The sequence below is a fragment of the Streptomyces sp. NPDC006879 genome, assembly GCF_042869595.1.
Taxonomy (GTDB): Bacteria; Actinomycetota; Actinomycetes; order Streptomycetales; family Streptomycetaceae; genus Streptomyces.
Genome location: NZ_JBIAGC010000010.1, coordinates 54,600 through 169,942, shown reverse-complemented (window position 1 = coordinate 169,942; position 115,343 = coordinate 54,600). Strand labels below are relative to the sequence as shown.

Below are 115,343 nucleotides of genomic sequence, written 5' to 3'. Positions count from 1 at the left end.
CCGTCGGCTTCCGTTCGACGAAGCGCGAACAATCCTCGACGCTGACCAGCCGAACTGGGACGAAAGCCTGCTCCGGCGCCTCGTAGAGGAGGGAGTGATCTACCGCGAGGAGATCAGGGGTTCCGACGACACTGAGTGCGGATTCGTCTTTGACCGCCTCGCTGGATACTTGATCGCCGACGCGGTTCTGGTGCGCATTCCCCCCGCGGACGTCAACGAGCAACTCGCGGAGACAGCTCTTTGGCAGTCCCTCCTGGGCGACCAAGCGCACCCCCTTGGCGAGGACATCGTCATCAGTCTCATCTCACTGCTGCCACGCCGTTTCACCCGGCACCACCTGTGGCGCGTCGCCCCGGATGAGCACCGTTCGTTGGTGCTCGCCCAGGAACTCACCACCGAGTCGGAATTCCTCGACGACGAGACCGTCGACGCGCTCGCAACCGCGCTCGTTACCGCGCATCCCAGCAAGCGGAAGGGCCGACCAGCCTTCAGCCGTCTGTGGGAGATCCGCAGGTCTGCCCCACACCGCCTGAATGCCGTATTCCTCGACCGCGTCCTGCGCCAGCTGCCCCTTCCGGAACGTGACCTGCGCTGGACCGAATGGGCTCGAGGCCAGGCTCCAGGCCGGCTGACGGCAGACCTGGAACGAGCAATCGTTAGGTGGTCCGGAAACAGCAATCGCGCCGAGAGCGACGATCTGGACGCACTGGCCATCGCCTGGCTACTGACTTCCACGGACACGAGCTTGCGGGACCTGGCGACGAAAGCCCTGCAGCGCTACGGCCGGCCAGAACCCAAACGACTGTTCGACCTCGCCGCCCAGATGCTCGATATCGATGACCCCTACGTCGTCGAACGGGTGGTCGCCGCAGCGTTCGGCGCCGTCAGCGCCCACCAGATGCCAGATCCCGGCGGACCGCTCGAAGGCGCGCTGCGAGACTGGCTAGTGCAACTGCGCCGCTTCCTCGACGGCGGGACCACACCTACCTCCCATGAGCAACTGCGCGGCCACGTACGGGCCACCTATGAACTCGCCGGCGCTCTCCACCCTGCCGCCGTCCCGGACGAGGTCGACGCCTTCGCGCCTAGGTTCGCTGCCGTGGCGCCCGCTGAGGTGATGGAGGACGACGACCCCAACGCCGGAGAGTGCGCCCGCACCTTCGGCATGGACTTCGAGAACTACATCATCGGGGCCGCCATCAACGGCAGGAACAACTACGACTTCGCCCACCCGGACTACCGCAGGGCTCGCGCCGAGGTCATGGCCCGGGTCTGGGAACTGGGCTGGCGCGAGAAAGAATTCGGCAGCGTTGACCAGTCCATTGCTGCGAACGCCGAGCGGCCTTACAGCTCCAAGAGGAGGGTGGAGCGGTACGGCAAGAAGTATGGCTGGATCGCCTACCACGAAATGGTTGGCCGCCTCGTGGATGTCGGCCACGCACCGGCCCCCTTCGGCGACGCAGAACGCTTGATGCCCGACATCGACCCGACCTTCCCCGACAGGCCCCCGGTGGCGCCCATGCCTCTTCCCCTGTGGGCCCCCGTGGAACCGACCGACGACCGGACTTGGCTTACCTCGGGGACGGTGGATGTCCCAGACCAGCTGTGGTCACCCGAGGAGATCCACGGAGTGAAGGGCGGCTGGCTCCTAGTTGAGGGGTACTTGGACCACCGTCACGACGGGCGGACTGTGTTCGGGTTCTTCCGGACCCTCCTGCTGGAGCCGGAAAATGTGGAACCCGCCCAACAGCTCGCCAGCGAGCACGAGTATCCGGGAAACCACTTCTTCCCTCCCCTGCCGATGGTCCGCAACGTGCTGGCCGCTGAGATGCCGTGGAGCCCCCGGTTCGAGCTGCCCCTCGACGACGACGCCTCAGGCGTCTTCCCGTACCGAGCGCTGCGTCGCGACTGGCAGGACGACGGCATCGGGCTCGACCAGATCGCTGTGGAGTTCACCCCTGACAGCAATTCGGAAATCGGACTCGGCGGAAGCTTTGACGTGCCGTCGTTCGAGTTCGCTACCAAGTTCGGTCTGCGCCAACTGCCTGGCACGGTCGACCTCGTAGGCCTGGATGGCCAGCGCGCCTCCGCAGTCCTCCGCGCGGACAAGCCCTGGCGCGGCCACCTGCTCTTCCTGCGCCGTGACCTTGTCGAGGCCTTCGCTGGTGATCGCCGGATCATGCAGGTGGCGTGGGGCGAGCGCGAGGTGGCCGCCGACTGGAGCTCTGTTCCTTCCTGGATTAGCGCGGTGCACCGCAGCTACGCGCATGTATGGCGCCACATCCGAATGCTTGGGGCAGATCAACGCAGTGCGGGGAACTAACGGGTCATGCTGCAGCGGGCGCCGTACCAGTTCGACGGCTGCTGTCGCCGACGCACTAATCAGCGCTCCCGACGTGCAGGCGTCCCGCGTACCGCGGACGGAGGAGTCAGCGACTCATCAGGTCGAGCGGCTGACGAGGGGGAGGTGCTGCCCAGCCTCTGACAAGCGATCCCGACGAGCCGGTGCCCGCTCGTCAGAAGCGCTGGGGAGAGCGGTCCAGTCGGAAAGTCCGGCGTTTGTCCGATTTCCTGCTCCCAGGGCGGGCTCCTAGGAGAGGATCTGTCTGTAGCCACACGAAGGGGCCATCGCGCATGATCGACCATTCAGACCGGACCTGCGGACGGCCGACCCGCTCGGGCAGCCCGTGCAAGATCCGGGTGTCAGGTTCGGATGTGGCATGCGGCACCCACGCCACCGAGCAGGACAAGGCAGTGGCCGAAGCCCATCGCCGTGGCTGGAGCGAAGGCTACCGATCGGGTAGCGAGAGCAGCGCCAGTCTGTCCAAGTCCCGCATCGAACGGCTGGAGCAACGCGTCAAGGATCTCGAGGAACAACTGGATGGCGCGCACCGTGTCTATGAGGTGGGCGGTCATCAGGTCGTCGAGGTCGGCAGGTACACGTACCGATGGCGTGGGAGCCGCCCCCTCGCGGTGGGAGATCGCGTGCTGCTGCCTGAGAACTACGTAAGCCGGATGAAGGACGGCCCCGGCCCCACGGCAGCCGTGGTGACAAAACTGGGCACCACCTATCGCGGCCCACTGTCCGACATCGTCGGCCGCGCGCCGGCGGCCGAGGGATAGGACGCCTCAGGCCCCGGTCGCCCACCGAGGGGGGACCGGGCCGACGTGGCGCGGTCGGCCCCGCCCGGTCAGGGCACGGCCACCAGCAGGCGGTCGAGAGCAGCGACCGGCGACCTCGGGCTCATCGCTCGACGGGCATCGAGGGACGCCACCCACTGCTCGGTGAGGCCGAGCATGAGGCGCTGGCGCATGCCGGGGGTGACGTGGGCGTAGCGGGCGGAGACCGAGCCGTCGAGGTGACCCATACGCTCGTCCATCAGGACCTTCTCCGTACCGAGGTCCTCCATCACGGTTCGGTGGGAGTGGCGCAGGCCGTGCGGGGTGAGTCCCTTGGCGATGGGGAGCCAGCAGGCGTCGGCGCGGCCCTGGGCGTTGCGGCCTCGGACGGGGATGCCGGGCCAGGGTTCGCCAACGATCGGAACCGGGCGGGCCTCCTGCGGAGCCTTCCTCGGGTACCAACCGTCGGCAGCCGGTCGAAAGAGCCAGGTGGCGAAGCCGTTGCGGCGCCAGTGGGCAGCCGGGTCGCCGGAGGCCAGCCCGTTGCGAATAAACCCAAGCTCAGCAATGGCGAGTTCGACGCGGACGCGGGTCTCCTCACGGACTCGGTCCGCGTGGTTGAGGACGTTCGAAACCGTGCCCGTGGAGACGCCAGCGTGACGAGCGACGTCGACGAGCTTCGCGCCGTGGTGGCCGCCGGTGCGGGCGGTGCCGAGCCCGCGGTATACGTAGGTCCTGCCGTGGCAAGAGCAGGGCTGCGGCTTCGTGCGGGCGATGTGGTCGGCGACCAGGGCGGACAGCCAGTCCATCGTGTCGATGGTCCGGTAGCTGTCGTCCTTCGGTGGGCAGCGCACGAACTCGCCGGTGTCCAGCTCGTACAACTGCCATTCGACGCGTACGGAGTCGCGGCGAACGAACTCCGTCTCCAGACCGACGATCTCGCCCCAGCGCATGCCGGTGTACCCCTTCTGCACCACAGCGACGAACTCGTCGTCACGGCCGGAGAGCAGGGCAGCCCGCTCGGCGGTCAACAGGACTCCGAGGGCATCGGTGATGACCTTCTCCGGTCCCCGGTCCCGCGAACGGCCGGCGCGCTTGCCTCGGCCGCGGCGCCTGGCCGCCGGGTTGGCCGTGATCAGGCCCTCGTCGATCGCGTCCTCGAAGATCAGGTGGAGGGTCGAGCGCCAGGTCTTGACGCTGGAGGCCGCGTACGCGGCCTTCTCGCTCTTCTCCCAGGCGTCGACGTCCCTGCGCAGGATCGTGGCGAGCGCCTTGTCCTCGAAGGCGGGGAGCAGGTGCTCCTCGATGTGGCGCCGGTAGTTCTGCATGGTGGAGGCGGCCAGGTCCTGGTCGTCGTACCAGCGGCTGGCGTACTCGCCGAACGTCTCCTGTCCGAGCGACGGGTCGCGCCAGCTGCCACGCCGGACCTTGGCCTCTTCCTCGTCGGCCGCCTGCTTGGCCTCCCGCTTGGTGGCGAACTTGACCACCGCGCCGGTCGGATCGGCGACCGTGCCGTACTTTCCCTCCTCGATCTTGTAGCGGCCCCGCCAGTAGCCGGCGCGTCTTTCGCCGTACCCCACTGTTCTCCTCTCGTTGTTGTGGCTGTGTGGTGTGGGTCCTGCGCTGAGCGGTTACGCGGCGGTGCCGTACTGGGACTTGAGCGCGCGTCGCGGGGGCCGGGCCCTCAGGCGTGTGACAGGCATTGTCGGGTCGGGCTTCCGCAGTGCCACGGCGACCTTCGGTTGAGGGGCCGGATCAGCGGGGCGCCGTGAGGTGGCACGGGCGGGGCGCTCCTCGTGAAGCCGGACGATGTCGGCGAGGTGGTCTGCGGTGAAGCGGTACGCGCCGCCGACGTACGTGAACGGTATGAGGCGTCGACGGGCCCGGTCCTTGACCCACCAGGTAGAGCAGCCGAGAGCGGCAGCGATCTCCTCGGGGCGGAACAGGCGGGGCAGAGCGGGCAGGCTGACCTCTCGGGGCAAAGGTGATCCTTCTGTCGTGTGGCGGGGTGGGGGCCGGTCGCATCGATGGCGAAGCTCCGGTGCGACCGTCGCTGAGCGTCTGCGGCGTGCGGGGTGGCTGCAGGCGCGGCTCGCTACGGGGTGCCGTGGAGCAGGGCGAGCGGGGAGACGCCGAGGGCAGCGGCGATGGCGACGAGGTCGTCGACGTCGCAGCGGCGTCGACGGCGTTCGATGCGGGAGATGGTCGTGACGGTCATGGGGTGGCCCAGCGCGGTGGCGCGGGCCGCCAGCTGGCGCTGGGCGACACCGCGGGCGGTGCGGGCTCGCTCGATGGCGCGGGCAGCCCGCTTTCCGGCCGGACCGATTTCCAGAGGCGTTGGAGGCATGGATATTTTGTAACTCCGGATCCCCGGTTTCGGTAACCGGGGATCTGCTGTTACATTCCCCCGCTTTGTTGTCAGGTTCCCTACCCTGCCGCAGAAAATTGCGAAACATAGCACGGGTTTCCCGGTTGACCAAATAATGGATCGTCAGACCGGTCGCTTGGTGGACGCGGCAGTGGGGCACGCCTCTGACCTGCCCAGGGTGTCCGGCCGGTGGCACCGGAGAGCATGCCAGCAGTGCACACCGTCGAAGCGTTACGGCTTGCCCCAATTCATCCCGGAGATTTTCTGCACTATTTCGTCAACCGGGGATTCGGGTCTACCGTTTTTATGTGGACGCAAGGACGTGTTCGCCGTGGGCTGTTTGCCGCCGTGGCGGAATGCTGGACTTGCGCGAACGGATGTGGCTGTCTTGTCCATGCGCCCCGAACGCTGAATCCGGGGCACGGCAAGACCGGCATGTCGAGCCCGGGGCTGCGCAGCGCGCGCCTTGTGCCGCAGCCTCGCCGTCACCCGCACACTCCCCCTCCCCTCACCCCGAAGCGGGCTACCCCCTGCCCGCCCTCACCAAGGAGCCGCCACCCGATGAGTCACGACGCCCGCGCATGGGTGTGGGACCACAGCCGCAGCAAGGGCACCGCCCGCCTGATCCTCGTCCTGATCGCCGATCGGTGTGTCGATGACCGCTGCATCGCGTACGCCTCGGTCACCGCCCTCATGAAGCGGGCCAACGCCTCCCGCAGCGCCGTCCGGGCCGCCCTCGACAAGCTGATCGCCAGCGGCGAGCTGGTGTGGCTCGACGACCGCCAGGGCCCTCGCGGCGAGAGGTACTACCACCTCCCCGACGTGGCCAGGTTCCTCGCCAAGCGGACCCTGGAAGGGGAGCGGAATCCGGCCCCCGCAGGGTCGGAATCCGACCCTGTGAAGCCGCTTGAAGGGGGACCGGAATCCGACCCGGGGGAGCGGAATCCAACCCCCGGGGGGAGCGGAATCCGACCCGGGAGGGGGCCGGAATCCGACCCCCAGAACAGTAGTGAACCAAAGGTGAACGGTAGTAAGAGCAGCAGCAGCTCTGCGCTCATCCCCGCCACCCAGTGGCACATCGACGACGCCACCCAGGCGTGGCTGCGGCAGCAAGGTCACCTCGACCGGCTCGGCGAGCACGCCCTGCGAGCCGCCGACGAAAAGTGGCGCACCTACCGAACCGTCTGGGCACCACGCACCGCCGCCGCCTGGTCCGCCGACTGGCGCGAGTGGATCACCCGCGAGCGCACCCCCGCTGCTGGCCGCCCGTACCTCCGCTCCCTGCCCGGCGGCGGTGCCTCCACCGCTCCTGCGGCGGGAAAGACCCGCGCCGAACAGCACGCCACCGCCCTGCTCAACGCCCTCACGGAACTCGAAGCCCGCAACACCCCCACCGGAACGGAGTGACCACCCTGGACCGCCGCGAAATCGCCGCCCTGCTCGCCTACATCGGGTGCCTCGACCCCCGCACCACCCATACGGACACCGGCACTGCCCTTGACCGGATCGCCCAGTGGCACGAACTCCTGCACGACGTGCCCGCCACGACCGCCCACGGTTGGGACGCCCGCGAAGCGGTACGGGCCCACATCGTCGCCTCGCCCTATCCGGTCCTGCCGGTGGACGTCGCCCGCAAGTGGGGCGCTTACCGCCGCGACCGCCTGGAGCGGCACACCGATCCCACACCGGTCGCCGACCCGGACGACCCGGCCGCCTGGCGGTCCGAACTGCTCGGCACCCGGCACGCCGTCGCCGTCGGCCAGGCAGCGCCGTCCACCCTCCGCCAGCTCACCGCCGGCCCGCACCCCGACATCGAGACCCGCCGGCGCTCCGTCGGATCCGTGATCCCTCCCGAGGCACGGGCCCAGCTCGCCCGGTACCGGCCCGCCCGTGCCGCCCGCGAAGCCGCCACCGCCGCAGGACAGCCCGACGCCCTCAGCATCCCGTGCCCGTGGTGCCACGCCCACGAAGGCGAACCCTGCCGCAACCGACGCACCGGCCTCGACGGCGCCGCACGGGGCAACGCCCCACGCGCCATACCCCACCCATCCCGCGTCGACCTCGCCTCCGCATCCCGCACCCGGCAAGTGGCTGTACCGCGCCCTGCCACCGTGCCGGGCGGCACCAGCGCCCACCGTACGGACCCCGCTCGCTCCGCCGGTCGCTGAGCCGCTTCTCCGCACCCGCGGTTCCGCCGCCTCCGGTTCGACCGTGCTGCCGCGCCCTGGCCTCGTAGCACCGGCCCCCACCGGCGCCGCCTACCCACCTCCCCGCATTCACCACACCGCCCGCCCGCACCCACATGGCGCGGCGGGTCTCTGGAGACCCCTGCATGACACCACTCGCCCTGCCCGTAGTCGGGCAATGGAACGCCACTTCCCTCGCGCTCACCGCGCTCGCGCTGACCTGCTCCGTGCTGCTGATCATGTGGCTGGTCAAGCAGCGCACACACCGGACCAGCGGCAGTCGCAAGCCCGGATCGCCCGCGGTCATCGTGGCCGCGCTGGCCGCGGTCGGCTGCACCGCCTACAGCGCGGACACCAGCTGGCGGTTCGCGGCCCACTACCTGGACATGGGCGGCACGGCCGAACGCGCCGCCATGTTCGCCGCCGCGGAGTTCGCCCTGTTCGCCACGGCGCTGCTGGCACGGCAGAACCTCCACGGCCCCAAGCAGGCACCAGGCTTGCCGGGCACCCTGACCTGGGTGATCACCGCCGTGCAGGTAATCCCCGCGTACGCCGAGTCCGGCCTGATCGGCGGGACCGTGCGAGCCTTCGTGGGCCCGGTTCTGGCCGCGGCGCTCTGGCACGAGGCCATGGGCATCGAACTGCGTCTCCGCAAGCCGGAAGCCGCGTCCCACAGCGTCCTCGCCAAGATCGGCCGCGAGATACGCGAACGCCTCCTCTCCCGCCTCGGCATCGCCGTACGCGACCGGGACGCTGCACAGATCACCCGCGACCGTGCCACCCTCAAGGCCGTCGCCCTGGCCACACGCCTCGCCGAACTCACCCCGACCAAGCGCAACCGGTGGCAAGGCCGGCGCATCGCACGACGGCTCTCGCAGGCCGTCGCCCAAGCCTCGGTGGCCATCGACGACCGCCAGCGCCAAGACCTACTGCGGCAGCTCGCCGCCCGCCGTCACGCCACAGCGCTGGCGACCATCGAGCTGCCTTCACCCTGGGTCGAGCCCATCCCGGCCCGGAACACCGCGCTCCCCTCCGAGCCGACACCTTCACCCAGCCTGTCGGGAGCAAGCCATAGCCCGGAAGACGAGGACGCTTGGGAACACCCCGACCCCGACGAGCGTCCCGACTGCCCGCCGCCCACATCCGTGCAGCTCCACCCGACCCTGCACGAAACGCGCCCCGCCCGCGACGGCTCGGAGCCGTCCGCTGAGGAAGGCGACCTGATGGCGCAGCGCTACGGTCGCCCTCCCGGCGCCGAAATGGACGAACTACTCGCCATCGGCCGCCAGGCCATCGCCGTGCACGGAAAGGCCACCCGCTCCATCTTGCGGAACGCCGTGCGTGACGCGGGGTTCCCCATCGCCGAGGACCGGCTCACCGAGCTCCGGACACGCCTGCTAGCAGAACTGAACGCCGCCACCAGCGCTCCCAGCGGCTGACCGGATATCCGGTCAGGCACGGAACGCCGAAACGGGAACCTACGGACCAGCGGCTCCTGCTGGTCCGTAGGTCTTCCACTCGCTCAGCCACGCCGGCAGCAACCTGGCACGCATACCTCTCGCTGCCGTGCGCCAAGCCCGCCCCCGGCTCCTCGCCCAGCTCACCCCCATCCACATCCACCTCCACCTCCACCGCAAGGAGTTCCTCCATGCACGATCAGCCCGCTCTCCCCTCCCCCGACGACCAGCAGCACGCAGCCTCGACATCAGCCACCGACCGGGCAGCAAGTTGGAGGTTCGGACACTCCCCCGCAGGGGGCGCGTCCGAACCCGAGCCCGCCCCGGGGGTGGCGAGCACGGTCCCGCGCCAGGGGGCACGGGACGGGGAGGCGGCGGCCGAGGGCGGACCGCGGCCGGACAGGCGCCGGGGCAAGCCCCGTGTCCGCGCCGGCAAGCAGCGCCCCGCCCACAGCGTCCGCCTCACCGAGCCCGAGTACCTGCGCATCGCCGCCGGCGCCGATGCCGTCGGCATGAGCGTCGCCGGCTTCCTCGCCACCTCCGGCCTGGCCGCCGCCCGCGACCTCGACCGCACCGCTGCCGTCATCGCCACCACCCAGGACGTCCTCACCACCCTGTTCGCGCTGCGACGCCAGCTCGGCATCGCCAACAACAACCTCAACCAGGCGGTCAAAGCCCTGCACCTGGGCGTCGCCCCCGAAGGACTCGACGACACCATCGCCGCCGTCCTCCGCGCCGCCGAGGACATCCGCCGCGTCACCACCCGTATGACCAACCCCGAAGGAATCCAGGCCGCTTGATCCCGTCCATCCACAAACAGGGCACCAGCACCGCCGGACTGATCGCCTACCTCTACGGCGCCGGCCGCAGCGAGGAGCACACCGACCCGCACCTGGTCGCCTCCTTTGACGGCCTCGCCCCCGACCCCGGCCGCGACCGAAACTCCACCGAGGAGGACCTCCAGCAGCTCCTCGATGAACCCCTGCACCTCCTCCCCGCCGACAGGCGACCGGACAAGCACGTCTGGCACGCCTCCGTTCGTACCGCACCGGGCGACCGGACGCTCACCGACGCCGAGTGGGCGGACATCGCCCATCGCGTCATCGCGGCCACCGGCATCGACCCCGGCGACGGCGCGGGCTGCCGCTGGGCGGCCGTCCGCCACGCCGACGACCACATCCACCTCATCGCCATCCTCGTCCGCGAGGACGGCCGCAAACCCGACCACCACCGCTCCGGCCAGCGCGCCCAAGCCGAATGCCGCCGCATCGAAGCCGACTACGACCTGCACCGCGTGGCGCCCGGAGACGGCACCGCCGCCAAACGCCCCACCAGCGCCGAACGCCACAAAGCCAAGCGCCAGGGCCGGGACCGCACCGCCCGCGAGGAACTGCGCGAGACCGTCCGCCGAGCCGCTGCGGGCACCGCCTCGGAGACGGAGTTCTTCGACCGCCTCGCCTCCGCCGGCCTCCTCGTCCGCCGCCGGACCGCCCCCTCCGGCGACACCCTCGGCTACACCGTTGCCCTGCCCGAGGACCGCAACAAGGACGGGCTGCCGGTCTTCTACTCCGGGTCGAAGCTCGCGCCCGACCTCTCCCTGCCCCGCATCCGCGAGCGCTGGACCGGTGCACCGACCCAGCCGACCGCGGTCCCGGCGAGCGGTCCCGCGTTCGCCCGTCGGCTCGCCACCGGTGCCCTCTGGCAGGCCGTCCTCCTCATCGACCACGGCGGCGACGGGACTGTGGCCGCCCAGATCGCCTCCGTCGGCGAGGTCCTCGACGCCCTCGCCAAGACCTCCGCCGCCCACACCCGCCACCAGCTGAGCCAAGCGGCCACCGCGTTCGAGCGGGCGGCCCGCTCCCACGTACGCGCTGAACGCGGCCACGACCGCGCCCTGCGCCAAGCCGCCCGCGACCTCATCCACAGCGGACCAGCCCTGGGCCGGGGCGAGGACGGCGCCACCACCGCCATGGTCATCGACATGGCGTTCTTCCTCGCCACCGCCGCCGCCACCTGGCACTACAGGAAGCACCACGCCCAGCAGGCAGCAGCCGCACTCCAGGCTGCGGAGCACCTGCGCGCCGCCTACGGGGCAGCCGCCACCCATCCCATGGCCGTCCTCCGGCGGCGAGGCCAGCACCTGGCCCTGCGCGTGCAGCAGCGGCAGGCCGACCTTGTCCGCCAGGCGCTGCCTGAGCTGGCGGAGCAGGTTCTGTCCGAACCCGGCTGGCCCGCCCTTGCCGCCACCCTCGACGACGCCCGAAATGCCGGCCATGACCCGGCCGCCCTGCTGGCCGACGCCACTCGCCGCCGCGAGCTCGACACCGCCACCTCGATCAGCGACGTCCTCGTCTGGCGGCTGCGCCGCAGCGCTCGCCTGCCCGCCGCCCCCGACGCCCTGCACACCCCGGCCGCCCGAGGCAGCCGGCGCACACCGCCTGCGGCGCGCGCCGCACAGCAGGCGGCGGCGCCTGCGACCGACTCAACCCGGCGGCGCTGACCAAAGAAGGGCGGATGAAGGTAACCGACGATCCCCGGTTAGCCAAACCGGGGATTCTCCAGACCCTTGAAGTACAGCCCCACCCACCACACCCTCCCCAGGAGCACCCGTATGCCCGAAACCGAAATCCGCCCCCACATCGTCGCCCTCCTCTGCGACTCGAACTTCAAGTACCGACGCGACACCAACACCTGGTCCCACATAGACGGCCGCCCCTTCACCAAGGAGGAACAGGCCACCGCCTTGCACGCCACCCGCGCCGAGTTCGAAGAGTTCGCGGCACAGCACAGTCGCTACATGGAATACACGCGGACGCTGGAGGAGGCCCCGGAATCCCTGAACCGATTCCTCGCCCCGTTCATGGACCAGCTCACCACGAAGACTCTCGGCAACGCCGTCGAGCTCATGACCAAGGACGAGAAGGCCGAGTTCGACCGACTGCTCGGCCTCGTGATCGAGCCACCTCGCCGCTTCACCCCGTACACCTTCTGACCAACGCCGCCGGGGTCAACGCACTTCAGCGTTGGCCCCGGCGGCATGCTCGCGCATCAGTCGGGCTGCATCGCGCCCTCGTCCCCGAGGGTGCCAGCACGTCGGTGATCTCCTCGGGCTTGAGGTCGATGCCGAGTACGGCCGACGGCAAGAAATCCGCTCGCGCCACCCGCCATCCGCCTGTCGCCGAGGTGGCCCACTGACTCAGCACTACCCGCGAGGTCACCCCGCCCAAGGCACCTACCGACGCACCTGGATCAGAGCGTGCGTCCCGCTCGTACGCCACGCCGTGCCCGATCGCTCCAGAGAGTCCAGCGCTCCGGCTTCCAAGCCGGCGACTACGTCGGACTTCAGCGTGCGCAGGGCTGCGACGGCCCCCGGAAAGTATCCGGTGAGGTCGGCGAACGGCGTCGTGGCGTCCCAATGCCTGTCGCCCACCAAGCGGCGGTAGTTGAGGTCGCCCTTCAGGATGGTCAGTGCGGCGCCCTCGAACTCGCTGCGGAGGTCCGCGGGCATCTCCTCGTACGGCAGCGGCGCGCAGAAGAACGGGTGCGAGCGGACCTCAAGGGTCCCGGCCGCCATGGCCTTCCACAGGCGGCCGCCGATCCCGCCTGCCTCACCCGAGGCATCGGTGAGACGGCGCAGACAGTCGACCACATCCGCCGTCATCGCGTCGGAGACGTAGTACGGGTAGGGCTTCACGTGGAGCACTACCCGTTCGGCGCGACCGTGTTCGAGGAGGTGGTCGATGAGGATCAGGTCCGGGATCAACTCGCGGCCCGCGTTGTCCGCCACAACGGCGACGGTCGAGGCGGCCCCGGTGGGCAGGAGCTCCCACAGCAGAGCACTGTCGTCGGCGACCAGGGTCGAGGCTTCGGGGGCATCGGCGGCCGGTTCGCCCTCCACCACACGGAAGCCGAGGTCTGCGCGGTTGCCCCAGAGCGAGGCGTGGAGCAGGGCCGTGGCCCGTTCGTCGACCGCCACGTCGGCCAGGGCGTCCAGGGCCCGCAGCTCCTCATCGACCGCCTCACCACGGAGTTCAGCCTGCTTGAACGGGGCGAACGGGTCGACCCCACCCCACGGGCCGGTTCCGAAGTACCCGACGGCAGCGAGGAGCTTGCGGTAGAAGTAGCTCTCCGCCCACAGGAACGGGGCGTCGTACCAGGACTGCCAGAAGCGCCCTTGCCCCCAGCCCATCCAGCTCTCGTAATCGTGCTCTCTGTCGGCCAGCGGTTCGATGGCGCCGTGGGTGATCTCGTCCAGCAGGGCATCGAGGGCGTCGTGCTGGCGGGGGCCGTACGGGAACGCGTCCCGTACCTGCTTGATGAGGGCGGGGTGGCGCTTGGCCATCACCCCCCAGGCGAACGAGCCGGGCTCGTTGCTCAGGATGACCTGCGCACCCGCCGCAGCAGGTCCCGGAGCGCGAGAGGTCGTGTCTGCCATGGTGTCCACAGTCCTTCGCTTCTTATCACGCTTCCGTGATCCTCAGTGCCACGACGCCGGCCGCGCTACCCACCAGCACCTCGCCCATCGCGAGTACCCCACGACGGTCGCCGGGCGTGAGCGTATGGCGACCTCGGTGATCGCCGTTCAACAACCCGCGGCCTGGGCGTCGCCGGTGTCCCTGCCGTTACGGCACCGCAGTCCACCTCCAGGGCCGCTGCCCCTGAGCTCCCATGAGGCATTCGATTCGGTACTGGGTCTCGTGGCGGGCATGGGGATGGTCGGGGTGCTCGGTCGTGATCCGGGCTGCGTAAGCCGTCATCCGGAGTTCCCTGATGTCCCGCAGGACCTCGTACCCGTCCCAGGAGGTGACGTCCGCTCCGTAGACGGTGCAGAAGTCCTCGTAGTCCTGCCGGGTGATGCCGCTGGTGGACGTGAGTTTCACGGCGGTCGACGTCAGGTCCCACTCCCGCGGGCCGACGGTGAAGCTGTCGAGGTCGAGGAGGTAGGCCGTGCCGTCGTCGGCCGAGGCGACGTTGCCGACCCAGGCATCCCCGTGCAGGACGCATCGAGACAGGCCAGGGCTCTCCACGAGCTGGTGCCATGCTGCTTCGAGCTCGTCGGTGTAGCCGTACAGCCATTCAAGTTCGCGCTCGCTGATGGCCTTCGCCTGGTCGAGCCTGGTACGGATCTTCCCGAACGGTTCCAGCGGCTCAAGGTCGAAGTCCGGCTCCGGAAGGGCATGGAGGGCCTTCAAGAGGTGGGCGACCTCGCGGACGTTCCCGTCCCGGTGAGGCGGAAGTTCCTCCCAGATGGTCACGGCCCGGCCGTCGATGGTGATGGGTTGGTCGAGACCTGGGGCGGGCCGTACGGCGGGGATGCCGTGGCTAGCGAGCCAGTTGGCGACGGCGATTTCACGCGCAGCAGCGGGAGTGCCACCAGGGCGGGAGATCCGGGCCACCAGCTGCCCGGGAAGCCGCCATATCGCGTTCTCCGCGATCCTGATCGGCTCGGCGCCCTCGGTACCCAGCCCGAGGGCACGGCAGACCTCGGTGAGGACTCCACGGGAGACGTGAGCGCTGTCGGCGGGGGCGAGGGTCACGTCTTGATCGTCTCCTTGATGCGGTCGCGCAGCTTGACCGCCTCGGGGGTCGTTCGGTGCACGGCGGTGAGCCGAGCCAGGTCCTGCATGCCGTCGGCTGCCCGGCGGGAGTGGAGTTTCACGACTTCGTCAAGGGCCTGATGCCCGATGGCGACGCCTTCATGTGGGTCTCCGGTGGCCATCGTGAGAGAAGCCAGCTTCGTCATGGAGAACGTACGGGATCGCACGTACGCCTCTGTGTGCCCATCAATGGCCGTTCTCAGGCGGTCTGCGGCCGTGACCGGCCTGTACCCGACGGCAACGAGGTCGTACAAGGCGTGCCCGGTGTCGCCCGCGTGCTGGGCGGCATCGTAGTAGGCCATCCAGGGCGGGTCCTCGCCGGGACGGGCCTGTGCGAAGGCATCGTCTGCCTGTCCGACCGCCCGCAGCGTCGCTTGCACGTCGCCGGCCTTGGCCAGCGCGCGGGCTTTCGCGGTGTGGAGCATGGCCCGCTCGGTGCCGGTGAGCCGGTTCTCGTGGGCGAGCCCCAGTTCCGCGTACGTCAGGCCGGAGTCACAGGCCCCGAGCCAGACGGCCTGACGTGCTCGGTACGAGTAGACCTTGGCTCTCAGGTGCCACTGGCCGGCCTCTTCCGCACAGGCGGCGGCGAAGGCGAAGACGCGACGGGCGTCGTGGTGGGCGTGGGCGTCGAAGTCCGCCGCGCCCACGACCATGCCGAGTCGGGCGGCGGCTGCGAAGAGGCTGGCCCGCATGGGTTCTGGGCAGGGCAGTTCGAGGAGCGCCGACGCCCAGCGGAGTTGCGCTTCGGCGGCGGTGCGGACGATGCCTCCGCCGCCGTAGTGGTGATCCCACCCCGCGAGCACTGTCGCCGCGGCCTCGACCTGCTCGATGTCCTCGGACCGGACGGCTGAGGGCAGACGGGAGGGCTCGGCGGGCTTGATCAGGTGGGATAGCGGGGTACCGCCTAACAGGGCTGCGGCCCCAGAGGCGCCGAGGAAGGAACCGCGGTCCCCATGGCTCCCGTCGTCGGTGGCGCTTCCAGTCATCGGCGGCGCAACGCCTGGGAACCCCGGTGGGCCCAGCAGCGCAGGGGCTACCGTCGCGTTGTACGCATCGCCGACTGTGTTGTCCGCATCAGTGCCCGTGCGCAGGCACAGCCACGCCAGGATCCCGCCGGTGTCCAGTGCGTCATCGAGGCTGCGCGCCAACGCCAGGTCACAGGGCCGCTCGGCCTTCTCGATCTTCGCGATGGTACTGGCGCTGACGTGGACTTCGAGCGCCAGCTCCCGTTGTGTCTTCCTCCGGACCTTTCGCCAGTGGCGCAGGTGAGCACCGAACCAGTCCTGCGGAGACCTGGTCGGATCCAGATTCTTGGACGGCTGCGGCACGTTCGCTCCCTTCCCCCTGATGCGTACACCGGCGCCGTACACATCCACTCCTGGCCCCGCAGCGCAGCGGACGCGCAAGGTTCTTACCAAGTAAACGGCCCAACCACCCACGCTCTGCGGGCTTTTCGGATATCCCCCGCTGCTTCTTCGTCATGGAGGTCCAGTGATCGGCTACGCCACACCGAACCGGAGCGACATCACGTACAACCACGACACCGAGCGGGTCTCGATGCCCATCACGCTCCACCACCTGGACGAGACCACCGAAGGCACCACGCTGGTGCTCACTCCCGGGCAGGTGGAGCTGTTCCACGGCCAGCTGTCGCGGGCCATCGAACTCCGCGAGCAGCAGCAGAGTCCCCGGTGACGGACCAGCCCCACGACCGTCTCGGCACGGTCCTCGCGTGGCTGTGGGCCCTCGGTATGGCCGCCGGATTCGGCACCCTCGGCGCCGCCACGGTGCACGCCGACCACACCGATGAGGCGGCCTCCGCCTGGTCGGCCCCCGACGCCGACGCTCCGGCCTGAGCAGACCTCCTGCCCGGTGCCCTTCAAGCGGGCACCGGGCGGGGATGGGCGCCCCACGGGTGCGTATTCGAAGCGCGATATCGGTCGATGCGGTCGCAGCAACCGCTCAACCGAACCCATGCAGCACCACATGGTTACCGGCCCGCACACGCAGGGCCGCCAACGGGAGGGAACTGATGGACAGCACCTTGACCACCCTGGCCGGGCAGATCGCCCAGCTGGACAGCATCGACTCCACCCGGCTTGAGCGGATGCGCCACGAGGCCCTGACCGCCCCGGCCCCCTGGAAGGCGGAGTACAGCGCCTACCAGTCGGGCGGCTGGTGGACCACCTCACTCATGAACGCCTCCGGCGACGCGGCCGATGTGACGATCGGCGACTGCACCGCCAAGCCGACCGACCTCCTCACGCAGATGCCGGCCACCACCGCGCTGCTGGGCGAACTCGGCCTGAACTACATGTGGGTGCGGCTCGCCAGGCTTGAGCCCAACGCCTTCCTCTGGGAGCACCGCGACTACGACGACCTCGACAAGATCGAGCGGCACCGGCTGCACATCCCGCTGCACACCAACACGTCCGCGTTCCTGGTCACCGGCGGCGCGAAGGTACACATGGCAGGCGGGCGGATCTGGCGGCTGACGCCGACCTACGCCCACGGTGTGTGCAACCTCCTCGGCCCCGAGCGCGTGCACCTGATCGCCGACGTGTACGCCGACGACGCCTACGAGCGGCTGGCCCGGCGCCCGACCCTCCACCCGGCCGCTGCCGAGCCCCTCCCCGACGCGGACCCGATGGTGCTCGCCGAACGACTTCAGGCCGCCCGGGGCATGGTCGCCCTGGGCTACACGGAGGCGGCCGAGCGGATGCTGCTGCGGCTGTTCTACACGTACGCCCTGCCCGAAGGCGCGGTCTACGACCTGCTCGTCGAGCTGCATACCTCGCTCGGCGACGCGGAGGCCGCCACGCGGTGGACGACGGCGAAGAACCGGCTCCTCGCCCTCACGGCCTGACCGACCGCCCGTCTCGCACGGTTCACCCCGCCCGAATCCGAACGGAGGACGAGCATGTCCACCCTGCAACTGACCGCACTCACTCACGCCAACCGACCGGCCCAGCTCCCGCTCCTGTCGAAGCTCGCCGACATCCTGGCCACCTCCCCTGCCGTCACCCACCTGCTGGTCCGTGGTTCGCTGGCGCACGGCACGGCCGACCGCCTGTCGGACGTCGACTTCGTCGTCGGCGTCCACGATGCTCAGCTGCCCGCGTTCGCCGAAACCCTGGACGACCTGATGTCCGTCGAGGCCGGCGCCCTGTTCCCCGGCTGGCGCGACACGATCGTCGCCGACCTCGGTGGGGTCGGCATGGTCTTCCTCGTCCCCGACGACGGCCGCCTACAGCAGATCGACCTCTACCTCGCACCGGCCTCCCGTCTCCCGGACCTGCAGGCGAGCATCGCCACCGCCTCGCTCCTCGACCGCCAGCCGGCACCGGCCGGAATGGACGAGGTCGCGGTGGCCGAGCGCTTCGCCATCGAGTTCGCCGCCCGGCCGCGCACCTGCACCGAGCTGGTGATCGAACACCTCGTACTGGCCGTACTGCTGCACAAGCGCATCAAGCGCGGTCAGCGGTTCGTCGCATACTCCGAGTGGCATCGGCTGCATACCGCGACGAAGGACCTCATCAAGGCCGCTCTCGCGCCCACCTCCCGGTTCTGGGGTTGGTACCAGCTGGGCGAGGAGATCGCCGTCACCCCGATCGGCCGGGCCTGCGTGAGCGACCTCAACGTGGCAATCAGCGGACCGGCGGTCCCGCTGGCCACCGACGTCAACGCGGCGATCGAGCGGATACTCGCCCTCGTCGACCGGGTCTGCCCCGAGGCACTCGACGGGCTGCGGGACGCAGTCGACGCCTACCGCGCCTACCAGGAGCTGGTGTGAACGCACCCCACCTCGCGGGCCCGGCCACCAGCCCCACCCGCGAGGGCCTGACCGCCGTCTTCTTCGGCGGCGTCGTCCCTGCCTCCACCGAGGAGGAAGACCTGGCCGAGGAGATCGGCCGGGCGCTCGCCCAGGCCGGGTACGCGCTCCTCCACGGCGGCTACAACGGCCTGATGGAGGCCGCCGCACGAGGAGTCGCCTCCCAGGGCACCACCGTCACCGCTGTCACTCTGGCGGGCAAGCACGACGCGTGGGGAGCGTTCAATCCGCACACCACCACGTCCATCCACCTGCCGGATCTCGGCGCCCGTCTCCAGCACTACCTGGAGAGCGCCGACCTGATCGTCGCGATGGGCGGCGGCGTTGGCACGCTGCACGAGCTGACCGCTGCGCTCTACTACGCGACCACGGTCCGACCCGTACCGGTCTGCCTCGCCGGGCCGACCGCCCTTCGCCTGCTGGCCTTCCTGCGCGAGGAGAAGTGGCTGTACGAGACCCCGACCCGCCCACTCGGCTTCCTCACCGTCGCCGATACCGACGACGCCTTCCGGGCCCACCTCGCCGTGCTCGACACAGCCCCGATCGGAGGAGCATGACCACCAGCACGTCACTGGCCGGCCTCACCGCCCGGCTCGCCGAAGCCTCCTGTGTCAAAGGTCCGTTCGACCTCGCCAACGGGGAACAGCTGGACACCTACTTCGACGAGTACCGCCTGGCCGCCGACCCTGCCCTCCTGCGTGACACCGCCGCCGCCATGGCCAGCCTCGTCCCCGACGACGCCCAGCTGCTGGCCGGCATCGAGCTCGGCGGCGTCCCGCTCGTCGTCGCCCTGTCGGCTGTCACCGGCCTGCCGGCCGTGTTCCTGCGCCGGAGCCCCAAGGGCTACGGCTCCCGCCGCCAGATCGAAGGAGCCGCCCTCGACGGCCGCCGCACCGTTCTCGTCGACGACGTTGTCCGCTCCGGCGGCCAGCTGCTCGCCATGACGAACACCTTGAGGGTCGCCGGAGCCCCGGTCACCGACGCATTGTGTGTGCTGGAGCGCCCGCTCGGCGGTCGGGTGGTGCTCGCCGAGCACCGTGTCACCCTCCGCTCGCTGCTTACCGAGGTCGACCTGTCGGCACCCCGGCCGGGTGACGCCTCATGAAGCGAGCCGTGCTCTTCGACCTCGACGGTGTCCTCGTCGACAGCCGGGCCGCCCAGCTCGCCACCCTGGCAGGCTTCGCGACCTCCGCACTCGACCGCCGCGTCACCATCGACGACCTCCCGCCCGGAGCCGAGACCATCCCGCGCGAGCAGGTACTCGCCCACCTCGGGCTGGACAGATCGATCGACGAGAGCCGCTGGGACGCGGCCAGCGCCACGGCCACCCTCGTCGCCAAGGTCTTCCCGTTCGTAGGCGAGACACTCACCGAGCTGCAGGCCGCCGACGTCGCGACCGGCGTCGTCACCCTGCGAAGTCGCCGGTGCCTGCACTGGCTTCTGCCGCCCGACGTCATCGACTTGCTGGACACCGTCGTCTGCTACGAGGACGCAACGCCGAAGCCAGCGCCCGATGGCCTCCTCCTTGCCCTCGACCAGCTCGGGGCGGCTCCCAGCAACGCCGTGTTCGTCGGAGACACGGATACCGACATACACGCCGCCCGAGCCGCAGGTGTGACAGCGGTCGGCGCGGGCTGGGGCTTCGCCGGGCCCCACGCGCTCATTCGAACCGGCGCTGACCTCGTCCTCGCCGAACCAAGGGAACTGAGCTCCGCACTGCTCCGCCTGGTCGGGGGTCCACACCTGAACGGATTCCCCGGCGATCTTGGCTCCTGATCCGCTACGCTTGGTGGTGCAGTCGCAGCGGACCGTTCCGTCCATGTCGGCTGCACCACCTGTGAGCAACGGATCAGGAGTCATGGTCTACACCGTGGGGGCGCGAGCTATCTGCGTCGAGCTGGAGAACTGAGAACCCCTCAGTCCCTGTTCTCGGCCCGGCTCGGCGTGTGATCAACCCCCACCTCTCCACGACTCTTCCGTGAGGGCCATAACGCCATGCGCTCGACGCAGATCCGCTCCACCTTCCTGGACTTCTTCACCTCGCGCGGCCATCGCCAGGTCCCGTCCAGCCCGCTCATCCCCTCCGACCCGACACTGCTGCTGGCCAACGCCGGTATGAACCAGTTCAAGCCCTACTTCCTGGGCGAGGTCACCCCGGAGTACCCCCGCGCCACCACCATCCAGAAGTGCGCCCGCACCTCCGACATCGACAACGTCGGTCGCACCAACCGGCACGCCACGTTCTTCGAGATGATGGGCAACTTCTCCTTCGGCGACTACTTCAAGGCCGCCGCCATCGCCTACGCCTGGGAACTCCTCACCCAGGGCTACAACCTGGAGAAGGACCGGCTCTGGATCACCGTCTACGAGGACGACGACGAGGCCGAGCAGCTGTGGCGGAAGATCGGCGTCCCCGCCGAGCGCATCCAGCGCCTGGGCATGGAGGACAACTACTGGTCTATGGGCGTCCCCGGTCCCTGCGGCCCCTGCTCTGAGGTCAACTACGACCGAGGTCCCGCCTTCGGCCGCGAGGGCGGACCCGCCGTCGACGGCGAACGCTACGTGGAGATCTGGAACCTCGTCTTCATGCAGTACCAGCGCGGCGAGGGCGACAAGAAGGGCAACTTCCCGATCCTCGGCGAGCTCGCCCAGCAGAGCATCGACACTGGCCTCGGTCTCGACCGCCTTGCCGCGATCCTCCAGGACGTCGAGAACGTCTGCACCACCGACCTGCTCATGCCCACCCTGAACACCGTCCGGGAGCTTGCCGGCCGCGACTACCCCGGCAGCGGTGACGAGAAGGTCTCCTTCCAGGTCGTCACCGAGCACGCCCGCTCCATCGCCTACCTGATCGCCGACGGCGTCCTGCCCGCTAAGGACGGCCGCGGATACGTCCTGCGCCGCCTCATGCGGCGGGCGGTCCGGCATGCCCGTCTGCTCGGCATCGACCAGCCCGTTCTCGCCCCCACCACGGCCAGCGTGATCGCCAACCTCGGCGACGTCTGGCCCGAACTCTCCGACCAGGCCAACCTCATCGAGCAGGTCGTCGCCGCCGAGGAGGAGTCCTTCACACGTACCCTCACACAGGGCACCCGGCTCCTGAATGCCGCGATCACACGCACCCGGGAGAGCCGCTCCGGCTCACTGCCAGGCGAGACCGCCTTCGAACTCGCCGACACCTACGGCTTCCCCCTGGAGCTGACCGTCGAGGCCGCCCACGACGCCGGCCTGACCGTCGACGAAGACCGCTTCGCCACGCTGCTGGAAGAGCAGAGGAAGCGCGCCAAGACCGGCGGCAAGGCCAAGACCGCCGAGGCCCTGCGCCGCCAGGACACCTACCGGGAGCTGTCCGCCCACCTGCCGCGCACCGACTTCCTCGGCTACGAGCACCTCACCGCCGAAGTCACCGTGCTCGGCCTGATCTCCGACGGGGCCGTCACCGCCAGCGCCCCCGAGGGCTCCGACATCGAGTTCGTCCTCGACCGCTCGCCTTTCTACGCCGAAGCCGGCGGCCAGGTCGGCGACACCGGCACCCTGCGCACCGAAGACGGCACCCTGCTACGGATCACAGACACCCGGTACGGCCTGGAGGGCTTCCGCGTCCACAGCGCCCGCGTCCTCGAAGGCGAACTCCGCACCGGGGCGACCGGCGAAGCCGCCGTCGACGCCGACCGCCGCAAGGGCCTCATGCGCTCCCACTCGGCAACCCACATCCTGCACGCCGTCGTCCGCGCCACCCTCGGCGACCACGCCCGCCAGCAGGGCTCCCTCGTCGAGTCCGACCGCCTGCGCTTCGACTTCGCCCACTTCTCCGCCCTCACCCCCGAGCAGCTCGCTCGGATCGAATCCGCCGTCAACGGCCATGTCCTCGACGACCCGGCCGTCCGCGCCTGGCACGCCGACCGCGCCCAAGCCGAGGCCGCCGGCGCCATCGCCCTGTTCGGCGAGAAGTACGGCGACACCGTCCGCATCGTCGACATCGGAGACTTCTCCCGCGAACTGTGCGGGGGCACCCACGTCGCCCACGGCTCCCAGGTCGGCGCCTTCCGCCTGCTCAGCGAGGGCTCGATCGGTTCCAACCTCCGCCGCATCGAAGCCCTCACCGGCCACGGAACCCTCCGCAACCAGGACACCGAGCGCCACCTGCTCGACGAGGTCGCCGCCCTCCTCGGCGCGCGTCCGAAGGACGCCCCCGAGACCCTCCGCAAGCGCCTCGATGCCCTGGCCGCCGCGCAGAAGCAGCTCGCCCGGGTACGTGACGCCGAGCTGCGGAGCCATGCGGAGCAGCTCGCCTCCGCGTCCCGCCACGTGCCCGGTGGACGGATCATCTCGCAGCGGGTGCCGGGCCTCGGGGCGGACGACCTCCGCACCCTCGCCACGAACGCCGTGAGCCGCCTCCGCGACGACCGCGCCGTCGTCGTCCTGGGTACCGAGCGCGACGACAAGGCCCTTCTCGTCGCCGCAATCACACCCAGCCTCCTCGGTGCGGGAACCCAGGCCGCCCACATCCTCGCCTCCGCCGCGCGCACGGTCGGCGGCGGAGCAGGGGGCAGCGGCCCCGTCGCCAGCGCCGGAGGCCGCCGCGTCGAAGCCCTCGACGAGGCCCTGACCGTCGCCGTCCAGGAAGCGACCCGCGTTCTCGCCCAGTAGGACGCCGGGCACGGTGCAGCACGCTGCAGGCGGACGTCCCCCGCGGGGCCGCCGTCTGCAGCTTCGCCCCACGTGCTCAGCAGCCCAACAGAGCCTTCGCCAGAACGACGCTCTCGTAGTTGGTGACGTCCCACCGCCACGTGCCCACCGGCACGTAGCCACGTCGGCGGTACCAGCCGACGAGCTCGGTTGCCTTGGCCGAGGTGTCGATGACGACCTGGGCGGAACCCAGCGCCGCGATCCGCTCCTCTGCGAGATCCATTAGGCGCTGCCCGAGCCCAGTGCCCCTCTCCGACGGGTCCACGGCCAGTTGCCAGAACGAGCCGGCGGTGGCTGGCGCGGGGTACCCCTCCGGAACCGCGTGAGGAGCCGCCACTGTCACCGTGCCGACCAGCGCGTCCCCCCGGCGTGCGACCCAGCACTCCCCCTTGCCCAGACGGTTGGCTGTGTCCTGCAAGGACTGGTAGGAGGCGAAAAAGATCCTCCCTGCGGCGGCGTGGTCGGCGTACGCACGATGGAGCAGCCGGGTCAGCTCCTCTACCGAGTCATCCTCGGCAAAGCGCCGCACGACAACGGGTGCGTCGGGGCCAGTCCGCATCAGTGGACCGGCTGATCGCAGGGTCACAGCAATCAGTTTGCGCCGGATGTCGCCCTGCGGCCTGTCGAGTCATCGGCGCACAGGCTGGTGGAAGTCTCCAGGCCCGGACACGGGGCTGCACACAATGAGGGACGTCGCCCTGTCACCGACCAGAGGGAGTGTTGTGAACCTCTTGCCGACCACCACCAGCACGGACGTCCAGGAACAGCAGCCCTGCGTCGCCGTACTTCCAGTCGGCTCCTTCGAACAGCACGGCCGCTACCTCCCCCTGATCACCGACACAGCGATCGCCTGCATCATCAGCCAGGAGATCGCTGACGCCTACCCGGTCCACCTGCTCCCGCCCATCACCATGTCGTGCAGTCACGAGCACGCCGCCTTCCCCGGCACGGTCAGCATCAGCGCGAAAACCCTGTATGCCGTGATCGACGACATCCGCGCGTCCCTCGCCCGCTCCGGCATCCACAAACTGGTAATCGTCAACGGCCACGGTGGGAACTACGTCCTGTCCAACGTCGTCCAGGAGGCCAACGTCGACGGGCCTGCGGTCTCCCTCTTCCCCCTCGGAGCCGAGTGGGACCGAGCCCGCGACAACGCCGGGCTCGTCTCCGACCGCCACGCCGACATGCACGCTGGCGAGATCGAGACATCCGTCCTTCTTCACGCGGCGCCCGAGCTGGTGCGGGACGGGTTCGCCGATGCCGACCATGACGGCGGCAGCCGTCCCTTCCTGCTGGTCCAGGGCATGAGTGCGTACACCGAAACCGGCGTGATCGGCTTCCCATCCCACGCAACCGCGGCCAAAGGGAAGGCCGTCCTGGAAAGCCTGGTCAGCAGCTTCGAGGGCCATCTCAGGGCAGTGGACGAGACAGGTTGAGGTGAAGGAAGGGAGTACGGTCACGGTGGTACGGGACGAGGATGACTCGACCCAGCGGCCACCCATCCGTGGAGATTGTCGGCGGCCGGAACCTCCCCTTGTAAGGTCGGAACGTGGCCACTCTCTCGCTCTCCGACGACCTGCAGGACCTCCCAGACCTTCCGGCGGAGGCTCTGGAACACGGCGAGGTCTTCACTCGGCGCTGGGTGGTCGACCTCATTCTGGACCTGCTCGGCTACACAGCCGATAAGGATCTCTGCGCCGTGAGGCTCGTCGAGCCGGCGTGTGGCGGAGGCGCTTTCCTCGGGGCCGTCGCTGCACGGGTCAGCGCCTCGTGCCGGGCTTATGGCCGCCCCATCACGGACGCGCTCGACGCCGTGCAAGCGTTCGATCTGCTGGACCGCAACGTGCGGGAGAGCCGCGATCGGGTCGAGACGGTTCTGCTCGATGCGGGCGAGCGGCCGGAGGAAGCGCGGAAGGCAGCCGAAGCTTGGATCCAGCAGGGTGACTATTTGCTGCAGCCGGAAATCGGGCTCCGCGCCGACTACGTCGTGGGGAATCCCCCGTACATCCGGCTGGAGGATGTACCAGACGAGCGGATGACCGCCTATCGCAACGCCTGCTCCACAATGGGTGGCCGAGCCGACGTCTACGTCGGGTTCTACGAGGTCGCGCTGCGAAGCCTCAGCCCCGACGGACAACTGGGGTTCATCTGCGCCGACCGCTGGATGCGCAACCAGTACGGCCGCCGCCTTCGGCAGCTGGTGACCAAGGCGTACAGCATGGATCTCGCCCTGGTCATGCACGACGTGGACGCGTTCGACGACCAGGTTTCGGCTTACCCGGCGATCACTCTCATCTCGAACCGGGATCAGGGTGAGGCCGTCGCCGCGGACACGACCAAGTCCTTCGCGGCCGGACAGGCCAAGGAATTCGCCGCATGGTACGTGGGCGGGCAAACCTCGACGATTACCACGGCCGCCTTCCAAGCGGCCCGCATGCCGCACTGGTTCCCCGAGGAGGACTCGTGGCCGACCGGTTCTCCAAAGAGGCTCGCAGTCCTCGAAGACCTCACCGAGCGCTTCCGGCCGCTGGAGGACGTGGAGACCGGCACCAGAGTCGGCATCGGGATCGCCACCGGCGCCGACAAGGTCTTCCTCACCAGGGATAAGGGCCTGGTCGAGGAGGAGCGCCTGCTGCCCATGGCTATGGTCCGGGACACGACCAGCGGCGCGTTGAAATGGGACGGCACGTTTCTGGTCAATCCGTGGGCTGCGAGCGGCGAGCTGGTGGACCTCACTGCCTATCCCCGCCTCGCCTCCTATTTCAGGGAGCACGGCGACGCCCTTCGCAAGCGATACGTCGCGCTCAAGCAGCCTCAGCGCTGGTACAAGACGATCGACAAGGTCGACCACGGCCTCTCTCGCCGCCAGAAGCTGCTGTTTCCGGACATGAAGCTGAGGATCCACCCCGTCCTCGACGAAGGTGGCCTGTACCCTCACCACAACCTGTACTTCATCGTCTCGGACGTCTGGGACATGCGCGTACTCGGTGGCCTGCTGCTGTCCAAGGTCGCGGAGGCATTCGTGGAGGCGTACGCGGTCAAGATGCGAGGGGGAACCCTTCGATTCCAGGCCCAGTATCTCCGCAAGATCCGCGTACCCGACCCGGCGGCGATCAGCGAGAGCGATCGGGCCGCTCTGGCGGAAGCCTTCGACAGGAGAGACGTGGAGGCGGCCACAGACGCCGCCCTGCGCGTCTATGGACTTGCCGGGCTTCCCGACTAGGAGCAGAGCGCCTTGGCCGTCAACCGGCAGGATTTCGACCGTGCAGTTGCCGCGTACTGGGCGATCAAAAAGAGCCAAGGCGAGAGCTCAACCCTCAACGGCAAAGTCGGCGCTGGCACAGCCGGCAATGTCCGGGGCGGCGCGCACTTCGACCCCATCGCCAACCTCCTGTCCCAGTTCTTCCTCGACGCGGGCTACCCGGCGAGCTCCATCCGCGTGACGGTTGGCGACCACCTGGAACTCCCCGGCTACTACCGCCCACAGAAGCGCTGGGACGTCGTCGTCTCCTACGAGGACACCCTCGTAGCTGCCTTCGAACTCAAGGGCCTCGGATCGCCCTCCTTCAGTAACAACTACAACAACCGTGTCGAGGAAGCCCTCGGTAGCGCTGTCGATGTCCGGCGAGCCCGGCTTGCCAAGTTCTTCCCGGGCGAGCGGCCTTGGCTGGGCTACCTGTTCATCATGGAGGACGCCCCGAAGTCGCAGGCCCCGGTTGACATCGCCCAAGGAACGGCATTCCCGGTCGAGGACATCTGGCTCGCGGATTGCTGTCTGGCAGCTGGTGGCAAGCCGTGCGGCCTGCCGAAGAAGAAGACGCTGCACGGGAAGTCCTACCAGGAGCGCTACGCGATCTTCTGCGAACGCTTGGTCGAGAAGGAGATGTACGACGCGGTCTGCTACATCACCTCCTCACCCGAGGCGCCGACGGCCAAGGAGCCGTCCTCTCAGCTGGACTGGGCACACTTCTCAGCCGCCATAGTGGGACGCATCACATACCTGAAGGAACTCGGCATGCCGAAGCCCCAGTCACAGTCACAGGAAACCCTGTTTCCCGAGCTCGCCTAACCTGACCGCGCTCCCGACCTGAGCCCGGCCGGGTTAGCCGGACCAACGCGCAAGCGCTGCACTTCTGTTGCCTTCCCTCCGTCCGGGGCCATCCGGACGGAGGTCATCAGAGCGTTCTGCCACAGGTCAGGACAATGGCCTCAGCCGGACGGGGTACGAGCAGCTGGAGAATGCGATCGGGGGCCGCAGCGACACCACCACGAGGGGGAACACACCCATGGCCGTCAGCCAGAGACTCCGCTTCGAGATTCTTCGACGTGACTCCCACACTTGCCGCTACTGCGGGGCTCAGGCTCCCGGCATCCGGCTCACAGTGGACCACGTCATACCTACTGCCCTTGGCGGCCCCGACACCCCGGACAACCTCACCACCGCCTGTGAGGACTGCAACAGTGGCAAGTCTTCCGTACCCGCCGAGGCCCCGGTCGTGGCCGCCGTGCGGCAGGACGCCGAGCGCTGGGCAAGGGCTATGCGCCAGGCTGCCGAAGAGGCAGAGCAGGACCATCGGGCCCGCCACGAGTACCGGACGGTGTTCGCCGAGGCTTGGGCTGCACATCCCGCCACCCGCAACGCGAAACTACCCACCACCTGGGGCAAGAGCGTGGACGCCCTGGGCGCCGCCGGCCTGCCAGGCTGGGCACTCGCCGACTCGGTGGAGACCGCAGCCGCTCAGGCGGAACGTCGCAAGATCACCATCGACAGCGTGTTCAGGTACACCTGCGGCGTCGCCTGGAAGAAGGCGAAGGCCCTGAGTGACAGGGCCCTCCAACTCGTGGGCTCAGAGAGCCCGGCGCACAGCCGAGACGGCTACGACCACAACACCGCATACACCGCACTATGCGACATCGCCCGGTTCCTTGAGGGCTCGCGGTGCACCGAGGTGCCCGAGCACACGGTCGATGCCAGGGAGACCGCCGCACTGTTCGCCGTGATGCTGGCCGCCACCTCCATTGACTGTTACGTCGAAGAGGGCACCATACGGAAATCAGCGCCGCCGCCCGTGCCGAACCTCAACAGGCCCTGGTGGGCTCACTTCATGGCCGGCCATGGGAGACCGGACCTGGAGGCGTGGCACGAAGAGGTCCTGGATCTTGGGGAGCAGCCTGACGACGAACAGGACCCCGCCCGGTGGGTGACCCTGGACGCACGCCCCCACAGCTGCACCATGGCGGAAGAACTCTCCTACGGCTGGTGGCGTGAGGTCGCAGGCGAGGAGATCGCGAAGGAAGTGACGCCCGTCTGCTTCAACGAGGAGACAGGCATCCTGCACCTGCACGCGCCGAAGCGGGCATGGGCGACCCAGATCAAGCGGCTCGCCGAACAATTGATCGCCCGACTGGACTGCGAGCCAGAGGCCCCGAAGGTCATATCGCTCCTGTTCACCGTCAAACCGTAGGACCAGGGCGCCGGCCCGTACGATGCGCTCCGGCGCGACCACGACCGTGAGGACACACTCTTGATCACCACTTTCCTGTCCGGGGGCACACGGCATGAAGTCGCCCGCGAGCAGGTTCAGCAGGCCGCAGCCCGCCTGGTCCCCGCGCACAGCGAGACGTTCAGCAAGAACCAGGCGTGGTTCGCGCTCATCGGCGGTGGCCTGCACTACGTCATCGACCTGCTCGACGCGGCGACCGGGCACCGGCCCTCCAACGTGGAGACGGCCCGCCTCGCCCTGGACGCGCTTGGCTTCCCCGTGCTGTGCCTCGCGTACGGCAGTCTTCTCGCCGATGGGCACCCCGCCCACCGCGAGTAGACACCAGCTCTACGACGCGGGCCGCGACCAGAACCCCAAGTGATGCGGCGCCCAGGCAGCTGTGCACACGCAACGTGACATGCATCGGCCGCCGGCCGCGCCAGCAGTACGGGAGTGGGAGAAATCTGGGAGAAGAAGTTCTCCCAGAGACCCCGCGAGACCACTCCAGACCCACCGACTCCAACGCCCTGACCTGCGCAAATGCCATTCACACTGATGTGGATCTTGGTTGGACGTTCTTCGGGACGAAGAGGTCGTGGGTTCAAATCCCGCCACCCCGACAGCCGAAACACCAGGTGAGGCACCTACTGAATCAGTAGGTGCCTCACCTGTTTCTGCCTGCGTGTCTATCTGCGTGACTACCGCTCCACGCGTGTCTACGGCCGCTGCGGGTAGGCGCCGAAGATCCCGTCCATGACGACGGCACCGGTCTGGATCACGGGCCGGATCTGCTTCCGGTAGACCTCCTCTGTCACAGCCGTCCCCGAGTGGCCAACGAGGCGGGAGATCACTTCCAGCGGGACGCCACGGCTCGAGAGCAGAGACACGAGGCTGTGCCGGAACTCCTGGGGGCGTCCACTCATCGGCGTTGGTCCCGTCGATGTCCTTGCCCCTGGCGGAAGCACGGCGGACAGTGGCCGCGTCGAGCGGCTTGCCCACAGCTGAGGAGAAGACGAGCCCGCGCTCCTCTCTCTCCTCAGCGGCGAGCCGATCCCAACGCTGATCCTCGAACTGCTGCGAAAGAACTGCGATGCAGCATCTCCTTGAGCGGGTTCTTGGCCTTGATAATCGTCTTGCCGCTCCTCCGCCTGACGATCCGCTTGCCGCCCGGGGTGAAGCCCAAGTTCACAGCGGCATGCTGCATGGCCGTGAGGTGTTTGGTCAGCAGCCGCTGTGCTCAGATGGTCAGCCGTCGCGGGTGTGCAGGGCTCAGCCCACGACGGGCACGACCGAAGCGAGTAACGGAACGTCCACCACCCCTCGCCGGCCCCTCGCCGTGTTCTTGCCTCTACCCACGGCCTGAGGATGCCCTCGCCTTGCGACGTACCGCGTCTGACGCTACGCGCTGATCCACCGCAGATTGCGGGACAGCCCTTGACTAAGATCATCTGCGGCAGCGCAAGCGAGGCAGATAGGCAGGGGGCGTGTCTGATATGGCGGCATCGCGGCAAAGGGGCCGGGTCTTCCCTATCGTAGAAACCTACGGTTATCCTTACGACTCGGATACGCCCGAGGCTCAAGCAGCGCAGGAAGAATGCTACTGCCCCTTCTCCGACAAAGCGTGTGAGAAGAAGAGGCAGTACAGGTTTGGCTACTGCTCCGTGACGTATCAGGCCGAATGGGATCAAGCGCAGCACACATACGCCGTATGCGACCACAGGCTTGACGGCATGCCAACCGAATTGGCGATGCGTGATTATTTCGGCGACCAACCCGCCCGCTTGATATCAGAGGTCACCGTCACCCAGCGACCGAGGCTGAATCTTGACTACGTAGCCTATACGAAAAATTCTAGCCGCCCCGGAGATATCACAGCAATCGCCATCGAAACACAAGCAATCGACCTACGGGGCGGGGGCGTGGGACCTGCCTTCGCGGCTTGGGAAGCTGGCGAGCCAGACAAGTGGCGGGAGTATTTCACCCGGGAGGCTGCCGAAAAGGGTCGACCGGACAAGGTCAATTACGGAGTAAACACAAGCAACGTACACAAAAGACTCGGCACGCAAGTTGCGGAAAAAGGGACTCGCCTGGAGCGAATTTCCGTTCCTCTCTACGTTGTGATGCAGCAGAAAATCCTGGAACAGCTCAGGTCGCGAGTTAATTTCGCGGAGCTGAGTAATTCCGACCCCTGGAATATTACTTTCATGGGGTTCGACTATGATGGAAAACTGCTAGCGGATGGTCGACTCGCCATGTCACACAGCGAGACTGTTCGGACCAACGTCGAGGAGTACACACGGGCGATGTTCTCAGGCGGGGAATCCTCCATAACCCGGAGTGACTTCGTAGCAAAGGTGAAGCGCAAGGCTGCTGCTCAGGTCCGGCAACGTCAGGACGGCCTTCGCCTCTTCTAGAAGAGTGCCTCCTCGCAGTGCTCAACATCCGCGGTAGCAGGTTCCTGTTCGTTGGCCACGAGTCCGCCCGTAATGTTCCGGCGTGCAGACGCAGAGAAGTGCGAAGCGATCTCGAATCCGATGGCCCTCCTCCCATTCTGCACAGCGACAGAAAGAGCACGCCCTGTGCCGCAGAAGGGGTCCAAGACAAGGCCTCCAGGTGGGCACGAGCTAAGGATCCTCGGTTCAATTAGCTTGACAGGAAACGTGGCTGAGTGACCGTCAGAACCAGGAGCTGCGTTCACAGTCACGACATCGCGTGCACCGACTTCCACTGCCGACATGTCGTAGTAGTACTTGGCCCGCCCTTCTTTGGGGCGCTTCACGAAGTGAAAGAAGTGCTCATGCGCCAAACGGAGTCGATCCTTTTCCGGGCGTGGCGGTACGTTGCGCTTCTCCCAGATAAGGTCGTTTCGCAAGATCCACCGATTTTCCTGCATGGCAATAGCGAAGCGTGCAGGAATGAGAAGAAGTTGCTTTTCTTGGCGAAACCCCCCCATGGGGGTCTTCCGCCGCATGCGCGGATTGTCTCCCAGTCCTTGCCGGCCATCCATCCTGATGCTAGACCAGCGTGCAAAGTACGTATCACCAATGTTCACCCAAAGGCTTCCTCCTGGCTTTAGCGCAGCTGCACCCCGCTGAAAAAAGTCGGCAAGGTTGGATACGTACCACTCAGGCAACGGCTCCATACCCAGGCAACCGCCATGCAGTCGGTACCAGTCGTAGGGTGGGGGCTCCTCTTTGCTCCCTCCTTCATCTAGCCACTCCTGCAAGATGTCTTCATTATGACTCAGGCCGTAGGTTCGGAGCCCCCAGTAAGGGGGGGAAGTGATTATCAGGTCAACAGACTCGCTTGCAAGCTTCCCCATTAGGTCGTAGGCGTCTCCCTCAAGCACCTCAGCAACGCAGTCCTGACGCGGGATTGAGGCCGCCTGCGAACTTTCCATACCCACGACTCCCTATCGCTTCCTTCATGCACGTGAGGGGAAATTCTAGCATCGTTTGATGCTAACCGCGGCGAAACATGATGAAAACCAATACCTGATTCCACCTAGATCCCAACTCCCGCCAACTAAACATCATCGAAACGTAGGCCAGTTTTCGCAAAATTGAGACTCCCGCCTGCGGCGGTATGCACGTCGCCTCATCGCAGCTCACCAGGAAGATCCACCATGAATCGATGTGAGCCTGCAAACCACGCAACTCGGCTTCGAAACGCCAGCGGTCGGTCCACAAAAGACTGACGCCTAATTCGGCTCAACTCTTTGCGTAACTGGACCTGAGCACCGCGCAGGAAATCTTCACCCATGCGTAGCGACCAAGACTCCCACGCTGAGTTTCCTCCAGATCAGCGCCGGCGGCGGGAGTCGGCAGACGTCTACTTCAACACCTTTACCAGCATTACGTTCCACCACCTCGCAGCAGAGGCTCCAGGCGCGCCCTCGCGGAGCTACTGCGGCGACTCGACGCCGTGGTCGTAGTCCCGGGCGAGTCGGTGATTCCCCGCCGGGAGGACGGCCGAGACGGACTATCAGTGGTGACGACCGACGCGTTCCCGTAGTGCCCGCCCTGACAGGCGCAGAGATCACCGAGGCCTTCTGGGCCTCCTTGGAGACGAAGAAGGCCTGCGAAGAGGGCCTGGATCCTCCGAGTGACGAAGATCCCTGACGATGTCATTGGCGTTTCAACACCGGAGCCAACGCCCTGGCCGATCAACAACCGCCATTATGAGTGGAGTTGCGGAGTCGAGGGATGGAAGGATGATCACTTGACGCCGCCCCGCCGTCTGGGCGGCGTAGAGCCACGGGTGTCCCTCGGCGAAAGGTGCGCTGATGAGGCGTGAGAGCAACGGCCGTCCCACCCCCACCGACCGCGCTCCGCGCAGGAAGCCGCACGCCTGGCTGGGGACGATGTTCCGCGACCTGGCGCACTGGCTGGCGCGCCGACCCGTGCGCGTGCCCGAGGGGTTCCGTGCCCTCCCCCACTCAGCGGATGCGCGCATGGCGATCTGGGCCGTGACCGCCGCGGACGTCGTGGCCAGCGTCGCGGTCGATGCGATGGTTCCGCCCGCCTACCGGCCCCTCCATCTGGTGTGGGTGGCCTCCACCCTGTTGCTGACCTTCGGGTTCTGCGCCATGACGGCTCGCACCCCGCACCTTCTCGACCACCAGGTCCTGAGGCTGCGCACCGGCCCGCTGCGGGAGTTGACCGTCCCGCTGGCCGCCATACGCACGGCGAAGGCAGCACATGGCGTGGTGCAGGGGCACGGACTGCGAAGCGACCTCACCGATGCCGAGGTGGCTGCCTGTTCGGTGAGTAGCGCCACCACCGTCCTGATCGAACTGGACCAGGCGCTGCCGGTGCCGCTCAGGCGGGGCGGCCGGGCCATAGCCACCCGTATCCGGTGCACAGCTGACCAGCCGGCCGAGGCCGCACGGCTGATCAGGGAGGCGGCGGCGCGGACGCGCTGAGCCCGGCAATGCCCTGTCGCACTTCCGTGGCCGTGGGATCAGCCTTTGCCCGTACGGCACTTGGCGAGCTCCGCCACCAGTTGGTCCAGGTACTCCCGTGCGGTGCGGGAGGTGCCCGACAGGGCGGCGGCCTGCCCGGCCCAGAGGCTGGCGCGGTCGGCCCTGCCCTGGGAGATGGCAGCCGCCCTGATGGGGCGCATCAGGGCGTTCTGTACCGGGTAGGCCGGCACCTCGTCCTCATGTGCGGCCAGGTCCCGGACGAAAGCGTTGGGGATTCCCCGGGCGGTGCGACCCGAGAAGAGCCTGGTGAGCACCGTGGTGCGGGCCTCGGGTCCGCCCAACGCTCGCTTGTGCACGGCGCTGGCGCCGGACTCCGTGGTGGCGAGGAAGCCGGTGCCGATCTGCACGCCGTCGGCGCCGAGGGTCAGGGCGGCGGCGATGCCGCGACCGTCGGCGATGCCGCCGGCCGCGATCACGGGGACCGAGAGCGCGTCGGCCACCTGCGGCACCAGCGAGAACGTGCCGACCAGGGACTCCCTGACCGGACGCAGGAACGCTCCCCGGTGGCCGCCGGCGTCGCTGCCGGAGGCCACCACGGCGTCCATCCCGGCGGCTTCCAGCGCGAGGGCTTCCTCGACCGTGGTCGCCGTGCCGATCAGGGCGATGCCCCGAGCGTGTGCCGCTTCGACCAGGTCCCGGGGCGGAACTCCCATCACGAAGCTCACGACGGGTGGTCGGGCGGCGAGCAGGGCGGCTGCCTGGGCTTGGAACGCTGGGTGGGCAAGGGCTTCGGCGGGCGGGGGTCCAGGCACCCCGAGCTCTTCGTAGTACGGGCGCAACCGCTCGGTGTGAGCGGCTAGTTCGGCAGTGTCGGGCGGGGCGCCGCGCTCTTCGTCCTGCGGTACCCAGAGGTTCACGGCGAAGGGGCGGCTGGTGGCGGACCGGATCTGCGCGACCAGCGGGCCGATGGCCCGCGGCTCCAGGACGTGGGCGCCGTAGGAGCCGAGACCGCCGCCCTCGGATACCGCGGCGGCCAGTTCCACCGAGGACAGCCCGCCGCCGAACGGGCCTTGGATGAGCGGGTGTTCGATGCCCAGCAGGGCGCTGAGCCGGCTGGTGCTCATGCCGTGGCCAGGGTGGACGCCCCGGTACGGCCGTGGACGAACCGCAGCGCGGTCTGCGCGACCCGCTGTCCGAGGTGCCGAGCGGTACGCAGGTCAGCGTCGCCGGGTGCGAGATCGGGGCCCTGGTCGGCTGGGGACTGTGCCATGGCACCCGTGAAGGCACCCAGGCGGTTGATGTCTCGCGGGTCGCCGTTCGAGGAGTAGATCCAGCCGGGCAGCAGGCCGAGCGAGATCCAGTGCATGCCGTGTTGGCCCGCCAGGACGGCCATGGAGACGAGGGCGCTGTCCTTGTTGCCGTTGAGGGCGGCCGAGTTGGTGAATCCGGCCGCCAGTTTGTCCTGCCAGCCGCGTTCGGCCCAGATCGGGGCGCTGGCCTCGGCGAACCGTTGGAAGCCGGCGGAGGTGCTGCCCATGTAGGTGGGCGAGCCGAAGATGACGGCTTCAGCGCCGTCGATGGCGTCCCAGAGTTCCTCGTCCAGGGTGCTGACGTCGCGCAGGTCGGCACGGACGCCGAGGACCGAGTCGACGCCTTCGGCGACCGCGGTGGCTTGGCGGGCGGTGTGCCCGTAGCCGCTGTGGTAGGCGATGACGACGGAGAGGGGTTCGGACATGGGGGCTCCAGGAGTGGGGGCGGGCGCTGGTGCCCGCCGCTCCTCAGGAGAGTAGACGACCGGTCAACTAAAAAGCCACCAGGCGCAGCGAAATAGTTGACCGGCCATATACTCAGCTCATGGGACGCACCAGCACCGCCCGCGAGAGGCTCCTCGAAACCACCGGGGAACTGATGCACAGCCGTAGCTACGCAAGCCTCGGCGTTGCGGAGATCTGCGCCGAGGCCGGGGTGAAGAAAGGAAGTTTTTACCACTTCTTCGAGTCGAAGCAGGCCCTCACCGCGGCCGTTGCCACCTCCTACTGGCAGGACCAGCGCGCTTGCTGGACCGCCGCACTGGCCGGCCCCGAGCCGGCGCTCTCCAGGCTCCAGCGGCTCCTGACCGCGCTGACCTCGGCCCAACGGGCCCGCAAGGAGACGACCGGGGCGGTGGACGGCTGCCTGCTGGGCAACCTCGCCCTGGAGCTCAGCAACACGGAGCCCGACGTTCGGGCCTGCCTGGACCAGGCCTTCGCCGAGCAGACCGCGCTCATCGCCGCGACCATCGAAGAGGCCGCGGCCGAGGGCACCGTCCCCCGCGGGCGCGCCACCACCGCCACCGCCCGCGCGGTGATCGCCCAACTCGAGGGCCTGGTGCTGTTCGCCAAGCTCAAGAACGATCCGACGGTGCTCGACACCCTCTGGTCGGACACCTTGCTCCTCCTCGGCGCCCGGCAGGGCTGACCGCCCGACGGCGAACCGTCCGGCGGGTTGGCGTCGATCAGTGCCCCGCGGAGAGTTCGCCGCTGAGGGTCTTGTGGAGCTCGGCACTGGGCTTGTTCAGCCCGATGATCTCCACGCTCTTGCCGCGCTGCGCGTAGCGGTGCTCGATCGCGTCCAGTGCCGCCACCGAGGAGGCGTCCCAGATGTGCGCGGAAGAGAGGTCGACGACCACCTTGGAGGGGTCGCCCGCGTAGTCGAAACGGCCGACCAGGTCGTTCGAGGAGGCGAAGAAGAGCTCACCGGTGACCCGGTAGACCACGTGGCTGCCGTCGGGGTCGAGGACGGAGGTGACGTCGGCGAGGTGCGCGACCCGCTTGGCGAAGATCACCATGGCGGTGACGGAGCCGACGACCACGCCGATCGCGAGGTTGTGCGTGGCGACCACGCAGGCCACGGTGACCACCATGACCAGGAGCTCGCCGAGCGGCATCCGGCGGATGGTCTTGGGGGCGACGGAGTGCCAGTCGAAGGTCGCGAAACAGACCATGATCATCACCGCGACCAGGGCGGCCATCGGAATGTCGGAGACCAACGGCCCGAAGGAGATGCACAGCACCATCAGGAAGGCACCGGCCAGGAAGGTGGACAGGCGGGTCCGCGCACCGGACACCTTGACGTTGATCATCGTCTGACCGATCATCGCGCAGCCGCCCATGCCACCGAAGAAACCGGTGACGATGTTGGCGATGCCCTGCCCGATCGACTCGCGCGTCTTGGAGGAACGGGTCTCAGTGATCTCGTCGACCAGCTTGGCGGTCATCAACGACTCCATGAGGCCGACCAGGGCCATGGCGAAGGCGTAAGGCGCGATGATCTTGAGGGTTTCCACGGTGAACGGCACGTCAGGCAGACCGGGCACCGGCAGCGAGGAGGGCAGCTTGCCCTCGTCACCCACGGTGGGAACGGCGATGCCGGCGCCCACGGTGATCGCGGTCAGGATGACGATGGACACCAGCGGGGCCGGGACCACGTTGGTGACCTTGGGGAAGAAGACCATCAGCGCCAGCCCGCCGAGGATCAGCGGGTACACGGCGAAGGGCACATCGCTCATCGCGGGCACCTGCGCCATGAAGATCAAGATGGCCAGGGAGTTGACGAACCCCACCATCACCGAGCGGGGGACGAACCGCATCAGTTTCGCCACGCCCAGCGCGCCCAGGGCGATCTGGAAGACGCCGGCCAGGATGACGGCGGCCACCAGGTAGCCCAGTCCATGGTCGCGGTTCAGCGGGGCGATCACCAGCGCCACCGCTCCGGTCGCCGCCGTGATCATCGCTGCCCGGCCACCGACGAAGGCGATCACGACCGCCATGGTGAAGGAGGCGAAGAGGCCGATCGCGGGATCGACCCCAGCGATGATCGAGAAGGAGATCGCCTCCGGAATCAGGGCGAGCGCGACGACGAGACCGGCCAGCACCTCGGTCCGGAACACCTTTGGCGAGAGCCAGGTCGGACGAGGCAGGGAGAGAGTAGGCAAGGCAGGAGGACCTGTCGTGTTCGGGCGCACCCGGGGGAACGCGCGTGGACACGCGGAGCAGCCAAGCGGCACCCCGCGGAGCACCCGCGCAGGGCGGGCGGAAGTCTTCGGGAGACGGAGCGGCGAGCACCGGCAGTGCTGGACGCCGAACCGTCGGCATCAGCGCTACGTCACGGCGGGCAAGTGGCGGAGCCGGGCGCCGGATAGGTGCGCACGCTGTCCCCTTGCAGAATGTCGACGGGCCGTCCGCCGGGAGCGTCGTCGACCCCGGCGCACCGTACGGACCCGGAGGCCCGCGGCGATGGTGAGGGCGTCACGAGACCACCCTCGACCGCAGCAACTCTACCCTAACGTTAGAGTAGAGATCAGTGCGGTCCCCCGGCCGCCGCCACAGAAGCGAGAGGATCCGGGCCGCGTGGACTTTGAGCACATGCAGATCGGCGAGGTGGCCGCGCGTACCGAGCTGTCCCTGCGCACGATCCGGCACTACGAGGAGTCCGGGCTGGTCACGCCCTCCGCCCGGAGCCAGGGCGGGTTCCGGCTGTACACCGAGACGGACGTACAGCGACTGATGGTGATCCGGCGCATGAAGCCGCTCGGCTTCTCCCTCGACCAGATGCGTGACCTGCTCGACGCCACGGACCGGCTTGACGCGGCCGGGCCCGGCGCGACCGGGGAACGTGCGGAACTGATCGAACGGATCAGCGTTTTCGAGCGGGACGCCAGCGCCCGGGTGGCTGACCTGCGCGAGCAGCTGGCCCGGGCGGAGGACTTCGCCTCGACCTTGCGCACCCGCCTGGTGCAGGGCGTACAGGCCGACTTCGTCGCCGGCTGAGGGAGGCGGCGCGCTCAGCCCCCGGGCTGCTGCATCCATCCGTCCGGTCCCGGGTTCCCGCCCTCGGCGCGCTGGCAGAGCCGGCCCAGATAGTGGCGCCAGCCCTCAGCGTGCGCCTCGCACGCCCCGGAGGAGGGGAGCCCGCTGTGCACGAGGCGCAGCAAGGTGCCGTCCCCGTCGGGCTCCAGGGTGATCTCCACCGTGCTGGAGCCGGGTGGCACCGGCGTCGGGCCGCCCTCCCAGCCCCAGGTGAGGACGAGCCGTTCGGGGGGCTCCACGACCAGGAAGCGCCCGGAGGCGATGTGTTCCCCGTTGACCCTGGTGCGGTAGGAGCCGCCGGGTACGAAGGAGAACGCGCCGTCGGCGCCCATCCAGGACAGCCATTTGTCCCGGTCGGTGAAGAAGTCGAACACCGTCTCCGGGCTTGCCCTGATGTGCCGTTCGAGGGTGACGGTGAAGTTGGGAGTCGTCATGACGCATCTCCGGCCTCTTCGGCCTCTTCGGCCAGCTTGGCCAGGGTGTCGAGCTTGGCTGCCCACATGGACTGGAGGTAGTCGGCGAGCGGGCCCAGCGCTTCCCGGTCGGCCCGGTAGAAGCGCCTGGTCCCGTCCTTGCGCAAGGTGACCAGGTGGGTGTCACGTAGGACCTTCAGGTGCTGGGAGACTGCGCCGAAGGTGACGTTGAAGCGGGCGGCTATCTCGCCCGCGGAGAGCTCCTCGTCCCAGATCAGCCGGAGTATCTCGCGCCGCCTGGGTTCCGCTATGACCTGAACCGCGTCCATGGGGGAATTTTAGTCCAGCCTCCAGCTTGCCCCTCCACGGAGAGTTATTTTAGTCTGAACTTAAGTAAATTCCCTCGCACCACCGGGAGGACGCCATGGCCGCGATCACCTACGAAACCGAGATCGCCACCGCGCCGGCCCGCGTCCTGGAGGCGCTCAACACCCACGAAGGGCTCACCGGCTGGTGGACCACCGGTGTGAACCGCAAGGGCGAGATCCTGTTCTTCGACTTCCCCGGCGTGCCCGAGCCCTTCCAACTCCGCCGCGACCGCGCCGACGAAGAGCGCGTGGTCTGGCTCAGCGTGGGCGCCTTCCCGCCGCACTGGGCCGGCACCACCATCAGCTGGGACCTCACCGAGACGTCCGGAGGCACCCGGGTGGCCTTCTCCCACAGCGGCTTCCCGGACGGGGAGAGCGAGATCCCGATGATCAGCGAGACCTGGGGTCAGCTGATGACCCGGCTGAAGCACTACGCCGAGAGCGGCACACCGGACCCCCTGTTCACGCCCTGACCACCAGAGGCGGTGCGAGATGCCCCGGGGAGGGGCCCGCGCGAGGATGGGGGGATGGACCCGAGATCGCTCAGCCAGATCAGCGGCGCGGCGCGGGTGGCCGAGTCGGGGGAGGGCATCAGCGAAGAGGAACTCGCGCTGGCGACCCGCAACCACGGGCTGCCCCTGGAGGCCCTGCGTTACGAGGTCACGCCCCCCGGTTTGCACTATGTGCTGGTCCACTACGACATCCCGGCCGCACCGGCCGACTGGCGGCTCACCGTCGGCGGCGAGGTCCGCAATCCGCTGGCCATGGACATGGCGGAGCTCACCGCGCTGCCCGCGGTCACCCGGCGCGTCACGATGGAGTGCGCCGGCAACGGGCGCGCCCTCTTGGCCCCCCGGCCGATCAGTCAGCCCTGGCTGGTGGAGGCTGTGGGCACAACCGACTGGACGGGGGTCCCGTTGCGGGCCGTCCTCGCCGAGGCCGGCCCGTCGCCGGGGAGCGTGGAGGCCGTGTTCACGGGCGCCGACCACGGTGTCGAACGGGGCGTGGAGCAGGACTACCAGCGCAGTCTGCCGCTGCCGGTGGACGCGGACGTGCTGTTGGCCTTCGAGATGAACGGACAACCGCTACCGCCCCAGCACGGTCATCCACTGCGGTTGATCGTCCCCGGCTGGTACGGAATGGCGCATGTGAAATGGCTGCGGGACATCTCAGTGGTGGACACCGCGTTCACCGGTTTCCAGCAGTCCGTCGCCTACCGCTACCGACAACACCCCGAGGACGCCGGCGAACCGGTGACCCGGATCGCGCCACGGGCCCTGATGGTCCCGCCGGGCTTCCCCGACTTCCTCACGCGCACCCGGATCGTGCCCGCCGGCCCAGTCCGGTTGGAAGGCCGGACCTGGTCGGGCTTCGGGCCCGTCACCCAGGTGACGCTCAGTTCCGACGGAGGGCGCAGTTGGACCCTCGCCGAGGTGACCCCACCAGGGGCACACCGCAAGGCCTGGCAGGCCTGGCGGGCGCAGTGGACGGCCACGCCCGGACACCACACCCTGACCGTCCGGGCGTTCGACGCGGAAGGTCACGCCCAGCCCCTCGAACAGCCTTGGAACCGAGGTGGTTTCGGCAACAACATGGTCCAGCGGGTGCCAGTGTTCTGCCGGTGACCTCCGCGCCACCGTGGGTCAGGCGCCCCGGGTGGGGTCGGATCCGGTGCGGGGCGGCCTCGCCAAGCGGTGGCGGGGGTCGCCAGCACGGGTGATGGCGGACTCCACCGCGGCCACCCGGTCAGCGAGGAGTCCCAGCGCGGCCACCGCACGGGCCAGCGGGTCCTCGGTCCGGCCACCGAGTGCCTGGGTCCGCACGTAGGCTGCCTTGACCGCTTCCCAGCGCAGCGCCTGCTCCCGGGTGAGGGTGCCGCGCAGTTCGGCGAGTTTGAGGAGGTTGGCCTCCGCCCCGGAGGTGAGGGTCTGGGCCTCGCCCGTGTAGTGGTCGTCGACGACCGCGGTCAGTTCCGCGGCGTTCATCACCGGGTCGATCCGGGCCACGATCTTGTTCATGTTGCGGTACGAGCCTTGCAGCAGGAATGGCGGCTCCGTGCGGGTGGCGTCGCTCCGGGCAGCCGAGGCGATGTACGCCTCGTTGACCGCCAGGACCGTCCGACGGGCGGTCAACAGGTGGCGCAGCACCGCGAGGACCTGCTCCAGTTCGGCCGGCGGGTAGGGGTGCGCCAGGCGGTCGGCCCGGGCCGCCGGGTCCCGTTCGGCCAGACGTAGCAGCAGGTCGAGGTCGGCGCGTTCCCGACCGGCGAGCGGGGCGAGTACGGGGTGGGAGGTCAGGGCGTTCTCGATGAAGCTGACCGCGAAGGCGTCCTCCTTGCCGGTCAGGACGTCGCCGAGGTTCCAGACGTCGGCGCGGTTGGCGAGCATGTCCGGGATACGAAAGCGCTGGCCGGACTCGGTGTAGGGGTTGCCGGCCATGCAGACCGCGAAGCGCTTGCCGCGCAGGTCGTAGGTGCGCGCTCGGCCGTTCCAGACGCCCTCCATCCGGCGGGTGGCGTCGCACAGCGAGATGAACTTCTGGAGCAGCTCCGGCGAGGTGTGCTGGATGTCGTCGAGGTAGAGCAGGGTGTTGTTGCCGGCCTCAAGAGCGAAGTTGATCTTCTCGACCTCTTGCCGGGCCGTGGCGTTCGGTGCCTCGTCCGGATCGAGCGAGGTGACCGCGTGCCCGAGCGCCGGGCCGTTGACCTTGACCAGGACCAGGCCGAGGCGGTCGGCCACGTACTCCATCAGCGTCGTCTTGCCGTAGCCCGGCGGGGAGACGAGCAGCAGCAGGCCGTTGCTGTCGGTGCGCTTCGAATCGCCCGCGGTACCGAGCTGCTTGGCCAGGTTGTCCCCGATCAGGGGGAGGCAGACCTCGTCCAGGAGCCGGCTCCGGACGAAAGCCGACATGACCTCCGGCCGGTAGTCGTCCAGCCGCAGCCGGGTGCGCTCCGAGGCAACCAGCGCGGTGCGCCGCCGCTGGTAGTCGCGGAACCCCGCCACCGTGTCGGCGGTGAACGCCCTGGTGCGGGTGAGCAGTTCGTCGATGCGGACGGTCAAGGTACGGCCGGCGATGCGCGGATGCCGGCCAAGCAGCCCCTCGACCCGCAGGGTCAAGGCCGCGTCCGAGTCGTAGCGGGCGAGCCCACCGCAGAGTTCGACGGCCACCGCCTCGGCCAGGTCGCCGACGCTCACGTCCTCGCCGGACGCGGACGTGTACGCGCCCAACCAGGCCTCCACGACCTGTTGCCGGTCCGCGGGCTCTTCGAGCGCGCACAGGCTCTCCTGGTACGCCGCGGTGTCCAGCGCACGGCGGAACTTCTCCAGCAGGGTGCGCGCGGTGGCGCTGGTGACGAACCCCTCCGGGCTGCCCGCCAGCTCCTCGAAGAGATACTCGGCGGCAACCGGCCCATCGTCGCCGCCCATGGCCCGGGCCAGCTCCCCCTGGAAGTCGGTGATCGCAGTCACCAGCCCGAAGGTGTCGCGGGCTCGGGCCAGCGAAGCGGCTCGGCCGGCCCAGCGCGTGCGGCTCTCGGCGGTCGTACGGTGCTCCCAGAAGAGCTGCGCCGCTGCGCGCGCCTTCGGCGGGTAGCGCAGCAGCCCGGCGTTCTGGTGCAGCTCCAGCAGCGCGGTCAGGATGACGGTGGCGTCGTGGTCGTGGACGCCCCTTTCGTAGCCCTCGTCCAGGGCTGCCTCGGCGGCCTGGCGGACGAGGGGCGGCAGGTCCGCGGCGGCCAGTGCCTCGGGACCGTGCTCAGCGAGCAGCCGGACCGCGAGGAACTCCGCGCGGTACACCTCGTGGTTCTCCGAGGGGAGTGTCTGCCCCCAGAATCGACGGGTGGCGGTGAATTCGGGGTCGGTGACCGGGGAGCGGTAGTCGGTGCCGGTCAGGGCGAAGGCCAACTCCTCGCCCTGCGGCACCAAGGTGAGCTCCAGCGGCTGGGTGTTGACCGCGAACCGATGGCGGCCCAGGCGGAGCGTCCGGCCGCCGTCCGCGTACAACTCCGTGCGGTCGCGCAGGGCCCGGACGGCTCCCTGGCGGGCCGACTTGATGCGGCCGTCGAGTTCCTCCGCCCTGGTCCGCTCACCGATTTCGCGCAGTTCCTCGGCGGTGCGTCGGACCTTGGCCACCATCGGGTCCGAGGCGAAGAAGGTGCTGACCTCGTCAGGGTCGGCCAAGGTGGCGGCCCCACGGGTGACGGTCTCCAGGACCCGGGCGGCGGATTCGGCGAGCCGTTCGGCGCGGCGGGCCCGGTCGTCCTGGAGGGTCTGGCGGCGGGCGGAGAACGCCTCGTACACCTCGGTGCGCTTGGCGGCCAGTTCGGTGAGGAAGCCCTCTGAGTCCGCGAACCTGGATTCCAGGTCCTCCACGCGCAGCAGCAGCCTGGAGAGCTGCTCCTCACAACCCTCGGGCGTGTCCGCGGCGGCGAGCGCCCCGGTGACGGCCTGGCCGAGCAGAGCGGACTCCGCGGCGAACTCGGCCCGCCCTTCCTGGGAGAGGAGTTCTCGTCGACGGGCATCGAGGAGGGCGCGCACACGGTTGACCCCGCCGAGGACTGCGGCGATCCGCCCCAGGATGGCGGTACGGACGGTGGTGTCGCCGATGTCGAGGCCGGTGACCACTTCGGTGACGTTGCCCAGGCCCTCGGTCAGCTCGTCCAGCCGGGCGGCCAGTGGGGCGGCCTCAGCGGTGCTGGCCACCGCGCCGGCTTCCTCGGCGAGCCGCTCGACGTCCGCGTGGTAGGGGGCGAAGGCGTCCGGACGCTCCAGGAAGGCCACCGCGCGGCCAGCGAAGGAGGCGATGTCGTGCTCCACGTCGACGGCCAGCGCGTCGATGCGGTCGGTGTCGGCGTACCGCATCTCCTTGAGCGTGAGCAGGTGCCCCTGGGCGCGGCGCAGCTCGGTGAGCCGGTCCACCCAGTCGCCGGTGTCCGCCGGCGCCTCGCCGCGGATGCGACGGACCAGGGAAGCGACCTGCATGGCCGCCTCGCCCAGGGCGTCGGCGGCGCGCCGGGTCAGGGTCTGCACCGTGCGGAACTCGGCCAGCACCTGGGTGGCGGTGGCACGGACTTCCTCCAGCGGGCCGCTCAGGTCACCTACGGCCGGGTCAGCGAGCCAGTGGTGGTGGTCGGCGGCCCGCACGCAGGCGGCGACGAGGCTCTCGTACACCTCGGTGCCCGGCGGCATATCGCGCACGCCGGCGGCGATCGACAGGCAGTCGGAGATACCGCGGACCAGGTCGGCGTTGCCGAGCCGGGCCAGCTCGCCGGCGCCAGTAGGGCGGGCGGCGGCGTGGGTGTCGCTGACGTACGGGGAGCTCCATCGCTGGACGGGGTGCACCCGGGCGGGCTCGGCGGCGTCGGCGCGCAGCACCAGCAGGGTGCCGTCGTCGAAGAGGGCGTGGCCGTGGCAGGCGAGCGGGCTGGCGAGCTCCTTGCGGATGAGGTTGTAGGAGAGGAGCAGGCTACGGCCGGTGGCGCGGGCGTGGAAGACGTAGAGCACGTCCTCACCGTTGGGTGAGCGCACGGCCCGCTCGAACTCCAGGGCCGACTGCAGCTCCGCGTCGGTGTCGAAGGTCCTGGCGGTGCCCGTGGCCAGGTGGTAGCCATCGGGGAAGACGATTCCCTGGTCCTCGGGGAGCCGACGCACGGCCCGGCCGATGCCATCCAGTCGGACCACGGTGCCGGTGGTGGCGCTGTGCACCAGGTACCGGTGGGTCTCCTCCTTGTACGGGCGCACCCGCAGCAGGGTCAGCGGGCCCACCCCGGCGTACTCGATGTCGGCGTCGGCGAGGGACTGCAGCGCCTCCTCGACCGGCTCCGAGTAGATCCCCTGCGCGGTCTCCGTGTCGTCCTCGGCCTTGACGGTGAGGGTGCCACCGACCATGGCCACATAGACCCGGCCCTCGATGGACACGTGCGGGTGGCGGCCCAGGACGTGGTCCTCGCGGGCTGCGGTGGTCCACTCGACCTCGTGGGAGGGCGGGAAGACGTGGTCGCGTTCACCGCGCGCGTCCAGGAAGGCCACGGATCCGTCCGCCGCCAGGGTCCAGCGCAGGACCTTGATGTCCTCGCTCTTCTCCCCGGTCTGGAAGACGGCGAGGATCTTGCCGTCGAGACGGCGCAGTTGGAGGAGCCGGGTCTGTCGGTAGTAGCGGTGCAGGGCGGCGAACTCACGGACGAAATCGGGGTCGTCCAGCAGCCCTGGGACGGCCTGCGGCGGCAGCGGGTTCAGCTCGCGGTCGTGGAGCGCGAAGACGTCGCCGACGGAGGTCTCGGGTCCGCGCCCCGGCACCAGGTTGTAGCCGAACAGGAGGCTGTCGCCGACGGCCAGGACGTCCCGGGGCACGCAGCCGACCTCGGTGTGGATGCGCCCGGTGCCTTCGAGCGCCAGGCCGGTGGAACCGAACTCCTCGACGCGGCGGGTGTTGAGGGTTTCGGCGCGCCGGGCCAGCTCGGCGGCCTGTGCGGCGAGCCGGTCCCGCAGCACCTCGTAGGTGCCCGCGTCCATGGTCGGCGTGCTGGTCATGGTGTGGCTCCCTGCGAGTGCGTGCGGTGTCGGCGGGGTTCGGCTGCTGGTGTGCGGCGGGCGCGGGTGGGTCCCGCCCCCGCCGCCCCGTGCCGGCGGGGGCGGGGGAGACCGGGGCCGCCGCCCCGTGCCGGCGGCCCCGGAAGGGGTGTCAGACCTTGGCCGTCCCGTTGAGGCCGGCGCCCAGCTGCGCGATCGGAAGGTCGGCGATCCCCAACTTCCCTGCCTTGTCAAGGAGTTCGCCAAGCTGACCGGAAGGCGCGCCGGTCCCCTGCATCAGCTTCATCAGCAGCGCGGAAACCGTGAGGTTCTGCACGTCGGCGGTAGAGGCCGAGCTCAGGACGCGGGTCAGGTCCTCGGTGAAGTCCGAGGTTCCGTCGAGCCACGGCTTGGCGAGGGTCTGCGCGGTGTCGGAGTGCTGCACGAAGGCGTCCACGCCCTTGCCGAGGGAGATCGAGGACATCAGGCGGTCGAAGAAGACGGAGTCCCCGCCGACGATGCTGATGTCGGCCTTCTCCAGGCCTGCCGTGACGACCATCGCCTGCGCTTCGGCCACCTGCCGCTGGACTTCGAGGCCGGCCAGCTTGACCTCCTTCTCCGCCTCCAGCCGCAGCCGGTACTCCTCGTGGGTACGGGAGGCCTCGTCGAGGGCGGCCATCGCGGCGGCCTTCTCGGTCAGACCCGCGGCTTCCGCCTTCAGCTTCTCGCCGATGGCCTCGGCATCCGCCAGGGCCTGCGCCCGGGTACCGGCCGCCTGGGCCTTCAGCCGCGCCTCGGTGGCTTCGGCTTCCGCCAGCCCCGCCTTCTCGATGACGTCGGCTTCCTTGTCGCGGACCTGCACGGCGGCGAGCCCGGGTGCTGCCGCTTCGGCCTGGGTGCCTTCGGCGAGCCGCAGCTTGGCCTGGGCGTCGAGATCGGCGGCCTTGACCCTGGCCTCGGCGAGGGTGATCTCTTCGGCCGCTCGGTGCACCGCGGCCTGCTCGGCGGCCTCCGCAGCCTTGATGTCCTTGACGAGCCTTTCCTGCGCCTCGGCCTCGGCCGCGATGACCACGGCCTGCCGGTTGCGCTCGGCCTCCTCCACGGCCCGCAGCCGCTTGATGGACTCCTCCTGTTCGGCGACCGTGCGGTCCACCGCGACCCGCTCCCGGATGACCTCTGCGATGTCCCGGCGCTCGGCCTCGACCTCCTTCTCAGCCGAGATGCGCGTCAGGGAGGTCTCCCGATCCCGGGCGATGACTTCCAGCTGACGGTCCTTCTCGATGCGCTCGGTCTCGATGGCGATGACCCGCTCGCGGTTCTTCTCCGCCACCGCGACTTCACGGGCCTGGTTCTCGCGCTGCACGCCGAGCTGTTCCTCGGTCCGCAGGAAGGCGCTCTGCGCGCGCAGCCGCTCTTCCTCCTGGACCCGCTGGGTCTCGGCCTCTTCGCGGGCCCGGACGGTCTCGATCTCCCGGCGCTGCTTGATCTCCGCGTCGGCCTGCCGGCGCTCCAGTTCGAGGATGGCTTCCCGGGCGTCGACGTTCTGCCGGGTGATCTCCTTCTCCTCGGTGCGCTGGAACTCGTTGGTCCGCACGTGCTCGATGGCGGTCAGTTCGGTGATCTTGCGGATGCCCTGGGCGTCCAGGATGTTGGAGGAGTCCAGTTGCTGGAGCGGAGTCTGCTCCAGGTAGTCGATGGCCGCGTCCTCCAGGCTGTAGCCGTTGAGGTCGGTACCGATGACCTCGATGATGCGGTCCCGGAGTTCCTCGCGCTTGGTGTAGAGGTCGGCGAAGTCGAGTTGCTTGCCGACTGTCTTGAGGGCTTCGGAGAACTTGGCGTTGAACAGTTCCTGCAAGGTGGCCTTGTCACTGGCCCGGGCGGTCCCGATGGCCTGCGCGACCTTGATGACGTCCTCGACGGTCTTGTTGACCCGGACGAAGAAGGAGATCCGGATGTCCGCGCGGATGTTGTCCCGGCAGATCAAGCCGTCCTGGCCGGTCCTGCTGATATCGATGGTCTTCACCGAGATGTCCATGACCTCGGCCTTGTGCAGCACGGGCAGCACGACCTGACCGGTGAAGGTGACGTCGACCTTCCGCATCTTGGAGACGATCAGTGCCTTGCCCTGTTCGACCTTGCGGAAGAGCCGGCTGACCACGAAGAGCAAGCCGACCGCGATGAGCAGGACAACGGCGATGAGCACGCCGATGCCCAAGGAGATGGCATCCATGGTGAAGTCCTAGCGGTGGAGGTGTGCTGAAGGGTGGAGCGGGCGCTCAGCGGGCGGTGCGGGGATCGAGCGCGCTGTCATAGGGCGCGACCCAGAAGAACTCGCCGGCTTCGTCGTAGGCGTACAACAGCCCGGTGCTACCGAGCGTCAGCGAGTCGCCGTCCCCGCTCTGGCGGACCTGGAGGAGCGCGGTGGACCCGTCCCGTGCTGCCGCCTCGGCCTGACCGAACTGCTGGTCCACCCGCCCGGTGCGGATGGTGCAGGTCAGTCCGAGGAAGTCCTCTCGAAAGTGCTCGGGCTGCACGGCCAGGCGGCTGGCCAGGGGACGGAGCAGTAACAGGCTCACGCACCAGGCAAGGAAGAGGGAGAGCAGCAGGACTGCGGTGGCCGCGGCGGCGTACATCGACCCCTCGATTCCGGAGCGGTGCAGCAGGATGCTCCCGGTGAGGCTGGTGAACCAGGCGAGGGCGTTCATCAGGGACACGGCGACCGCCACCGGGACGCCCTCGGCCGTCCCCAGCAGGTTGCCGTCCACGTCGCCGTCGAAGGCGTCGTGCTCGACCGCCCCGCAGAGCACCAGCAGCCAGAAGCCCACGGTCACGATCAGCACGGTGCTGAAGAGGACCGCCGGAAAACCGCACGAGGCCTCTAGGAACTCGTTCACCGTTCTCCCCCTCTTGCTCCGTCTGCTGGCTCGGTCCACTTGCTCGGTTCCCTGCCCCGGGCCAGGCAATGGCAGCTTTGATGCCGGGGAGCGTTTCCACCCCCCGGCATCGAGGCCGTCCCCCGTTTCCCCCCTTGACCATCCTTGCAAGGGAAGCCAACTGGGCGCATTGCCGACCTCCGGCAATCTTTATGCACTCCACATGCCGACCTCGCGGCCCCACCCCACCCCGAACGTGCACCGCTAAGCGGACGTTTAGTCGCAAGCCGTTCGCTCAGCTGAACCTCAGATCCGGATAACGATCGAGTCACCGGCCCTGGCGTTCTCGGGCCCGCGGGACCTCCCTGTGATCCACGTCACTAAAGATCACGTAAGGGGCGTGCTATGAATGCGCAACTCCGTTTCGGCACCACCCCTAGCTCACGGACGGAGCCGCCGGCACGCACCGGCTCAGCACGACCGGGGCAGAGGTCCGAGTCCGCGGACCAACGCCCTCAGAGTCGCCGATCGGACAACGGCGTTCGCTCAAGCCCGCACTCACACCGACGCACCGCACTGCGCCGGTTCTGCGCCATCGAGGTAAAGCCTGATGTCACTCGACTCCATCACCAGCTCCGTCGACGAATCCGTCAGCGGTCTCTTCGAGCCCATAGCCAAATGGCTCGGGGACGTCGTCTTCTATTCCGTGTCCGTGGGGGGCACCGATCTTCCGCTGATCGTCGCCTGGCTCGTGGTTGCGGGTCTGGTCTTCTCCGGCTGGTTCGGACTGGTCCAGATCCGCAAGTTCCGGCTCGCCTTCAACGTGGTGCGCGGCAAGTACGACGAGAAGGGGTCGGCCGGTGAGGTCAACCACTTCCAGGCACTGACCGCAGCCGTCTCCGGCACCGTCGGACTCGGCAACATCGCCGGTGTCGCCGTCGCCGTCTCCATCGGCGGACCGGGCGCCACCTTCTGGATGATCCTCTGCGGCCTGCTGGGCATGGCGACGAAGTTCGTCGAGGTGACCCTCGGTGTGAAGTACCGAGAAGTCCACCCCGACGGCACCGTCTCCGGTGGCCCCATGCACTACCTGCCCAAGGGCCTGACCGAGCGCTTTGGCGCCCGCGGCAAGTCCCTCGGCAAGGTCCTCGCCGTGCTGGCCTCCGCGATGATCCTGTTCTTCGGCCTCTTCGGCGGCAACCTGTTCCAGGTCAACCAGTCCTACGCCCAGCTGGTCTCCGTGACCGGCGGTGAGGACGGCGCGATCGGCTCCTCCGCCGGCGCCCTGTTCTTCGGCCTGCTGATCGCCGCCGTCGTCGGCATCGTGCTCCTCGGCGGCATCCGCTCCATCGCCTCCGTGACCAGCAAGCTGGTCCCCGCGATGGCCGGCATCTACGTCGTCGCCTGCCTGACCGTCATCCTGGTCAACGTCAGTGAGCTCCCCGCCGCCGTCTCCACCATCATCGAAGGCGCCTTCAACCCTCAGGGGGTCGCCGGTGGTGTGCTCGGTGCCCTGATCATCGGTTTCAAGCGGGCCGCCTTCTCCAACGAGGCCGGCCTGGGCTCCGCCCCGATCGCGCACTCCGCGGTCAAGACCAAGCACCCCGCGAGCGAGGGCCTGGTCGCCCTGCTGGAGCCGTTCATCGACACCGTCGTGATCTGCACCATGACCGCCCTGACCATCGTCATCGCCAACCCGGCGAGCTGGGTCGAGGCCCGCAAGGGCGAGTCCATCGGTGGCGTCACGATCACCTCCGACGCCTTCGGAACCGTGCTCCCCTGGTTCCCCTACATCCTCACCATCGCCGTGCTGCTGTTCGCCATCTCCACGGTGCTGACCTGGGGCTACTACGGACTCAAGGCCTGGTCGCACCTCTTCGGCCGCAGCAAGGCCAGTGAGACCACCTACAAGGTCCTGTACACGGTGTTCGCCGTCGCCGGTTCGCTGCTCACCCTGCAGACGCTGATCGACATGGCTGACGCGGTCCTCTTCATGCTGGCCGTCATCAACATCATCGGCCTGTACCTGCTGGCCCCGCTGGTCAAGCGGGAGCTGGACAGCTTCCTGGCGTACGTCCGCCGCCGTGACGCCGGCCAGGAGGAGCCCGCCGAGGACTCCGGACAGGACGAGGACCCGGTCAAGGCCTCCGTCTGAGCCGGGCAGTCTGACCCACGCGGTACCCCGTGACGGGCGGGTCCGTCCGTAGCCGAACCGGCTACGGACGGACCCGCCCGCATGCGTTTGAGCAGGTGAGGAGTCCCCTGGTGCGTCCGGCAGGGGCAAGCTAGGGTGAGGGACGACGCGTCAGGACGGCTGGAGGGGCAGCGATGACGCAGGGTGTGCCGGGAAGTCTGGTCGGCGTTTAGGGGCCGTGTGCCCATTCCCACCCATGCCCCGGAGGTACCTCCCTCATGGCCGCAAATCGCCAGCGCACCGTCCTCGGCCTCCTTCCCTGGCCCGAGCGCCAAGCCGTGACCGAGGCCCTGCGCACCGAAACGGTGGGCGGGCTCGTCCTCCTCGGTGCGGCCGTCGTGGCACTGATCTGGGCGAACACCCCGTTCAGCGACGTCTACGAGCAGATCCGCGACTTCCACTTCGGGATAGCGGCACTCGGCCTCGACCTCTCCGTCGGACACTGGACCGCCGACGGCCTGCTCGCCGTCTTCTTCCTCGTCGCCGGCATCGAACTCAAGCGTGAGCTCGTGGTCGGCGAGCTGCGCACCCCCGCCACCGCCGCGCTACCGGTCATCGCCGCCGTCTGCGGCATGGTCGTACCGGCCGGTCTCTACGCCCTGACCGCCGCCGCCGGAGGCGGCAGCCCCGACGGCTGGGCGGTCCCGATGGCCACCGACATCGCCTTCGCCCTCGCGGTCCTCGCGGTCATCTCCACCCACCTGCCGGCCGCCCTGCGCGCCTTCCTGCTCACCCTGGCCGTGGTGGACGACCTCGGCGCCATCCTGATCATCGCCGTCTTCTTCACCTCCGACCTCAACCTGTGGGCGCTGGGCGGAGCCGTCGCCGGACTCGTCGTCTTCTACCTGCTCCAGCGCTTCCGCGTGCGCGGCTGGTGGTGGTACGTGCCGCTGGGCATCGCCATCTGGGCGCTGATGTACAACGGCGGCGTCCACGCCACCGTCGCGGGCGTGGCCATGGGCCTGATCCTGCGCACCACCCGCGACAAGGGGGAGGACTCCTCCCCGGCGAGCCGGGTCTCGCACCGGATGCACCCGTTCTCGGCGGGCGTCGCGGTCCCCCTGTTCGCCCTCTTCGCGGCCGGCGTCAGCGTCTCCGGCGCCGCCCTCGCCGAGGTGTTCACCACCCCCGAACCCCTCGGTGTGGTGATCGGCCTCGTATTCGGCAAGATCATCGGAATCTTCCTGGGTACCTACCTCGCGGCCCGCTTCACCCGGGCGCAGCTCAACCCCGACCTGGCGTGGGCCGACGTACTCGGCCTCTCGGTGCTGGCCGGGATCGGCTTCACGGTCGCCCTCCTGATCGGTGAGCTGGCCTTCCCGGGGCAGGAGGTCGGTGAGCACGTCAAGGCCGCCGTCCTCATCGCCTCCCTCACCGCGGCCGTCCTGGCCACCCTGGTACTGCGCCGTCGCAACCGCGTGTACCGCAAGCTGTGGGAGGAGGAGAACGTGGACGCCGACGCCGACGGCATCCCCGACATCTACCAGCGGGACCTCACCTCCGAAGCCGCAGCACCCGGCCGCACCGGAACGGACGCCCGGACCGTAGGCGCACCGCCCCCTCAGGCACCGGAGCCGGGCCAGCCCAGCAACCGGGCACCGATCACCGCGGTCTGCAGGGTGTACCGGTGGCGGGGGTCGGAAGGATCCGCCTGGGTGAGGGTGTGGATGCGCTCCAGGCGATAAGTCAGTGCCCGCACACTCAGACTGAGCCGGCGCGCCGCGTCCGTCGCCACACAGCCGCTGTCGAAATAGGCGTTCAGGGTGTCGATCAACGGCTGCGCACCGCCGCGGGCCTGCCGCAACGGGCCCAACATGCTCTCCACCAGATCCGCCATGGCCTGCCGGTCGCGGGTGAGCACCGGGTACACCAGCAGGTCCGAAGCGTGCAGCACCGGCCCCTCCAACGCCATCCGCTCCGCGAGATCCAGCGCGTTGAGGGCCTCCTCATAGGAGTGGACCACCCCGCCCGCCCCCGGATGGGTCCGGCCGATCGCGACCCGGCCACCGTCCGTAGCCGCGTACGCCTGCTTCGCGAAGTACGCCAGGACCTCGGGCTGGTCACCCGGCGCCACGCAGAGCAGCCTGCCGTCCTTCGTGGTGAGCAGGAGGTTGCGGTTACCGAAGCGGGCCAGGACCGACGCCTCGATGGCCCGCGCCACGGGATATCCGTCGCCGTAGGGCTCGGCGCCCTGCGCCACCGCCACCGCGTGCGCCTGCGAGAGGCGCAGCCCGAAGCGTTCGGCGCGCTCCGCCAGGCGACCCGGGTCGGTACGCCCGTACAGCAGGTCGTCGATGAACTCCCGGCGGGCCGCCTCCTGCTGGCGCACGGCCAACCGCTGCGCCCGCTCATAGCCCTCGGCGAACGCGTCCACGGCGAGCTCGACGGCCTTCAGCAGGTACCCCGCCTCACGCGCCGGCACCTCAGGCTGTACTTGCTGCGCGGCAGTCAGGTGCGCCCGGATCAGGGATCGCAGCCCCAGACCGGCTTCCGCCGCCCGCTCCCCTTCGGTGCGGCGCAGCTCCAACTCGTCGCGGGTGAGGCGGCGGCCCGCGGCACAGGCGTCGAGAAGGATCCCGGCGTACCCGGTCAAGTACTCCTCGACGTGCTGCTGCTCAACCACGGCTCTCCCCCGATCCGAGCGCGCCCCGCGCGCGCCGACGACAGGGTCAGCCTGGCACGGGCCCGCACGCCCGGAACAACCGGCGTCAGGCCGCGGCCAACTCCGCGGCGCCGAAGGAGACGTCGAAGCGGTCGCACCAGATGGTGACGCTGGTGTAGGCGGACACGTCCACGTCGGCGGGGACCGCGTAGTTCTGGTCACCCTTGTTGCCCTTGAGCTTGCCCAGGCTCACGTACTTGCCGTCATCGAAGACCTTCCAACCCGCCTTGCCCTCCTTGACGGGAGCATCGGTCAACCAGACCCGCAGGTCCGGCCCGTTGCTGGTGTCGAGGTCCTCCAGGCGCAGCGTGTGCGAACCGTCGGCCAGGCGGATCAGCTTCACCGTGCCCGAGGTGCTGTGCTCGTGGCTGATCAGCGAGCCCTGCGTGAGGACTTCCGGTCCGGCCGGAGCCGGCGCCGCGGAGGAATCCGAGGTGGGCGGCTCGGTGCCGGCGCCGGCCGGGGTGTGCACCACGGTCGGCAGTGCCTCCTCGACCGTTTCGTCGACGAAGAGCTTCCACGGCTGGAACCAGTACAGGCCGACGCCCAGCACCACGGTCGCCGCGACCAGCACCCCGACCCACTTGCGTCCGCGCCGCTTGTGCTCTTCCACGCCTGCTCCTTCGATTCGACCGGGTCCGTCCGACGTCTGCATTCAACGCCGTGGGACCCGCACACGGCCATACCTACCGGGGTGACGAATCCCTTACGTCACCGCCGCCGGCCCGCCCTCCCCCGCCAGCCGTCCCTGCCGGCGGCCGAGCAACTGGGCCAGACCCCGCCGGGTGGCCGCGATGAGGACCCGGTCCTGTGGTTTGAGGACGTAGCCGGAGTGCAGGTCCCACACCAGTCCGGAGGACTTCACCCGGTCGTCGGCCGGCGCCGCCGACAGGTCCGGCCGCCGGTCCTCCGGGGCGGCGGTGTCCAGGGCCAGCACCCGCCAAGCACCGGGACGGAAGGACTCGGCGATCGTGCGGCCCTCCAACGGTGCCAGACCCGCCACCTCCACGGCGGCGAACAGCAGGACCCGCCGTTCCACCGGAATCGCGCCCAGCACCCGCCGCCCCATCATCGCCCCGGCGAAGGCGGGCGCCGCGAGGTGGGTGACGCTGCGACTGCGGGTCAACGCCGCCGGATGGGCCGCGCGCAGCGTGCGGAAGACGGCGGTGGCAAAGTCGTCGTCGTACAACCGCATCGCCACCCGCACGTCGGGACGCACCGATCTGGCGTACAGCGTGGCCTCCAGGTTCGTGGTGTCCACGCTGGTCAGCGCCAGTAGGGCGTGGGCGCGGTGGATCCGGGCGGCCTCCAGCACCCCCTCGTCGGTGACATCGCCAAGGACGACGGGCACGTGCAGCCGGCGGGCGAGGGCAAGTCCGCGCGCCTCCGGGTCGGATTCCACGCACACCACCGGAATATCCAGTTCCCGCAGCCGGGCCAACACCCGGGTGCCGATCTTTCCGAGCCCGAGCAGCACGACGTGTCCGGACAGCCCGCGCGGCGGGCGCCGCAGGACCGTAGCGGTCCGAAAGGCCCCGAAGCCTTCGAGGGCCGCCGCCACCAGCACCGGCAGCAGGAGCAGGCCCACGAAGCCAGCAAGGATCTGGAGGAGTTGACGCTCGGTCTCATCCTCCAGCGCCGGGTCGTTGATGGCGAATATGTCGAGCAGGGTCAAGTAGGCGGCGTGCAGCGGGGACTCACCGGAAACCAAGGTGGATGCCGCCGTCAGCGCGGCGACGGCCCCCACGATGCCGGCCAGCGACCAGTTCAGACGTCGCGAGAACAGTGAGGAAACCGGCAAGGACACCGGGCTCAGGCGTCGACCGGACACCGCCGGGCGGTCATGCGCCACCGCTTCCAGCGCCACGATGCCACGCCCGGTTGCCGCCGCCACCGCCCGGTCATCGGGCAGCAGTTGCGGGCCGCGGTCCCCGCTGAGCTCCGAACCCTCGCTGCCAGCGGGATCGTTGGAGGTCGAGGACAACAAGGCCAATGTGCACAGGCCCGGATCGGCGACCCGGCCGCTGCGCGGCGGGGTGCGTTCCACCGCACGCAGCAGCAGACCGTCGGCCTGCACCACCTTGCTGGTGCCGGCGATCGCGGAGGCCGCGAGTGCCGGTGCGGCCGTGTCCGCGTCCGACAGCACCGTCGTCGAGGAGTCCAGCTCGCGCAGGTCGATGCCCGGCTCCGCGACGATGGCGGCCTGGTCCAGCAACTCCTCCAGGTGTTGGCCCAGTTTGCGGTTGTAGAGCCGGATCACCAGCCGCAGCCGCGGATTGAGCCGCCGAGCGACCAGTGCGGCCCGCACGTTGGTCTCGTCGTCCTCGTAGACCAGGGCCAGTGCCGCGGCACCCGTCACCCCGGCCCCGGCCAGGGCCTCCTCGTCGGGCTCGGGCGCCTCCAGAACCCGAAGTTCCCGCACCGCCGGGCGCTCCCCGGCAGTCGACCTCGTCCGCGCCATCGGCACCCGCCCGAAGAGCCCGAAGCTCCGGGGCCTGGTCCGCCCCGCCCGGGGCTGCGGATCACGCGCGGCCGGCACCACCAGGGTGACCCGCTCCTGGTACACGTCTCGGAGTTCGGCGGCGAGGCGGTGGGCCAGCCCGTCATCACCACAGACGACCATCCGGCCTGCCCCATCGGGCTGTTGGTAGTGCGCAGCTATCGTAGACACGGCCACAGCATGCCGTGCCCGGCGATCATCGCGGTGCTCGCGGCCTCGGCACGACAGTCGGAGTGAACCCCATGCCGCGGCCCGCGGGGTCCATGACAAGGCCCGCATTGTTCTAACGTGGCGGCCATGACGGAATTCGACGCCCTCGTGGGCGCTCTCCGGGCCGCCGGCTGCGTGTTCGCGGAGGAGGAGGCGCGGCTGCTGACACAAACCCTGGCACCGGGGGCCGCCTTGGCGGCGGGGGTGCGGCGCAGGGTCGCCGGCGAGCCCCTTGAGCACGTCCTCGGCTGGGCCGAGTTCTGCGGGGTGCGACTGGCCGTCGACCCGGGTGTGTTCGTGCCCCGGGTGCGTACCGAGTTCCTCGTCCGACAGGCGGGAGCAGTCCTGACCAGCCGAAACGTATTGGTGGACCTGTGCTGCGGAGCTGGTGCGGTGGGAGCCGTCCTGGCCGGCGAACATCAGGTGGAGTTGCACGCGGTGGACCTGGAGCCCGCGGCGGTGCGCTGCGCCCGCCGGAACCTGGCGGGCATCGAGGACGCCCGGGCGTACCTCGGGGACCTCTACGCCCCGCTGCCCACACGGCTGCGCAACCGGGTGGACGTGCTGGTGGCGAACGCCCCCTACGTGCCCACTCAGGAGATACCGCTGCTGCCGCCGGAGGCCCGCTTGCACGAGCCCCGGGTGGCACTGGACGGCGGCGTCGACGGGCTCCGGATCCAGCGGCGGGTGACCGCCGGAGCACGACAGTGGCTGGCGCCGGGCGGGCACCTGCTGATCGAGACGAGCGGGCGGCAGGCCGAGCACACCGCTTCGGCCATGACCGAAGCGGGCCTCGCCCGGGTACGCGTACAGCAGGACGAGGACCTCGGCGCCACCGTGGTCATCGGCACGGCTCCCTGAGACGGAGCGGGGCGGCGGGGCGTCAGCCGCGCTTTTGCTGCGACCTCTGCTGCATGCCGCGGGTCTTGGCCGCCACCGACTTGATGTCGCGGACCGCGGCCTTGCCACGTGCCTCAGCAGCGGCGATCTTGGCGCGCTCCGGGTCGGGCTGGGACGAGTGGCTGTGCGCCTTCTTGGCCATAGGTCCGTCTCCTCTCCGGCGGAGGTACCTTCCACTGTCCCTCCGGCGCCGCGGCGCGGCATCTCGGGCACCGGCACGCCCGCCGGGCCATGGCAGAAACCGCGGGTGCCGATCGGCTCCACCACCTCACCGCGGGCCTCCTCGGGACGGACAGCGCCAGGTGGCACGGTGGTGGGGTTGGATGGGGCCATGACTGACGCTGAAACCATGCCCGACTGGGAGAAGCGCTTCCGGGCGCCACGCGTAGGGCTGCCTGACTGGGCGGAGGACGCCTCCGATCGCGCGCTGTTCGTCTCGAACGCGACCGGCACCTACGAGCTGTACGCCTGGGACCGGTCGACCGGGACGCAGCGACAGGCCACCGACCGGCCGAACGGGACCACCGACGGGACCCTCTCCCCCGACGGAGAATGGATCTGGTGGTTCTCCGACACCGACGGTGACGAGTTCGGAGTGTGGATGCGCCAGCCCTTCTCGGGCGGCGCGGACGAGCCGGCGACACCCGGCCTGGCCCCCTCCTACCCGGCGGGGCTCGCGCTGGGGCGGGACGGCACCGCGGTGGTGGGCCGGTCCACGGACGAGGACGGCTCGACCATCCACGTGGCCGTGCCCGGGGCGGAACCGGTGGAAATCTACCGGCACGAGGAGTCGGCCGGCGTGGGCGACCTCTCCCACGACGGCACCCTGATCGCGATCGAGCACACCGAGCACGGCGACGCGATGCACAGCGCGTTGCGCGTGGTGGACCTCGCGGGCGCCACCGTGGCCGAGCTGGACGATTCCAAGGGCGGCAGCAAGGAGCTCGGTCTGGAGGTTCTGGGCTTCGCTCCGATCCCGGGTGACGCCCGGCTCCTGGTGGGGCACCAGCGGCGGGGCCGCTGGGAACCGATGGTGTGGGACGTGTCGACCGGCGAGGAGTTGGAGCTGGCGATCGATCTGCCCGGCGACGTCAGCGCCGAGTGGTACCCCGACGGTTCGGCGCTGCTGGTCGAGCACGGCTTCGAGGCGCGCAGCGAACTGTGGCGCTACGACCTGGCCTCCCGTCTCATGGAGCGGGTCGCGACGCCGGCGGGAACGGTGTCCGGTGCCACCGCACGGCCCGATGGCACAGTCGAGTACCTGTGGTCCTCGGCGGCCCAGCCCTCTGCCGTGCGGTCCACGACGGGCCGCTCCGTCCTGGACCCGCCCGGGCTGAAGGCCCCGGCTTCCGTCCCGGTCGAGGACGCCTGGGTGGAGGGACCCGGCGGGCGCATCCACGCCCTCGTGCAGCGCCCGACCGGCGCCGAGGGCCCGTACCCGACCGTCTTCGAGATCCACGGGGGACCGACCTGGCACGACAGTGACGCCTTCGCGGCGACCCCGGCCGCCTGGCTGGACCACGGTTTCGCGGTGGTACGGGTCAACTACCGGGGTTCCACCGGCTACGGACGCGAGTGGACCGACGCCCTCAAGCACCGGGTCGGCCTCATCGAACTGGAGGACATCGCGGCGGTGCGGGAGTGGGCCGTGGCCGCGGGCATCGCCGACCCTGCCCGACTGGTGCTCTCCGGCGGCTCCTGGGGCGGCTATCTGACGCTGCTCGGCCTCGGTACCGAGCCGCGGGCGTGGGCGGTCGGGCTGGCCGCGGTGCCGGTGGCGGACTACGTCGCCGCCTACCACGACGAGATGGAGGCGCTGAAGGCACTGGACCGCACCCTGTTCGGTGGCACCCCGGAGGAGGTCCCGGAGCGTTTCGCCGCGTCTTCCCCGCTCAGCTACGTGGACGAGGTGCGGGCCCCGGTGCACATCGCGGCCGGTTTGAACGATCCGCGCTGCCCGATCCGGCAGATCGACAACTACGTGGCACGGCTGGCCGAGCGCGGGGCGGTGCACGAGGTGTACCGGTACGACGCCGGGCACGGATCGCTGGTGGTGGAGGAACGGATCAAGCAGGTCGCGATGGAGATCGACTTCGTCCGACGCCATCTGCCCACCCCCTGATCCCGCCCGGTCCGAGCCGAGAGTCCCCTTTCACTGGTGGCGGGCCCCGGCCCCGAGCATGACGGTCGGGGCCCGTACGGTGGAGGGGTGCGCCACTTCCTGCTGACCCCGCGCTGGTGGGGGATCAACCTGTTCGTCCTGCTGGCGGTCCCCTTCTGCCTGTTCATGGGGACCTGGCAGCTCGGGCGCTTCGAGGACCGCGTCGAGACGCACCGGGAGGCGAGCGCGCCACGGGAGGGTTCGCCACAGGACGCGCGGCCCCTGGAGTCCCTGCTGCCGGTGACCAAGGCGACCTCGGGACAGTGGGCCAAGGCCTCCGGGCGGTACGCCGAGCAGTTCCTGGTACCGGCGCGGGAACTCGACGGCGAGTCCGGCTCGTACGTGTTGACGCTGTTGCGCACGGACGGTGGGAAGGCGCTGCCCGTAGTCCGTGGCTGGCTCCCGGGTCCCGCCGACGCCGCCGCGTTGCCGGCGCCGCCGGCCGGGCGGGTGGAGGTGACGGGAGCGCTCCAGGCGCCGGAGAACTCCGGCACCGAGGGCGCGCACGCCGGTGGTGGTCTGCCGGCCGGGCAGGTCGGACTCATCAGCGCGGCTTCTCTGGTGAACCTGGTGCCCTACGAGGTCTATCCGGCGTGGGTGACCCTGCCCCAGGCGCCGGCGGACGCGGCCGGGATGCGCGCGGTTCCGGCGGCGGCCCCGCAGAACACCGGGCTGGATCTGAAGGCCTTCCAGAACCTCGGCTACACCGGCGAGTGGTTCGTCTTCGTAGCGTTCGTGCTGTTCATGTGGGTGCGACTGTACCGGCGTGAGGTCGAGGCGCTCAGGGACGCGGAGGCCGGGCTCGACGGGGCCGCAGAGCCGGTGGCCGAGACGGTCCCGGCGGGCGGTGCGGCGGGTTCCCGTGGAGCCGCAAAGAGCGGGCCTGCGGGCGGCAGCTCCTCCTGAGGCGCACTCCCGCACCACGGGCCCGGACGACCGCCCTCCGGCATCAGTCGACCGGGAGCACACCGGTCCGGTAGACCGTGCCGGCGCAGGCGTTCGGGATGACCGCTCTGGCCGTGGGGGCACCGGGCTCCGCGGCGTAGCTGACCGAGACGCTGCCGTCGACCGTTGCCCGGGCGAGGGCCCCGCCCTGCGCTTGGAGGTCCGGTTCCTCGGTGCTGGTCTGGCCGCCGTCGGAGTCCGCGGAGCCACCGACCGTCGCGTCGCCGTCCGTGCCCCCGCCGTCGGCGCCCTCCTCCGGCGTCTCAGCGGTCGGTGAGGGTGCGGGGTCCGGGGTTGTCGGGCAGGCCTGGGAAGGCACCCAGGCGAACTCCACGTCGTAGGACTTCGCCGGACGCAGGATCAGCTGGCTGACTTGTTCCGAAGGGTCCGGCAGGCCGCTGGCCGCGTCTGCGGAGGTGTGGTCGACCACGCTGATCCGGGCGGGGTCGGCGGCACCGGCCGCCGATGCGGTGATCCGGCCGGCGCCACCGACCCGGCAGTCGGAAGCGGAGGTGTTGGTGATGCGGAAGGTTCCATAGACCTTGCCCTCGCCGTTGGGCTCGCCGACATCGACGAAGGCGGTGGCCAGCTGTCCGGCACGACAGACCGGGGACTGAGCCGCCGCTGGCGGCTTGGTGGGCGACGGCGTGCGTCCGGGGGCGGCGGAGGAGCCCGCCGAGGCCTTGGCACCGCCCGGGTGCCCGGGGTCGCGGCCGTGCCCGCCCGGCGCCTTGGAGGGCGCTTCGTCCTTCGCGCTGGCGCTGGGCGAGGGGCTGCCGCTGGCTCGCGGCGACCCGGTGGGCGGGAGCGGGCTCTCGGTGCCGCGCAGGTAGCGGCCCTTGCCGGTGGGGCGCTCCCCACCGGTGCTGCCACGGTCTTGGAGTCCACGGCTGGCGAAGGAGCGTCGGTCGTCTCCGGAAGCGGAGGACTGGGCGAGGCGGACGAGGGCGGGTACCGCCGCGCCGACGAGCAGCACGGCAGCGGCGGCCCCCACCACCAGTTGCCGTTTGCGGGCGCGGCGGGCCGGGATCGCGTGCCGGAGCCGGTCGAGGGAGTCCCGTGCGGGTTCCAGTCCTTCGACGGCACCGTGGAAGAGGTCCCGCAGGGCCGTTTCGTCCAGCTGGGTTCCGGCCGTTTCGCCGGTGGCCCTGCACAGTGCTTCGGCTGACGGCTCGACAGTCTCGGTGGGTGCGTCGGGCGAGACCTCGGTGACCGATCCGGCGAGGGCCTGGGCAGGTGTCTCGACGGCCGCGGAGGCCGGAGTCTCTACTGCCGGCTGCTTCCGGGACTCGTTGGTGGACTTTCCGGCGTCGCTCACGAGGAGGCCTCCATCGCGACCCGCAGTGCCGCGATGCCGCGCGAGCCGTACGCCTTCACCGAACCCAGGGATATGCCCAGCGTCTCAGCCACCTGGGCCTCGGTCATGTCCGCGAAGTAACGCAGCACCAGCACCTCGCGCTGACGGCGCTGGATGCCGCGCATCGCCTTGATCAGTTCCTCTCGCTCCAACAGGTCGTAGGCGCCCTCTTCGGCGCTCGCCATGTCCGGCATCGGCTTGGACAGCAGCTTGAGGCCCAGGATCCTACGGCGCAGCGCGGAGCGGGAAAGGTTGACCACGGTCTGCCGAAGGTAGGCCAGGGTCTTCTCGGGGTCACGCACCCGGTTACGGGCGGAGTGGACCCGGATGAAGGCCTCCTGCACGACGTCCTCGCAGGAGGCCGTGTCGTCAAGGAGGAGGGCAGCCAGGCCGAGCAGCGAACGGTAGTGCTGTCGGTAGGTCGCGGTGAGGTGGTCGACGGTGGTGCCCGCCACCGCGTCAGCACCGTTCGCGCCGCCCGCGCCCGACGTGCCGGTCCGTGTCACGCCGAGGCGTCCGGGTGCGGTCATCAGACCGCCCTCGACCTGCTCCTGGCAGACGGAGGAGGCTGTTCCGGAAGTGGGTCGGAGCGCGGGAGTGGGTGCGCTCACCGCGCCCGCACCTGCCCTGCGAGAGCGCGGGAGCGCGGGGACGAGGGGGGTGCGCACCGGGATGACTGCCAATTCAAGAACCTCTGCCACGCCGGTGAGACACGCGACAGCCGATCAAGGTTGTACGCGGGTGATATCTCAATCAGATAACCCCGTGGCGCATCGATTCCAGTCACACCCCTGCCCCCCGTTTGCCCCATTTATCCGTGACGTCGCACGGGCGAGATCGCGCAAGGGCGCAAGTGACCACGCAGACGGCCCCACAGCTCTGTGGTCGCAGAGGGTGCGGAACTCTGAAGATCCTACAAAGGGAATCCTCATGCCCTGCATGTGAATAAGGCCACCGGCAGCGCGGACGCACCGGGGCGGGGCGGCCCGGTCAGAGCTCGGCCGCCACCAGCTCCGCGATCTGCGCGGCGTTCAGAGCCGCTCCCTTGCGCAGGTTGTCCCCGCTCACGAAGAACTCCAAGGACCGCACGTCGTCCAACGACCGACGTACCCGGCCGACCCACACCGGGTCGGTACCCACCGCGTCCGCCGGGGTGGGGAACTCACCCGTAGCCGGATCGTCGACCAGGACCACCCCGGGCGCAGCCGCGAGGAGTTCGTGCGCGGTCGCCGCACTCACCTCGCGCTCGAACCGGGCGTGCACGGTCATCGAATGGCCCGTCACCACGGGCACCCGGACACAGGTCACGGCGACCGGAAGCTCCGGCAAGGCCAGCAGCCGGCGTGTCTCGGCGCGCAGCGAGAGCTCCTCGGAGGACCATCCGTCCTCCGCCAGATCCCCCACCCAGGGCACCACGTTCAACACCAGCGGCGCCGGGAACGGCCCGGTCTCCTCGCCGACTGCCCGCCGCACGTCGCCCGGTTGCTCACCCAGCGCCGTACCCGCGACCAGGGCCAGCTGCTTACGGAGCACGTCCACGCCGGCACGTCCGGCCGCGCTCGCCGCCTGGTAGGAGGAGACGGACAGAGCGGCGAGCCCGTACTCGGCGTGCAGGGCGCCCACGGCTCCGATCATGGACAGCGTGGCGCAGCCGGGCCCCGCCACCACGCCCCGCGGGCGAACCCGGGCCGCCGTGGGGTTGATCTCGGGCACGACCAGCGGAACCTCCGGGTCCATCCGGAAGGCCCCGGAGCGGTCGACGGCCACGCAGCCGCGGGCGGTCACCACCGGCACCCAGCGTGCCGATACCTCCCGCGGGGTGAGGAAGATGACGACGTCCCCGGGGCCGAAGCCGTCGAAGGCGTCCTCGGTGAGCGCCATGACCTCCGTATCGGCCCCGCGAACCCCGAGCACCCGGCCCGCCGAGCGGGCCGAGGCGATCAGGCGTATCTCACCCCAGACGTCGGCCCGCTGGGACAGGATCGGAAGCAGGACCGTGCCGACGGCGCCGGTGGCGCCGACCACGGCGAGCGCCGGGGCCGGCCGGCCGCCGCCGGCGTCGGTGTTCATCGGCCGGTGCCTCCGTAGACGACGGCCTCGTCGCTGTCGGAGTCGAGCCCGAAGGCGGTGTGTACGGCCGTCACGGCTTCGTTGACATCCTCGGCGCGGGTGACGACCGAGATGCGGATCTCCGAGGTGGAGATCAGCTCGATGTTCACCCCGGCGTCGGAGAGCGCCTTGAAGAAGTCGGCGGTGACTCCCGGGTTGGTCTTCATACCGGCGCCGACGAGCGAGATCTTGCCGATCTGGTCGTCGTAGCGCAGGGAGTCGAAGCCGATGGCGGCGCGCGTCTTCTCCAGCGCCTCGATCGCCTTGTGCCCCTCGGTCTTGGGAAGGGTGAAGGAGATGTCCGTCAACCCCGTGGAGGCGGCCGACACGTTCTGCACGATCATGTCGATGTTGATCTCGGCGTCCGCGATGGCACGGAAGATCGCCGCGGCCTCGCCCGGCTTGTCCGGGACGCCGACGACAGTGACCTTGGCTTCGGAGACGTCATGAGCGACTCCGGAGATGATGGCGTGCTCCACCTGCTCGTCCCCTTGCGGCTTTTCGTTGCTGACCCAGGTACCGCGCAGTCCGGAGAAGGACGAGCGGACGTGGATCGGGATGTTGTATCGGCGTGCGTACTCCACGCAGCGGTGCAGCAGCACCTTGGAGCCGGAGGCGGCGAGCTCCAGCATGTCCTCGGAGGAGATCCAGTCGATCTTCCGGGCCTTCTTGACCACGCGCGGGTCGGCGGTGAAGACGCCGTCCACGTCGGTGTAGATCTCGCAGACCTCCGCGTCGAGCGCGGCGGCCAGCGCGACGGCGGTCGTGTCCGACCCGCCGCGGCCGAGGGTGGTGATGTCCTTGCTGTCGGCGGACACGCCCTGGAAGCCGGCGACGATGGCGATGTTGCCCTCGTCCAGCGCCGTGCGGATCCGGCCCGGCGTCACATCGATGATGCGCGCCTTGTTGTGGACGGAGTCCGTGATGACGCCCGCCTGGCTACCGGTGAAGGACTGCGCCTCGTGCCCCAGTTTCTTGATGGCCATGGCCAGCAGAGCCATGGAGATGCGCTCTCCTGCGGTCAGCAACATGTCGAACTCGCGCCCTGCGGGCATCGGCGACACCTGCTCGGCAAGATCGATCAGCTCGTCCGTCGTGTCGCCCATCGCTGAAACCACGACGACCACCTGGTGGCCGCTCTTCTTGGCATCCACGATCCGTTTGGCGACGCGCTTGATGCCTTCGGCATCGGCTACGGAGGAGCCTCCGTACTTCTGCACGACAAGGCCCACGTGCGCTCCTCGCTCGGTTCGTCCTATTCGAAGGCAGTCTAACCAGCGACCGGAATCCGAACCTCGGGTACCACATCGTGAGATGTGACGTTCATCTCGGGTTAGTTTCCGAAAAACCGCTCAGCCCCTGGGCAGCCCCAGCGGCAGCCCGAGTTCCTCGACCATCACCTGACCGGCCTGCTCGGCGAGCTCCTCCTCGGCGAGGTCCTCGTCGGTGTCCAAACCGTCGAGCTCCTGCAAGGGCTGGTTCAGCCGCACGTGTGCGACCAGCGATTGCAGGGCCCGCAGGGCGGCCGAGGCGGTGGGCCCCCAGTTCGTGAAGTACGAGAACTGCCACCACCACAGCGCCTCCGTGGTGCGCCCCTCGCGGTAGTGCGCCAGGCCGTGCCGAAGGTCGGTGACCACGTCCGCCAGGTCGTCGGAGATGCGGTGCGCGACGGGCGCCTTGCGCGGCTCGTAGGGGTCGAACACCTCCGAATACACGTCCACCGGATCGAGCATCAGCGCGAACCGCTCACGCAGCTCGTCGACGTCCGGCTCCGGGCCGAGATCCGGCTCATAGCGCTCCTCGGGCAGGACGTCCTCGTGCGCACCGAGACGCCCACCCGCCAGCAGCAGCTGGGAGACCTCCAGCAGCAGGAAGGGCACCGCGCTGTCCGGGTCCTCTCCCTTGGCCACCTCGGTGACGGCCACGATGAAGGATTCGATCTGGTCCGCGATCTGGACGGCGAAATCGTCCGGATCCTGGCCCACCGCGTGCAGCGTTGCGTCAGACATCGAGAAGCCGCCTTCCTTCAAAGGCCCGCCCCAGCGTGACCTCGTCCGCGTACTCCAGGTCTCCCCCGACGGGGAGCCCGCTGGCCAGGCGGGTGACCTTCAGGCCCATGGGCTTGATCATGCGGGCGAGGTACGTCGCCGTCGCCTCGCCCTCCAGGTTCGGGTCGGTGGCGAGGATCAGCTCCGTCACCGTGCCGTCCGCGAGGCGCGCCAGGAGCTCACGGATGCGCAGATCGTCCGGGCCCACGCCCTCGATCGGGCTGATCGCGCCGCCGAGCACGTGGTACTTGCCCCGGAACTCACGCGTCCGCTCAATCGCGACCACGTCCTTGGGCTCCTCCACCACACAGATGACGGAGGGGTCGCGTCGCGGGTCGCGGCAGACGGCGCACTGTTCCTGCTGCGCGACGTTGCCGCAGACCGCGCAGAAGCGGACCTTGTCCTTCACTTCGAGCAGGGCATGCGCCAGCCGACGCACATCGGTCGGCTCGGCCTGCAGGATGTGGAAGGCGATCCGCTGCGCGCTCTTGGGCCCGACGCCGGGCAGCCTGCCCAGTTCGTCGATCAGGTCCTGAACCACGCCTTCGTACAACGGACTGCCTTCTTCCTCGATGTTGCCGGTACCTGTGGAGTTGAGAGGGGTGCGCCCTGGGCACCGGGACGCCCAGCGGGTCGGACCGGCGGATCAGAAGGGCAGGCCCGGCATTCCGCCCATCCCCTGCGCCAGCGGCCCGAGCTTCTGCTGCTGGAGCGCCTGGGCATTCTCGTTCGCCGCCTGCACGGCCGCCACCACCAGGTCGGCGAGGGTCTCGGTGTCCTGCGGGTCCACTGCCTTGGGGTCGATCACCAGAGCCCGGAGCTCTCCGGAGCCGGTCACGGTGGCCGTCACCAGCCCGCCCCCGGACTGTCCGGCCACCTCGGTCGAAGCCAGCTCCTCCTGGGCCCGCGCGAGGTCCTGCTGCATCTTCTGAGCCTGCTGGAGCAGCTGCTGCATGTTGGGCTGGCCACCACCGGGAATCACGGTCACTCCTTCTTTCTTCGGTGAAACCGAGCCTACGTGCTCACCGCGCACCGCGCCCTACGCTGTCAGGACCAACTCTTTCGAGTGAGAGAAGAACAGGGGCTGCAGCTGATCAAGACCTGCTTGTGGGCGGAAATCCTGGGATTCCTCGTCCACGGAGCCCCATTCGGCGGTAGGAAGAGCATGCGCACCAGTACGCGCACGCGCACCACCATTACGCGTTCGCGCACCATCACACGTCAGCGCAGGCAAGAGGGAGTGCCGGGTGAGCCAGCCGGAGATGCAGCCCGAGGGGCCACCCCGGGATCCCCGGGAGGAGGGCAGGCCGAAGGCGGAGGACCTGACCGGCCGGCCGTTCCCTCTCGGGGACTGGGGCGAACCCGCGGAACCGCTGGACGAGATCTACCGCCGGGTGGAGGCCGACGCACTGCGCACCGCCCAGTGGTACCTGGCCGACCGTGCCTGGAAGCGGCGAGGGGCCAGGGTGCTCCGGGTGACGGCGGCCGTGGGCACGGTGACGGGTGCCGCCCTGCCGCTGCTGGAACTCGCCGGGTCGGCGCCGGGGGTGGCCGTGTACGGCTACCTCGCGTTGCTGGGCGCCGCCGCGGCCCTGGCCTGCGACCGCTTCTTCGGCCTGACCTCGGGGTGGATGCGCGACGTGGCCACCGCGCAGGCGGTGCAGCGCAGGCTCCAGACGCTCCAGTTCGACTGGGCCTCGGAGAACGTGCGTGAGGTGCTGGGACCGACCGAGGGGACGGCCAGCGAAGCCGCAGACCGGTGCCTGAGCGTGCTGCGGCGGTTCTCCGAGGACGTCACCGAACTGGTGCGCTCGGAGACCGCGGACTGGATGGTGGAGTTCCGCTCCGGGTCCGCGCCGCTGGCGATGCAGTCCTTGTCCCCTTCCGCCGTGCGGCCCGAGGTGGGAGGGCAACCCGGACGGTTCCCGCTGCCGCCGGGCACCCGGCCGAACATGCCGCGCCAGCGTCCGCCGGAGCAACCCCGCTGAGGACCGCCCCGGCCGCCCGACGGGGCGGTCGGGCAGCACGGCCCTCAGCGGGCCGGCGTGCCGACCGGTCGGCACGCCGGATCAGCTGAAAATGATCATCGAGCCCTGTCCGAGGCTGCGGGTCGCAGCCGCGTGCAGCCCGAGCCAGACGTGTCGTTCCCGGGCGAAGGGACTGTCGTCGTAGGGGATGGGGCCCGCCGGCTCCTCCAGCGAGGTGGGGCGCCCGGGAGGGGCGGGCGCCGAAGGCGGGTTGCGGGGATCGATCCCGATGGCCGGGGCGATGTACTCAAGCTCGCGCAGCAGGCCCTGTGCAGAGCCGAGCGGACCGCCCCCCGCCAACAGTTCCTCGTTGGCGAGCGGAACCGAGAAGTCGACCGGGACGTAGGCGCCGGCATGGTCGTAGTGCCAGACCAAGTGGGACTGCTGGGCGGTCGATTCGAACATCTCCAGGAGCTGCTCGTAGTCCCCGCCCAGCTCGTCCACCGGAGTCACCGCCAGCCCACAGAGCTGCAACAGGTAGGCCCGGCGCAGGAAGTGCAGGGCGTCGTAGTCGAAGCCGGCGACGGGCGCGACATCGCCCGCCAGCCCCGGCATGTAGGCGAACACGGGCACGGAGGGCAGCCCCGCTTCACCGAGCGCCTTGTCGTAGGCGGCGATCTCTTCGGCGAAGGGATTGTCGGGGCTGTGGCACAGCACGTCGACAAGGGGTACCAGCCACAGGTCACAGGCCACGCAGGCTCCTTATCGGGGCGGTTTCACACTGCTCGGGCCAGCGTAGTGCGCCCCCCACCCGCAGCGAAGGGGTCCGGGCAGGCCGAAAGCCCCACCGACTCGGCTCAGTCGCCGACCGGCCAGATCCAGGCCCCGCCCTCCCAACGTGGCTGCCTGCCCAGCAGTTTGGTCACGGTCTCGCGGAGTTCGGCGTCCCTGTCCTGCGGGGCGAGCACCAGCACCCCGGCCTTCCAGAAGTCCAGGTCCTCGCGGGCCTGGCGCTGCCAGGAGGCACCGATCTCCGGGGGGTCGGCACCGTAGCGGATGTCCCGGAGCATGTTGGAGGTGTGCCGTGGGGAAGGGCCGTAGATGCCGATCCGGTCCGGGCCCCACGGCCCGTTGAAGTAACCGCCGGGAAGCTTGAAGGCCAGGTCGGACACGGTCTGCCAGTGCAGGGCGGCGGCGTCCCCGGGGTCCGGCACCGGGATCGGCACCAGGGTCTGGCCGTCCTGGACGTACCTCTTCCACAGTCCCTGGGTGACGAAGGCCGGTACCGGTGGCCGGTCGGTGACGGGGAACGGCGTCGGCACCACGGGTAGCAGTGCCGCCGCCAGGGCGGCCAGTCCCAGGGTGCGGAGCCGGGCCGGGGTGGCGCTCTGGCGGTCGGCCCGGACCAGCCGGTCGGCGGCCAACGCCACCAGAAGGCCGAGCGGGGGTGCGCAGGCCATGGCCACCCGCCCCTCGATGACCGATTCGAAGAGCGGCTGGTGGGCCAACGCCCTCCAGGGCCCGGGAAGCACGGTCTCGGTACCCGGAATGCGGATCCGTGGCCCGAGGGAGAGCAGGGCCGCGCCGACCGCGGTGGCGGCGAGCGCCTTGACGGCTGGCCGTTTCCAGAACCACCAGGTGATCATCCCCGCCAGCGCGAGCAGGGGCCATCCGTAGAAGGCGTTCTGCTCGGTGCGATTGAGAGCCAGCGGGTCGGCGGTGCGGTCGTTGCCGAAGAGCGAGCGCCCGGCGTACTCGACGAAGGCGAGCGGGCTGTTGCCGGCTCCGTCGCCATGGAGCACCGATCGGTAACTCTGGGGCCCGAAGAACTGCCAGTACAGCGGGTAGGCGACCAACGGCAGGGCAACGGCCGCGGCCACCGCCAGACCGCGCAGCAGTGGTCCCACCGCCGCCCTTGCGTGCCCACGGTCGGCGAGGGCGTACGCGGTGGCGAAGAGCAGCATTCCGACCGCCGCCAGGAGGAACGGTTCCTCTCCGAGGTACAGCTGGTAGGCCGAGAACACGCCGAGCAACACGCCGTCGCGGACCACCCGGCGCCCCTGCCCGGGCGCGCACAAACGCAACGCCCGGTCGATGATCACCGGGATCATGAAGAGCACACAGAAGTTGGGATGGGCGTTGGCGTGCGAGATCATCGGCGGCGCGTAGGCGCACAGCGCCGCCCCGAGCACCGCCGCCCAACGGCTGCGCACCAACCAGCGGCGGATCAGCCAGTACCAGGCGAGACCGGTGGCGGTCAGCCCCAGGGTCAACACCAGCGCCCAGGTCACGGTCGGACCGAGGGCGAGGGTGACCGGCGTCAGCGGTACCGACAGACCCAGCATCACCGTGTTGGCCATGAGGTTCACGCCGTCGGGGAAGTTCTGGAGGTCGGTGAAGAGCGGATTGCGCCAATCGACCACGTTCTGCGCGGTGACCCGGAAGAACCACTCCCACTGGTTCTGGTCCATCCCGGCATCCGCCAGGTAGCGGCGGTCCAGATCGGCCCACAGCCCCTTGTAGAGGAACGTCGAGGCCATCAGGAACAGTGCGCAGACCGCGAGCCCTCCACGCTTGAGCCGCAGGAGCTCGCCCAACACCCTCAGGTAGTCAGCCGGCCGGACCTTGGAACCGTCCTGGTGCGCCCAGCGGACCGGGACCTCGACCACCGCCCAGCCACGCGCGCGGAAGTACTGCAGGATCTCCACGTCGATCCCCCAGCCATCCAGTTCGGCCGCCTCAAAGGCCTCCCGCGCCCGGTCGCCGTCGAAGAGTTTGAAACCGCACTGGGTGTCGCGGATGCCGGGCACCGCGACGGCACGGATCAGCCGGTTGCCGACCCGTCCGAGCACTTCACGCATCCGGCCCTGGTGCCGCTCGATCCTCGACTGCGGGTGCGAGCGGGAACCGATCGCACCGGCCAAAGCCTCCTCATCGCGTCCACCGCCCGCCAGCGCCTCTTCCAGCCGGGTCAGCTCCTCCACGGGCGTGGCCAGGTCGGCGTCGGTGACCAGCACCCGGCGGCCGGCACTGGCCGCGACACCGAGCCGCAGCGCATACCCCTTGCCCCGGTTCTGCTCCGTGCTCACCAAGCGGATACGGGGCTCCCGGGCCGCTGCGGCCCGAACCGCCCGGGCGGTACCGTCCGTCGAACCGTCGTCGACGACGATCAGCTCCCACTGGCCACCGGCGGTGGCCGGATGGCGGCCCAGATAGGCGCAGAGCGCGTCCAACGTGGGCCCGATGCGCTGCTCCTCGTCGAAGGCCGGGACGACCACGCTCAGCTCTACCGTGCGGGTACCGTGCACCACCGCGTTCCAGGCCGACACCGCCGGCCGGGTCTCGGTCACGCCCCCTCCGAGCGTGGCGCGGCGCCGGGGCCCGGTGGTGCCCCCGGCCCGGTATGCGGAAGGGACCCGGCGTAGGGGGCCGGTGCCGTGGACGGGGCTGGCGCGGCCGGTACCGCCCCCCGGACGTCGAGCAGGTGGGCCTGTAGCCGGTCCGCCCAGTCCAGGGCCTGCCGGTTGCACTCCTGCACCAGCTCCCGGGCCTCGTCCAGATCCCGCCGGGTGATCGCCTCGACCAGCGCGGTGTGCCCGCCCCACAGCTCCTCGCGCAGCAGGGGGGCCTCCCGGAGGTAGGGCACGGAGAAGACCCAGGCCTGCACACGGATCCGGTGCAGGAAATCGGTGATGTAGACGTTGCCGACCAGCTCGCTCAGCTCTCGCCAGAACCGCAGGTCATAGCCGATGAGGACCTCCAGCGAGCCGGTCCGCGCGGCTCGCCTGGCCTCCTCGGCCCGACGCCGCACCGACACCAGCGCCTCGGCCAGCCCGGTGCCCGGCCCGTGCTCGGCCATGCGCCGGAAGACGCCGTCCACCACCAGTGAGCGGGCCTCGACCATGGCCTTGAAGTCGGCCACGGTGAACTGCCGCACCCGGAAACCGCGGTGCTGCACGGACTCCAGCAACCCCTGGGCGCACAGGTCGAAGAGCGCCTCGCGTACCGGGGTGGCGGAGACCCCGTACTGCTCCGCGATCTGCTTGACGGTGAACTCGCGGCGCTGCTCCAGGCGTCCCGCCAGCGCCTCGTCGCGCAGCGCGTCCGCTAGTTGCTGGCGCAGGGTGCTGCGGGTGACAGCTTGGCTGCCGGCCATGGGGTCCGTCTCCTTTGTAGGGCTTCGGACACCTTAGGCCAGGTCATGGCGCAGGTGCCGATGGCCGGAAACGGTGGGCACGGCGAGAACCCGCCCGCTCGATCGCTGGCGGGTTCTCGCCAACCGCGGGACGACCGGGGCCCCGCGGCCAGCCTCAGGAGGCGCTGGTGTGGCGGTCCGCCACACAGAGCGCCTCGTCGAGCAGCGCGAGTCCTTCCTTCGCCTCGGCCTCGGTGACGGTGCAGGCGGGCACGACATGGGTGCGGTTCATGTTCACGAAGGGCCACAGGCCCGACTTCTTGCAGGCGGCTGCGAACTCCGCCATCGGCGCGTTGTCCGCACCGGCCGCGTTGTACGGCACCAGGGGCTCGCGCGTGGCCTTGTCCCGGACGAGCTCCAGGGCCCAGAAGACACCCAGACCCCGCACTTCGCCGACCGAGGGATGCCGTTCGGCGATCTCGGCGAGGGCGGGCCCGATCACCGTCTCACCGATGTGCGCGGCGTTCTCGACGATTCCCTCCTCGGCCATCGTGTTGATCGTGGCCACGGCCGCGGCGCAGGCCAGCGGATGCCCGGAGTAGGTCAGACCGCCGGGGAAGGGGCGACGGTCGAAGGTGGCGGCGATCTCGGCGGAGATCGCCACCCCGCCCAGCGGCACGTAACCGCTGTTGACGCCCTTGGCGAAGGTCAACAGGTCGGGCGTGACGTCCCAGTGCTCAGCGGCGAACCACTTGCCAGTCCGCCCGAAGCCGGCCATCACCTCGTCGAGGATGAAGACGATCCCGTACCGGTCGCAGAGCTCGCGCACGCCCGCGAGGTAACCGGCCGGCGGAACCATGATGCCGGCGGTGCCGGGCACCGACTCCAAGATGATCGCCGCGATCGACCCGGGGCCCTCGAAGGCGATGGTGTCGGCGAGGTGGGAGAGAGCGCGCTCGCACTCCTGCTCCTCGGTCTCGGCGTGGAAGGGCGAGCGGTAGCGGAACGGGCCCCAGAAGTGCACGACGCCGGCGGAGCCGGTGTCCGAGGGCCAGCGACGCGGGTCGCCGGTCAGGTTGATGGCGGCGGCGGTGGCTCCGTGGTAGGAGCGGTAGGTGCTGAGGACCTTCGTACGGCCCGTGTGCAGGCGGGCCATGCGGACGGCGTTCTCCACCGCTTCCGCACCACCGTTGGTGAAGAAGATCTTGTCCAGATCACCCGGGGTCCGCTCGGCTATGAGGCGTGCGGCCTCGGAGCGGACGTCCACGGCGAAGCCGGGGGCGAGGGTGCAGAGCCGGCCGGCCTGCTCCTGGATCGCGGCGACGACCTTGGGGTGCTGGTGCCCGATGTTGGTGTTGACCAGCTGGGAGGAGAAGTCGAGGTAGCGGTTTGCGTCGTAGTCCCAGAAGTACGAGCCCTCCGCGCCGGCGACGGCGAGCGGGTCGATCAGGGCCTGGGCAGACCAGGAGTGGAACACATGCGCACGGTCGGCGGCCTTGACGGCTGCCCCGGCCTGCGGATCGGCATGAGGGGTCATGTGGCCAAGGCTAGAAGTCCACCAGGTGGACGGGACACCGACGCCCTGTACGTGCCCGAGGGGGTGGCCTCGGCAGTGTGTCGCCCGTCGGGCTCGAAGACCCGACGGCGCCACCCGGGGCCTGCGGCGTGCGCAGCGCTCAGGCCCCGACCGCTCGCCCCGCGACGGGCGTCACGGCAGCGGTTACACAGGCGTGACCGCCAGTGAGCCCGGTGCGTGACCGGGACCCCACTATCCTCGGCGCGTTGAGGCACTCCGTGAGGAGTGCGGGGGATCAGGGGGAGGAACCGGACACACATGGATCAGCTCGCGCCCGGCGATCCGCAGCACATCGGGTCCTACCGGCTGCTGACCCGCCTCGGCTCCGGCGGCATGGGCCACGTGTACCTGGCCCGCTCGGACCGGGGCCGGACCGTCGCCGTGAAGCTGGTACGCCCGGAACTCGCCGTGCAGGAGCCGTTCCGCCGGCGCTTTCGTCAGGAAGTCGGGGCCGCCCGGAGAGTCGGCGGCCAGTGGACGGCTCCGGTCCTGGACGCGGACACCGATGCCCGGGTCCCCTGGGTGGCCACCGGTTACGTCGCGGGCCCCAGCCTGCACTCGGCCGTCACCGCTCACGGCCCGCTGCCGGAGCGTTCGGTCCGCATCCTGGCGGCCGGGCTCGCGTACGCGCTGCGCGACATCCATGCAGCCGGGATCGTGCACCGGGACCTCAAACCCTCCAACGTCCTGATGACCCTGGACGGACCCCGGGTCATCGACTTCGGGATAGCCCGCGCCCTGGAGCCGCTCACCAGCGGTGGCCTGACCCGAACCGGGGAGGTCGTGGGTTCGCCTGGCTTCATGGCTCCCGAGCAGGTCCGTGGCGAGGCCGTCACGCCCGCCTGCGACGTCTTCAGCCTGGGCTCGCTGCTGGCCTACGCCGCAACCGGCGTGCTCCCCTTCGCCGATCCCACCGGTGACGGCAACCCGCACTCGGTGATGTTCCGGATCGCCAACGAGGAACCCGAACTCCCCGGACTGCCCGAATCGCTCAGGGCGCTGGTCCGTGACTGCCTGGCCAAGGACCCGACCGTCCGGCCCACGCCGGAGGACGTCCTGACCCGGGTCGGCGCCGGTGAGACCGTGGCGGACGGCCGCCCGCTGGAGCCCTGGCTACCCGGCCCGCTGGTCACCGACCTCGGCCGCCACGCGGTGCAACTGCTGGAGTGGGAAGCGCCCGGCCCGGTGCGGCCGGCCACCACCCTGGTCGGGCCGCCCACCACGGCGGCACCGTCGGCCGGGGGAGCCGTCCCGACGGCGCCGGCTCCTTCCCGGCGGTCCGCCGTCGCCCTGGCCGCGCTGGCCGTGGCGGTTGCGCTGGGGGCGGCCGGTGGGGTGTACGCCGTCTACCGCAGTTCCGGCGCCGGCCCGCAGAACCCGGGCCACCAGCCGGAGGCACACACCTCCGTCGCGTCCGGCCCGGACGGAGGGCCAGGGGCCTCCCCCGCGGCGGACGCCCCCGGCGGGAACGACCCGAAGGCCTTGGCCCCGACCCCGCCGGTGGCCACCGCGACCACCGCGGCGCCGGCCGGGAGCGCGGGTACCGTGCCGCCGGCCTATCTCGGCGTCTGGGCGGCGTCCTTCGAGGGCAACGGCGGAACCAACACGCGGAGGCTGGTCCTACGCCAGGGCCGGCCGGGCGATCCGGTGATGACCCTCACCGGTCAGGGCCCCACCCACACCTGCGTCTGGAACGCGACCCTGCTCGCCGCCGGCCCACCGCTGCGGCTGAGCCCGTCCACCGTCACCTCGGGCAACCCGGCCACCTGCTCGCCGGGCGAGTGGAGCCGGCTGACCCTCCGCCCGGACGGGACGCTGACCCGGGAGCTGGTCGGTAGCACCGGCGTTCCGCTCACCTACCGGAAGGTCGCCGGCTGAACGCTGCCGGCGGCAGACCCCGCCCCGGGCTCCCGCCGGCAGGAACGCGCCGAGGGGCGGAACCTGAGTCCCGCCCCTCGGCGTCGGTACCGGTGCGCTTCTGCTCGTGCCGCTACCGGAAGGGTCCACCGGCAGGCGACGCCCGGCACGCCCTTCCTGTCACGGCTCTAGAGGAACGAGTTGATCTCGATCGTCTCGGTGCGGCCGGGGCCGACGCCGATCGCGGAGATCGGGGCGCCGCTCATCTCCTCCAGCGCCTTGACGTAGGCCTGCGCGTTCTTCGGCAGGTCGGAGAAAGTCTTGGCCTTGGTGATGTCCTCGGACCAGCCGGGCAGCATCTCGTAGATCGGCTTCGCGTGGTGGAAGTCGGACTGCGAGTAGGGCAGCTCCTCGACCCGCTTGCCGTCGATCTCGTACGCCACACAGACGGGGATCTGCTCCCAGCCGGTCAGTACGTCCAGCTTGGTGAGGAAGAAGTCCGTCAGACCGTTCACCCGGGTCGCGTAGCGGGCGATCGGGGCGTCGAACCAACCGCAGCGGCGGTCCCGGCCGGTGGTCACGCCACGCTCACCGCCGATGCGGCGCAGGTCCTCGCCGTCCTGGTCGAAGAGCTCAGTCGGGAAGGGACCGGCGCCGACGCGGGTGGTGTACGCCTTCAGGATGCCGATCACACGGGAGATCTTGGTCGGCCCCACTCCGGTGCCGGTGCAGGCGCCGCCCGCGGTCGGGTTCGAGGAGGTCACGAAGGGGTACGTGCCGTGGTCGACGTCGAGCAGGGTGCCCTGGCCGCCCTCGAAGAGCACGACCTTGTCCTCGTCCAGCGCCTCGTTGAGGATCAAGGTGGTGTCGGCGACGTACGGCTGGATCTTCTCCGCGTACTGGAGCATCTCCTCGACGGTCTGCGCGACGTCGATGGCCCGGCGGTTGTACAACTTGGCGAGCAGCTGGTTCTTGCGTTCCAGCGCCGCCTCCACCTTCTGGGTGAGGATCGACTCGTCGTACAGGTCCTGGACGCGGATGCCCACGCGGTTGATCTTGTCGGCGTAGGTCGGCCCGATGCCCCGACCCGTGGTACCGATCTTCCGCTTGCCCAGGAAACGCTCCCCGACCTTGTCGAGCGTGACGTTATACGGCGTAATGAGGTGGGCGTTACCGCTGATGAGCAGCTTGGAGGTATCGATTCCGCGTTCATTGAGGCCGTGCAGCTCGGCGAGCAGGACGGCCGGATCCACCACCACGCCGTTACCGATGACCGGGGTGCACCCAGGAGAGAGGATGCCGGAGGGGAGAAGGTGCAGCGCATACTTCTGGTCGCCTACGACAACCGTGTGGCCGGCGTTGTTGCCGCCCTGGTAGCGCACCACGTAGTCAACGGAACCACCGAGGAGGTCGGTGGCCTTTCCCTTGCCCTCGTCTCCCCACTGGGCTCCGAGCAGCACAAGAGCGGGCACAGGCGTACACCTCTTCCGGATGGGGCATGCCCAAGGTCAGGGGGCGTACGACGATGTACACCACAGGCTGAGCCGTCGGACCGGTGCCCCGGAATAGACGAAGGCCCTGGCGCAATAGCGCAAGGGCCTCTTGCACAAAGATGCTACCCGAGGAAGGACCGAGGTGTCGGCTCCAGAGGCCTCCGAGCCCGCCCTGAGCCCCGTCGACCAGCCGCGCAGCGCGGCCGGATCCGGCCTGTTGGTGCTCATCGACCCGGTGGCGCGCCGCCTCGACGGCGAGTCAGTACGGATCGCCAGGGACGTACTGTGCGCCGGCGCACCCGCCAAAGTGTGTGTCCCTGAGGGGCCCACGGACTTCGCGCGGGCACTGGCCCGCCGGGGTGGTCGCCGCACGGTGGTCGTCGGCGACGACGGAGCGCTGGTGCGGACCGTGGCGCTGCTGCACCGGGAACGGGACCTGGGGGCGGACGCCCTCGCCCTGGTGCCGGTCGGCGCCCCCTCCGCACTGTCGCTGGCCCGTTCACTGGGCGTGGCCGGCGGGGCGGTGGCGGCGGCCCGGGCGGTCCTCGACGGGGCGGTGCGCTCGCACGACCTGCTGGTCGACGACAGCGACGGGGTGGTCCTGGGCGGCCTGCGGATTCCCGAAGCACTGGGCACCGACCGGCCGGCCTCCGGCGGGCCCCGCGTCTGGGGGGCCTGCCGTTCACTGGTCCGGACCCTGGTACCCGGACCTGGGGGACGCGGTGAGCCACCGCGTGGGCAGCGGCTGCGGGTGGAGGCGGACGGTGTCGTCCTGAGCGATCTGGACCGCCCGGTGCGGGACGTTTCCGTGGCCACCGGCGGCGGCGTCGCCGAGGTCGTGGTGCGTTCCGCGGGCCGGGCCGGGCCGGCGCTGACGGCCCGCGCCTCCTCCGTCACCGTCTCGGGCCCCGACTTCCGCTACCGGGCCGACCACCAGGTGAGCGGGCCCGTTCGGTCCCGGACCTGGGAGTTGTGGGCCGGTGCGTGGGGCCTGACGGTGCCTCGGTGAGCACCGGGCCGGGCCGGAGGACGGAGGAGGTGCGGGACATGGCGCCGGTGGCTCTGCAGGTACCGGGCACGGTCGGGGCACTCGCGGACTTCCGGCGGCGGGGCGGCCGTACGGCGGCGGTCGGAGCGTTATCGGCAGCCGCCGGCGCGGCTGCCTGGGCGGGCCCCCTTCCGGTGTCGGTCCCTGCCCGGATCCTGTTGCCGTGCACACTCCTGATCTGCTTGTACGGGCTCTACGAGTTGCACTTGGCGCGGCGGATGCGGCAGAGACTGGCCTCCGGTCCTTGGCTGGCCTACCGGGCGGTGTCCTTCGCCAGCAGGACCCACCAGGCGATGGTTCTGCTGGCGGAGCCGTCGGGACGGCTGTGGCCACTGACCCGCGGGGCCTTCCGGAGGCGGGCGGCGCTGGTGGATCCGGGGGACGCCCAGGTGCTCTGGTTCTGTGGCGATCCGGCTTTCGGCGGGGTGGCCACGGTGCCGGACAGCGGACGGTTGAGCTGGGTGGTGCCGGTACGGGGAGTGCGCGGCAGGGAGCGGTTGGCCCGGGCCGCGGTGGCGGCAGCCCGGGCGCGGGCCGCCGGCGGGGGCCTGCTCCACGGTGTGCTCGACCTCCCCGATCCGCAGCAGCCGCAGGCGCCGGCCCCCGGGCCGGGCTCGGTGATCCCGCAGTGGCCGCAGGAGCACCGGCGGGTGTTTCGCTGGGTGGTCCTGGGCGGGGCGCTGTTGATGGCTCTGGTGGAGGTGGGCGCCTGGGCGGCTCCGGCGGACGTGCGTCCTTCGCGCGCTCAGGACGTGCTGCTCCTGACGGGTCTGGCGGTGGCGCTCCTCGGCGGGGCGGTCGGCGTGGTGGCGCGGGCCCGCCGGCGGGAGGGCGCGGTGTGGGTGTGGGAGGAGCTGCCGGAGCTGTTGCCGCAGCGGAGCGTGGACGATTTCCTCCAGGAGTGGGCGGCCCGGCAGCGGGAGCGCCGCAGCGGGCCGCAGCTCGCGGACGACGGGGACGAGAGCCTGCCCGGTCACCGGCGTCGCGGGGACGGGGCGAACGACGAGGAGCAGCCCGACGACGAACGGCCCGAGGGGCGCTGAGTGGCGGTCCCCGCGGTCGTGACCAGGTGGGCTGTTCAATCTCCGGGGAGGTCCAGCGTGGCGCGGTGGGCGCGCCAGCGGTCGAGCAGGGAGTACATCTCCTGCTGGAGGAACTCGAAGAAGGCCGCGGTTTCGGCGACCCGGGCGCCCGCGGGGGTGTCGGCGCCGAGAGTGGCGACGCCCTCGCGCAGGGTCTGCTCCCACAGGGTCAGCACCTGGTCCCGGCGGGTGAAGGTCTCGTACCAGAGCTCGTTGTGCAGCCGGTAGCGGTCGCGGCGGGATCCGGGCTCGCGTTCCCGGCTGATCATGCTGACCTGGCTCAGGTAGCCGACTGCGCCGGAGACGGCAGCGGGGCTGATCCTCAGTCGCTCGCCGAGTTCGGCGGAGGTAAGGCAGCCGTCGTCGCTGGCCAGCAGTGCGGCGAACACCCGTGAGGCCATCCGTTGCATGCCCGCCTCGGTCAGTTGGGCCGCGAACCGTTCCACGAAGCGACTGACCGCCTCGGCGTCCCGGCCGGTGCTGGCGGCCTCCTCGGCCGTACTCATCGGCATCTCCTCGTCACTCCGCTGGTCCCGACACTTTATACGTTTCCTTAACTTCACAAATTTGTGAAACCAGCGTACGTTCCAGAGCCATGACGAAGGCAATCAGCGTCGCCGGACTCCACAAGGCGTTCGGCAGCACCAAGGCCCTGGACGGGCTCGACCTCGACGTGGCACACGGCGAGGTCCACGGTTTCCTCGGGCCCAACGGCTCCGGAAAGTCCACCACCATCCGCGTCCTGCTGGGCCTGCTGCGCGCCGACTCCGGCAACGTGCGGCTCCTCGACGGCGACCCCTGGCGTGACGCCGTCGCCCTGCACCGGCGCATCGCCTACGTCCCCGGCGACGTGACCCTGTGGCGCAACCTCACCGGCGGTGAGGTCATCGACCTCTACGGTCGGCTGCGCGGCGGCCGGGTGGACCCGGCCCGACGGGCCGAACTCCTGCGCCGCTTCGAGCTCGACCCGACGAAGAAGGGCCGCGCCTACTCCAAGGGCAACCGACAGAAGGTCGCCCTGGTCGCCGCCTTCGCCGCCGAGGCCGAACTGCTGATCCTCGACGAACCCACCAGCGGCCTCGACCCGCTGATGGAGGAGGTCTTCCAGTCCTGCATCGCCGAGGCGCGCTCCGCCGGCCGCACCGTCCTACTGTCCTCGCACCTGCTCAGCGAAGTCGAGGACCTCTGCGACCGGGTCAGCATCATCCGCGCCGGGCGCACCGTGGAAACCGGCTCCCTCGCCGAACTGCGCCACCTCACCCGCACCAGCGTCCAGGCAGATCTCAGCGGAACACCCGACCGACTGGCCGGGCTGCCGGGCGTGCACGACCTGGAGGTACACGGGACACGGGTCCGCTTCCAGGTCGACGCCGACGGGTTGGACGGCGCCCTGCGCGCCCTGACCGCGTCGGGCGTCCGCTCCCTCACCTCCGCTCCGCCCACCCTGGAGGAGCTCTTTCTGCGGCACTACGCGAACGAGCCGGCCGGGACCCCCGACGGGGGCACGCGGTGAACCGCCCCTTCACGGGCACCCTGGTGCTGCTGCGGCTGGCGCTACGCCGGGACCGGGTCATGATGCCCGTCTGGATCGCGGTGAGCGCACTGTTGGTGACCAGCATCCCGAACGCCCTGGAAACCGTGTACGACACCACCGCGGAGCGTGCCGAACTGGCCCGGAGCATCAGCGCGAACAGCGCGTTCCGCGCACTGTACGGAAACGCCTTCGGGGATTCGATCGGGGCTCTGACAGCCTGGCGCGGAGGCGTCCTCACAGGGCTGCTGGCCGCCGCGATGAGCCTGACCATCGTCGTCCGTCACACCAGGGAAGAGGAGGAGACGGGACGTCAGGAGCTGCTGTCCGCCGCCGTGGTGGGCCGTCGTGCACCCCTCACCGCGGCCTTGCTGGCAGCCGTCACCGCCAATGCCGCCCTCGGCCTGCTGGTGATCATCGGCCTGGCCCCGTACGGCCTGCCCGGTGCGGTGGCGCTCGGCGCCGCCGTCACCAGCACGGGGCTGCTCTTCGCGACGGTGGCGGCCCTCGCCGCGCAGCTGGCCGAGAGCGCACGAGCCGCGAAGGGACTGGCAGCCGGTTTCCTCGCCCTCGCCTTCCTCCTGCGGGCGGCCGGCGACGCCGGTTCGACGTCCGGCTCCGCTGCTCTGACCTGGCTGTCCCCGCTGGGCTGGAGCGAGTACGTACGCCCCTTCGGGGGCGAACGGTGGTGGGTGTTCGCCCTGTTCGCCGCCGCACTGACCGCCCAGTGCGCCCTGGCCTACCTGCTGGCCGGGCGACGCGACCTCGGCCGCGGACTGCTACCGGGACGGCCCGGTCCGGCCGTCGGCCGCCTCGCCTCGGCGGGCGCCCTGGCCTGGCGCCTGCAACGCGGCGCGACTTTGGGATGGGCCCTGGGGTTCCTGATCGCTGGCCTGGTGTTCGGCCGGATGGCGCAGGGAGCGGCCGACCTGGTGGGCGACAACGAACAGACCCGCACGATCTTGGAACGGATGGGCGGACAGGCCGCGCTGATCGACACCTTCCTCGCCGCGATGTCCGGCATGCTCGGGATGGTGGCCGCCCTCCAGATCGTCGCCTCGGTACTGCGCCTGCACGGCGAGGAACAAGGACAACGCGCCGAGCCCGTCCTCGCACTGGCCCTGGGGCGACTGCGCTGGGCCGGCAGCCACCTGCTGATCGCCTTCGCCGGAGCCGCCGCGACCCTGCTGTTGGGCGGTCTCGGCCTCGGTCTCGGCTCCGGGCACGACCTGGGCGCCCTCCTGACCGCCTGCCTGGTACAAGTACCGGCGGTCTGGGTTCTCGGTGGCCTCACGGTCCTGCTGTACGGGGCGCTGGCGGAGTTCGCGGCCGGTGCCTGGGCCGCTGCCGGCATCACCTTGGCCATCGGCTGGCTCGGGCCGGCCCTCAACCTTCCGGACGCGGTCCTGTACCTGTCGCCCTTCTCCCACCTGCCCAAGCTGCCCGGGGCTGCGATGGCCTGGGGGGCGCCGGCCACGCTGACGGGCATCGCTGTCGTGCTGGTGGCCGCCGGCCTGGGCGCCTTCCGCCGCCGTGACCTCGCCGGATGAACCAAACCCCCGCGGCAGGCGCGGGTGGGCCCAGGTCCCGGGCCCGCCCGCGCCTGCCGCGGTCAGAACGCGACGAGCAGCTCACGCAGGCCGCGGATCACGTACCCCTCGTGCCAGCTCGGCTCCGCCACCAGCCGCATCGGCGGAGCGTCCCGCAACAGTGCGCCGAAGGAGGCGGCGAGTTCCAGGCGGGCCAACGGGGCACCGAGGCAGTAGTGGATACCGGCGCCGAAGGTGATGTGCGGGTTGTCCGAGCGCCTCAGGTCCAACTCGTCCGGGCGGGCGAACCGCGCCGGATCACGGTTCGCCGAGCCGAACAGCAAGGCGACTTCGGCGCCCCGCGGGAGGGTGACCCCACCGACCTCGATGTCGTCCAGCACCCACCGCTCGAACATCTGCAACGGCGTGTCGAAGCGCATCAGCTCCTCCACAGCTGTGGACAACCCCTCGTCGGTCGGATCCGCCCGCAGCTCGGCCAGTTGCTCCGGGTGCCGCAGCAGCGTCCACCAGCCGTTGACGGTGGTGTTCACCGTCGCCTCGTGTCCCGCGTTGAGCAGCAGGACACAGGTCGAGACCATCTCCTGCTCGCTGAGCCGGTCCTCCTCGTCGTGGGCGGCGATCAGCGCGGAAACCAGGTCCTCGCCCGGTTCCGCGCGGCGCCGGGTGATCATTTCGCGCAGATAGCCGGAGAACTCCTCGGACGCTCGAACAGCACGACGCGCGGTCTCCTCGGAGGGGTTCAACTCGAACATGCCGACGATGTCCGCGGACCAGGGCCGCAGCAGGGCGCGGTCCGCCTGCGGCACCCCCAGCATCTCCGCGATGACCGCCACCGGCAGCGGCTCGGCCACGGCGGCCAGCAGATCACCCCCGCCCGCCGCCACCAGGTCGGAGACCAGCTCACCCGCCAGCCTGCGCACCGTCGGCGCCAGGCGTTCGACGGTGCGCGGGGTGAAGGCCTTGGAGACCAACCGGCGGATACGGGTGTGGTCTGGAGGCTCCAGGTCCAACAGCCCGTTGGCGTTGAGTGTGGTGAACGGCTCGTGCTCGGCGGGCGGAGCCGGGCGGCCGAACTCCTCATGGCTGAAACGGTGGAGGTAGGTGCGTCCCAGCCGACGGTCCCGCAACAGAGTGCTGACATCCTCGTAGTGCGGGATCAGCCACTGGCCACTGGGCTCGAAGTACTCAGCCCGCCCGCGGGCGCGCAGCGCGGCGTAGGCGGCGTAGGGATCGGCGACGAACTCGGCCGACCAGGGGTCGAAGACGGCCGAAGCGGCGGAGGAAGGGTTCACCCGGACTCCTTCGTGGATGGCCCGGCCTTCGGGCCGGGGAGGAAACGAAGCTCCTGCGGAGCGGGACAGGGGCAATCGAATCGCCCCCAGGCGGTTCGACGTCTGTGGCCGCCGGCCGATGCTGGAGTACAAGCGCGCCTGGTGGGGCGCGAACTCGTCGTGGTCGACCGGTGGTTCACCAGCGCCAAGCCAAACGGAACCTACGGCACGGTAGCGGCGAAGATGCCGCTGAACGTCCGCGCATGGACGCGTGGCTGCGGCGTGGTACACGGCCGCGTCGTGAACGCGGCACGCAACCTGGCCGCCGGGCTGGCGGCGCCTGTCCGTCTGTGGAGACGGTGTAAGACCTCAACGGGAGTCCTCCCGGTCGGGGTGGTCGTCGGTGAAAGCAGGAACCCCAGCGGGTGACCGCTGGAATCCCCCCGCCTCTGGACGGGGTCAACCGGTCAAGTGGGGACGCTACCTGGGACGGGGACCCGCGCGCCCGCGAGCGGGCCGCGGGCCAGGGGCGGGACGGGCCCCCGGCCTCCCTCGCGGGCAGCTTCCCGCCCCACGCGCGGGGTGCGCCGCGGGTCCGTACGGTGGAGGGGTGGGCTTCGCCTCCGGACCGCCGACCACGGCCGGGCGCCTTCGCGGCGCACCGACCTACACGACCGCGCTCTCCCGTCTGCTGCTGGTCTCGACCCTGCTGCTGGTGCTGGCCGCGGGCAGCGCCGGAAGTGTTCCCCCACCGGGCTCCGATGCGCCTTCCGCCTTCTTCGCCAGAACCGACTCCCCGGGGCTAGAGGCCAAGGTGAGCGCCGTACCGGCGACCGCCCTCGCCACCACCTACCGGCCAGGCTGCCCGGTACCGCCGGAGCGGCTCAGACTGATCCAGATGAACCACTGGGGTTTCGACGGCAAGCTCCACGCGGGTGAACTGGTCGTACGGGACGAAGTGGTGCGCGACGTCCTCTCGGTGTTCGAGCGGGCCTTCGAGGAACGCTTCCCCATCCGTCGCATGCAGGTGGCCGACCGGTACCAGGGCAGCGATGCACGGGCCATGGCAGCAGACAACACCTCGGCCTTCAACTGCCGCCCGGTGACGGGCGATCCCGGCCGGCTCTCCCGTCACAGTTGGGGCGACGCCATCGACGTCAACCCTTCCGAGAACCCCTATGTCGACGTCGGCGGCCGGGTTCACCCGGCGGCGAGCGACGCCTACCTGGACCGCGACCCCCTACGGCCGGGCATGGTGCACACCGACGGGCCGCTGGTGAAGGCCTTCGCCGAAGTCGGTTGGGAATGGGGCGGCACCTGGTCGAACCCGGACTACCAGCACTTCTCCGCAACGGGCCGCTGAGGAAGGCCAGGAGCGCACCGACACGCCCGCGGGGGCGTCCGGCCGGATACGCCTGCCGGTCATCCGGGCGTCACCAACCGCGTCTCGTAGGCGAACACCGCGGCCTGGGTCCGGTCACGTAGACCCAACTTGACCAGGATGCGGCTCACATGGGTCTTGATGGTGGACTCGGCGATGACGAGATTCTCCGCGATCTCCGCGTTGGACAGGCCCTGGGCGATCAGCACCAACACCTCCGTCTCCCGCTCCGTCAACTCGCCCACCGGGGCCGTCCGGTCGGCGGGCCGTGCCGCGTCCGGAAGCCTGGAGAACTCCGTGATCAGCCGCTTGGTCACCGAGGGGGCGAGTAGCGCCTCTCCGGAAGCCACCACCCTCACTCCTTCGGCGAGTTGCCGGGCGGAGGCGTCCTTGAGGAGGAATCCCGAGGCCCCGGCCCGAAGGGCCTGGTACACGTACTCGTCGAGGTCGAAGGTCGTCAGGACCAGCACCTTGGCGTCCCGGTCCGCGGCGAGGATCGCCCGGGTGGCCTCCAACCCGTTCAGCACCGGCATCCTGATGTCCATCAGCACGACGTCCGGCCCGAGTTCGGCGACCTTGGCGATGGCCTCGCGACCGTCCACCGCCTCTCCCACGACCTCGATGTCGGGCATGGCGCCGAGCAGCACCGAGAAGCCCTCACGGACCATCATCTGGTCATCGACGATCAGCACCCTGATGGTCACGCCGCTTCCTCCCCGGAGCCCACCGGCTCCTCCGGTCGGGCCAGGGGTATGAACACGGCGACTTCGTAACCGCCGTCCTGCGTCGGCCCGGCCGTCATGTCCCCGGAGAGCATCGCCACCCGCTCCCGCATGCCGGTGATGCCGTGCCCGGCACCCGGCGAGGACACGATGTCGCCGGTCGGTGCCTCGTTGACGACCCGCAGGCCGAGACCGCCCAGCACGTAGGACACCTCCACCGAAGCCCGCGCGCCCGGCGCGTGGCGCAGCGAGTTACTCAGGGCTTCCTGCACGATCCGGTACGCCGAGAGCTCCACCCCTGGCGGGAGATCCCGCCGGGCGCCGGTCAGGGTCTTCTCCACCTCCAGGCCCGCCTCCCGGACGTTGGCAAGGAGGCCGTCGAGAGAGGCCAGCGTGGGCTGTGGCGCGTCGGGAGCCTCGTAGTCCGCGGACCGGACCACCCCGAGGACACGGCGCAGCTCGGTGAGCGCGGCCACCGCGTTCTCCCGGATGGTCAAGAACGCCTGTTCCAGCTCCGGCGGCGGGTTCTCCACCCGGTAGGGCGCGGCCTCGGCCTGGATCGCCACAACCGACATGTGGTGGGCCACCACGTCGTGCAACTCCCTCGCGATCGTGGTGCGTTCCTCCAACAAGGTGCGCTTGTACCGTTCGACCGCGGTGACCTGCTTCTCCTCGATGATCCGCGCCGCGGCCGACCGCCGGATGTACAGGCTGCTGACCAGGATCAGTAGCACGCCCGAACCGAGCGCCACCTGTGGGACGTTGGTGGATCGACTCGGGTCCACCACCATGCTCACAAGAATCCCGTAGGCGAGCGTCACCCCCCACATCCAGCCGGCGACCCGCGGCCCGGTGCGGGCCGCCACCAGGGCCATCACCAGCAGGTACCCGAAGAGGGAAGCACCCACCCAGGGCCACCCGTTGCCCCAGTCGAGGACGGCCGCCAGCACGCAGGCGCCCAGCGAGACCCACCAGGCGGCGATGGGGCGGACCAGCGTCATCAGCACCGGCAGCGCCACGATCAGGCCCAGCCCGAGGTTGAGGCCGTCGTTGAACGGCTGACCGTTGACCACACCGGCCACCACCACGATGAAGGCCAGCAGACAGACCACCACGTGCGGCGCCCAACCGGCATGACGCCGCAGGCCCGTGGGGAGGAAGCGCACGAAGGGACGGTCGGTCCGCATCTGGGGCATGGGACGGTAGGCGAAGGCATCGGTGAACAGGTCGCCCCGAAGGGTACGAAGCGCCCTCTTCACCAGGTCGATCTCCTGGTGGATCTGCTGCTGGGAGCTGGTCCCGCCGGTCGTCTGATTCACGCCTTCACCGTAGGCTCCGCCGCTGCCGGGCGTCGTCACCACGGATGGGGATCTGGTGCCGTCCGCCTCAGGTACTACGCGCTGGTCACCGTAGCCCGCCAGGAGGACCCGGAGCAGCCTCGCTTCCGGTCGGGCCGCGCACAGCGGCCGATTACCGTTTCGTGGAGGGGCCGTTGACCGGAGCCGACGATACTCGTGACCTCGTTCGAGGTTCGGGCGCCGGCACTCCACCTCACACCACGCCGGGCGGCGCCCGGGGAGGAAGTCCGGGCGCCGCCGGGGGTCCGTCCGGCACGGCCGCCGGAGGTGGAAACCCCCGTTACCCACCTCTGGCGGCCGGCGCGGCCCGCAGGGCTGTCCCCAGCCGTTCGTCAGCCCCGGGATGAGGTGGCACTCACGACCAGAGAGTGATCAACCGGTCTCACGATGCGGCAGAAATAACGTCGGAACAACACCAAATGCTGCAACAATCAGTCAGTCTGAATTACTGATGGAGCGGCAGTGGAGATCGCATGACCCTTGAGCGGCATGAGATCGAAGGGTTCATCGCCGTGGCCGAGGAACTGCACTTCGGCCGCGCGGCCGAAAGGCTCCTGGTCTCCCGTTCCCACATCAGCCAGACGATCAAGAAGCTGGAGCGCAGGATCGGGGCACCGCTCTTCGAACGCACCAGCCGGCGCGTTGCCCTGACACCGCTCGGCCGCCAACTGCACGAGGAACTCACCCCCCACCACCGGGCCATCGGCGAAGCAGTCGGCCGAGCCATCGCCAGCGCACGCGGCACCACCGGAACCATCACCGTGGGCTTCGTGGGAGCCCTGTGGGGCCACCTGTTCGTGGATGCCGCCGACATCTTCCGGGCCGAGCACCCCGGCTGCGAAGTACTCATCCGCGAGGTCGCCTTCGGCGTCGCCCAGACACCGCTGCGCACCGGCGAGGTCCAGCTGATGAACGCCAGCTTCCCGGTCTCCGAGCCCGATCTCACCACCAGCCACACGCTGGTGCGCGAACCCCGGCTGCTCGCGGTCTCCGCGCGTCACCCGCTCGCCGCCCGCGCCCTCGTCACCCTCGACGAACTCGCCGAGGTGACCATGCTGACGACGCCCACCATGCCGGATTACTGGGCGAAGGCCCGTACCCCACAGGGCATCGCCCAGGGGCCGCCGGCGGCCTCCCTCCAAGAGGCTCTGGCGCTGATCTCCGCCGACAAGGGCTGCTACCCCGTCGGCCAGCAGGTGACCCGCTTCTACCAGCGCCCGGACATCTCCTACATCCCCATCCAGGACGCACCACCACTGGAATGGGGCCTGGTCTGGCGCAAAGGAGGCGAAACCCCGATCCTGCATTCCCTCACCCAGGCGGTCGCCCGGGTCTCGTCACCGTTACTGGGCGCCCTCGGGCCTACCTGAGGCCTACCAACCCAGCTGGGCGATCTCCTCCGCCACCACGGCGCAGGCATCCGCCGCCGGGTCGATCAACGGGAAGTGCCCGACCCCGTCAAGGAGCGTGAGCCCCACCATCTCCCCCGCCAGCGCCGCCGCCTGCACATAGGACTCCGAGACCAGCGGAGGAACCACGATGTCCGCACGCCCGTGCACCACGGTGGTGGCGATGTCCGTGGGGAGCAACAGTGCCGGGTCGGCGTACCGGCGACGCTCCTCGAAGGTGGCTGCCCCACCGAGCAGTTGGGTACCCGCCCCCGAGCAGACGTCCAGTTCCCGCGCCACCGAGAAGTCCGCGATCGGCGCCAGGGCCACCACCCCACGCAACGCCGGGGGCTCGGGCAGCCGCCGGGCCGCGTCGACGGGCAACAGATGTCGGGCCGCCGCCCAGAGCGCCAACTGACCGCCCGCCGAATGGCCGGTCAGCACCACACGGGCGGGATCAGCCTGTGGCAGGGCGCTCTTGACCAGCGCGGGAAGGGCGTCCATGGCATCCGCGACATCGTCGAAGGTCTCCGGCCAGCGTCCCGCGGCCGGTTCCGACCGGACGCCCGGTCCGCGCTGCCCTTGGTGCGGAAGGGTTCCGCCGCGCCGGTACTCCACGTTGGCCACCGCGAACCCACGCCGGGCGAGGAAGTCCACGAAGGGCGTCGCGTGCTGACGGTCGTAGCGGGCCCGCCACGCGCCCCCGTGCAACACCACGACCAGGGGGGCCGGTCCGCTGCCGACCTTCGGCCCATAGAAGTCGATCACCTGGTCGGGGTGGTCCCCGTACGCGGCGGTGGCCTCGGGGGCGACGGTCGGGTGGGAGAAGAGCGAGGCGGCCTCGGCACCGTCCTGTTCCACGGCGGGGTCCGACATGCGGTGCAACCTCTCGTACGGATCGTTCCGGGCAGCGGGACGCTACCGACACGCGGGAACCTTCCCGGCCGGACAGCGACCGGAAGACAGGGGTGCCCGCGGCGGCGGTCGGGAATGGAGCCCGGCCGCCGCCGGAGGCGTTTCGTTTCGCCGGGTAGAGCAGTACCCGACGCGGTGCTCACTCGGAAATGTGACCCAGTACCCGCGCGGCCCGCTCGGCGTCAGCGAAACTCACGTAGAGCGGGGTGAACCCGAAGCGCAGCACGTCCGGCCGCCGGAAATCACCCACCACGCCCCGCGCGATGAGCTTCTGCATCAGCGGCCCGGCATCTCCAGCCGGAACCCGCAACGCAACCTGGCTACCACGCTCAGCATGGTTCAGCGGGGTGATCGGCTGCACCCGGCCTGCCGGCACGTACGCCTCGACGCACTCCAGGAAGAAGTCCGTCAGGGCCAGCGACTTGGCACGCACGGCCTCGATGGAAACGTCCTCCCACACACCCAGCGCCGCCTCCAGCGAGAGCATCGAAAGGATGTCCGGGGTACCCACCCGACCGCGTGCCGCGCCTTCGGCGGGCCGGTACTGCGCCGTCATGCCGAAGGGATCGGCATGCGAGTTCCAACCAGGCAGCGGCGAGTCAAAGGTTGCCTGGTGGGTCTGCGCGACGTAGAGGAACGCGGGCGCACCCGGCCCCCCGTTCAGGTACTTGTACGTGCACCCCACCGCGTAGTCCACGCCGTGCGTATCGAGATCCACCGGCAGGGCACCCGCACTGTGGCACAGGTCCCAGACGACGAGGGCACCCGCCGCATGCACGGCTTCGGTGATGCCCGGCAGGTCGTGCAGCCGCCCCGAGCGATAGTCGGCATGGTTGACGAGCACCACCGCGGTGGCCGGACCCACCCTCCCGGGCAGCTCCGCCGGATCGACGGGAACCACCCGCAGACCGGTCATCCGGGCCGCGGAGCGTGCGATGTAGCCGTCCGTCGGGAAGGTGCTCGCATCCACGAGCAGCTCGTCGCGACCGTGGTCGCCGGCGAGCTCGTCGAGCCGCCGGGCCGCTGCGACCAGCGCCTTGAAGATGTTCACGCTGGTCGAATCACCCACGACGATCCGGCCCGCGGACGCCCCGACGATCGGGGCGATCAGATCACCGATCCGCTCGGGCGCGCTCCACCAGCCGCTCTCGTCCCAGGAACGGATCAGCAGCTCACCCCATTCGCGGCCCACCACCTCACCGAGACGGCCCGGAACGGCGGCGGGCAACGCGCCCAGGGAGTTCCCGTCCAGGTAGACCAGGGAATCGGGTAGCAGGAACCGCTCGCGGAACCCGGCCAGCGCGTCTGCGGCGTCCAACTCCGCAGCCCGCTTGAGGAGCCGACCCAGCCCCTGGACGTCGAGAAATCCGGAAGCTTGAGCTCCCTCGCTGGCCGCTTGGTGGTCAGACATGACTGCGCGCCGTCCAAAGCTCGGGGAACACGTTCTTCTGGGCTCGCTTCTCCAGCCATGCCACGCCTGCCGAGCCGCCCGTACCTATCTTGGACCCCATGGCCCGCCGGGTGGCCACCAGATGGTCGTTGCGCCAACGCCAGATCAGCTCGCCGACATCCGTCAGGGCCTCGCCCAGCCGCACGAGTTCACCTTGTTGATCACCGGCATAGACCTCGGCCCAGACATGCTCGACCTCGGTGCGGGGCTCGTACTTCGCGGTGAGGTCACGCTCCAGGACCGCGGTGGGTACCGCATGGCCGCGCCTCGCCAACAGCCGCAACACCTCGTCATACAGACTCGGCTCGTGCAGGGCCTTCTCCAACTCGGCGTGCACCCGAGGAGCACCACGGTGCGGCACCAGCATGGAGGCCGACTTGTCGCCCAGCAGGAACTCCATCCGCCGGTACATGGCGGACTGGAAGCCCGAGCCCTCGCCCAAGGCTGCCCGATAGGCGTTGAACTGTCCCGGGGTGAGCTGTGCCAGTGGCCGCCAGGAGGCGTTGAGCGCCTCCAGCTCGCGGGCGGAGCGGCGCAGCGCGTCCATCGCCACGACGATCTCGTCCTCGCGCAGGGCGCGGGCCGCGGTCTCCCATTCGTGGACGATGACGGTGAACCACAGCTCCATCACCTGGGTGGTGACCAGGAAGACCATTTCCCCGGGATCGTCGGAGAGGGGGTTCTGGAGGTGCGTGAGGACGTCCGCCTTCACGTAGTCCTCGTACGGAGTCGTGCCCGCGAAGTCGAGGTTCGGGGTGACCGAACCGGCTCCGGAGGCATCAAGGGAATGCGACATCGCTGTCTCCTCGACACGAACTTCCGGGTAGCGGTCCGCCCCTTCCTGGTGGTCGTGAGCCCCGGTCCCCTGCCGGCATCATAAGCCTCACCCGTGCAGGGCTTCAGGGTGAGGAACACCGCATCCACACCCCCTTGCGGCCGGACCGGGAGACCTCGCAGAAGCCCACCGGTCCACCGCTCCTGGTCCGGACCGACCAGGTGGGAACGCCCCCTCGATCAGGCCTCGGTAGGACCGCCCACCGGGGACTCCCCCGCCGACGATCGCCGGCCGGCGGAGCCCCGCGGGCAGAACGCCAGGTCAGCTCAGGGTGTCAGCCGCCGTGGAAGAGGAGTCGCGCAGGAAGGTCGAGCAGCGCTCGTACTCCTCCTGCTCCCCGATGGCCCCCGCGGCTCGGGCCAGGGCGTGCAGGGCACGCAGGAAGCCACGGTTCGGCTCGTGCTCCCAGGGCACCGGGCCGTGGCCCTTCCAACCGGCCCGACGCAGCGAGTCCAGACCGCGGTGGTAGCCGGTCCGGGCGTACGCGTAGGACTCGACGGCGCGACCGCCCTCGAAGGCGTCATCGGCCAGGCGTGCCCAGGCAAGTGAGGAGGCCGGGTACTTCGCGGCGACTTCGGCCGGGTCGCTGCCCGCGGCCAGCAGTTCGCGGGGCTCGGGGTCCTCGGGCAGATGGGTCGGGGCAGGTCCCCCGAGCAGGTTCTCGTGAAGGCTCATGACCCCAGTCTGCACAACGGTGCGCCCGGATCGCCAAGAGCCCGCCGCCCCGGGTGGGGCGGCGGGCTCTTGGGAGGAGGAGCCGAGGGCGCTACTTCAGCTTGGTGCCCGTGGAGCGCAGGTTGGCGCAGGCCTCGGTGACGCGCTGGGCCATGCTGGCCTCGGCGAGCTTGCCCCAGGTGCGCGGGTCGTAGGTGGACTTCCTGCCGACCTCGCCGTCGACCTTCAACACGCCGTCGTAGTTGCGGAGCATGTGGTCCGCGACCGGACGGGTGAAGGCGTACTGGGTGTCGGTGTCGAGGTTCATCTTCACCACGCCGTTCTCCAGCGCGGTGGCGATCTCCTGCTCGCTGGAGCCGGAGCCGCCGTGGAAGACGAAGTCGAAGGGCGAGGTCTTGCCGTACTTCTCCCCGACGCCCTGCTGGAGGTCCTTGAGCAGTTCGGGACGGAGCACGACGTTGCCCGGCTTGTACACACCGTGCACGTTACCGAAGGAGGCAGCGAGCAGGTAGCGGCCCTTCTCGCCCAGGCCGAGGGCCTCGGCGGTGCGGATCGCGTCGTCGACGGTGGTGTAGAGCTCGTCGTTGATCTCGTGGCTGACGCCGTCCTCCTCGCCACCGGTCGGGGTGATCTCGACCTCAAGGATGATCTTGGCGGCCACGGCCTTGGCGAGCAGCTCCTGGCCGATGGCCAGGTTGTCGGCCAGGGTCTCGGCCGAGCCGTCCCACATGTGCGACTGGAAGAGCGGGTTCTGCCCCTTGGCCACGCGCTCGGCGGAGATGTCGATCAGCGGGCGGACGTAGCCGTCCAGCTTCTCCTTCGGGCAGTGGTCGGTGTGGAGCGCGACGGTGATCCCGTACTTGGCGGCAACGATGTGCGCGAACTCGGCGAGCGCGACAGCGCCGGTGACCATGTCCTTGCTGTACTGGCCGCCCAGGAACTCCGCACCGCCGGTCGAGATCTGGATGATGCCGTCGCTCTCCGCCTCCGCGAAGCCGCGCAGCGCAGCATGCAGGGTCTGGGAGGAGGTCACGTTGATGGCCGGGTAGGCGAACTTGCCTGCCTTCGCCCGGTCGAGCATCTCGTTGTAGACCTCGGGGGTTGCGATGGGCATCTGTCCGCTCCTCATGATGTGCGGGTGGTGTGCTTATTGCTGGCCCTGACCTGGGGGCGACGTCACCGTCGCGCCTATCTTTCCAGACTCCCGGACACACTCCACCCGGCGGACTCCACCCGCAAGCACGCATGGCGGAGTGTTTCACGTGAAACGCTCCGCCATGCGTGAAGAACACCAGGTCAAAGGCGGTTCGCACAGCCCCTGCGGGCCGTGTCACGACTTGGCGCCGGGTGCCCGGGCAGTTCCCCGCACGGCATCACCCACGGCCCACGTCCCATCCCCTGAGACGGCGCCACCCGAAAGGGTCAGGACAGGCCCAGGTCCGCGAGCTGGTACCCGGTGAGGTAGGGAAGTTTGGCCTCGGCGATCGCCCCGGCGGCGCCGCGGTCGACGATCGTCGCCACCGCCACGACCTCGCCACCGGCCTCGCGCACGGCCTCGACTGCGGTGAGCGGCGAACCTCCGGTGGTGGAGGTGTCCTCCACCACCAGACAACGACGGCCCCGGACCTCGGTGCCCTCGATTCGACGTTGCATGCCGTGTGCCTTCTGAGCCTTGCGGACCACGAAGGCGTCCAGCCGGCTGCCCCGCGCGGCAGCGGCATGCAGCATCGAGGTGGCCACCGGGTCGGCGCCCAGGGTCAGACCACCGACGCAGTCGAAGTCCAGCTCGGCGGTGAGGTCGAGCATGACCTGACCGACCAGCGGGGCCGCCTCTCCGTCCAGCGTGATCCGACGGAGGTCGATGTAGTAGTCGGCCTCGCGGCCCGAGGAGAGGGTCACTTTGCCGTGCACGACGGCCTTGTCTTTGATCTGCTGGAGAAGGTCACCACGAACGTCACTCATGGCCCCGAGCTTAAGGGCTGCCCCTCGGCCGGCCGGGACAGCCCTTGAGGGGTGTCCCGGCCGGCCCCGCATCACAGCTCCCGCCAGCTCCACGTGGTGGAGATCTCCAACGGATCGATGGGGGTCACCAGCCGGGGCAGGGTGTTGAGGCCGTTCGGCGGACCGGACTGCGGCTCGACGCACACGGCCTCGGCCTGCTCGTCATAGACCACCACCCACTCCGAACGGCTGGTGATCCTCAGCTCCATCCGACCCGGCCAGGTCAGCGTCACATCCACCCCCTCGGGCATGCCGAAACAGTCGTCCCAGGGCCCTGGAAGCGGTTCGATACGCCGTCCAGTCGGCAGGTGGTCGGCGCCGCGCTCTTCCTGCCAGGCAGGATCAAAGGCGATCTGCACCTCGCCTCCCACCGCCTCGTCCTCGGCGTCCGCCACACCGAGCCGCCGCACGAACCACGGATGCCAGCCTGCCTGGGCAGGGAAGGAATCGGCGTAGGTTTCCACTCCCATGGTGAGCTTCAGGGAGTTCTCGCCCAGCACGAAGAGTTGGGTGACCCGTCCCTCGTACGGCCACGGCTCGGTGAGGTCATTGGTGAAAGCGGCTTCCGCCTTCTGCACGTGCGCGGGCCGCCAGGCACTGTCGCGACCGGTGCCATGGATAGCGTGTGGCGGCGAGTTGAGAGGCATCTGGTAGCGCTCACCACCATTGCGGAACTGACCGTGCTCGATGCGGCCACACCACGGAACCATCGGGAAGGCGCCGTAGCGCGGCCCCTGGCGCAGCAGTTCGATACCGTCGATCCGCAGGCTGCTGATCCGGCAGCCGTGCTCGTGGTCGATCGCCAGCTCAGCCCCGCCAGCGGTCAATCGCGTCTGCTCGTCCGTCATGGCACCGACCATAGGCGCTGAGTTGGCAACGCGCTGCGCCGCAGGGCGCGTCGGCGGCGCGATGTAGGCGACCGGCCGTACGGCTGCGCGGCTCAGTGCCGCCGACGCAGGGCCCTGCCGATGACGACGGCCGAGGCGACAGCGAGCGCCGCGGCCGGCGCGATCCAACGCAAGCTGGCCGACTGCCCTCCCCCGTCGGGTCCCGGAACGGGTGCGTAGCGGCCACGCGGAGGAGCGTGGTCGACCTCCTCGGCACTGCGGCCGATCATCGTCCGGCGGGCGTGCGCGGCTTCGGCCGGGCGGTGCCCGGCGGTTGGGTCAGGCGTGTCGGGTGCTTCCTCGGCGAAGGGGTCGAGGGCCGGCGGCGGAATCTCGCTCTCGAACACGGAACGCGGCCCCTCGGCGTCCTCGGCGTCCAGGTCGGCCTCGCCCCCGCCCTCAGCGTCGAGGTCCGCCTTCCCGCCGGCCTCCTCGACGGGAGCCCCCTCGGGGACTCCCTCGCCGTCGGTACCCGGCGCCGAGGCCTGAGGCGGTGCGGGAGGCGGCTGCTGGGCCAGCTCGGCCAGTTCGACGCTCGCCTTGTCGAGGAGCTTGCGGGCCGCCGCGGTGGCGGCTTCGGGAGGGAATCCGCAGATGCGGCCCTCGCCACTGGCCTCACCGTTGAACTCCAGACGGGTCCCCTCCTCCTGTGGGACCAGGAGGAGCTCCACGGTCAGTTTCACGCTGCCCTGACCACGTACCTCCACTCCCTCACCGCCCAGGACGAAGGTGTGGGAATCCCGCTCGGCGACGGTGAGCGCCCCCTGGTAGGTGACCGTGCGCCCGCCCACCCGCAGCTTGAGCCGCCCGGCCAGCGGCCCGGAAGCGCCCTCGGCATCCTGCTGGAGCCCGGGGACGCAACGGGCCAGCCGCACGGGGTCGCGCAACACCCGGCGGAGCCGCTCCACCGGGACCGGGACGAACACCTGATGCTCCATAGCTGTCGAGCCTACCCACGCGCCCGCCATCCGCACCCGTGTGCGTCCGCCGGACCGGGGTCCGCCCCACGATGTCCGGTACTGCGGGGCGCCAGACGCGGGACCGACCCGATGCCTGTGGTCCTGCCTCAGGTGTAGCGCGGGTGGAGCAGCGTCGAAGGCGGCAGGCCGCTCACCCTGAGCCGCTCGGCGTCTTGGGCCCCTGCCGCCAAGGTGGCCGAGGAGAGCGAGCGCAGCTCAGGTGCGCTCGGGGGCACGGTCAGACCTGGTGTGGTGCGCGCCGCCAGGACGAATCCCCAGTCACGTGGGGAATCGGAGCGCCCGGTAGACCGGTCGGGACCGGCAGCGAAGCCGGAGAGCCGCCCGCTTTCCAGATAGGGCCGGGTGTGCAGCCCTGCCCCGCGCAAGCTCGATTCGACCGTCCAGTACGTCTGGGGGCGGGTCGTCAGCGGCCCCGCGTGCACGGCGATGCGCCCGCCCTCGCCGAGTGCTCTCAGCGCCAACCCGTAGAACTCCTGTGAGTACAGCTTGGTGCTCGGGGTGATCCCGGGGTCCGGGAGGTCGCAGAGGATCACGTCGTAGCGGGACCGCGCCTGTTGTTCACGGAGCCAGTTGAACGCGTCGGCAGTGACCACCTTGACCCGTGGATCCGCGAAGACGCGCCCGTTGAGTCGGGAGAGCATGGGATCGGTACGGGCCAGGCGCACCACGCCGGGGTCGAGTTCGACGACCGTGACGGAGCGGACATCGGGGTACTCCAACGCTTCTCGCGCGGCCAGCCCGTCGCCTCCGCCGAGCACCAGGACGCGGGAGCGGGGCCCTGCCATGGCGGGGTGCACTAGCGCCTCGTGGTAGCGATGCTCGTCGTAGCCGCTGACCCTCAGTCGGCCGTCGAGGTAGAGGTCGAGGGTGCTGGGGGAGCCGTGGTCCGGACCGGTCAGGACGAGTTCCTGCAGATCGGTTTGGACGGCGACGCGCACGTCCGTGCCGTACACGGCACGGCGTGCGGCCCGTTCGAAGTCCCCGGCGAGGAGGGTGGCGGCGGCGAGGACCGACAGCACGGCCAGGTTCACCCCGAGCAGGATCCAGCGGGTCCGCACCGTGAGGTCATGGCGGAAGAGCCACAGCACCAGGGCGCCGCCCACCACCGCGTTGATGGTGCCGGTGAGCATGGCCCCGGTGAGTTGGCCGAGCAGCGGCAGGAGCAGGAAGGGGAAGGCGAGGCCGCCCACGAGCGCGCCCACGTAGTCGGCGGCGAACAGGTCCGCGACGGCACCGCCCGCGTCCTGGCGGCGCACTCGCTGGATCAGCGTCATCAGCAAGGGGATCTCGGCACCGATGAGCACCCCGATGGCGAGGGAGAAGCCGACCAGGACGAGGCGGGATTCGCCCAGCCACGCGAAGCTCGCATACAGCGCTATGGCCGACAGCCCGCCGACCAGGGCGAGCACGGCTTCGATGGCCCCGAACCCGGCGGCGGGCCGGGTGCGCAGACGTTTCGCCAGCAGGGAGCCGACACCCATGGCGAAGACCATGACGGACAGGACCACGGACGCCTGGGTGACGGAGTCGCCGATCAGATAGGAGGCCAGGGCGAGCAGTTCCAGTTCGTAAACGAGTCCGCAGGCGGCGCAGATGAACACGGTGGCCAGCACGAGGAACCGGCCGGTCCCGGGTTGGACGGGCAGTATCTCGGCGCGCCTGCTCAGCCCGCTGCTCGGACCGGTGGGCGAGCGGGTGGTCACCCCGGCCCCGGAGGGGGATCGGTCGATCATGAGGCGACGGTACGTTACGCTCCGGCTCGAACCGGTCACCCACATGGGTGTAACTACCTTGTGCTGCACATGAGTTCAGGGAAGCTCGGGCATTCATACCCGGCGCATCCGGTGCATCGCTCGGCGCGCACCCCGGCGCGTACGCTCCTCGGTCAGGTCACGGCGGGCATCCGCACTCCGACCCGGGTCCGGGTGGCGACCAGCTGTCCCTCCTGCGGATAGGCGTGCCAAGTCCGCCACCGCATCTGCCCTTCACACTTCTGTACGAGCATGGCCGTGAAAGCGTAGGGGCTCCCCGGAAACGTCCCCGCAAGGCCGTTCGGGTGATCTGCGACCAGCGCGAGCAGTTCCTGCGCACGCCCCGCGAAGGAACCCCTGGAGAGGGTCTCTACCCGGGCGGCGAACTGGTACTCCCAGTCACCGATCCGCTTGGCCACCCCGAGCGGAAGGGGCGTACTGCTCCCGGGGATGCAGGCCACCGTCTCCGAACAGCGCACCTCGTCTTCTTCCGCCAACACCTGGTGGGACGCGCCGAGGAGCCGCAGTTCCACCTTCGCACCCGCCAACTCCAGCTTCATCACGGCCAAAGCGGGCAGCGGATCACGACCCAGGGCCCAGGCCAGGTCGGCAGCACGGGTATCTGTGTAGGTGGTCTTGAGGGTCGTGAGCATGAGTCGGCTCCGCTAACGCGCGAGGGAAGTGGGACGACCGGGCTCGCCCCCGGCCGCGAGGCGGCGGATAGGGCGGCGGCCGAGTCGGATCCGAAGGAAGTCCGAGGACCGGTCTACTCAACCGAGGGAATCATGAAACACACGGCACTCACAGCGGTTTTACCCAACTTGGTTGGGTTTACATCCCCTCGGGGGCTACCCAGTTCACGTGTTCAACAAGAGGGGGACAGCAGCTAGTTGAAACCCGACGGTGCCCCGAAGACCGGGGGCCGCAGCTGCCTCGACGCAGCTGCGGCCATCCCATGAGCCGCACAGAGGCGCCAAGGCCGGCACGGCGTACGTCACGTGTCAGCCGCCGCCCCCGCAGGAGCCGCCACCACAAGAGGAAGATCCACCTCCGCACCCGCCCCCACTTGAGAAACCGGCCCCGCACGAAGAACCGCCACCCGCGCCGTGATGGCCACCCGCTCCACCAGCCACCCACCAGCTGGCCGACGAGCTCCCGCGGCCGCGACCACTACCGGATGTCCGCCCAGCCGCCTTGTAGCCGACCCTCGTCCTGCGCTTGCCAGTCCTGGCGGCGATGACGACGAACACGACAAGGAAGACAGCAGCCAACGCCAAACCGAAACCCGCCATGCGACCCCACCCCTTTCACTTCCCATGGTTCCCCCGACTACGGGACCCCCTCGTCCCGCGTGATCCGGAGTTGCCCGCGCGCCATCGGTTTCAAAGCGCACTTGAGGAAGTCCAGAGGTTCGGCACAGGATGGCCGCCATGACAGCACCTCGGGCGAACCGACCGCTTCTCAACCGCAACCTGGCCGAGTTCGGGACGACGATCTTCGCGGAGATGTCCGCGCTCGCCGCACGGACCGGGGCCATCAATCTCGGACAGGGATTCCCCGACACCGACGGCCCCGAGCAGGTCCGCGAGGCAGCGGTACGCGCCCTGCGCGACGGCCGCGGCAACCAGTACCCGCCCGGGCCGGGCGTCCCCGAGCTGCGTACCGCCATCGCCGCACACCAGCAGCGCCACTACGGGTTGGAGTACGACCCCGACCAGGAAGTACTGGTCACCGCCGGCGCCACCGAGGCGATCGCCGCGGCCCTGCTGGCCCTGCTGGAGGCCGGGGACGAGGTGATCGCCCTTGAGCCCTACTACGACTCCTACGCCGCCTGCATCGCGATGGCGGGCGCCCGCCGGGTCCCCGTCACCCTGCGCCCGCACGAGGGGGCCTTCCGCCTGGACCTCGACGAACTCCGGTCCGCCGTCACCCCGCGCACCCGACTGCTGCTCCTGAACACCCCCCACAATCCGACCGGCACCGTGCTGAGCCGCGAGGAACTGTCCGCCATCGCCGCACTCGCCGTCGAGCGCGACCTCCTCGTCGTCACCGACGAGGTGTACGAACACCTCGTCTTCGAAGGAGAACACCTCCCGATCGCCGCACTGCCCGGGATGCGCGAACGCACCGTCACCATCTCCTCGGCGGGCAAGACCTTCTCCTTCACCGGTTGGAAGGTCGGTTGGGTGACCAGCACCCAGGAACTCGTCACCGCCGTCCGGTCGGCGAAGCAGTTCCTGACCTATGTCGCCTCCGGCCCTTTCCAGTACGCCGTCGCCGAAGCCCTGCGGCTGCCCGACACGTACTTCACAGCCTTCCGCGAGGACCTGCGGGCCAAGCGGGACCTGCTGTGTACAGGGCTCGCCGACGCGGGCGTCAAGGTCTTCCGGCCGGCCGGAACGTACTTCGTCACCGCCGACATCCGCCCGCTCGGCGAGAGCGACGGCATTGGCTTCTGCCGGTCCCTCCCGAAACGCGCGGGTGTGGTCGCGATCCCCAACGCGGTCTTCTACGACGACACCGAGGCGGGCACCCCCTATGTCCGCTTCGCTTTCTGCAAGCGGAAGGGTGTGATAGAAGCAGCAATCGAAAGGTTGTCTAACCTGCGGAAATGAGCCCCGCCCGCCCAGTAGCGCGGACGAGCGGGACCATGGAGCCCCTAGCGGGGACTCTCCAGTTCTCCCGGCATCTGGCCGGGGTCAGCTCCGCCGCGTGGTCAGGGCAGGCGTACAGAGTCGTTCCCGGGCGGGTCTGGTGCAGGTTCGGGTGACATCTGAAGTGGCTTGCCTGTAGGGCAGGCGGGAAGGATGTCGCTGTGCCCAAGCCCTATCCGGAAGAGTTCCGCCAGGACGTCGTGCGGGTCGCGAGGAACCGCGGCCCGGGCGTGACCGTCGAACAGGTCGCCACCGACCTCGGTGTCCATCCGATGACGCTGGGGAAGTGGAAGCGCCGGGCGGACATCGACGACGGGGCCAAGCCCGGGACCACCAGCCAGGAGAACGCGGAACTGCGGGAGGCGGGCGGGCTCCAGGGGCTCTCCCGAACGTCCAGGGATGCCGCGCTGCCACGCGCGGGTGGAGGCTGCGAGTTCGCCGGGGGGGACGGCCGCAGTTCGAGGCGATCCTGGAGAAGACTTCCGTGGTGGGGTGCGTGGCGGCGAGGCGGACGGCGTCCTGCCATTCGGTGAGCCGCGCGGGCGGGGCGGTGTTGCGGCGGCCGAGCTAGTCGATCAGCGCCCGCTCGTCGCGGCCCCGCAGGAGCAGCAGCACGAAGGGGTCTCCGTCCAGGAGCCGGGCGACCTGGTAGTAGAGGGCGGCGGCGTTCTTGGACCGGCAGGGGCTCTGCTCGATCCTTGAGCCGTGTCAGCTCTCGTAGTGGTAGCGGCACTGGGCGATCAGGACGCCATCCTCGGTGGCCTTGTAGATCAGTCGGTGCTCGTCGTTGATGCGGCGCGACCAGTAGCCCTGGAATCCGTGCTTGAGCGGTTCCGGTTTGCCGATCCCCTCGTTGCCGTTCCGGGCGATGTCCGCGATGAGCGTATTGATGCGCTTCAGGATCCTCCGGTCCTGAAGCTGCCACCACAGGTAGTCCTCCCATGCACGGGAGGAGAAGGTGATCTTCATTCGCGGCCGTTATTCGTCGGTCGCCAGCTCGCGTACGGTGCCGCCGCCGCTTTCCAGCTCGTTGATGGACGCGAGCAGGCGCCGGGCGTTCGCCGGGCTCCGCAGCAGGTACGCCGTCTCTTTCAGGGACTCGTAGTCCTCAAGGGAGACGATGACGACCGGCTCGTGTCCGGCCCGGGTGATAACGACCTCTTCGCGGTCGTCGGTGACGGAGTTGAGCACCTCGGCGTACCGCGCGCGCGACTCCGAGTACGTCATGGTCTTCACAATCGACCCTCCCTTCACGTACAAGAAATTGTACGTCTACCCCTGCGGTGTGGGCAAGCGCCAGGATGACGGCTGCCAGCGGGTGCGACTCCGGCCCGAAAGATCCGGACGGGTGAGGGCCGGCCGGTGACGAGGAATGCGACGACCGGCCCCGTAGGACGGCGGTCAGTGCGCGAACGACGTGCGGAGCTCGACAAGCGGGACCCTGTAGCAGAAGAAGCGATCAGAAGGCCGTTCACGCTGCGGAAATGGGCCCGCCCGGCTGCCATGGGGAAACGACGGCCGGACGGCGCGAGCCGCCCGGCCGTTCACCCGCCGACGGGCCTCGTCCCGTCGGCGGGGCCGTTCCAGGTCAGCCGCCGTAGGGTCGGGTGATGGCCTCCATGCTGTGGCCGTCGGGGTCGCGGAAGTAGACTCCGCGACCGCCGTCGTTGTGGTTGATCTCTCCCGGGCGCCTGAATCCGGGGTCGGCGTAGAACTCCTCGCCGGAGTCCTTGATCCGCTGGAATATCCCGTCGAACTCCTCCTCCGTCACGAGGAAGGCATAGTGCTGGGACGGGATCTCACCCTCGACGTCCATGAAGTCGAGGGTGACGGCGTTGCTCAGCTGGACCGGTACGAAGGGGCCCCACTGGGGGCTGACCTCGACGCCCAGGATCCGGCCAATGAACTCAGCTGAAACCTTCTTGTCCCGGGCCCGGACGATGGTGTGGTTCAGCTCGATCGACATGGCGTGAAACCTCCGTGAAGGTCTGGGATCGGGGGATGCCTACGGGCGGAACGCCCAGTTCGATCCTAGGAAGGAGCCCGGTCCCGGCGGTAGGCCCGCAGCCAGAAGCCAGAGCAAAGGGCCGAAAGCATCGGGATCATGCGCGCCTTCTGGCCATGGGCTCCTTCGCGCCTAGGCCCACCGGCCTACGTCCGCGCCCAGTCGCCGCGCTGCCCGTGGGGGCCGGCCCGCCGAGGCCCTTCTCCATCACGCCGACGGGCGCCCGCACAGACGGGCGGTCCGCTGGGGACCGCCCGGCCGTCGGGCGCCCATCTGTGCGCACGAGCAGGGGAGCAGGGTTCAGTCCTCTGACTCCAGTGCGCCCTCAGCCTCCAGATAGACCTCCCGCAGCCCTTCGAGTACCTGCGGGTCGGGCTTGGCCCACATGCCCCGAGACTCGGCTTCCAGCAGACGTTCGGCGATACCGTGCAGCGCCCACGGGTTGGCCTCCTGGAGGAAGGCGCGGTTCTCCTCGTCGAGTACGTAGGCCTGGGTCAGCCGGTCGTACATCCAGTCCGTGATGACCCCGGTGGTGGCGTCGTAGCCGAAGAGGTAGTCGACGGTTGCCGCCAGCTCGAAGGCCCCCTTGTAACCGTGGCGGCGCATCGCCTCGATCCACTTGGGGTTGACCACCCGGGCGCGGAAGACCCGGGAGGTCTCCTCCACCAGGGTTCGGGTGCGGACCGTCTCCGGGCGCGTGGAGTCGCCGATGTACGCCTCGGGCGCGGTTCCGCGTAGGGCCCGCACGGCAGCGACCATGCCGCCGTGGTACTGGAAGTAGTCGTCCGAGTCCGCGATGTCGTGCTCACGGGTGTCCGTGTTCTTGGCCGCGACCGCGATGCGCCGGTACGCCGACTCCATGTCCTCACGGGCCGGCCGCCCCTCCAGTCCCCGCCCGTAGGCGTAACCGCCCCAGACTGTGTAGACCTCGGCGAGGTCCGCATCGGTGCGCCAGTCCCGCGAGTCGATCAGCTGGAGCAGGCCGGCGCCGTAGGTACCCGGGCGGGATCCGAAGATGCGAGTGGTGGCGCGCCGCTCGTCTCCGTGCGCCGCGAGGTCGGCCTGGGCGTGGGCGCGCACGTGGTTGTCCTGCTCTGGCTCCTCCAGCGAGGCCGCGAGTCGCACCGCATCGTCCAGTAGCCCGATGGCGTGCGGGAAGGCGTCGCGGAAGAATCCCGAGATGCGCAGCGTGACGTCGATCCGCGGTCGGCCCAGCTCCGCCAGCGGCACGGGCTCCAAGCCAGTCACCCGACGGGAGGCTTCGTCCCACACCGGACGGATTCCGAGCAGGGCCAGTGCTTCCGCGACGTCGTCGCCGGCGGTGCGCATGGCGCTGGTGCCCCACAGGGAAAGCCCCACGGAGGTCGGCCAGGTGCCGTTGTCGGTGCGGTAGCGCTCCAGGAGGGAGTCGGCGAGCAGTTGACCGGTCTCCCAGGCCAGGCGCGAAGGAACGGCCTTGGGGTCCACGGAGTAGAAGTTCCGTCCGGTGGGCAGGACGTTGACCAGTCCGCGCAGCGGCGATCCGGACGGGCCGGCCGGGACGAACCCACCGTTCAGCGCGTGCACCGTGTGGTCGAGTTCGGCCGTGGTGGCGGCCAACCGCGGTACGACCTCGCGGGCCGCGAAGTCGAGGATGGCCCGCACCTGGGCGTGGTCGCCGTGGCCGGCGGCGGAGACCACGGAGGCCACCGACGCCGGGTCCCAGCCCGCGTCGTCCATCGCCTGGACGAGTTCGCGGGCCTGGGCTTCCGCTGCGTCGGCGGTGGTCCGGGTAGCGGCGGACTCGTCCAGTCCGAGCGCCTCGCGCAGCCCTGGCAGAGAATGGGAGCCGCCCCAGATCTGGCGGGCGCGCAGGATGGCGAGGATGAGGTCGACGCGGTCGCCGGCGGCCGGTGGCGACCCGAGGACGTGCAGGCCGTCGCGGATCTGCGCGTCCTTGATCTCGCAGAGCCAACCGTCGACATGCAGCAGGAAGTCGTCGAAACCCTCGTCGTCCGGCCGGTCTTCCAAGCCGAGGTCGTGGTCGAGTTTGGCGGCCTGGATCAGGGTCCAGATCTGCGCGCGGATCGCCGGCAGCTTCGCCGGGTCCATCGAGGAGATCTGGGCGTACTCGTCGAGGAGCTGCTCCAGGCGTGCGATGTCGCCGTAGGAGTCGGCACGTGCCATCGGCGGCACCAGGTGGTCCACGAGGGTGGCGTGCACTCGACGCTTGGCCTGGGTGCCCTCGCCTGGATCGTTGACCAGGAAGGGGTAGACCAACGGCAGGTCACCGAGGGCGGCGTCGGGGCCACAGGCGGCGGACAGGCCGGCGTTCTTGCCGGGGAGCCACTCCAGGTTTCCGTGCTTCCCGAGGTGGATCATGGCGTCGGCACCGAACCCGCCGTCCTCGGCCCGGGCCGCGATCCACCGGTAGGCGGCCAGGTAGTGGTGGGAGGGGGGCAGGTCCGGATCGTGGTAGATCGCGATCGGATTCTCGCCGAAGCCGCGCGGCGGCTGGATGAGGATCAGCAGGTTCCCGCGGCGCAGGGCGGCGAGGACGATGTCCCCCTGCGGGTTGTGCGTGCGGTCCACGAACATCTCACCCGGCGCGGGGCCCCAGTGCTCCTCGACCTGCTCACGCAGTTCGGCGGGTAGTTCGGCGTACCAACGCCGGTAGTCGGCCGCCGGAATCCGCACCGGGTTCGCTGCCAACTGCTCCTCGGTGAGCCAGTCCTGGTCGTGACCGCCGGCATCGATGAGCGCGCGGATCAGCTCGTCGCCGTCTCCGGAGACCAGTCCCGGGATCTCCTCCTCCGGCCCGAACTCGTAGCCCTCGCGACGCAGTCGGCGTAGCAGGGCGACCGCGGAGGCCGGAGTGTCCAGGCCGACGGCGTTGCCGATCCGGGAGTGCTTGGTGGGGTACGCGGACAGCACCAGCGCCAGACGTTTGGTGGAGTTGTCGATGCGCCTCAGACGGGCGTGGCGTACGGCGATCCCGGCGACGCGAGCGGCCCGCTCGGCGTCTGCGGCATAGGTCGGCAGGCCGTCCTTGTCGATCTCCTTGAAGGAGAACGGCACGGTGATCAGGCGCCCGTCGAACTCCGGTACAGCGATCTGGCTGGCCGCATCGAGCGGGGAAACTCCCTCGTCGTTCTCCTCCCAGGCCTCCCGGGAGCCGGTCAGGCACAGGGCCTGGAGGATCGGGACATCGAGCGAGGTCAATGCGCCGGCGTCCCAGGACTCGTCGTCACCGCCGGCCGAGGCGTCCGCCGGCCGGGTGCCGCCCGCGGCGAGCACGGTGGTGACGATCGAGTCGACGCCGCGCAGCGCCTCGATCAGCTCGGGCTCCGGGGCCCGCAGGGAGGCCACGAACAGGGGGCGGGCATGGGCGCCGGCGGACTCGATGGCGCAGCAGAGCGCGTCCACGAAGGCGGTGTTCCCGCTCATGTGGTGAGCGCGGTAGTAGAGCACGGCAACCGTGGGTGTTTCACGTGAAACACCCCTCGGTTCCCCCGCAGTTCGCTCCAGCGGACCCCAGGTCGGGGCGGGAGCCGGAGGCTCGAAGCCGTGACCGGTGAGCAGGACCGTGTCGGAGAGGAACCGGGCCAGCTGGCTCAGGTTCTCCGGGCCGCCGTGCGCCAGGTAGGCGTGCGCCTCCGCCGCGAGGCCGACCGGGACCGTGGAGGCCTCCATCAACTGTGCGTCGGGGGCCTGTTCGCCGGAGAGGACGACGACCGGGATGCCGGCGGCGCGTACCCGGTCCAAACCGTCCTCCCAGGCACGGATGCCACCGAGGAGACGCACCACCACCAGCTCGGCGCCGTCGAGGAGCCCAGGGAGAGCGTCGAGGTCCAGTCGGGCGGGGTTGGCGAAACGGTAGGAGACCGGGCCACCCATCGCGTTCGCAGCACGTGCGCTGAGCAGGTCGGTGTCGGACGTCGACAGGAGCAGAAGCATGCGGCGTCGAGCCTTCCTCGGGGTGTCCGCGCCCCGGGCGGTGTCGGACGGCGGGAGTTCCTGGCTTGCCCGGTCCGGGGACCGGGCTCACAGTGGCGGGACCGCGCCGGAATCACACCGGGCTTCCTCCCCTGTCGCCGTCGATGGCGATGACGGGCCGAATGGTCCGTCGCCTGCATAGTAGCGACCCTGTCGAGGGGGCCTCCGGGGCGTCTGGGAGCCATCGTGCGGGCGCCTCGTGGGGAGGTGGCAGGGCAGGCCGTCCTGGGTATGCTCGCCGCCATGTCCGCCTCCCCCACCACGCCCTGCGACCAGGGCCAAGCACCCCTGCGCGAACGCGGTGACGCATGCCCGGGCGCCCTGCGGCTGCACACCGCCGATGACGGGCGCCTGGCGCGACTGAGGCTGCCCGGAGGCCTGTTGAGCGGGGTTCAGGCGCGGGTGTTGGCGGCAGTCGCCGAACGGTTCGGCGACGGGTGGCTGAGCATCACCTCGCGCGGGAACGTCGAACTGCGCGGGCTCGGCGAGAGCTGTGGCGGAGAACTCGCGCGGGATCTGCGCGACGCCGGGCTGCTGCCCTCCGAAACCCATGAGCGGGTCCGTAACATCCTGGCCACGCCCTTGGCCGGGTTGGACGGCCACGGGCGCGGTGACCTGCGCCCTTGGGTGCGGGAACTGGATGAGCTGCTCTGTTCCCGGCCCTGGGCGGCGGCCCTTTCCGGCCGGTTCCTCTTCGCGCTGGACGACGGCCGCGGGGACGTCGCCGAACTGGGAGCCGATGTGACCTTGATCGCAGCCGCGGCCGGTTCGGCCGAACTCAGGATCGGCCCGCACCGGGTACGGGTGGCGGCCGAGAGCGGCCCGCGGGCGGCGGTCGCGGCGGCCGGGGCGTTCCTGACCGCCGCTGAGGCCGCGGGGAACGGGGCCTGGCGGGTGTGCGAGCTGCCGGCGGGCTTGGACGTCGACCCCTCGAACGCGCTGGAACGGGAGCTCGGGCACGCCGCGGCGAGCCCGGTCGCCGCACCCGAGGACCTGTCGGACGTGGCCGGAGGTACCGGCGGGCAGGGCGCTCCCCATCCGGCGGCCCGTCCCGGCCGGGCCCAGGGCCCAACCGGGACGGGTGCGGTGGTCGTGGCGGCCCGGCTGGGCCGGATGGCAGCGGCGTCCTTCCGGCTGCTGGCCGAGCATGCGGACGAGGTGCGGCTGACTCCCTGGCGGACCCTGGTGGTACCCGGAGGCGATGAGCAGGCCCTGGCCGCAGCCGGGTTCCTCACCGACCCGGACTCCCCCTGGGTCGGTGTGGGGGCGTGTACCGGACAGCCCGGATGCACCAAGGCCCGCGCCGACGTGCGCGCGGACGCCGTGCCCGGCTCCGGCGGGCTGCCCGTCCACTGGTCGGGCTGCGAACGCCGGTGTGGTCGTCCGCGCGGTGACTGGGTGGACGTACTGGCCCTCGGCGAGGGCCAGTACACGGTGACCGTGCGCGGCACCAGAGAGCGGGAAGTGCCGGTGACGGCAACAGGATTGGCGGACGCCGTGACGGCGGGCCGGGACACGACGAGATGAGCGAGAGCACAGTGTTCGACTACGAGAAGGACGGCGCGGCGATATACCGCGCCTCCTTTGCCACCATCCGCGCCGAGGCGGACCTCACCGGGCTGCCGGCCGACGTCAGCCAGGTCGCCGTCCGGATGATCCACGCCTGCGGCATGACCGACCTCGTCCAGGACCTCGGGTGGACGCCAGGGGTGGTGGCTTCGGCCCGTGAGGCGCTGCGCGGCGGCGCCCCGATCCTGTGCGATGCGCGGATGGTCGCCAGCGGAGTCACCGTCAAACGGCTTCCGGCGGACAACGAAGTGCTGTGCACCTTGGCCGCGCCGGGTGTCGTGGAGCTCGCCGAGAAGCTGGGGACCACCCGCAGCGCGGCAGCCCTCGAACTGTGGCGGGACCGCTTGGAGGGCTCCGTGGTGGCCATTGGCAACGCCCCCACCGCTCTCTTCCACCTCCTGGAGATGATCGCGCAGGGCGCCGGCCGGCCGGCGGCCGTCATCGGGGTGCCGGTGGGTTTCATCGGAGCCGCGGAGTCCAAGGACGCTCTTGCGGCGAGCCCCCTGGGACTGGAGCACCTGGTGGTGCGCGGGCGGCGGGGTGGCAGCGCCATCGCCGCGGCAGCGCTCAACGCGATCGCGAGTGAGGTCGAATGACCGGGCGGCTCTACGGGGTCGGGCTGGGCCCCGGCGATCCCTCGCTGATGACGCTGCGGGCGGCCGAGGTGATCGCCCAAGCCGATGTGGTGGCGTATCACTCGGCCCGGCACGGGCGTTCGCTGGCCCGGTCGATCGCCGCCCGGCACATCCGCGAGGACCACATCGAGGAGCTCCTCAAGTACCCGATCACGGTGGAGACCACGGACCACCCGGGCGGCTACCGGGGTGCGCTCAACGACTTCTACGAGGAGGCCGCCGCCCGGCTGGCCGCCCACCTGGACGCCGGCCGGACGGTCGCGGTGCTGGCCGAGGGCGACCCGCTCTTCTACGGCTCGTACCAGCACATGCACAAGCGGCTGGCACACCGGTACGAGACCGAGGTCGTGCCCGGGGTGACCTCCGTGAGCGCGGCGGCAGCCCGGCTCGGGGAGCCGCTGTGCGAGGCCGAGGAGGTGCTGACCATCATCCCCGGCACCTTGCCGGAGGAGGAGTTGACGGCTCGCCTGGCCTCGACGGACTCGGCCGTGGTGATGAAGCTCGGACGGACCTTCCCCACCGTGCGGCGGGCGCTGGAACGAGCCGGCAGGCTGGAGGACGCCCGCTACGTGGAGCGGGCGACGATGGCGGGAGAGCGGACGGCCCCACTCGGTGAAGTGGACGCGGAATCCGTGCCGTACTTCTCGGTGGCCGTGCTGCCCTCCCGGGTGGACGCGGAGCCGGTGGACCGCCGTGCGGCGGGCGGCGAGGTGGTGGTGGTGGGCACCGGGCCGGCGGGGCCGCTGTGGTTGACTCCCGAATCGCGAGGGGCTCTCGCCTCCGCGGACGACCTGGTCGGATACACCACGTATCTGGAGCGGGTGCCGTTGCGGGCGGGCCAGCGCCGGCACGGCTCGGACAACAAGGTGGAGTCCGAGCGCGCCGTGTTCGCCCTGGACCTCGCCCGGCGCGGCCGACGGGTCGCGGTGGTCTCCGGCGGCGACCCGGGGGTCTTCGCCATGGCGACCGCCGTCCTGGAGGCCGCTTCGGCCGAGCCGTACGCGGACGTCCCGGTACGGGTGCTTCCGGGGGTGACTGCGGCCAACGCGGCGGCGGCGAAGGCGGGGGCCCCGCTGGGGCACGACTACGCGACGATCTCGCTCTCCGACCGGCTCAAGCCCTGGGACGTCATCGCCGGCCGGCTGCGGGCCGCCGCCGAGGCCGACCTGGTGCTGGCGCTGTACAACCCGGGCTCTCGAAGCCGCACCTGGCAGGTCGGTCAAGCCCGCGACCTGCTGGTGGAGCTGCGGTCCCCGAAGACCCCGGTGGTGGTGGCGCGCGACGTGGGCGGCCCCGAGGAGTCGGTACGGATCGTCGCCCTCGCCGATCTGGACCCGGCGGAGGTGGACATGCGCACGCTGCTGCTGGTGGGCTCGTCACAGACCCAGGTGGTGCGCCGCGGTTCCGGGCAGGAGATCGCCTGGACCCCACGGCGCTACCCGGAGGACTGAGCGGCCACCCAGACGGCCGCCTCCTGGGCGGTGGCCACCTGAGGGAGGCCGGGCGGCGCGGGCGGGCGGCGCACCAGGACGACCGGGACGCCTGCCTCCCGGGCGGCCTGCAGTTTCGGGGCCGTGGCGGCACCGCCGCTGTCCTTGGTGACCAGCACCTCAACGCGGTGTGCGGCGAGGAGTTCCCGCTCGCCGTCGAGGGTGAACGGGCCCCGGTCCAACAGGACCCGTAGGCGGGCCGGGAGCGGCGGCTCGGGCGGGTCCACGCAGCGGAGCAGGAACCAGGACGTGGCCAGCTCGGGCCCGGCGAAGGCCGCCAGCCCCATCCGGCCACTGGTCAGGAAGATCCGCTCGCCCAGGTCCGGGAGCACCGCCGCGGCTTCCTCCAGGGAGCCGACCGGGTGCCAATGGTCCCCCGGCTCCGCGACCCAGCCGGGCCGTCGCAGCGCCAGCAGGGGAACATGGGCGGTGGCGGCGGCTCGCGCCGCGTTGGAACTGATGGTGTCAGCGAAAGGATGGGTGGCGTCGATGAGCGCGTCCACCTGGTGTTCGCGCAGCCAGCGGGCCAGGCCCGCGGGCCCGCCGAAGCCCCCGATCCGTACCTCACCGGCCGGTAGCCGTGGGCTCGCCACCCGCCCGGCGAGGGAGCTGGTGACCCGCTCGCCGCGGGAGTGCAGCAGACCGGCCAGGGTACGGGCCTCGGTGGTACCGCCGAGGACGAGGACATGCATGGGGGCGGCTCCGTGAGCGAGGCGAAGGGCGGGCGCAGCGCCCAACTCAAGCACACCGGTCTGCGGTCGGGGTGGACGACCGGCGCCTGCGCCACGGCTGCGACCACGGCCGCGTTCACGGCGCTGCTGACCGGCGAGTTCCCGGACCCGGTGACGATCACGCTGCCCAAGGGGCAGAGACCTGCGTTCGCGCTGGCACGCGAGGAGCTGGGATCGGGTGCAGCGATGGCCGCGGTGGTAAAGGACGCCGGCGACGACCCGGACGTCACCCACGGCGCGCTGGTCCGGTCCACGGTGCGCCGGCTGCCGCCTGGCTCCGGGGTGGTGTTCCGTGCGGGGCCGGGGGTGGGCACCGTGACCCGGCCGGGGCTGCCGCTGCCGGTGGGGGAACCGGCGGTCAATCCGGTGCCACGGCAGATGATGCGGGATCACGTCCTCTCGGTCGCCGCACGGTACGGGACCCCCGGGGATGTGGAGATCACCCTGTCGGTGGACCACGGTGAGGAGATCGCCCGCTCGACTTGGAACCCCCGCCTGGGCATCCTGGGCGGGCTGTCCATCCTGGGCACCACCGGCATCGTGGTGCCCTACTCCTGCTCGGCGTGGATCGACTCGATCCGCCGGGGCGTGGACGTGGCACGCGCGGCGGGGCGCACCCACCTCGCGGGCTGCACGGGGTCCACCTCGGAGCGGACCGTCATGGCCGAGTACGCCCTGCCGGAGGACGCCCTGCTGGACATGGGCGATTTCGCGGGGGCGGTACTGAAATACGTCCGGCGGCATCCCGTGGACCGGCTCACGATCTGCGGCGGCTTCGCGAAACTGTCGAAACTGGCCGCCGGTCACCTGGACCTGCACTCGGCCCGGTCCCAGGTGGACAAGGGTTTCCTCGCCGAACTGGCCCGCCGTGGCGGCGCCGACGCAGCACTCGTATCCGAGGTCGCCGCGGCCAACACGGGTTTGGCGGCGCTCCAGTTGTGCGCGGCGGCCGGTGTGCCGCTGGGGGACCTGGTGGCGGCGGGGGCCCGGGAGGAGTCCCTGGCCGTGCTGCGGGGCGCCCCGGTGGCCGTGGACGTGATCTGCATCGACCGGGCCGGCACGGTGGTGGGCCGCTGCGCACCGCGCCGGGGGCCGTGAGGGCTGGTGGTCGAGCGGGGCGGGACGGCCCTCAGCAGGGATGGCGGTCGCGTTCCGCGGAGTAGAGGTGGCTGTCACGGAACTGCTCGGCGGCCAGGGTGCGACCCACCAGGATGACGGCGGTCCGCAGGATCCCGGCGGCCCGGACCTGTTCCGCGATGTCGGCCAGGGTGCCACGGAGCACGATCTCATCGGGCCGGCTCGCCATGGCGACGACTGCTGCGGGGCAGTCGGCTCCGTAGTGCGGGAGGAGTTCGGCGACCACGCGTTCGGTGTAGCGCACTGCGAGGTGGAGCACGAGCAGGGCACCGCTCCGGCCGAGGGTGGCCAGGTCCTCGCCCTCGGGCATCGGTGTGGCCTGTTGGGCGATGCGGGTCAGGATGACGGTCTGTCCGACGGTCGGCACGGTCAGTTCCCGCTTGAGGGCGGCGGCAGCAGCAGCGAACGCCGGTACTCCGGGCACCACTTCGTACGGGACGCCGGCGGCGTCGAGCCGCCGCATCTGCTCGGCCACGGCGCTGAAGACGGAAGGGTCGCCGGAGTGCAGTCGTGCCACGTCCAGGCCGAACTCGTGGGCGCGCACCAGCTCGGCGGTGATCTCGTCCAGGTTGAGCTGTGCGGTGTCCACCAGTCGCGCGTCGGGCGGGCATTCGGCGAGGAGCTCGCGCGGGACCAGGCTGCCCGCGTACAGACAGACCCGGCAGGCGGCGAGGGTGCGGGCGCCGCGGACCGTGATCAGGTCGGCGGCGCCGGGCCCGGCGCCGATGAAGTACACGGTCATCGTTGTTCTCCTGATGCTGCTTTGCTGATGGACCACTGGGTGACCGGCATGGCCTGGCGCCAGCCCGTGAAGCCGCCCACCGGTACCGCGTGCGCGGTGGCCAGTTTGACCAACTCACCGCCATGGCGCCGATACCAGTCGGCGAGCAGCGCCTCGGACTCCAAGGTCACGGTGTTGGCGACCAGCCGGCCACCGGCCGGCAGCGCCTCCCAGGCCACCGGGAGGAGTTGGGGGACGGTCAGGCCGCCGCCGATGAACACCGCGTCGGGGGTGGGGAGTCCGGCCAGCGCCTCGGGCGCGGCACCGGTGACCACGCGTAGGGCGGGTACGCCGAGTCGGTCGGCGTTGCGGCCGATCCGCTCGGCACGCTCTTGGTCCCGTTCGACGACGACGGCACGGCAGGCGGGGTGGGTGCGCATCCATTCGATGGCGATGGAGCCGGAGCCGCCGCCGATGTCCCAGAGCAGTTCGCCGGGGGCGGGGGCGAGCGCGGCCAAGGTCGCCGCGCGGACGTGACGTTTGGTGAGTTGACCGTCGTGTTCGTACGCGGCGTCGGGGAGCCCGGGGGTCGCGCCGAGCCTCAGCGCGCCGGGGGCGCGCTCGGTTTCGACTGCGATCAGGTTCAAGGGGTCACCGGGCGGGTGCGTCCAGTGGGCGGCGCTGCCTTCGAGGATCCGCTCGGCGGGGCCGCCGAGCTGCTCCAACACCCGCATCCGGCTGGGCCCGAACCCGCGGTCGGTCAGGAGTGCGGCTACTTCGGCGGGCGTGTGGGCGCCGGCGCTGAGCACCAGGACCCGCCGGCCCGCGTGCAGGGCCGCGGCGAGTCGGGCGACGGGCCGACCGACCAGGGTGAGGGTCTCGGTGTCCTCCACCGGCCACCCGAGGCGGGCGCAGGCGTGGGACACCGAGGACGGCTGCGGTAGGACCCTGAGGCCCTGCGGGCCGAGGACTTCGCTCAGGGCCCGCCCGATGCCGTAGAACATCGGGTCTCCGCTGGCCAGCACGGCGAGGCGGCGCCCGGCGTGGGCGGCGAGCAGGGTGGGGACGGCCGGCCGCAGCGGGGTGGGCCAGGCCACCCGGAGGCCCGGACAGTCGGCCGGCAGCAGGTCGAGTTGGCGGGGGCCGCCGATCAGCACCTCGGCGGTGCGCAGTGCGGTGCGTGCGGCGGGGTCCAGGCCGTCCCAGCCGTCGGCGCCGATGCCGACGACGGCGACGGGGCCGGTGGGGGACGGGACGGGGGTCACTGCCGGGTTCCTCGGGGGTTCGGTGCCGGGTGCACGGGACGGGGCCCCGCGCGGGGATTCGCACGCGCACTCTACTCATCGCGGTGGGCGCGGCTGTGGGGCGGAACCCCGCAGTTCCGCCCCACTGCCGCCGAGCAACCTCGGTCCGTCCCTTCGCCCCGGTGGCGGGGTCGCGCGTCAGTCGTCCTTCAGGGGCGGCATCTCGCCCTCCGTCTTGCCCAGGTCGATCACCGCGAAGGCTGCTCCCTGCGGGTCAGTGACGGCCGCGAACCGGCCGAAGGGGCTGTCCATCGGACCGAAGTGCAGCTTGCCGCCGTGGGCCTTGACCTTCTCGACGGCTGCGTCGCAGTCCTGGACCGCGAAGTAGACCTGGATGTAAGGGGGGATCTCCGGCGGGAACTCCTCGCCCATCTTCATCCGGCCGAGCACCGGGTTGCCGCTGCCGAGGCTGAAGACCTTGAAGTCCATCTCGGCGCCCGGGCCGTCGCCCATCTCCATCCGCTGCGGGGTGTAGGGGAACACCTTGGGCAAGAACGCGTCGGCCTTGTCCACGTCGCGGGTGAAGACCTCGGCCCAGACGAAGCAGCCGGCCTCGTTCTGCTTCTCGAAGCCGACATGCTGGCCCGCCTGCCAGATGCCGAACACGGACCCGCTGGGCTCCTTGGCCAGGCACATCGAACCGAAGGGGCCGACTTCCATGGGCTTCATGATCAGTTCACCGCCGGCCGCTTTGATCTTCTCCGCGGTGGCGTTGACGTCCGGTGAGGCGAAGTACAGGCACCAGGCCGACTGGACCTCCTGGCCCGGCATCGGCGGGACGACGGCAGCGACGGCCTTCCCGTCCGAGTACGCCTGCGTGTAGTTGCCGTGCTCCGACTGGCTCTCCCCGAAGGTCCAGCCCAGTACGTCCCCGTAGAACTTCTTGGCGCCTTCCAGGTCGGTGAACATCGCGTCCACCCAACACGGCGTACCTTCCGGCATCCCGGCCATGGTTCCCACTCCGTCCCTGCGGCGATCGCCGCGATGGTTCTCTCCTGCTGCCTGTTCCTGTGCATCGTCCGCGCGCGGGAGTGCGCACTGCTCGCGGTTCCCCACGCTAGCCACCCGGGAAGGAGCCCGCATGCGGCACGGGGGCAAGCGGTGGAGGATCGGGGCATGGACAACACGCTTCACCTCGCTCAGCAGCCGGAGGCCGATGAGCTCCTTGGTCGCAGTCCGCTGGCCGCGCTGATCGGGATGCTGCTGGACCAGCAGGTTCCAATGGAGTGGGCCTTCTCGGGCCCCTACACGATCGCCCGCCGCCTGGAGGCGGACGACCTCGACTCGCATGCGATCGCCGCGTACGCCCCGGAGGCCTTCGCGGCACTGCTGTCGCAGAAGCCGGCCGTGCACCGCTACCCGGGCGCGATGGCCAAACGGGTGCAGCAGTTGTGCCGGTACCTCGTTGAGCACTACGAGGGGGACGCCGCCGCCGTGTGGACCGGCGTGGACACCGGCGCCGAGCTGCTGCAACGGCTGACCGACCTGCCCGGCTTCGGGCAACAGAAGGCCCAGATCTT

General features: G+C 70.1%; 100 protein-coding genes, 3 pseudogenes and 1 riboswitch (2 of these 104 cut by a window edge). Of the genes and pseudogenes, 48 read left to right on the top strand and 55 right to left on the bottom strand.

The annotated features are described in order from the left end of the window. Positions 1–2,323, top strand: partial view of an NACHT domain-containing protein gene (locus ACFYMC_RS11310; protein WP_388522270.1) — the 3' portion only. 1,682 nt of this gene lie to the left of the window's left edge; the window shows 2,323 of its 4,005 coding nt (coding positions 1,683–4,005); its start codon lies off the left edge, out of view; its stop codon occupies positions 2,321–2,323. A gap of 311 nt (positions 2,324–2,634) precedes the next feature. Beyond that, a complete protein-coding gene (locus ACFYMC_RS11305) occupies positions 2,635–3,123 on the top strand; it encodes a hypothetical protein (protein WP_388522267.1) in 489 nt (162 codons plus the stop codon). A 68-nt stretch (positions 3,124–3,191) separates the two neighbouring features. Here ACFYMC_RS11305 and ACFYMC_RS11300 read toward each other — a convergent pair whose 3' ends face one another. From ACFYMC_RS11300 to ACFYMC_RS11290, 3 genes are all read right to left on the bottom strand, one after another. Next, positions 3,192–4,700, bottom strand: coding sequence for a LacI family DNA-binding transcriptional regulator (locus tag ACFYMC_RS11300; protein WP_388522265.1), 1,509 nt, complete (start codon positions 4,698–4,700; stop codon positions 3,192–3,194). 51 nt (positions 4,701–4,751) lie between these two features. Further along, on the bottom strand, positions 4,752–5,102 hold the full coding sequence (locus ACFYMC_RS11295) for a DNA-binding protein (RefSeq protein ID WP_388522263.1): 351 nt from the start codon (positions 5,100–5,102) through the stop codon (positions 4,752–4,754). A gap of 113 nt (positions 5,103–5,215) precedes the next feature. Next, positions 5,216–5,467, bottom strand: a complete 252-nt coding sequence (locus ACFYMC_RS11290) for a helix-turn-helix transcriptional regulator (RefSeq protein ID WP_359210162.1) — start codon at positions 5,465–5,467, stop codon at positions 5,216–5,218. Between the two features lie 582 nt (positions 5,468–6,049). Here ACFYMC_RS11290 and ACFYMC_RS11285 point away from each other — a divergent pair. The 6 genes from ACFYMC_RS11285 (at position 6,050) to ACFYMC_RS11260 (ending at position 12,123) form a co-directional block, all read left to right on the top strand. After that, positions 6,050–6,895 carry a helix-turn-helix domain-containing protein gene (locus tag ACFYMC_RS11285; protein WP_388522258.1) on the top strand — a complete coding sequence of 282 codons (846 nt, stop codon included), beginning with the start codon at positions 6,050–6,052 and terminating at the stop codon, positions 6,893–6,895. Between the two features lie 5 nt (positions 6,896–6,900). Continuing rightward, complete coding sequence (locus ACFYMC_RS11280; RefSeq protein WP_388522306.1) at positions 6,901–7,656, top strand: hypothetical protein; 756 nt, start codon at positions 6,901–6,903, stop codon at positions 7,654–7,656. A 164-nt stretch (positions 7,657–7,820) separates the two neighbouring features. Continuing rightward, positions 7,821–9,113 (top strand): hypothetical protein, encoded by a 1,293-nt coding sequence (locus ACFYMC_RS11275; RefSeq protein ID WP_388522255.1) that lies wholly within the window; start codon positions 7,821–7,823, stop codon positions 9,111–9,113. 209 nt (positions 9,114–9,322) lie between these two features. After that, entirely contained in the window at positions 9,323–9,931 is a 609-nt protein-coding gene (locus tag ACFYMC_RS11270) for a plasmid mobilization relaxosome protein MobC (RefSeq protein ID WP_388522252.1), read from the top strand. Beyond that, on the top strand, positions 9,928–11,631 hold the full coding sequence (locus ACFYMC_RS11265) for a relaxase/mobilization nuclease domain-containing protein (RefSeq protein WP_388522249.1): 1,704 nt from the start codon (positions 9,928–9,930) through the stop codon (positions 11,629–11,631). The genes ACFYMC_RS11270 and ACFYMC_RS11265 overlap by 4 nt, the downstream gene beginning before the upstream one ends. A gap of 111 nt (positions 11,632–11,742) precedes the next feature. Next, entirely contained in the window at positions 11,743–12,123 is a 381-nt protein-coding gene (locus tag ACFYMC_RS11260; protein ID WP_388522247.1) for a hypothetical protein, read from the top strand. A gap of 240 nt (positions 12,124–12,363) precedes the next feature. On the opposite strand, the gene ACFYMC_RS11255 is transcribed toward ACFYMC_RS11260, so the two are convergent. The 3 genes from ACFYMC_RS11255 to ACFYMC_RS11245 all read right to left on the bottom strand — a co-directional run bounded on the left by ACFYMC_RS11255 (position 12,364) and on the right by ACFYMC_RS11245 (position 16,056). Beyond that, positions 12,364–13,566, bottom strand: coding sequence for a damage-control phosphatase ARMT1 family protein (locus tag ACFYMC_RS11255; protein WP_388522244.1), 1,203 nt, complete (start codon positions 13,564–13,566; stop codon positions 12,364–12,366). 187 nt (positions 13,567–13,753) lie between these two features. Next, positions 13,754–14,668, bottom strand: a complete 915-nt coding sequence (locus tag ACFYMC_RS11250) for a phosphotransferase enzyme family protein (protein WP_388522241.1) — start codon at positions 14,666–14,668, stop codon at positions 13,754–13,756. Then, positions 14,665–16,056 (bottom strand): helix-turn-helix domain-containing protein, encoded by a 1,392-nt coding sequence (locus tag ACFYMC_RS11245; RefSeq protein WP_388522238.1) that lies wholly within the window; start codon positions 16,054–16,056, stop codon positions 14,665–14,667. The genes ACFYMC_RS11250 and ACFYMC_RS11245 overlap by 4 nt, the downstream gene beginning before the upstream one ends. A gap of 163 nt (positions 16,057–16,219) precedes the next feature. Here ACFYMC_RS11245 and ACFYMC_RS11240 point away from each other — a divergent pair, with 163 nt between their 5' ends. The 8 genes from ACFYMC_RS11240 (at position 16,220) to alaS (ending at position 23,210) form a co-directional block, all read left to right on the top strand. Beyond that, positions 16,220–16,423, top strand: coding sequence for a hypothetical protein (locus ACFYMC_RS11240; RefSeq protein ID WP_388522235.1), 204 nt, complete (start codon positions 16,220–16,222; stop codon positions 16,421–16,423). Further along, entirely contained in the window at positions 16,420–16,584 is a 165-nt protein-coding gene (locus tag ACFYMC_RS11235) for a hypothetical protein (protein ID WP_388522233.1), read from the top strand. Before ACFYMC_RS11240 ends, ACFYMC_RS11235 begins: the two co-directional genes overlap by 4 nt. 176 nt (positions 16,585–16,760) lie before the next feature. Then, entirely contained in the window at positions 16,761–17,594 is an 834-nt protein-coding gene (locus ACFYMC_RS11230) for an aspartyl/asparaginyl beta-hydroxylase domain-containing protein (protein WP_388522230.1), read from the top strand. Positions 17,595–17,648: 54 nt separating this feature from the next. Continuing rightward, on the top strand, positions 17,649–18,521 hold the full coding sequence (locus ACFYMC_RS11225) for a hypothetical protein (protein ID WP_388522227.1): 873 nt from the start codon (positions 17,649–17,651) through the stop codon (positions 18,519–18,521). Continuing rightward, positions 18,518–19,117 carry an LOG family protein gene (locus ACFYMC_RS11220; RefSeq protein ID WP_388522224.1) on the top strand — a complete coding sequence of 200 codons (600 nt, stop codon included), beginning with the start codon at positions 18,518–18,520 and terminating at the stop codon, positions 19,115–19,117. The genes ACFYMC_RS11225 and ACFYMC_RS11220 overlap by 4 nt, the downstream gene beginning before the upstream one ends. Beyond that, entirely contained in the window at positions 19,114–19,665 is a 552-nt protein-coding gene (locus tag ACFYMC_RS11215) for an orotate phosphoribosyltransferase (RefSeq protein WP_388522222.1), read from the top strand. Before ACFYMC_RS11220 ends, ACFYMC_RS11215 begins: the two co-directional genes overlap by 4 nt. Further along, on the top strand, positions 19,662–20,336 hold the full coding sequence (locus tag ACFYMC_RS11210; protein ID WP_388522219.1) for an HAD family hydrolase: 675 nt from the start codon (positions 19,662–19,664) through the stop codon (positions 20,334–20,336). Before ACFYMC_RS11215 ends, ACFYMC_RS11210 begins: the two co-directional genes overlap by 4 nt. A 219-nt stretch (positions 20,337–20,555) precedes the next feature. Further along, positions 20,556–23,210, top strand: a complete 2,655-nt coding sequence (gene alaS, locus ACFYMC_RS11205) for an alanine--tRNA ligase (protein ID WP_388522217.1) — start codon at positions 20,556–20,558, stop codon at positions 23,208–23,210. Positions 23,211–23,286: 76 nt separating this feature from the next. Here alaS and ACFYMC_RS11200 read toward each other — a convergent pair whose 3' ends face one another. Beyond that, positions 23,287–23,835 carry a GNAT family N-acetyltransferase gene (locus tag ACFYMC_RS11200; RefSeq protein ID WP_388522215.1) on the bottom strand — a complete coding sequence of 183 codons (549 nt, stop codon included), beginning with the start codon at positions 23,833–23,835 and terminating at the stop codon, positions 23,287–23,289. 97 nt (positions 23,836–23,932) lie between these two features. Here ACFYMC_RS11200 and ACFYMC_RS11195 point away from each other — a divergent pair, with 97 nt between their 5' ends. The 5 genes from ACFYMC_RS11195 (at position 23,933) to ACFYMC_RS11175 (ending at position 29,071) form a co-directional block, all read left to right on the top strand. Then, on the top strand, positions 23,933–24,685 hold the full coding sequence (locus ACFYMC_RS11195; protein WP_388522212.1) for a creatininase family protein: 753 nt from the start codon (positions 23,933–23,935) through the stop codon (positions 24,683–24,685). Positions 24,686–24,891: 206 nt separating this feature from the next. Then, positions 24,892–26,472, top strand: a complete 1,581-nt coding sequence (locus ACFYMC_RS11190; protein ID WP_388522209.1) for an Eco57I restriction-modification methylase domain-containing protein — start codon at positions 24,892–24,894, stop codon at positions 26,470–26,472. A gap of 12 nt (positions 26,473–26,484) precedes the next feature. Beyond that, positions 26,485–27,318, top strand: coding sequence for a PaeR7I family type II restriction endonuclease (locus ACFYMC_RS11185; protein ID WP_388522206.1), 834 nt, complete (start codon positions 26,485–26,487; stop codon positions 27,316–27,318). A 217-nt stretch (positions 27,319–27,535) separates the two neighbouring features. Further along, complete coding sequence (locus ACFYMC_RS11180; RefSeq protein WP_388522203.1) at positions 27,536–28,714, top strand: DciA family protein; 1,179 nt, start codon at positions 27,536–27,538, stop codon at positions 28,712–28,714. A gap of 60 nt (positions 28,715–28,774) precedes the next feature. Continuing rightward, positions 28,775–29,071, top strand: a complete 297-nt coding sequence (locus ACFYMC_RS11175; RefSeq protein ID WP_388522200.1) for a hypothetical protein — start codon at positions 28,775–28,777, stop codon at positions 29,069–29,071. Positions 29,072–29,448: 377 nt separating this feature from the next. Here the strand turns inward: ACFYMC_RS11175 and ACFYMC_RS11170 are convergent. After that, positions 29,449–29,818: pseudogene (locus ACFYMC_RS11170) on the bottom strand (tyrosine-type recombinase/integrase); the annotation flags it as partial. A gap of 398 nt (positions 29,819–30,216) precedes the next feature. Here ACFYMC_RS11170 and ACFYMC_RS11165 point away from each other — a divergent pair. Continuing rightward, complete coding sequence (locus ACFYMC_RS11165) at positions 30,217–31,146, top strand: hypothetical protein (protein ID WP_388522197.1); 930 nt, start codon at positions 30,217–30,219, stop codon at positions 31,144–31,146. Here the strand turns inward: ACFYMC_RS11165 and ACFYMC_RS11160 are convergent. Continuing rightward, complete coding sequence (locus ACFYMC_RS11160; RefSeq protein ID WP_388522194.1) at positions 31,143–32,132, bottom strand: DNA-methyltransferase; 990 nt, start codon at positions 32,130–32,132, stop codon at positions 31,143–31,145. The genes ACFYMC_RS11165 and ACFYMC_RS11160 overlap by 4 nt on opposite strands. Positions 32,133–33,017: 885 nt before the next feature. Here ACFYMC_RS11160 and ACFYMC_RS11155 point away from each other — a divergent pair. After that, positions 33,018–33,656, top strand: a complete 639-nt coding sequence (locus tag ACFYMC_RS11155; protein ID WP_388522191.1) for a hypothetical protein — start codon at positions 33,018–33,020, stop codon at positions 33,654–33,656. Positions 33,657–33,694: 38 nt separating this feature from the next. On the opposite strand, the gene ACFYMC_RS11150 is transcribed toward ACFYMC_RS11155, so the two are convergent. Together ACFYMC_RS11150 and ACFYMC_RS11145 are read right to left on the bottom strand one after the other, a co-directional pair. Further along, entirely contained in the window at positions 33,695–34,780 is a 1,086-nt protein-coding gene (locus ACFYMC_RS11150; RefSeq protein ID WP_388522188.1) for an NAD(P)H-dependent flavin oxidoreductase, read from the bottom strand. Continuing rightward, a complete protein-coding gene (locus tag ACFYMC_RS11145) occupies positions 34,777–35,391 on the bottom strand; it encodes a flavodoxin family protein (protein WP_388522185.1) in 615 nt (204 codons plus the stop codon). The genes ACFYMC_RS11150 and ACFYMC_RS11145 overlap by 4 nt, the downstream gene beginning before the upstream one ends. A gap of 119 nt (positions 35,392–35,510) precedes the next feature. On the opposite strand from ACFYMC_RS11145, the gene ACFYMC_RS11140 reads away from it, so the two are divergent. Next, a complete protein-coding gene (locus ACFYMC_RS11140; RefSeq protein ID WP_388522182.1) occupies positions 35,511–36,113 on the top strand; it encodes a TetR/AcrR family transcriptional regulator in 603 nt (200 codons plus the stop codon). A gap of 37 nt (positions 36,114–36,150) precedes the next feature. Here the strand turns inward: ACFYMC_RS11140 and ACFYMC_RS11135 are convergent, their stop codons facing one another. Then, positions 36,151–37,629: a SulP family inorganic anion transporter gene (locus ACFYMC_RS11135; RefSeq protein WP_388522179.1), complete on the bottom strand. Its 1,479-nt coding sequence runs from the start codon at positions 37,627–37,629 to the stop codon at positions 36,151–36,153. A gap of 415 nt (positions 37,630–38,044) precedes the next feature. Between ACFYMC_RS11135 and ACFYMC_RS11130 the strand changes: the two genes are divergently transcribed. After that, complete coding sequence (locus tag ACFYMC_RS11130; RefSeq protein ID WP_388522177.1) at positions 38,045–38,464, top strand: MerR family transcriptional regulator; 420 nt, start codon at positions 38,045–38,047, stop codon at positions 38,462–38,464. 14 nt (positions 38,465–38,478) lie between these two features. Here the strand turns inward: ACFYMC_RS11130 and ACFYMC_RS11125 are convergent, their stop codons facing one another. Together ACFYMC_RS11125 and ACFYMC_RS11120 are read right to left on the bottom strand one after the other, a co-directional pair. Then, positions 38,479–38,937 (bottom strand): SRPBCC domain-containing protein, encoded by a 459-nt coding sequence (locus ACFYMC_RS11125; protein ID WP_388522174.1) that lies wholly within the window; start codon positions 38,935–38,937, stop codon positions 38,479–38,481. Next, positions 38,934–39,245 carry an ArsR/SmtB family transcription factor gene (locus ACFYMC_RS11120; protein WP_388522171.1) on the bottom strand — a complete coding sequence of 104 codons (312 nt, stop codon included), beginning with the start codon at positions 39,243–39,245 and terminating at the stop codon, positions 38,934–38,936. Before ACFYMC_RS11120 ends, ACFYMC_RS11125 begins: the two co-directional genes overlap by 4 nt. Before the next feature lie 95 nt (positions 39,246–39,340). On the opposite strand from ACFYMC_RS11120, the gene ACFYMC_RS11115 reads away from it, so the two are divergent. Both ACFYMC_RS11115 and ACFYMC_RS11110 read left to right on the top strand, forming a co-directional pair. Beyond that, positions 39,341–39,757 carry an SRPBCC domain-containing protein gene (locus tag ACFYMC_RS11115; RefSeq protein WP_388522169.1) on the top strand — a complete coding sequence of 139 codons (417 nt, stop codon included), beginning with the start codon at positions 39,341–39,343 and terminating at the stop codon, positions 39,755–39,757. Between the two features lie 54 nt (positions 39,758–39,811). Further along, positions 39,812–40,909, top strand: coding sequence for a sulfite oxidase (locus ACFYMC_RS11110; RefSeq protein WP_388522166.1), 1,098 nt, complete (start codon positions 39,812–39,814; stop codon positions 40,907–40,909). Between the two features lie 18 nt (positions 40,910–40,927). Here the strand turns inward: ACFYMC_RS11110 and ACFYMC_RS11105 are convergent, their stop codons facing one another. The 3 genes from ACFYMC_RS11105 to ACFYMC_RS11095 all read right to left on the bottom strand — a co-directional run bounded on the left by ACFYMC_RS11105 (position 40,928) and on the right by ACFYMC_RS11095 (position 48,684). Then, positions 40,928–45,811, bottom strand: a complete 4,884-nt coding sequence (locus ACFYMC_RS11105) for a DNA repair ATPase (protein WP_388522164.1) — start codon at positions 45,809–45,811, stop codon at positions 40,928–40,930. Positions 45,812–45,962: 151 nt separating this feature from the next. After that, positions 45,963–48,020, bottom strand: a complete 2,058-nt coding sequence (locus tag ACFYMC_RS11100) for a flotillin family protein (protein ID WP_388522161.1) — start codon at positions 48,018–48,020, stop codon at positions 45,963–45,965. Positions 48,021–48,066: 46 nt separating this feature from the next. Beyond that, a complete protein-coding gene (locus ACFYMC_RS11095; protein ID WP_388522158.1) occupies positions 48,067–48,684 on the bottom strand; it encodes a hypothetical protein in 618 nt (205 codons plus the stop codon). Between the two features lie 589 nt (positions 48,685–49,273). Here ACFYMC_RS11095 and ACFYMC_RS11090 point away from each other — a divergent pair. Both ACFYMC_RS11090 and nhaA read left to right on the top strand, forming a co-directional pair. Next, positions 49,274–50,818, top strand: a complete 1,545-nt coding sequence (locus ACFYMC_RS11090; RefSeq protein WP_388522156.1) for an alanine/glycine:cation symporter family protein — start codon at positions 49,274–49,276, stop codon at positions 50,816–50,818. A gap of 257 nt (positions 50,819–51,075) precedes the next feature. Continuing rightward, positions 51,076–52,347 (top strand): annotated as a pseudogene (nhaA, locus tag ACFYMC_RS11085) (Na+/H+ antiporter NhaA); the annotation flags it as partial. A gap of 71 nt (positions 52,348–52,418) precedes the next feature. Here the strand turns inward: nhaA and ACFYMC_RS11080 are convergent. From ACFYMC_RS11080 to ACFYMC_RS11070, 3 genes are all read right to left on the bottom strand, one after another. Beyond that, a complete protein-coding gene (locus tag ACFYMC_RS11080; protein WP_388522154.1) occupies positions 52,419–53,480 on the bottom strand; it encodes a PucR family transcriptional regulator in 1,062 nt (353 codons plus the stop codon). A gap of 85 nt (positions 53,481–53,565) precedes the next feature. Continuing rightward, complete coding sequence (locus ACFYMC_RS11075; protein ID WP_388522151.1) at positions 53,566–54,132, bottom strand: DM13 domain-containing protein; 567 nt, start codon at positions 54,130–54,132, stop codon at positions 53,566–53,568. Between the two features lie 93 nt (positions 54,133–54,225). Then, the gene (locus tag ACFYMC_RS11070; RefSeq protein WP_388522305.1) at positions 54,226–56,142 is read right to left on the bottom strand and encodes a potassium channel family protein; all 1,917 of its coding nucleotides are present in this window, start codon (positions 56,140–56,142) and stop codon (positions 54,226–54,228) included. Positions 56,143–56,316: 174 nt separating this feature from the next. Between ACFYMC_RS11070 and ACFYMC_RS11065 the strand changes: the two genes are divergently transcribed. After that, a complete protein-coding gene (locus ACFYMC_RS11065) occupies positions 56,317–57,090 on the top strand; it encodes a putative protein N(5)-glutamine methyltransferase (protein ID WP_388522148.1) in 774 nt (257 codons plus the stop codon). A gap of 22 nt (positions 57,091–57,112) precedes the next feature. Here the strand turns inward: ACFYMC_RS11065 and ACFYMC_RS11060 are convergent, their stop codons facing one another. Beyond that, entirely contained in the window at positions 57,113–57,271 is a 159-nt protein-coding gene (locus ACFYMC_RS11060; protein ID WP_388522145.1) for a hypothetical protein, read from the bottom strand. 189 nt (positions 57,272–57,460) lie between these two features. On the opposite strand from ACFYMC_RS11060, the gene ACFYMC_RS11055 reads away from it, so the two are divergent. Both ACFYMC_RS11055 and ACFYMC_RS11050 read left to right on the top strand, forming a co-directional pair. Beyond that, positions 57,461–59,251, top strand: a complete 1,791-nt coding sequence (locus ACFYMC_RS11055; RefSeq protein WP_388522142.1) for a prolyl oligopeptidase family serine peptidase — start codon at positions 57,461–57,463, stop codon at positions 59,249–59,251. Positions 59,252–59,338: 87 nt separating this feature from the next. Beyond that, the gene (locus tag ACFYMC_RS11050) at positions 59,339–60,196 is read left to right on the top strand and encodes an SURF1 family protein (RefSeq protein ID WP_388522139.1); all 858 of its coding nucleotides are present in this window, start codon (positions 59,339–59,341) and stop codon (positions 60,194–60,196) included. Positions 60,197–60,239: 43 nt separating this feature from the next. Here the strand turns inward: ACFYMC_RS11050 and ACFYMC_RS11045 are convergent, their stop codons facing one another. The 7 genes from ACFYMC_RS11045 to ACFYMC_RS11015 all read right to left on the bottom strand — a co-directional run bounded on the left by ACFYMC_RS11045 (position 60,240) and on the right by ACFYMC_RS11015 (position 66,731). After that, positions 60,240–61,553, bottom strand: coding sequence for a hypothetical protein (locus ACFYMC_RS11045; RefSeq protein ID WP_388522136.1), 1,314 nt, complete (start codon positions 61,551–61,553; stop codon positions 60,240–60,242). Further along, positions 61,550–62,293: a SigE family RNA polymerase sigma factor gene (locus ACFYMC_RS11040; RefSeq protein ID WP_388522133.1), complete on the bottom strand. Its 744-nt coding sequence runs from the start codon at positions 62,291–62,293 to the stop codon at positions 61,550–61,552. The genes ACFYMC_RS11045 and ACFYMC_RS11040 overlap by 4 nt, the downstream gene beginning before the upstream one ends. Positions 62,294–62,582: 289 nt before the next feature. Beyond that, positions 62,583–63,662, bottom strand: a complete 1,080-nt coding sequence (locus ACFYMC_RS11035; protein ID WP_388522130.1) for an aspartate-semialdehyde dehydrogenase — start codon at positions 63,660–63,662, stop codon at positions 62,583–62,585. Further along, entirely contained in the window at positions 63,659–64,933 is a 1,275-nt protein-coding gene (locus ACFYMC_RS11030) for an aspartate kinase (RefSeq protein WP_388522127.1), read from the bottom strand. Before ACFYMC_RS11030 ends, ACFYMC_RS11035 begins: the two co-directional genes overlap by 4 nt. 120 nt (positions 64,934–65,053) lie before the next feature. Beyond that, entirely contained in the window at positions 65,054–65,710 is a 657-nt protein-coding gene (locus ACFYMC_RS11025; protein ID WP_388522124.1) for a DUF5063 domain-containing protein, read from the bottom strand. Then, positions 65,703–66,302, bottom strand: a complete 600-nt coding sequence (gene recR / locus ACFYMC_RS11020) for a recombination mediator RecR (RefSeq protein WP_388522121.1) — start codon at positions 66,300–66,302, stop codon at positions 65,703–65,705. The genes ACFYMC_RS11025 and recR overlap by 8 nt, the downstream gene beginning before the upstream one ends. A 93-nt stretch (positions 66,303–66,395) precedes the next feature. Further along, positions 66,396–66,731, bottom strand: a complete 336-nt coding sequence (locus ACFYMC_RS11015; protein ID WP_388522302.1) for a YbaB/EbfC family nucleoid-associated protein — start codon at positions 66,729–66,731, stop codon at positions 66,396–66,398. A gap of 265 nt (positions 66,732–66,996) precedes the next feature. Here ACFYMC_RS11015 and ACFYMC_RS11010 point away from each other — a divergent pair, with 265 nt between their 5' ends. Beyond that, entirely contained in the window at positions 66,997–67,737 is a 741-nt protein-coding gene (locus tag ACFYMC_RS11010; RefSeq protein WP_388522118.1) for an SLATT domain-containing protein, read from the top strand. A gap of 81 nt (positions 67,738–67,818) precedes the next feature. Here ACFYMC_RS11010 and ACFYMC_RS11005 read toward each other — a convergent pair whose 3' ends face one another. The 4 genes from ACFYMC_RS11005 to ACFYMC_RS10990 form a co-directional block, all read right to left on the bottom strand. Continuing rightward, positions 67,819–68,469: a hypothetical protein gene (locus ACFYMC_RS11005; RefSeq protein ID WP_388522116.1), complete on the bottom strand. Its 651-nt coding sequence runs from the start codon at positions 68,467–68,469 to the stop codon at positions 67,819–67,821. A gap of 104 nt (positions 68,470–68,573) precedes the next feature. Then, positions 68,574–71,066, bottom strand: a complete 2,493-nt coding sequence (locus tag ACFYMC_RS11000; RefSeq protein WP_388522113.1) for a dolichyl-phosphate beta-glucosyltransferase — start codon at positions 71,064–71,066, stop codon at positions 68,574–68,576. Next, a complete protein-coding gene (locus ACFYMC_RS10995) occupies positions 71,063–71,872 on the bottom strand; it encodes a GntR family transcriptional regulator (RefSeq protein ID WP_388522110.1) in 810 nt (269 codons plus the stop codon). Before ACFYMC_RS10995 ends, ACFYMC_RS11000 begins: the two co-directional genes overlap by 4 nt. A 154-nt stretch (positions 71,873–72,026) precedes the next feature. Further along, positions 72,027–73,388 carry an aspartate aminotransferase family protein gene (locus ACFYMC_RS10990; RefSeq protein WP_388522108.1) on the bottom strand — a complete coding sequence of 454 codons (1,362 nt, stop codon included), beginning with the start codon at positions 73,386–73,388 and terminating at the stop codon, positions 72,027–72,029. Between the two features lie 297 nt (positions 73,389–73,685). On the opposite strand from ACFYMC_RS10990, the gene ACFYMC_RS10985 reads away from it, so the two are divergent. Continuing rightward, positions 73,686–75,305 carry a protein kinase gene (locus tag ACFYMC_RS10985; RefSeq protein ID WP_388522105.1) on the top strand — a complete coding sequence of 540 codons (1,620 nt, stop codon included), beginning with the start codon at positions 73,686–73,688 and terminating at the stop codon, positions 75,303–75,305. 167 nt (positions 75,306–75,472) lie between these two features. Here the strand turns inward: ACFYMC_RS10985 and ACFYMC_RS10980 are convergent, their stop codons facing one another. Continuing rightward, a complete protein-coding gene (locus tag ACFYMC_RS10980) occupies positions 75,473–76,756 on the bottom strand; it encodes an adenylosuccinate synthase (RefSeq protein WP_388522102.1) in 1,284 nt (427 codons plus the stop codon). 163 nt (positions 76,757–76,919) lie between these two features. Between ACFYMC_RS10980 and ACFYMC_RS10975 the strand changes: the two genes are divergently transcribed. Then, a complete protein-coding gene (locus tag ACFYMC_RS10975) occupies positions 76,920–77,786 on the top strand; it encodes a diacylglycerol kinase (protein ID WP_388522099.1) in 867 nt (288 codons plus the stop codon). Continuing rightward, complete coding sequence (locus tag ACFYMC_RS10970; RefSeq protein WP_388522096.1) at positions 77,783–78,868, top strand: hypothetical protein; 1,086 nt, start codon at positions 77,783–77,785, stop codon at positions 78,866–78,868. Before ACFYMC_RS10975 ends, ACFYMC_RS10970 begins: the two co-directional genes overlap by 4 nt. A 35-nt stretch (positions 78,869–78,903) precedes the next feature. Here ACFYMC_RS10970 and ACFYMC_RS10965 read toward each other — a convergent pair whose 3' ends face one another. After that, the gene (locus ACFYMC_RS10965) at positions 78,904–79,419 is read right to left on the bottom strand and encodes a GbsR/MarR family transcriptional regulator (protein ID WP_388522093.1); all 516 of its coding nucleotides are present in this window, start codon (positions 79,417–79,419) and stop codon (positions 78,904–78,906) included. A gap of 83 nt (positions 79,420–79,502) precedes the next feature. On the opposite strand from ACFYMC_RS10965, the gene ACFYMC_RS10960 reads away from it, so the two are divergent. Both ACFYMC_RS10960 and ACFYMC_RS10955 read left to right on the top strand, forming a co-directional pair. Further along, on the top strand, positions 79,503–80,420 hold the full coding sequence (locus ACFYMC_RS10960) for an ATP-binding cassette domain-containing protein (RefSeq protein ID WP_388522090.1): 918 nt from the start codon (positions 79,503–79,505) through the stop codon (positions 80,418–80,420). Positions 80,421–80,479: 59 nt separating this feature from the next. Further along, on the top strand, positions 80,480–81,988 hold the full coding sequence (locus ACFYMC_RS10955) for an ABC transporter permease (protein WP_388522299.1): 1,509 nt from the start codon (positions 80,480–80,482) through the stop codon (positions 81,986–81,988). 62 nt (positions 81,989–82,050) lie between these two features. On the opposite strand, the gene ACFYMC_RS10950 is transcribed toward ACFYMC_RS10955, so the two are convergent. Further along, positions 82,051–83,280 carry a cytochrome P450 gene (locus tag ACFYMC_RS10950; RefSeq protein ID WP_388522088.1) on the bottom strand — a complete coding sequence of 410 codons (1,230 nt, stop codon included), beginning with the start codon at positions 83,278–83,280 and terminating at the stop codon, positions 82,051–82,053. A 112-nt stretch (positions 83,281–83,392) separates the two neighbouring features. Between ACFYMC_RS10950 and ACFYMC_RS10945 the strand changes: the two are divergent. Next, a pseudogene (locus tag ACFYMC_RS10945) lies at positions 83,393–83,702 on the top strand (zinc ribbon domain-containing protein); the annotation flags it as partial. 167 nt (positions 83,703–83,869) lie between these two features. Next, the gene (locus ACFYMC_RS10940; RefSeq protein WP_388522085.1) at positions 83,870–84,622 is read left to right on the top strand and encodes a M15 family metallopeptidase; all 753 of its coding nucleotides are present in this window, start codon (positions 83,870–83,872) and stop codon (positions 84,620–84,622) included. Between the two features lie 59 nt (positions 84,623–84,681). Here ACFYMC_RS10940 and ACFYMC_RS10935 read toward each other — a convergent pair whose 3' ends face one another. Then, positions 84,682–85,344, bottom strand: coding sequence for a response regulator (locus ACFYMC_RS10935; RefSeq protein ID WP_388522083.1), 663 nt, complete (start codon positions 85,342–85,344; stop codon positions 84,682–84,684). After that, positions 85,341–86,681, bottom strand: a complete 1,341-nt coding sequence (locus ACFYMC_RS10930; protein ID WP_388522081.1) for a sensor histidine kinase — start codon at positions 86,679–86,681, stop codon at positions 85,341–85,343. Before ACFYMC_RS10930 ends, ACFYMC_RS10935 begins: the two co-directional genes overlap by 4 nt. 512 nt (positions 86,682–87,193) lie before the next feature. On the opposite strand from ACFYMC_RS10930, the gene ACFYMC_RS10925 reads away from it, so the two are divergent. Continuing rightward, positions 87,194–88,090, top strand: a complete 897-nt coding sequence (locus ACFYMC_RS10925; RefSeq protein ID WP_388522078.1) for a LysR substrate-binding domain-containing protein — start codon at positions 87,194–87,196, stop codon at positions 88,088–88,090. A gap of 3 nt (positions 88,091–88,093) precedes the next feature. On the opposite strand, the gene ACFYMC_RS10920 is transcribed toward ACFYMC_RS10925, so the two are convergent. From ACFYMC_RS10920 to ACFYMC_RS10875, 10 genes are all read right to left on the bottom strand, one after another. After that, a complete protein-coding gene (locus ACFYMC_RS10920; protein ID WP_388522076.1) occupies positions 88,094–88,984 on the bottom strand; it encodes an alpha/beta hydrolase family protein in 891 nt (296 codons plus the stop codon). A 178-nt stretch (positions 88,985–89,162) separates the two neighbouring features. Further along, on the bottom strand, positions 89,163–90,434 hold the full coding sequence (gene kynU, locus ACFYMC_RS10915; RefSeq protein ID WP_388522073.1) for a kynureninase: 1,272 nt from the start codon (positions 90,432–90,434) through the stop codon (positions 89,163–89,165). Beyond that, positions 90,427–91,269, bottom strand: coding sequence for a tryptophan 2,3-dioxygenase family protein (locus ACFYMC_RS10910; protein WP_388522070.1), 843 nt, complete (start codon positions 91,267–91,269; stop codon positions 90,427–90,429). The genes kynU and ACFYMC_RS10910 overlap by 8 nt, the downstream gene beginning before the upstream one ends. 300 nt (positions 91,270–91,569) lie before the next feature. Continuing rightward, a complete protein-coding gene (locus tag ACFYMC_RS10905) occupies positions 91,570–91,983 on the bottom strand; it encodes a DUF3151 domain-containing protein (protein WP_388522067.1) in 414 nt (137 codons plus the stop codon). A gap of 91 nt (positions 91,984–92,074) precedes the next feature. Then, complete coding sequence (fbaA, locus tag ACFYMC_RS10900; protein ID WP_388522064.1) at positions 92,075–93,112, bottom strand: class II fructose-bisphosphate aldolase; 1,038 nt, start codon at positions 93,110–93,112, stop codon at positions 92,075–92,077. A gap of 293 nt (positions 93,113–93,405) precedes the next feature. Then, positions 93,406–93,945, bottom strand: coding sequence for an orotate phosphoribosyltransferase (pyrE, locus tag ACFYMC_RS10895; protein ID WP_388522061.1), 540 nt, complete (start codon positions 93,943–93,945; stop codon positions 93,406–93,408). A gap of 71 nt (positions 93,946–94,016) precedes the next feature. After that, entirely contained in the window at positions 94,017–94,832 is an 816-nt protein-coding gene (locus ACFYMC_RS10890) for an aldose 1-epimerase (protein WP_388522058.1), read from the bottom strand. A gap of 92 nt (positions 94,833–94,924) precedes the next feature. After that, the gene (locus ACFYMC_RS10885) at positions 94,925–95,809 is read right to left on the bottom strand and encodes an SRPBCC family protein (protein WP_388522055.1); all 885 of its coding nucleotides are present in this window, start codon (positions 95,807–95,809) and stop codon (positions 94,925–94,927) included. 128 nt (positions 95,810–95,937) lie between these two features. Beyond that, positions 95,938–97,584, bottom strand: coding sequence for a polyamine aminopropyltransferase (locus ACFYMC_RS10880; protein ID WP_388522052.1), 1,647 nt, complete (start codon positions 97,582–97,584; stop codon positions 95,938–95,940). A gap of 152 nt (positions 97,585–97,736) precedes the next feature. Next, positions 97,737–98,255: a DUF2617 family protein gene (locus ACFYMC_RS10875; protein WP_388522049.1), complete on the bottom strand. Its 519-nt coding sequence runs from the start codon at positions 98,253–98,255 to the stop codon at positions 97,737–97,739. Between the two features lie 777 nt (positions 98,256–99,032). Between ACFYMC_RS10875 and ACFYMC_RS10870 the strand changes: the two genes are divergently transcribed. Both ACFYMC_RS10870 and ACFYMC_RS10865 read left to right on the top strand, forming a co-directional pair. Continuing rightward, positions 99,033–100,217, top strand: a complete 1,185-nt coding sequence (locus tag ACFYMC_RS10870; protein WP_388522047.1) for a pyridoxal phosphate-dependent aminotransferase — start codon at positions 99,033–99,035, stop codon at positions 100,215–100,217. 200 nt (positions 100,218–100,417) lie between these two features. Then, positions 100,418–100,789 (top strand): transposase, encoded by a 372-nt coding sequence (locus tag ACFYMC_RS10865; RefSeq protein ID WP_388522044.1) that lies wholly within the window; start codon positions 100,418–100,420, stop codon positions 100,787–100,789. A 175-nt stretch (positions 100,790–100,964) separates the two neighbouring features. On the opposite strand, the gene ACFYMC_RS10860 is transcribed toward ACFYMC_RS10865, so the two are convergent. The 4 genes from ACFYMC_RS10860 to cobN form a co-directional block, all read right to left on the bottom strand. Further along, on the bottom strand, positions 100,965–101,225 hold the full coding sequence (locus ACFYMC_RS10860; protein WP_388522042.1) for a Txe/YoeB family addiction module toxin: 261 nt from the start codon (positions 101,223–101,225) through the stop codon (positions 100,965–100,967). A gap of 9 nt (positions 101,226–101,234) precedes the next feature. After that, positions 101,235–101,492, bottom strand: a complete 258-nt coding sequence (locus ACFYMC_RS10855) for a type II toxin-antitoxin system Phd/YefM family antitoxin (RefSeq protein ID WP_388522039.1) — start codon at positions 101,490–101,492, stop codon at positions 101,235–101,237. Between the two features lie 352 nt (positions 101,493–101,844). Continuing rightward, entirely contained in the window at positions 101,845–102,222 is a 378-nt protein-coding gene (locus ACFYMC_RS10850; protein WP_388522036.1) for a VOC family protein, read from the bottom strand. Between the two features lie 339 nt (positions 102,223–102,561). Beyond that, positions 102,562–106,197 (bottom strand): cobaltochelatase subunit CobN, encoded by a 3,636-nt coding sequence (cobN, locus tag ACFYMC_RS10845; protein WP_388522033.1) that lies wholly within the window; start codon positions 106,195–106,197, stop codon positions 102,562–102,564. 54 nt (positions 106,198–106,251) lie between these two features. Beyond that, positions 106,252–106,326: riboswitch (cobalamin riboswitch) on the bottom strand. A 153-nt stretch (positions 106,327–106,479) separates the two neighbouring features. On the opposite strand from cobN, the gene ACFYMC_RS10840 reads away from it, so the two are divergent. From ACFYMC_RS10840 to ACFYMC_RS10830, 3 genes are read left to right on the top strand one after another with little or no spacing between them, the layout of a single operon-like run. After that, entirely contained in the window at positions 106,480–107,763 is a 1,284-nt protein-coding gene (locus tag ACFYMC_RS10840) for a cobalamin biosynthesis protein CobG (protein ID WP_388522030.1), read from the top strand. Then, positions 107,760–108,401 carry a precorrin-8X methylmutase gene (locus ACFYMC_RS10835; protein ID WP_388522027.1) on the top strand — a complete coding sequence of 214 codons (642 nt, stop codon included), beginning with the start codon at positions 107,760–107,762 and terminating at the stop codon, positions 108,399–108,401. Before ACFYMC_RS10840 ends, ACFYMC_RS10835 begins: the two co-directional genes overlap by 4 nt. Then, complete coding sequence (locus ACFYMC_RS10830) at positions 108,398–109,891, top strand: precorrin-2 C(20)-methyltransferase (protein ID WP_388522024.1); 1,494 nt, start codon at positions 108,398–108,400, stop codon at positions 109,889–109,891. Before ACFYMC_RS10835 ends, ACFYMC_RS10830 begins: the two co-directional genes overlap by 4 nt. Here ACFYMC_RS10830 and ACFYMC_RS10825 read toward each other — a convergent pair. Further along, positions 109,876–110,622: a cobalt-precorrin-6A reductase gene (locus ACFYMC_RS10825; protein ID WP_388522021.1), complete on the bottom strand. Its 747-nt coding sequence runs from the start codon at positions 110,620–110,622 to the stop codon at positions 109,876–109,878. The two genes, ACFYMC_RS10830 and ACFYMC_RS10825, sit on opposite strands and share 16 nt — an antisense overlap. On the opposite strand from ACFYMC_RS10825, the gene ACFYMC_RS10820 reads away from it, so the two are divergent. After that, complete coding sequence (locus tag ACFYMC_RS10820) at positions 110,617–111,759, top strand: cobalt-precorrin-5B (C(1))-methyltransferase (protein WP_388522018.1); 1,143 nt, start codon at positions 110,617–110,619, stop codon at positions 111,757–111,759. The genes ACFYMC_RS10825 and ACFYMC_RS10820 overlap by 6 nt on opposite strands. 31 nt (positions 111,760–111,790) lie before the next feature. On the opposite strand, the gene cobM is transcribed toward ACFYMC_RS10820, so the two are convergent. From cobM to ACFYMC_RS10805, 3 genes are all read right to left on the bottom strand, one after another. Continuing rightward, a complete protein-coding gene (cobM, locus tag ACFYMC_RS10815; RefSeq protein ID WP_388522016.1) occupies positions 111,791–112,540 on the bottom strand; it encodes a precorrin-4 C(11)-methyltransferase in 750 nt (249 codons plus the stop codon). Then, positions 112,537–113,784 (bottom strand): precorrin-6y C5,15-methyltransferase (decarboxylating) subunit CbiE, encoded by a 1,248-nt coding sequence (gene cbiE / locus ACFYMC_RS10810; protein ID WP_388522013.1) that lies wholly within the window; start codon positions 113,782–113,784, stop codon positions 112,537–112,539. The genes cobM and cbiE overlap by 4 nt, the downstream gene beginning before the upstream one ends. A 177-nt stretch (positions 113,785–113,961) precedes the next feature. Further along, on the bottom strand, positions 113,962–114,774 hold the full coding sequence (locus ACFYMC_RS10805; protein WP_388522010.1) for a VOC family protein: 813 nt from the start codon (positions 114,772–114,774) through the stop codon (positions 113,962–113,964). Positions 114,775–114,939: 165 nt separating this feature from the next. Here ACFYMC_RS10805 and ACFYMC_RS10800 point away from each other — a divergent pair, with 165 nt between their 5' ends. Then, a protein-coding gene (locus ACFYMC_RS10800) for an HhH-GPD-type base excision DNA repair protein (RefSeq protein WP_388522007.1) crosses the window boundary here: on the top strand, positions 114,940–115,343 show its 5' portion. Its footprint extends 181 nt past the window's final position; the window shows 404 of its 585 coding nt (coding positions 1–404); its start codon is at positions 114,940–114,942; its stop codon lies beyond the right edge, outside the window.

Coding starts and splice junctions, on each gene's coding strand:
- ACFYMC_RS11305 (WP_388522267.1), top strand. CDS start 2,635: ATGATCGACCATTCAGACCGGACCTGCGGACGGCCGACCCGCTCGGGC.
- ACFYMC_RS11290 (WP_359210162.1), bottom strand. CDS start 5,467: ATGCCTCCAACGCCTCTGGAAATCGGTCCGGCCGGAAAGCGGGCTGCC.
- ACFYMC_RS11285 (WP_388522258.1), top strand. CDS start 6,050: ATGAGTCACGACGCCCGCGCATGGGTGTGGGACCACAGCCGCAGCAAG.
- ACFYMC_RS11275 (WP_388522255.1), top strand. CDS start 7,821: ATGACACCACTCGCCCTGCCCGTAGTCGGGCAATGGAACGCCACTTCC.
- ACFYMC_RS11270 (WP_388522252.1), top strand. CDS start 9,323: ATGCACGATCAGCCCGCTCTCCCCTCCCCCGACGACCAGCAGCACGCA.
- ACFYMC_RS11260 (WP_388522247.1), top strand. CDS start 11,743: ATGCCCGAAACCGAAATCCGCCCCCACATCGTCGCCCTCCTCTGCGAC.
- ACFYMC_RS11255 (WP_388522244.1), bottom strand. CDS start 13,566: ATGGCAGACACGACCTCTCGCGCTCCGGGACCTGCTGCGGCGGGTGCG.
- ACFYMC_RS11230 (WP_388522230.1), top strand. CDS start 16,761: ATGGACAGCACCTTGACCACCCTGGCCGGGCAGATCGCCCAGCTGGAC.
- ACFYMC_RS11225 (WP_388522227.1), top strand. CDS start 17,649: ATGTCCACCCTGCAACTGACCGCACTCACTCACGCCAACCGACCGGCC.
- ACFYMC_RS11215 (WP_388522222.1), top strand. CDS start 19,114: ATGACCACCAGCACGTCACTGGCCGGCCTCACCGCCCGGCTCGCCGAA.
- ACFYMC_RS11210 (WP_388522219.1), top strand. CDS start 19,662: ATGAAGCGAGCCGTGCTCTTCGACCTCGACGGTGTCCTCGTCGACAGC.
- alaS (WP_388522217.1), top strand. CDS start 20,556: ATGCGCTCGACGCAGATCCGCTCCACCTTCCTGGACTTCTTCACCTCG.
- ACFYMC_RS11195 (WP_388522212.1), top strand. CDS start 23,933: ATGAGGGACGTCGCCCTGTCACCGACCAGAGGGAGTGTTGTGAACCTC.
- ACFYMC_RS11180 (WP_388522203.1), top strand. CDS start 27,536: ATGGCCGTCAGCCAGAGACTCCGCTTCGAGATTCTTCGACGTGACTCC.
- ACFYMC_RS11160 (WP_388522194.1), bottom strand. CDS start 32,132: ATGGAAAGTTCGCAGGCGGCCTCAATCCCGCGTCAGGACTGCGTTGCT.
- ACFYMC_RS11155 (WP_388522191.1), top strand. CDS start 33,018: ATGAGGCGTGAGAGCAACGGCCGTCCCACCCCCACCGACCGCGCTCCG.
- ACFYMC_RS11150 (WP_388522188.1), bottom strand. CDS start 34,780: ATGAGCACCAGCCGGCTCAGCGCCCTGCTGGGCATCGAACACCCGCTC.
- ACFYMC_RS11145 (WP_388522185.1), bottom strand. CDS start 35,391: ATGTCCGAACCCCTCTCCGTCGTCATCGCCTACCACAGCGGCTACGGG.
- ACFYMC_RS11140 (WP_388522182.1), top strand. CDS start 35,511: ATGGGACGCACCAGCACCGCCCGCGAGAGGCTCCTCGAAACCACCGGG.
- ACFYMC_RS11125 (WP_388522174.1), bottom strand. CDS start 38,937: ATGACGACTCCCAACTTCACCGTCACCCTCGAACGGCACATCAGGGCA.
- ACFYMC_RS11120 (WP_388522171.1), bottom strand. CDS start 39,245: ATGGACGCGGTTCAGGTCATAGCGGAACCCAGGCGGCGCGAGATACTC.
- ACFYMC_RS11115 (WP_388522169.1), top strand. CDS start 39,341: ATGGCCGCGATCACCTACGAAACCGAGATCGCCACCGCGCCGGCCCGC.
- ACFYMC_RS11110 (WP_388522166.1), top strand. CDS start 39,812: ATGGACCCGAGATCGCTCAGCCAGATCAGCGGCGCGGCGCGGGTGGCC.
- ACFYMC_RS11105 (WP_388522164.1), bottom strand. CDS start 45,811: ATGACCAGCACGCCGACCATGGACGCGGGCACCTACGAGGTGCTGCGG.
- ACFYMC_RS11100 (WP_388522161.1), bottom strand. CDS start 48,020: ATGGATGCCATCTCCTTGGGCATCGGCGTGCTCATCGCCGTTGTCCTG.
- ACFYMC_RS11090 (WP_388522156.1), top strand. CDS start 49,274: ATGTCACTCGACTCCATCACCAGCTCCGTCGACGAATCCGTCAGCGGT.
- ACFYMC_RS11070 (WP_388522305.1), bottom strand. CDS start 56,142: ATGGTCGTCTGTGGTGATGACGGGCTGGCCCACCGCCTCGCCGCCGAA.
- ACFYMC_RS11065 (WP_388522148.1), top strand. CDS start 56,317: ATGACGGAATTCGACGCCCTCGTGGGCGCTCTCCGGGCCGCCGGCTGC.
- ACFYMC_RS11060 (WP_388522145.1), bottom strand. CDS start 57,271: ATGGCCAAGAAGGCGCACAGCCACTCGTCCCAGCCCGACCCGGAGCGC.
- ACFYMC_RS11055 (WP_388522142.1), top strand. CDS start 57,461: ATGACTGACGCTGAAACCATGCCCGACTGGGAGAAGCGCTTCCGGGCG.
- ACFYMC_RS11035 (WP_388522130.1), bottom strand. CDS start 63,662: ATGAACACCGACGCCGGCGGCGGCCGGCCGGCCCCGGCGCTCGCCGTG.
- ACFYMC_RS11025 (WP_388522124.1), bottom strand. CDS start 65,710: ATGTCTGACGCAACGCTGCACGCGGTGGGCCAGGATCCGGACGATTTC.
- ACFYMC_RS10995 (WP_388522110.1), bottom strand. CDS start 71,872: ATGGCCGGCAGCCAAGCTGTCACCCGCAGCACCCTGCGCCAGCAACTA.
- ACFYMC_RS10990 (WP_388522108.1), bottom strand. CDS start 73,388: ATGACCCCTCATGCCGATCCGCAGGCCGGGGCAGCCGTCAAGGCCGCC.
- ACFYMC_RS10985 (WP_388522105.1), top strand. CDS start 73,686: ATGGATCAGCTCGCGCCCGGCGATCCGCAGCACATCGGGTCCTACCGG.
- ACFYMC_RS10965 (WP_388522093.1), bottom strand. CDS start 79,419: ATGCCGATGAGTACGGCCGAGGAGGCCGCCAGCACCGGCCGGGACGCC.
- ACFYMC_RS10960 (WP_388522090.1), top strand. CDS start 79,503: ATGACGAAGGCAATCAGCGTCGCCGGACTCCACAAGGCGTTCGGCAGC.
- ACFYMC_RS10955 (WP_388522299.1), top strand. CDS start 80,480: ATGATGCCCGTCTGGATCGCGGTGAGCGCACTGTTGGTGACCAGCATC.
- ACFYMC_RS10925 (WP_388522078.1), top strand. CDS start 87,194: ATGACCCTTGAGCGGCATGAGATCGAAGGGTTCATCGCCGTGGCCGAG.
- ACFYMC_RS10920 (WP_388522076.1), bottom strand. CDS start 88,984: ATGTCGGACCCCGCCGTGGAACAGGACGGTGCCGAGGCCGCCTCGCTC.
- kynU (WP_388522073.1), bottom strand. CDS start 90,434: ATGTCTGACCACCAAGCGGCCAGCGAGGGAGCTCAAGCTTCCGGATTT.
- ACFYMC_RS10910 (WP_388522070.1), bottom strand. CDS start 91,269: ATGTCGCATTCCCTTGATGCCTCCGGAGCCGGTTCGGTCACCCCGAAC.
- ACFYMC_RS10905 (WP_388522067.1), bottom strand. CDS start 91,983: ATGAGCCTTCACGAGAACCTGCTCGGGGGACCTGCCCCGACCCATCTG.
- fbaA (WP_388522064.1), bottom strand. CDS start 93,112: ATGAGGAGCGGACAGATGCCCATCGCAACCCCCGAGGTCTACAACGAG.
- pyrE (WP_388522061.1), bottom strand. CDS start 93,945: ATGAGTGACGTTCGTGGTGACCTTCTCCAGCAGATCAAAGACAAGGCC.
- ACFYMC_RS10890 (WP_388522058.1), bottom strand. CDS start 94,832: ATGACGGACGAGCAGACGCGATTGACCGCTGGCGGGGCTGAGCTGGCG.
- ACFYMC_RS10885 (WP_388522055.1), bottom strand. CDS start 95,809: ATGGAGCATCAGGTGTTCGTCCCGGTCCCGGTGGAGCGGCTCCGCCGG.
- ACFYMC_RS10880 (WP_388522052.1), bottom strand. CDS start 97,584: ATGATCGACCGATCCCCCTCCGGGGCCGGGGTGACCACCCGCTCGCCC.
- ACFYMC_RS10875 (WP_388522049.1), bottom strand. CDS start 98,255: ATGCTCACGACCCTCAAGACCACCTACACAGATACCCGTGCTGCCGAC.
- ACFYMC_RS10870 (WP_388522047.1), top strand. CDS start 99,033: ATGACAGCACCTCGGGCGAACCGACCGCTTCTCAACCGCAACCTGGCC.
- ACFYMC_RS10860 (WP_388522042.1), bottom strand. CDS start 101,225: ATGAAGATCACCTTCTCCTCCCGTGCATGGGAGGACTACCTGTGGTGG.
- ACFYMC_RS10850 (WP_388522036.1), bottom strand. CDS start 102,222: ATGTCGATCGAGCTGAACCACACCATCGTCCGGGCCCGGGACAAGAAG.
- cobN (WP_388522033.1), bottom strand. CDS start 106,197: ATGCTTCTGCTCCTGTCGACGTCCGACACCGACCTGCTCAGCGCACGT.
- ACFYMC_RS10840 (WP_388522030.1), top strand. CDS start 106,480: ATGTCCGCCTCCCCCACCACGCCCTGCGACCAGGGCCAAGCACCCCTG.
- ACFYMC_RS10835 (WP_388522027.1), top strand. CDS start 107,760: ATGAGCGAGAGCACAGTGTTCGACTACGAGAAGGACGGCGCGGCGATA.
- ACFYMC_RS10830 (WP_388522024.1), top strand. CDS start 108,398: ATGACCGGGCGGCTCTACGGGGTCGGGCTGGGCCCCGGCGATCCCTCG.
- ACFYMC_RS10820 (WP_388522018.1), top strand. CDS start 110,617: ATGCATGGGGGCGGCTCCGTGAGCGAGGCGAAGGGCGGGCGCAGCGCC.
- ACFYMC_RS10825 (WP_388522021.1), bottom strand. CDS start 110,622: ATGCATGTCCTCGTCCTCGGCGGTACCACCGAGGCCCGTACCCTGGCC.
- cobM (WP_388522016.1), bottom strand. CDS start 112,540: ATGACCGTGTACTTCATCGGCGCCGGGCCCGGCGCCGCCGACCTGATC.
- ACFYMC_RS10805 (WP_388522010.1), bottom strand. CDS start 114,774: ATGGCCGGGATGCCGGAAGGTACGCCGTGTTGGGTGGACGCGATGTTC.